This is a genomic window from Streptomyces pluripotens (assembly GCF_000802245.2).
GTDB classification, from domain to species: Bacteria; Actinomycetota; Actinomycetes; order Streptomycetales; family Streptomycetaceae; genus Streptomyces; species Streptomyces pluripotens.
The window spans coordinates 4,990,403-5,105,745 of record NZ_CP021080.1 but is presented as its reverse complement, the minus strand read 5'-3'; the positions used below and the strand labels follow the sequence as shown (position 1 = coordinate 5,105,745).

The following is a 115,343-nucleotide window of genomic DNA, read 5'->3' as shown; positions in this document are numbered from 1 at the left end:
TCTCCGATGTACATGGCCACGTGTCCGGGGCTGGCGTCGGAGCCGTCGGAGCCGGGATTGAACACCAGGTCACCGGGCTTGGGGTGGTCGATGTCGACCTGCTTTCCGATGTTGACCTGGTCGTAGGTGACGCGTGGGATGTCTATCCCGGCCGCCTTGTAGGCCTGTTGCATCAGCGAGGAGCAGTCGCACCAGTGGGCCGGATCCTTGCCGAGCGCGTCGGTGCAGTCACCGCCGAGTTGGTACCAGCCGCCGCGCTGTTTCAGAGCCCAGGCGACCGCGACGCGGACTTGCTGGGGGGTGCCGTCGGGCAGTTCGTACCCGGCTGGGAGTGTGCCGTCCTCGCTCGGCGCGGGCGCGGAGAACCTGACCGACATGGCCATGATGTTCTGCACGTAGTCGTAGGTCTGTCCGCCGGCAAAACTGCGCGGCGGTACCCCGTGGAACTCCTCGACGCGTTGGAAGCCTGCGTTGTAGCCGGCCAGCGCCAGTTCGATCGGCGCCCCGTTGTAATCGGGGTGCTCTTTCGCCTTCTTGAGCAGGTAGCACATGAATTTTCCCTGCGCCGGAATGGCGTCCTCGGGGTCGAGCACGTCCTTCTTGCCGTCGTGGTTGCCGTCAACGCCCCATGTCTCCCAGGTTCCGGGTATGAACTGGGCTATCCCTTGAGCGCCGGCGCCGCTCGGGGGCGGGTTCGGGTTGAAGCCGCTCTCCTGCATCAGTTGGGCCGCCAGCACGCCCGGTGACAGCCCGGGGCAGTCGGCGGCCGCCTGCATGATGAGTGGGGCGTACTGCGGCGGTACTCCGTCCTTGCCGCCGATGCGCAGGCCGTTGATCGGGTTGGCGACGTTACTGCTGTTGTCGTCGGAGAACGTGGCGATCAGCAGCACGAGGCCAAGGCCGAGTGCCACGGGGGTCATGACGAACCCGAGCCCCAGGGCCAGTAGCCACTTTGCCCCCGTCTTGCCCTTCATGCGGTCCCCCTCCTGACCTGCATTCAGATTTGCTCCCTCAAATCTGAATCTCGGACTCCGGCATGGGAACCGGTGTCCGAATGCATGCGTGATGATGTGTGACAGTACGCCATCGCCGCATATCAATGTGACGGGTGAATCTCCCTTGTAGGGCACGCTAGTTGCGCATGTAAGGTTCCAGTCGGGGGATGTTGGTTACGGCGGGAGCGCGCGATTAACCCGCGCAAACGCCGAATGGAACGTACGGGGGTAAGAGTGGGCAAAAAACAGCCTGTTGCCGCTCCGGTACTGCCCGCAGGGGCGCGGCTCGCTGTGCCAGTGATGGCTGCTACCGGCGGTAGCGGACGTAGCACCGTGGCGAGCCTGTTGGCCGCCGGACTCGCCGCCAGCGGGCCCACCGTGCTACTCGACCTCGCACCACGCCTGTCGTCCCCGTGGCCAGTCCGGGTCGCCGAGCAGGGCGCGGACGGACTGGCCGCGCTGCCGCCCGATCAGCCTCTGACCCGCACAGCAGTGCAGCAGGCATGCGCGACCGCTGCCGGGGTCAACGGCGCCCGGTGGCAGGTGCTGGCAGACGGACGGGAGTGGCACGCGCAGCCGCTCACACTGCCTGAGCCGCCGGCCGCGTGGTACCAGCTGGCTGCGATCGGCGGATGGCAGGCGGTCGTCGCCGACACCGTGCACCCGCTCGCCCACGACATCCTCGCTGCCCGCTGTGCCGGTGAGCTGGGTCTGACACGTGGCTGGTATGGCCTCCCCTATGCGGTGCCCGTGGTGTGCGCGGCTGCAACGACCGACGGCGTTCAGGCCCTGCAGCAGGCAGTGATGGCGCTCCACGCCGAAGGGATGCCCCTGAACCGCACGGTCGTCGTGCTGGTGGCCACGGGTGACGGCCGCCCGCCCGCCCCGGTCCGGGCCGGAGCCACCATGCTCACCGCCCGCACCGCCGCTGTGGTGCACCTGCCCTATGACCCGCACATTCGCGCCCACGGGCTGATGGCTGCCCGCCTGCGCACCCGCACGCGTCAGGCAGCAGCCCAGCTCACCAGGGCCGTTCTCGACGCGGCACACGCCGCATGGGGCGAGCCCTTGCCGGACGCGCCACAGCCGGCGCCGCTCCCGCCCGCAGTACCAGCTTCTTGACGAGGAATCGGACATGAGCCAGATCCTGACCACTTTGCACACCGTCGCCACGGACCCCAACTGGCACACTCTCGCCGGCCCGGTCCCCGGAGTCACCCCGTCGATCCCCGACGACGTCAACAAGCCCGTGCAGACGATCCTGAACTGGACTGCCGGACTCGGTCTGGCCGGCGCCGTGCTCGGTGGACTCCTCGGCTGGGCCGCCGTCGCCGTCGGCCACAACAGCGAGCGCGCGGCCCTGGCCGCGCGCGGCAAGCAGGCCATCCTCTGGAGCCTGTTCGGCGCCGGCGGAATCGGCGTCACCGCCGCACTCGTGGGCACCTTCTACAACATGACCAAGTGAGGTTTCCGTGGTGAGCGACAGCAAGACCACCAGGGCCCGGCTCACACTCGCCGCGATTGGCGTTCTGGTGGTCGGCGCCCTGGTCGGCGGGGGCATCACCGCGGCGACCCTGATCGGCGGAGACGACAAACCGTCCGCCAAGTCGTCGCCGTCGGGGGCACCGTCGACCAAGCCCACTCCGTCCGGCACGGATGGCTACAAGGGCTACACGCCCGCGAAGGTCAGGCCGCTCGTGCTCGAAAAGCCCACCGGCCAGAAGGACGGGCTCTCGACCGGCTTCAGCCGCGGTCCCGTGGGCGCGATCAGCACAGCCGTGTACTTCTGGGAGGAGTTCGCCTTCCTGGACGACCAGAAGGCCCGCCAGCAGCTGGAATCGATCGTGTCCAAGGACGACCCGAGCTACGTGGACCAGCAGGTCTCCGAGGTGCGCAAGCTGCGCGAGGATGCCGGCCTTCCGCCGTCCGGCGGGACACCCGCCGGAATCACCTTCACCACCAACGTGAACGCCGTCGTGCCCAACTCACTCGACCAGACCGGAAAGATCGTCCAGGTCTGGCTCAACTACGACCGGTATGCGACGAAGGCGGACGGAAGCCCGGACACCGACCCGTTCAAGGACCAGGAAACGCACCTGATCCTGAAGTACGAGGATGGCGCCTGGAAGATCACGAACGAGCCCCAGTACGCGAAGAAGCTTGCGACCCCGGCCCCGTACCTCCCGAACTCGAACCTGAGCTTCCGGGCCGGCTGGCGGCAGGTGCAGCATGCGGGCTGACCACCGGCATCTACTCGCCCGGCTGGTCCTCGTGCTGGCCGTTCTGCTGGGCGTTGTTGGCTCCGGCCTGAGTCATGCCCCCGCGGCGAGGGCCGCGGACAATCCGAAGTACCACCTCGACTACGGGCCGTCCAGCGGCAAGGAATGCCCGGTCGACTTCACCGGCGGTGGCACCTGCGGCATCGACAAGCAGGGCAACTACTGCGACTACTACAGCATCAACGATGACGACATCTGCCGTACGCCTGAGGCCGGTGAAATCCCGGGCACCAGCCAGCCGTGCGAGGGCGGCCCGGTGCAGTCGGGGTGCTCCAAGAAGGAAAGCCACGAGGCTGAGGAAGAGAAGCTGAAGAAGTGGCGCAAGAGCGCCATCGCCGCCGTTCAGCGGGGCGACCTCAGCAAGTCCGACTACGACACACTCAACGACTTCCTGACCAAGTGCGTCGACAAGGGCGACACCTTCAGCGACTGCCAGACCCTGGCAACCGACAAGTACGGGAACATCGGCTGGAGCCTGTCCAAGTGGATCGGCAAGAAGGTCTCCCAGCTCGCCCGGGATGCGCTAGAGGAGGCCGCCCAGTACATCGGCAACGCCGTGGTCTGGCTCCTGCAGCAGTTCGCCGACCTGTTCGCCAAGACGTCGGTCATCAACCTCGACTCCACCGGCATCAGCCAGCCAATGGGGATCGCGACCGCCCTGTCCATCGTGCTCGCCGTCTTCCTGCTGCTCCTGCAGTTCGGGAAGGTGTCGATCTCCCACCAGGGCGCCCCGGCCGCCACTGCGATCTCCGGCCTGGCCAAGTGGGCAGTCATCTCGTCCGCGTACTGGACGGTCACCACGACCGCGCTGCAGGTCGCGGACTCACTGTCCAACTGGATCATCAGCTACTCGTTCGCGGGCGGCAGCAAGATTCAAGGTCAGCCCGCAGACGCCATGAAGGCCCAGTTCGGGAAGATGTTCGGGGGTCTGATCTTCGGCGGTGGGGGCTCCTCCACGGCCGCCGGCGCACTCATCACCGGCGACGGAATGGCCGCGTCGGCGGTCGGCGTGGTCATCGTCATCGGCATCATCTGCATCCTGGCGATCGGCGCCCTGTGGGTCGAGATGCTGCTGCGCCAGGCCGGAATCATGATCCTCGTCGCCACCATGCCGATCACACTGGTCGGCCAGATGTCGGACGCCACGAAGGACTGGTGGCCCAAGGCCAGGGACGCGTTGCTCGCGCTCATCCTGATGAAGCCCATGATCACGTTCTGTTTCGCCATCGGCTTCTTCGCCATCGAGCAGGGTTCGGGCGTGCAGAACATGCTCGTCGGACTCGTCATCTTCCTGATGGCCTGCTTCTGCTGGCCCGCCATCGCCAAGTTCATGACGTTCTCCTCGCTGGGTGCCGGCGCCGCCATGGCGGGCGGACTGATCAGTTCCCTCGGCTCGTCGGCCGCTTCAACGAGCGGCTACCGGCCCCAGCTCGGCGGGGCGGGCGCAGTCGGCGGTGGTCCCGCGTATACCCGGGCCTTGGAGCGGGACAACGCGCAGACCCAGGCGAGCGGGGCCAACGCCCGGGGCGGCGGGGGCTTCTGGACCAACGAGTCGCTCAAGGCCCGTCTGAAGGGGCCCGGCGGCCGCCTCGGTACTCGTGTGGCTGGGCCGCTCGGCCTGGGCCTGCAGGTCATGGCCCTGGGCAAGGACACGCTGGAGTCCGGTATGGCCAACACCGCCGCGCACGCCGGTCTTGACTCCGCGTCCCCCGGCGGCCGCCACGTGGTCATCCCGCCGCGCGGCCAGGACACCGCGGGCTTGCCGCCCGCCACTCAGGAGCGCGTTCCGCAGCCGCGCCCGGACACCGCACCGGTGATCACGGGCCCGCCCAATACCGACATTCCGCCGTCGAGGGAGGGGTAGCCCATGTCCAGTTCCACCCCCGTCACCTACGGCGGATGGCAGTCCGAACGCAGCGGGTTCATGGGCCGGCTGTCCGGGACCGGTTTCGCCCTGGTCGTGGGCGGCTGTGTGCTGCTGCTCACTCCGCTCAACCTGGGCAGCTGGACTGCCGCGTTCTTCTGTGTGCCGCTGGCTGCCGTGCTGTTCACACTCGCCTTCGGACGGGTGCTGGGCCTGAGCGCCGACGAATGGATCCTTCTCGCAGTAAGGCATCAGATCAACGTGGCCACCAGGCGCAACATCTTCCAGTCAGGGGCCCTCGCCCCCCGCTCCAAGACGACCGGGCAGCAGCCGATGGACCTGCCCGGGGTGCTGGCCCGGCTGCGTTTTCTGGAAGCCCCGGACGGCCTCGGCGGCACCCTGGGCGTCTCCCACGATCCGGTCGCGAACACCTATACCGCGGTCGCCCGGATCACCTTCCCTGGCCTGGCGCTCGTTGACAGTGACCGGCAGACCGCGCGGGTTGCCGCCTGGGCGGGCTTCCTGCGCAGCTTCTGCACCGAGGACTCGCCGATCGTCCGGATTGCCGTGCACCAGCGCTGCCTGCCCGACGACGGCGCGGCGCTGCGCTCGTGGACCGACCGGCACTTGGCGCAGGACGCGCCGAAGGAGGCCGTCGCTGCGCTGACGGAGCTGATGGAGGGCGCGGGTCCGGCCGCCACCACCCGCGAGACCTACCTCTCGGTCACCCTGTCCGCGGCCAAGGCCCGGCTGGCCGTCAAGGGCGCCGGTGGCGGTCAGGTCGGCGCGGCCGCGGTCCTGGTACGCGAGTTGCACGCCATGCACGGCGCCCTGTCCTCGGCGAGCCTGCAGGTCGTCGAGTGGCTCGCTCCCCGGGCCCTGGCCCAGGTGGTGCGCACCGCATACGACCCGGAGGCGCAGCTGATGCTCGCCACTCGCAACGCCGCCGCCCAGGCGCCGGATTGGCAGGGCCTGGAGCCCGGCGTGACATCGGAGCTGGCGGGCCCAGCCCAAGCGGAGACCGACTGGGGCGTCTACCGTCACGACGGGGCGTGGACCGTTTCCTACCAGGTGCGGACCTGGCCGCAGGCGGACGTCTACGCCACCTTCCTGCAGCCGATGCTCAGGCCCCGGCAGAACGCCCGCCGCAGCTTGAGCATTGTCTACGAGCCGATCGGGCCGCGCCGGGCCCGCCAGGACCTCGCCCGTGAGAAGGCCCGGCGGGAGTCCGCCCGCAAGCTGCGCGCCAAGTCCGGTCAGGACGAGTCGGCCGACGAGCTGCTCGAAGCGCAGAAGGCCAGGTCGCAGGACGTCGCCCGCGCCTCCGGGCAAGGCGTGGTGCGGCTGACCGCGCTCCTTGCTGTCACCGTCACCGACCTGGGCGAGCTGGAAACCGCCTGCGCCGAGTTGCAGGCGGATGCGGCCGCCTCCGGGCTGGAACTGCGCCGCATGTGGGGGACCCAGGATGTCGGCTTCGCGGCCGCCGCGCTGCCGCTGGGGCAGGGGCTGCCGGACCGGAGGATCGGATTCTGATGCCGCTGCTGTTCAAGCGCCGCGACGCCGGTGACACGGTATTGAAGGAGTCTGCGTTCGGCCGGGCCCCCGGCCTGGCCGAACGGCCCGTCGATGCGGTGCCGCCCGCACCGAGCGTCCGCGACCAGCGCCGTGCGCGGCTGCTCGAAGACCCCGACACGGTCATGCGGATCGCCCCGAAGAAGGGCTGGGCGCATCCGTACGCGGGCCGCGCAGCCTCACTGCCCCGCGTGGAGGTCGTGCGTGCCGACACCGCCAACTCCGCAGGTGCCTACCCGTTCTTGCACGCCGCCTCCCTCCCGCCCGTGGGCGCGTACATCGGCCAGAACACTTTGACGACCGAAGCTTTCTCCGCGCACCCGGCAGTGTGGGTCAAAGAGGGCCTGTGTACCAACCCCAACGTCATGATCACCGGCATCCCCGGTAGCGGGAAGAGCGCGCACATCAAGGCCCTGTGCTTCCGGCTGATGGCCTTCGGGCACCGCACCCTGATCGCTGGCGACGTCAAGGGCGAATACGCCGCCCTGTGCAGGCATCTGGGGGCCGAACCGGTGCGGCTCGGCCCCGGTCTCCCCGGCCGCGTCAACCCGCTGGACGCCGGACCGCTCGGCCAAGGCTTGGAGCTGATCAAGGACCCGGGCGAACTACAGAACCGGCTCCGGGAGATACACCGCCGCCGTCTCACCCTGCTCAAGGCACTGTTGGAGCTGCAGCTGCGGCGCACTCTGCTGCCGCAGGAGGAGGAGGCCCTGGACGTAGCGGTGCGCGAGGTCACCGGCGAGCTGTACGGGCAGACCCGGCTGGAGACCCCCACTCTGCCCCTGGTCTACGAGAAACTGCGCGACCCCAGCGACGCCATGGCCGAGGAACTGCGCGTACGCGACCGCGAGGTACAGCGGGCCCGCGAGCAGATGGAGTCCATCCGCTCCGCCCTCGGCGCCATGGTCAACGGGCACGTGACCGGTCTCTTCGACGATCAGACCAGCATCGGACTGGACTGGGATGCGCCGATCCAGAGTGTCGACATCAGCGCGCTGGAACAGTACGGCGACGAGACGGTCGCCATGGTGCTGACCTGTGTCTCGTCCTGGGCACAGGCCGCCATCGACCGACCCGGCAGCCGGCCGTGGATCGTCGTACGCGATGAGCTATGGCGGCAGATGCGCTCCGGTGGAGCCTCACAGGTCAAGAAGATCGACGCCGACCTCCGGCTGTCCCGCGCGACCGGCACCATCCAGGTACTGGCCACCCACCGGCTCAGCGACTTCGAGGGGGTCGGCGCGGCCGGCTCCGAGGCCGTCAACATTGCCAAGGACCTCATCTCCAGCTGCGAGACCCGTATCCAGCTCGCCCAGGACACCCGCCCCCTGCGCCTGACTCGCGAGGCGATCGGCCTCACGGACGCCGAGTGCGACCTGATCGGCTCCTGGGGCGCCGGACAGCGCGGCAGGGCCTTGTGGAAGGTCGGCCGCGGCGGCGGTTCGCACGCCGTGCAGCTGATGCTCTCCCACACCGAACAGCAGCTCTTCGAGACCGACGAGAAGATGGTGATCTGACCGTGGCCGACAAGAGCCCCGGCAGTGGACTGGACGACAACACGCTGCTCGCCGCCTACGCCGCAGGCCTCGCCGTGGCGCTGGGCGGAGCGGTGCTGCTGGCCGCCCCGCTCGCCGCCCTGCTGTCCGGCCGGGGCTGGGCCCACGCGAAGGCCGGCGTCCCGGAAACCGTGCTGCGCGCCCTGGTCAGCGGCCCCAGCGCCGTGTTCTCCCCCGCGCCACCCGCCTGGCTGTTCTATCTGCTGACCGTGGCGCTGCTGCTGACGTTCTTCCTGCTGCTGCTCAAGGCCGTCACCAAGCTGAACTTCGGCAGCCATACCGGCGGCGCCCAGTGGGGCGGTGCGAAGGTCGAACGCAAGCTCAAGGCCCCACAAGACCCGAAGCTGCGGGCCAACCGCATCACCGCCGGCCGCGGCATGAACACCAAGAAGATCGTGGCCGCCCAGCCCAACATCAGCGCCACGGTGTTCGGGGTGCCCGGCTCCTCCAAGACCACCGGGCTGGTGCTGCCCAACGCCGCCGAATGGCAGGGCCCGCTGGTGGTGACCACCACCAAGGCCGCCGACCTCGACATCATCTACGCCCGCCGCCGCGCCCTGGGCCCGGTCTGGGTGATCGCCCCGGCCGGGATCCCCGGACGGGAGACCAACAAGTGGTCCCCGGTGGAGTACTGCACCGACGCCAAGGCCGCCGACCGCATGGCCGCCTGGATGGCCGAGGCCTCCGCCTCCAGCGAGGACAAGCGTGCCGCGCCCTGGATCGACCAGGCCAAGAGCGTGCTCAAGGGTGTCCTGCTGGCCGCGAACCTCTCCGGCGGCGGCATCAACGCCATGCGCCGCTGGCTCTCCCTCGGAAAGGATGCTGTCGACCACGTCCGCTCCGTGCTGCTGCAGCACGGCTACACCGAGGTCGCTGACGACTACGCCTCTCCCTGGCTCCGCCTTCACGAGGACGGGATCGGCTCCATCCAGTTCAGCCTCAACGTCCTCGCGCGCGTCTACGCCGACGAAGAGGTCCGCGAGACCTGCGCCAGCACCGACTTCACCGTCGAGGACCTGCTGACCAAGAACGGCACCGTCTGCCTGATCGCCTCCGAGGCCGACGCCGAGAGGTTCGCCCCGCTGCTGACCTCGATCATCGCCTCGATCATCCACGGCGCCGAAGTCGCCTACAACACCACCGGCAAGCCTCTCGACCCCGGCCTGGGCGTACTCGTCGACGAGGCAGGCAACATGCTCCGCTACCCCCGCCTGCCCAACATCCTCACCACCGGCCGCGGCATGGGCATCGTGGTGCTGACCGTGTGGCACGACCTGTCCCAGCTGCGCGACCGGCTCGGCGTGCAGAAGGCCAACACCGTGCTGTCCGCGAGCGGTCTGCGCATGCTGCTGCCCGGCTGCGGCGACCTGGAGACCCTGCGCTACTTCTCCGGTCTCTATGGCCGTACCGAGGTGGGCAGGACGTCGACCGGCCGCTCGCGCGGCGAGGTGTCCACCAACACCACTCCCACCGAGACCGATCTCGCTCCCGTGCACTCCCTGCAGCAACTGGACGACTTCACCGCCATCGCCCAGTACTCCAACAAGGCGCCGATCAAGGTGAAGATGCGGCTCACCTTCCGCGACAAGGACCTCAAACGGCTACTGGCAGCCCCTGAGCCGGCCACCGGCGACGGGCCGGTGAGCCTGAACAAGGCCGCGGCGCCTGCGGTGGAAAGGGCAGGCCGTGGCTGACTCCCTCGACAACCCCGCCTCCCTGCGGCCCGTCGGCCGGCCCGCGCAGACCACCACGCCGCAGCCGCGCCGCTGGGTGTGGTCGGCCATGTCCCCGCCCGAGCGCCGCGCCCGGCTGCGCGAGCTGCGCACCTGGGTGGAATGGCTGCGCCACACCGCCGAGCTGCACAACGAGATCCCGCCCTGCTGGTACCGCCACCGATGGGTGCGGGAGATGCTCACAGCCCTGTACCTGGGCTGGCTGCGGACCTACGAGGGTGAAAAGACCCCCGGGCGCGAGCTCGCCGAGGCCGAGTGGATCAACACGGTGCACGCGTTCAAGCCGCACATGAAGCTTCCAGCCTGCGTCAGCAGCCACCAGGAACCGCCCCTGCCTCCGCCATCGAACCCGGCAGCCGACGAGGAGTGGGAGCTATACCTGGCTACCTCTGCTGACACCACCGAGGCCGCGAAGCACCCGGCCGAGGCTGAGGTACGGCGGATGGCTGCCGAACTGGATCCGCCGCTGTGACGCATCGAACGGCTGAACAGCCGCATGCAGGGAAGGGACGAGACGAATGGGGGGGACACTGAGCCGATCAGCACACGGCCGAGGAGCTGACGAAGCACTCTGCGTTCAAGGCCTCTGGTGCACGATCTCCATCCGGACCACATCGAATGTCGCCGAGTGGACACAGGCTGCGGCCGACCGGGTGCGTCGTGAGCCGCCCCGGCGGCAACCTGCCCACCGCCCGGCCGCCGCTCTATCGGCATTCGCGGCACGGCCGAAGACCAACTGGGCACGGCAGCAAAGCCAGTCACACTAACCGGGTTACCCCTGTCAGGTCTAACAGGGGCGACCCGGCGTGACCAGTAAGGGCGCGCTCTGTGCCGTGCGAGCGGGGCCGGTGGGCTGCCCCACTCTGTTCGCTGCGCTCGGCGCGCTGCAGCGAGAGCGCTGGGCTCTTGCCAGATCGGACGATCACTGTCGGCGGTCGCGCCCCCTGCCCCGCACGAGCAGCCCACTACTGACTCTTGGAAGCTCCCTAGCCTGCAACGGCGGGATGGAAATTAATGGTCGTCAAGCCACTGCTCGATGCGATGCGCAGGATTCCGGGCGGGGCGAAAGAGAGCGCGAGCGGCGTTTGTTCCAAGGCGACATCACCCATCTCGGCACCGTCAGGCAACCGCCAGGCGCGGACTCTCTTGTCTCGGGAGCCCGACAACAATGCGGTGGCGCCATCGAGTACGCAGACGATCAGCGTCACGGCAGCGGCGTCGCCAGCCTCGAGCGTCGCCAGTTCGTTTCCCGATAGCACGTCCCACACTCGGATGGGACCGTGCAGTTCCGCCGCGGCCAGAACGCCGACACCGTCGACCGTGCCGAAGGCGAGAGCGCTTACGGGACGCGCGACGCGGAGATCCAAGAGGCGACGGCCGGAGACCGCGTCCCACACCAGGATCTGCGCGTCCTCGTCAGCCGAGGCAAGAGCTGTAACTGTGCCGGCCTGTCCTGCCACCAACCGTGTCACTTTTGCGTCGTGACCACGCAGGCGCAAAAGCGGTCGGCCGGTGGCCGCCTCCCAGGTGCGTACCGTCCGGTCGGCACCGGCAGAGGCCACGACGCCACCAGCCACAGGGAGGAAGTCGAGGGCGAGGATCCTGTCGGTGTGAGGTGTCGGCACCAGTTGGAGTACCCCGTCCGCAGTGGAGTGGATCCGGACTGTGCCCCGAGCAGTACCGCAGACGACCGTACTGGCCGCAGGACCAAAGGCGACCGAGGTGAGAGGGCCGTCGTCTGGATCGAGCGCGCAGCGTACGGAACCAGACACGACATCCCAGAGCCGCAGAGAGCCATCGAGGTACCCCGCGGCCGCCACCGCCCTCCCATCCACTTCGGACAGCGCGAGCGCCTGGACGGGTACGCCGTCCGCCTTCAGCATCCGCAGTGCTGTGCCCTTCGTATCCCAGACGCGCACTGTCCCTGTCGCGCCCCCGGTAACAATGGCCACTCCGGTCGCTGAGCGAGCGACTGCCAGCGCGGCCGGCCAATCATCCTGGGCGGACCACTCGTCCAGGACGCGTCCGTCTGCCGCGTCCCAGGTCCTGATCGTGCCGTCGTAGGAACAAGAGGCCAGCACCGACCGACCTTCCTGGTCGAGGAAGGCCAGACCCGTCACTGCCGCACTGTGTCCGCGCAGTTCCTGAGTCTGAGCGCGGGTCGTGATGTCCCACACTCTGATGATGTGGTCGGAGCCGGCTGCTGCAATCGAGCCGCGACCCTGCGCACCGGTGAGCGCCACGGCGTTGACCCATTCGGTCCCCGGGATGAACGTGTGCAGTGCCTCGCCGGTCTCAGTGTTCCAAAGACGCACCGTCCCGTCGTCTCCTCCAGAGACGAGCAGATCAAGACCCGCGACGCGGGCGGTGGCAAGGGCGTTGACGGTTCGTTCATGGCCGGTCAGCGCGCCGACTTCTTCTCCGTCTTGGCTGCCCCAGCCCCAGATGTTGCCGTCTTCGCCGCCTGAGTAGACCAGTCCATCCCCATCGAGGTCGACTCGTGAGGTGACGGCCCTGACCGCGCCGCCGTGACCTCCGCGCGCGTGTAGGAGCCCAGCGTTCCCCGTCAGGTCCCAGGCCCAGATAGTGCTGTCGTCGCCACCAGTCACCAGGATGTCGCGCCCGCCGTCCGATCCCAGAGCCAGCGCACGGATCGGCTGCCCTGCCTCGGCCGCCTCCCCGATCATTTTCAGGGGATCGACGGAGAAGACCGCGAAGCCGCCACCGGTTCGTGCAAGAGCAAACGCCGGGAGATCACCGACCGTCCCGAAGACAGCGGCGGCTTCCTGCGACGGCAGCAGGCCCGGGGATGCTTCTGCGACCCGCTGGTGTGTAAGCGGAGGAAGGGAATCAGTAACGAAAGGCGACGGCAAGTCGCTGATCTGCGCGACCACGGCCTCGAGGAGCACGCTGGCCGGGGAGGAAGCCGCTTCTTCGTCCCATGTCACTGTCGTCGGCTGCTGGGCAGCGCCCAAGATCTGGAGTCGGCAGCGGACAGTCTCACCGGCAGCGTGGTCTTCCGACACGCTACCGGCGGGCAAACTCTCCACCGCCTTCAGCAGGCGTGTCCACACGATGCCTTCCGTCCGCGCGGACCAGGATCGCCGTATGGGACCGTGCTCGTGGATGAGTTCGGCGCGTCCGTCAGCCGACAGGTCGAGGGCAAAGCGCTCCGGGTATTCCTCGCCCGGCCGCTGCCTGACTTTCTCGTAACTGATGCTGTGGGCCTGGGCCGATACGTCAGACGAGTCAGGCGGGAAAGGCGACATGCTTGGTCTTCCTTCCGTCAGCGAGGGAATACGGGGATGTCTGGCATCCGCAGTGACCGTGCAGCGTTCGGCTGGGCAGCCTCTGTGGGGACTACGACTGGCGGGTCTTCCGGTCCGCCAGGCCAGAGCCAAAGGGCGCCGAGCGATGACGTGCCGTTCAGGCAGGATATAAGCGGCTCCACGCGCCGCCGGGACGGGTGGGCTGCCAAGCGTGCCACTGCCTCTTCGATCGGGACCCAAGCGGCTTCCAGCACCAGTTTGTCAGGGTCCTGGGGTGCCAGCGTCCCGGTCGGCCTCTCCGCACGGAAGGTGAAGACGGTCCAGGTGCCGTCCCAGCCGGGGTCGCCCGTGACCACGTGCTGGGATACGTAGGCCAGGCTCGTCGGCCCGGTCAGAGTCAGTCCGGTTTCCTCATAGACCTCTCGCACGAGAGCTTGGTGCGCGAGTTCTCCTGGTTCGACTACGCCACCGGGCAGTACCCACTGTTCCGGCTGCCGCGGTAGGCGTTCGCGAACCATCAGCAAGCAGCCATCGTCCTCAACTATGGCTGAAACGATGGTCCCTGACGTTGCCGATACCATAGCTCCTCCTCCCCCGACCTGCGACAACGGTACACCGGTCGCATGTACGATGCGCCAAGTCACCGGAGGTGCAGGGAAGTTACGCGCCAGAGTCAACTGACCGGGCTTGCAAACAAGCGACGTAGCGGGGGTCGTGGTGAGAGCAACTTTGACGGCTGAACGAGGCGGCGGGTCCTCGGCTGCGGGCGCTGCCGGCTGCCCTCTTCGTAGAGGGTGGCCCGCCCTCTGCGTGACCGACGCTATCAAGCAAGGAGTGTAACGCCATGGCGAAGGACGAGCCCTCGGACAGGCTGCCCTCCAGCATTTTCGATGCCGTCGAAGTCCACTACGAAGATCTACCTGTCTCCGAAATCGAAGCTACCGGCCAGGGCATTCCTTCGACGCTCTTCGCCCCTTCGAACAAGATCGCCGAATGGGACAACTTGGAGCAGAACTTCGAAGATCTCTCCCGCCGCATCAAGGAACAGGTCGCCTCGGACGTCCAGGGCACTTTCCGGCAGCTCGAAGAGCAGATCCGTGAGGTCGCTTACGAGCCATCATATGTCGGCGGAGAACTCGACCGCAAGAATCTACGCATGTACGAATGGCAGCGAGGTGAGCTGTACATTCATTCTGCTGCCTTGATTCTCGATCCAGAGACCACTCTGGAAGTGACCTATGAGCCGGAAGGTCGACTCAAGCGCCTCCTGCTGGAGTCGGAGGATCGGAGCATCTCATACTTGGGAGAGCTCCCAGATGGAGTTTCCCCAGAGCAAGGAAATGCTGTCGCGGTGTGGCGCGCCCAGAAAGGAAAGAGCGCCACTGCAGCAAACGATGCAGAATTCCTCGACGATCTATCCGAAATCTATCTCGAGCCTTTTCGGGAAGCTCTGGCAACACGTCGCCGATTCATCAACGAATACAGTATCGAGCCCCACAGGATCCGCCTCTCATATGATGACCAGCCGTACGACGTAAACTACTCGCAGACGAAATTCAGGCGCTCGCACATCCATGCGCTCCCTGTCATCCGTCAATCTCCCCTCGATGCCAGGGAGGCCATGGTCGCCGCCATGCGCGGCACAGGCGAATACGGCTTGAATCGGGAAGCGCGCGCACGCGCTGTGGTGGACCGGGTCACTCAGGGCGCCAGGCTTGAAGCCGCCTCCGCGTCGCCATCAAAGTACGCTCTGCTCTGGGTGCGCGACAACCGCGACCAGGGCGCCTTTATGGACACCAAGCCGGAGATCCTCAAGCAGACAATCGAGACTCTGCGTTCCACAGAGCCGGATCGTAAAATATTCCTCGTCGGAGACGATCTTTTCCAAGGACACCCGGAACTTTATTCCGCCTTCCAAGAAGAAGGAGTCCTTGATGGCGTCGACACCGAGACTCTGATCCGATTCTGGGCAGCCGATAAGAACAACGGGAAGGCGCTTACCCACGGCGAACAGGCGCTTTTTCTGCATTATCTAAACACGGACGTAGATCTCGTCCAGATCGGCATAGAAAGCGGGGCGCTCGAAAGCGCTATCTGCCTTGGAGTTCCGACGGTTTACTTTCAAGCGAGAGAGCACGTTGGAGACAAAGGGACACGCTGGCAGCTTTACTGGGCGCAGTGGTCGTTCGGCGAGAGCCGAGTCGCGGAGGAAGCTGACGGCAGCAAGAAATTCTTCGCTTCGGGCAGGCCAGTCAAACACTTCTCCAGGTCGGGAGAGGTCTACCCTCCACCGCTTATGAGCGTGCGCCGTGTGGAATTCGGCCCGGATCTTCCTGATCCCGAGGACAAGCTGGCAGAACCGATCACAGTCTACTACCCCGCAAAAATTACGGTAGGTATCGACCAGATTAGCAATCTCGTAAAAAGCGGTGAGCTGCTCGACATGGCCGGCGCGTTCGACCAAGGCTGGAGCGGAGAATCTTGGCGTACGAGCGAATACTACGCAGACCAGATCAACCGCTGGGCACATGTAGATACGACCGATTGGGAGGTCGCAGCAAGAAGGTATGAGGCAATCACGCACGCCCTCAACGGCGTCGTCCATCCCACGGACGCGGAAGTCCGCCGCACGTACGAGAGTGCGGGATACCACCTCGACGGGCAGCACGGCCAGGGTCCCGGCAGCACTGCGGCTCGGGACGAAATCTCTGCTGCCTACCGCACAAAGCCACAGGATCGCGGCACCTCCATCACCGCGGCTCTCAACAAGGTCCTAAGCGACGAAGGCTTCAAGGCCCGCTGCGTTCATGATCTCCGGCTTGCCCGTCTGTCAACTGAAGAGCAAGCGAAGCTGGCCTCGAGTGTCAAGGAAGTAACCGCAGCCAACAACGTTCTGCGCGCCCTCGGAAACCGCGCCCCGGATGGCTCGCCCACTACAAGCAAGCACATAGCCGAAGCCCTGAGGCTTCCAACCCAGCAGAACCGTGTGCTTTCCGGCCCCCTAGTAGCTGAAGCTGCGCCTCCGTCACTGTCTCGTAGGGCGGCCGCAGCCCGGTCCCACAGCACTGCCGCCAAGCTTGGCTCCAAGCCGGAGGGGACCGCTCGGCGGCACAATCCAGAGGACCTCGGGCCCGATGTGCCCCTCCGCACCGCCCCTGAAGCGTCCAATCCGCTTGCGCTGCTGGGCGACGACGACTTGACCCAGCTCCAGGCCAACCTCACGAATGCTGCGCAAGCCCTGACCGATCGGGCGGCCACTAGCGCCGGGACGGCTCAAGCACTGGCTGACCGGTACGAGCGGGACGGCGGCGACATCGTCGCCCGGCTCACGGCCGCCGGGGCGGAGCCCCACCTCATCGAACGAGCCAGAGCCTCGGCTGCCGAGGACCTCGCCCACGCCCGCAGCGCGGCGCAGGCTTCGCAGAACCAGCTGAACGACATCAACAGCCGAATTCAACAGGCTGCCCAGGAAGCCGAGCGCCGCGCAGGACTCACACCGCAGCAGCGCCAAGCCGAAGAAGCCATCCGCCAGGAGCACGCGGCACAACGGCCAACTCGTCACCTTCAGGTGCCGCGCCCAGGGCCGAAGATCACTGGCCCGGAAGGGCCGTCGCGCGGCGGAGCCTCGCTTTAGAGTCCCCCAGGGCCAGTGCCCGGCACCGATCCGGTAGCTGTCAAGTCAAATGAAACGTATGTGCGGCTATGAATTGTGTTGCTGTGGTTCACGCCGCCTGGCGGGGTCGTTGATCCATGCCTGCTGGGGAATCGTCGGTGGTGCGGGGCGGCGGTTGAAGCGTTCGGGATGCTGCTCGAAGGCGGCTGTGAGGGTGGCCGCCCGCTGCTCGCGGACGAGTTCGGCGGTGCCGAAGTGGACGCTGGCGGGGGTGTGGTAGCCGATCCCGGAATGCCTGTGCACGTGGTTGTAGTGCGAGATGAACGCGTCCATCCACTCCCGCGCGTGGGCGAGGGAATCGAAGCGTTCTGGGTAGTCCGGCTGGTACTTCGTGGTGCGGAACTGGCTCTCGCTGAACGGGTTGTCGTTGCTGACCCTGGGCCTGGAGTGGCTACGGGTCACGCCGAGGTCGAGGAGCATCTGGGAGACCTGCTTGGACGTCATGGAGGTGCCGCGGTCGGCGTGCACGGTGTGCGGCACGATCCCGTTGCGGTCGATCGCCTCACGGATCAACTCCTCGGCCCGCGCGGCGGATTCGGCCGCCTCGACGGTGTGGCCGACGGCGTAGCGGGAGTAGATGTCCAGGATGACGTAGCCGTGGTACCAGATTCCCTTCGCCGGGCCGGCCAGGCACGTGATGTCCCAACTCCATACCTGCGAGGGGCCGTCGGCCACGAGCTCGGGAACCGTGTGGGGCGGGTGGGTGGCCTGACGGCGGCGTTCACCGTCCTGCCCGGCCTCCTTCAGGATCCGGTACATGGTGCGCTCGGAGCAGTGATAGCGGCCGTCGTCCAGTTCCCGGGCGTAGATCTGCGCGGGTGGCAGGTCCACGTACTCGGGCCGGTTCATCAGCTCCAGCACCGCCTGCCGCTCGGTGTCCGACAAGGCGTTGACCGGCGTGGGCCTCGGCGCCTTGGGTCTGGGCGGGGCCGGGTTCAGCCGCCGGTGATGGGTGGCCCGGGAGCGTCCGGCGATCCGGCACGCCGCCACGATGCCCAGGTACGGGGTCAGCTCCTCCACGGCCTCGTGGAGGAGCGGCTCCAGGGCGTCCTTCAGTCCGCGCTCTTGGAGAGTGCTTCCAAGAGCGCGTGTGTTTTTCCCAGCACCTCCAGCGCGGCATCCCGCTTCGCAACCTCCTTCTCCAGCCGCTCCACCTGACGCCGCAGCTTGTCGTTCTCGGCCTCGGCGGGGTGCTTCTTCGGGCGGGTGGGGCTGGTGCGGTGGTCGGTCAGCTTCTCCAGCGCGCCGGCGTCTCTGGCCTGGCGCCACTCGATGACGTGGGAGTGGTACAGCCTCTCCCGGCGCAGAATCGCGCCCTTGTCTCCGGCGGGGGCGGCGTCGTACTCGGCGACGATGCGCAACTTGTACTCGGCCGAGAAGCGACGACGCTTCGGCCGCGGAGCGGGAACCTGCTCGGAAGAATTGGTACGGGACATGCGGATGGGTGCTCCTGTCGTGCACGCCCACAATATCTGATCATTTCAGGGCGTCTCACCCAACGGTGTCAGAGAGGGCAGATCACGGCCGCAGTCACACCCCAGGGCAAGCCGGTAGGCTCGGGCGACGGAGGGACGGACACCGTCCTCGCCTCGGCCCCGGTACTGGCTACCGCAGACGGAACCGAGACCGTGATCACGCCGTTCGTGGTGCAACAGACCGGCACGGGGACCCAGGCGGACCACACGGTCGTGGAGGTCACCGGCACCAACGCCGCCACGGAAAAGGTCATATGGCACGTGACGCTCCGCCCGCCACACTGGGACGACGTCTATTCCGGTTTCCGCGTGTCCGTCGTGGGCGCGGAGCAGAACGTCGCCGTGGTCCGTGTCTCCAGCCCGAGCGGCGACAATGCAGTCACGTACGGCATCGACCTGCATAGCTTCCGCCAGACGTGGGCCATCGACCAGTTCTCCGCGAGCGCTGTGGCTGGGGGTGCCGTGGTGGGCACGGCCCACGAAGACACCGTTGGCATTGCTCAGCATCCCGCCGGATATGACCTCGTCACCGGCAGACTCCGCTGGCAGGGAGGTCTGAACCGCCCCGGGTTCGGTAGAGATCTCAGATTGTGGTGATGACCTGGGGTCTCGTGGATTCGGTGTAGTAGCTGGCTTCGTATTCGGCGGGCGGAACGTGACCTATCTCTCCGTGGAGCCGGTAAGGTCGGCCCGGGGCGCGGTACTGGCCTTTCGACCAGCCCGTTTCCCCGGACCGCCTTCCGAACCCGCCGTGCGCCTCGTCAACGCAACGGGCTCTCCACAAGCCCCAGTTCGGGCCCGCGTCCGGTCCTCATGCTATCGCCAGCGGCCAGGGGGACGGAATTCGTGATCCTCGGTAGCGGTAACGCGTAGTGCGCACCTTTGCCGGGTCAAATAGATCCCGTTCCTGCCCTCTGGGCCACCATTCGCCACCGCAGTAACGGCGACGCAGTTCCTTCCAGTTCATTCGGCGGTGCTTGCTACGAATCCATTTGATGACCCGACGCCATGCGTAGGCGCTCAGGTATTGGAAGGTAGCGCTAGACACCCCCGGCCGGAAGAACATGGTCCAACCTCGCAACACCGAGTTGAGTCGGCGTAGGAGTTCGTCCAATGGTTGGTTTGTGTTGACCTGTCGGCAGATCGTCTTGACCTTGGCCATGACGGCGTGAAGTGCCTTCTTGGCTGGGTAGGTGTAGACGTACCATCGGTCCGTGCCCTTCTTGCGATGGCGTTGGATGCGCCACCCCAGGAAGTCCACGCCCTCATTGATGTGGGTGATTAGGGTCTTCTCCTCTGACAGGTGCAGCCCCATTCTGCTGAGCACCTGTGCTGCCTCTTCCTTGAGGGTGTAGGCGTCTTCCTTCGTGCCAGTAACCGCAATCACCCAGTCGTCCGCGTACCGGCAGAGCCGGTAATTAGGCAGACCGCGGCGACGGCGCTTCGCTCGCTCGTTAGGTGTAGACGCTGGCCCTCCTGGCGCCTGGGCGAAGTGCTCGTCCAGGACGGCGAGGGCGACGTTGCTGAGCAACGGCGACAGGATCGAACCTTGCGGAGTACCGGATCTACTCTCCTTCAACGAGCCGTGTTCCGTGAGGATGCCCGCTTTCAGAAAGGCTTTCACCAGCACCAGGACGCGTCTGTCCCCGATCCGAAGGCGCACCCGGTCCATAAGGGCCGGATGGGCAATCTCGTCGAAGCAGGCCCGGATGTCACCCTCAACCACCCATTCGTAAGAGTGGGAAGTCAAGTGTCTTACCTCGGACACCGCGTCGTGGACCCGATAGTTGGGGCGGAATCCGTACGAGCACGGAAGAAAATCTGCCTCAAAGATTGGTTCCATCACCAGCTTCAGGGATGCTTGCACCACCCGATCGCGGATCGTACTGATTCCCAGGCGTCGACGCTTTGTCGACCCCGGTTTCGGAATCAGTCGCTCCCGTGCCGGAAGCGGCAGGAAACTGCGATCCTTCAGAGAGGAACGCAGCGCGCCGAGAAAACCCTCGACGCCCTGCTGCAGCGAAATGGACGCAGCCGTACGGCCGTCCACCCCAGCGGTTTTGGCTCCCCTGTTACTCCGAACCCGGTCCCATGCGACAAGCAAGAACGCGGGGTCGGTCACGAGGTTGTACAGGTCGTCAAACCGCCGATGAGGATCATCTACGGCCCAACGGTGCAGCTTGGTCTGGATCTCCAGTACCCGGCGCTCGGCCTTCATCAAGGCCCACTCCAGTTCGTCGGTATTCACCAACGCCCTCCCGGCATTCCAGTTCCCTCCCTGCTGACTTGCTGGCCCCCTTCGCCGTGTACGCGCCTTTCGCGCGCTCGGACTACTACGGGGCCTCCGCCCCACTCCACGGCCAACAGCCGACAACGGGCCTGCCCATCACCGCACCGGATGTCCGGCGAGAGGGCGACCGGGAGTGGTTCCCACGTTCACTAGGAGTCGTTCGGCCAGGTCGGCGTCCAGCTCTATCCCGGCAGCATCGCCACGCCTACACCGCAGGTATTCAGCGTGGCCTCTGAGCCGTTTCACCGCGGGCGGCTTCAGAGTCGGCCCATCTCCTTGGAGGACGGGTCGCGTACTGCAACCCCGGCCCATATCCGCCAGGTTGGAGCCGGGAGGTACTGTTACGGGACTTCGGACGCTGATTCACTTTCGTTACGCCTTCTGGCCTTGCTAGCCGGACCCGAGCCGTCTGGCAGTGCCGACTCGTCCCGACGTTGTCGAGGCTGCTTCCCGCCCTCCTCAGCGTTCCCTGAGTTGGACTGCCTCCAGCTTCAACCGGGCCTCTACGGCGGTCCGGCGGTGGGGATTCGCACCCGCACACGATCTCCTAGCGCCTCGTGGCGCACCCGGTGGTTGTACCAGTCGATCCACTCGGCGGTGGCCAGCTCGACCTGGGAGAGCGTCTTCCAGGGGCGCTGGGGTTTGATCAGCTCGGTTTTGTACAGGCCGATCGTGGACTCCATCAGGGCGTTGTCGTACGCGTCGCCGACCGAGCCGATGGAGGCGGCGATGCCGGCGGCGTCCAGATGCTCGGCGAGTTTGAACGATGTGTACTGCGACCCGGCGTCCGAGTGATGGATCAACTCACCCGGCTGGATGGGTTGTTGGTCGCGGTCGCGTTGCCAGACGGCCATCTCCAGGGCGTCCAGGACGAAGACGGTCTCCTTCACGGTGGCCGCCGACCAGCCGACGATCCGGCGGGAGAAGGTATCCACGACGAACGCGACATAGACGGTCGCGGCCCAGGTCTTCACATGGGTGAAGTCCGCCACCCAGCACCGGTTCGGAGCGGCGGCGACGAAGTCCCGGTCGACGAGATCGGGGGCCCGCTCGGCCTGCCCGCCGGGGATCGTGGTGATGACGCGCTTGCCGCGCACGGCGCCCTGGATGCCGAGATCGCGCATGAGGCGCTCGACGGTGCAGCGGGCCACCGCATGTCCCTGGCGGTTCAGCTCGCGCCAGATCTTCCGGGCCCCGTAGACACGGTAGTTGGACGTGTAGACCTCCCGGATCCGCATCTTGAGTTCCTCGTCGCGCACGGAACGGGCGGAGGGAGTCTGGATGCGTTTCTTGCGGGCGTAGTACGTGGAAGGGGCGATCTTGCAGTCGTGCTCGGTGAGCGTCCTGCAGATCGGCTCGACCCCGCCGAAGCGGTCCCGGTGCTCGTCGATGAACGCTACGAGCGCGTGTGTGGCCGGTCGAGCTCGGCCGCGAAGAAACTCGCCGCGGCCTTCAGGATCTCGTTCGCCCGCTTCAGCTCGGCGTTCTCCTTCTTCAACGCCTTGAGCTGGGCGGACTCCTCCGTCGTCGTTCCCGCCCGCGTACCCGCGTCGATCTCGTACTGCTTCACCCAGTTCCGCAGCGTCTCGCGGGAACCGATGTCGAGCTTGTCCGCGACCGCCTGCAAGGCGGCTGTCTCGTTCGGGTAGTCGTCGCGCACCTCGGCGACCATGCGCACCGCGCGACGGCGCAGCTCAAGCGGGTAACGGGAGGGTCGTGCCATGACTCAATCCTTACATGGAATCGAGTCTCCACTTCACCCGGGGCGGTTCAGTCACAGCACCGAGGTGGGCGCGGCTCCAGCCGGTCCTAGCCTGGTCCGGGTCTACGGCAAGGAGTACGACAGCGGGGACGCCTACGACCGTTTCGTGGACCCAGCGTCCGGGCGCACCGTGCAAACGGTGCCGGCAGACCTGACCGACAGCAATTGCGACTACGACGACCGCAGCACTTTGGTCTGTTCCGGTACGGGTCCGCAGTCGCAGGTCGCATACGGTCTGGACGCCTCCACCGGAAAGGTGCTGTGGCAGCTCCCCGACCAGCAGGCCGACCGGATCGCTCCGACGGTCACGGCGGCCTGGCCAGGGCGGTTTCAAAGTCCCGGTGATCACGTGAGTGCGCAGGTCGCGACGGTATGACGATGCGCGGTCGGCCCGGTCCGTACGCAACGAAGCTCCGGTTGATGCCGGTGACCGATCAAGTCGCCCGCACCGCCCGGAGCTTCGATGTGCCGTCAGTCTGCCACCGTCTGTCTGATCAAGTCGCCCACCCGTCAGCACCGGTTGATCGGACCGCTGGCCCTGCGGCTGCGGACCTTGGCCGACCCCCGGCATCGGCGCGGGAAGCGTCACTCGTTCGTGAGCGTGCTGCTGGTGGCCTGCTCGGCGGTGCTGACCGGAGCCCGTTCCTTCGCCGCGATCGGCCAGTGGGCAGCGAGCGCCCCGCAGGACACGCTCGCCCGGCTCGGCGCCCGCGCCACGACGGTCTTGAACGTGCGCATCGCGCCGAGTGCGGCGACCATCCGCCGCGTCCTGAACGCCGCCTGCCCCGGCGGGCTCGCCGACCTGCTCGGATCCGATCCGGCCGGGGCGGACACCCTCGCGGTGGACGGCAAGAGCGCCCGCGGCTCGCGCCACGGCGAGATCCCGGCCGCCCATCTGCTGGCCGCGATCACCGGCGCCGGCCTGACCGTCACCCAACTGCGGGTCCCCGGCAAGACGAACGAAATCACCTGCTTTGACGCCTTGCTGGCGCCCTACGACCTGACCGGCGTCACGGTCTCCGCGGATGCCCTGCACTGCCAGCGCGATCACGCCCGGTTCCTCGTCGAGGAGAAGAAGGCGCACTACGCCTTCACCGTGAAGCGCAACCAGAAGAACCTGCACCGCCAACTCGCCACCCTGCCCTGGGAGAAGGCGAGTGCGAAGTTCTACGACCGCACCGATGCCCACGGACGCCTGGAGACCCGCGTCGTGCAGGCCCTGACCATCACCGACCTCGGCGTCGACTTCCCCCACGCGGTCCAGGTCGCGAAGATCGTCCGGCACCGCACTCAGCGCAAGACCGGCAAACGCAGCCGCGAGACGGTCTACGTCATCACGGACCTGGCCAGCCGCGAAGCCTCCCCCGAGCGCATCGCGAAGATCGTCCGCTCGCAGTGGATCATCGAGAACCGTCTCCACTTCGTCCGAGACACCGCCTTCGCCGAGGACGCCTCCACGGTCCGAACCGGACACGGCCCGGACAACATGGCCACCCTCCGCAGCTTCGCGATCAACACACTGCGAGCCTCCGGCCACGCGAACATCGCGGCCGGACTCCGCGAGATGTCCTACGACGGCTTCCGCCGACCACTGGACCTCCTCGGCCTTGCCTGACCAGCGCTCCCACGCAAGATCAAAAGACTTTGCAACAGCCCTGGCGGCCTGGCACGGACGGGTTTACGGCAGGACCGATCACGGCCCCGTCGCCCTGGACGCACGCACCGGCAAGGATCTGCCGAACCCGGGCGTCGCGCCGTTCCTCGTCAACGAGTCGACCGGCCTGGTCCTGGACAAGGGCGGTTCGAACCTGATCGCCTATCCCACCAGCAGCTGACGCCGGGCGCGCGGCCCTGAGCGACCGTCAGCGCTCGGGGCTCTGCTGACGACCAGTACGGCGCGAGTCCCGTTGCGCGTCCCGGTTCTGCTCCTGTGCCGGGGCCTTGCTCTGCGGGGTCTGATGGGTGGAGCGCTCCTGTGCCTGAGCGGGCCGCTCGGTCTTGGCACGCAGTGCGTCGAGTCTACTCTGTATGCCAGCACTGCGACTGCCTTGTGTACGGTCGCTCTCCCGCTTGCCACCCTGCTGAGGCACGGTTCGTTCCGTGGCCTTCCTGGCGTTCTGCTCTTTGAGCTCGGCTTCCATTTTGCGGACTTCCGCGACGCGTTCGGCTGGGACCGTAGGGTCGAGGACAGCACGCACCTTCTGCTCACCGACCACCTCGTTCCCGGGCGGGATGACAACGTTCTGATAGCGCTCGTTCTGGAGCAGGTTGGAGGCTTGGTGGTACTCCTCTTCAAGTTCCAAGTCTCCGTTTGAGATTTGGCTGAAGTGGCCCGAGCGTGCGATCTCGTACAGCTCGTGGTTGTCGGTCTTCGCCTGGAAGCTGTCCGGCGTGTGAAACTGGAGCTCGAACTTCTGGCCGCTCTCCTGGTTCTGCCAGGTGGTGTTGATCCCTTTGTAGACCGGGTCCTGCCAGGTGTTCTTCTCCGACCCGGGCATGGGCTCGTATCCCTGGGCCTTGAGACGCGCGTATGTCTCCTGGGTGGCCTGGGTGTAGTTCTCCGGCTCGAAGGTGAGCGTGTAGCGGTTGAGGTCGTTGACCTTGCCGAGCACCCTGTTGATGTCCGCCCCGCGGCTCACGTCCACGGCAACCTTGCGGCGCAGGGAGTCAAGCCCTTTGAGGGAGTAGTCGACCTCCTCAACCCCGTTCGCCTTCTTGTCGCCGACAAGGGCGCTTCCGCGCTCCGCGCTCTGGTCCCGCAAGAGGCGCATGGTGTTGTCCAGGCCTTGGCGCGCCTGTGCGGCACGGTTCCATAGGGCCTGTACGAGTTGGTCCTGCTCGGCGGTGAGGGTCAGATGAGCTTCCGGGCCCTGCCCTCTCCACCCGAGTTCTTCGTCGCTCACAGCTCTGTTGCTCCTGTGACCCCACGCAGCTCACGGATCAGGTGCTCCGCCTGCTCTGCGGTGATTTCCTCCAAGTGACGGTCGGTACGGGAGTGGGTGAACTCGTAGATGACCGGGTCCGGCGCCCACTTGTTCCCGACGACGAACGCCTCGTCCATCACCCGCTCGGGGCTACTTCGGCGACGCACCACCGTGACCGGCGCGACGCCCTCGCGGTAGTCCGCCTCGTCGAGGTACAAGGCCCAGTACTCGACCCAACCCTGCCGGTCGGCCTCCAACTCCGCAGCGCACTGAGTCGAAACCGGCTCAAGGGCGGCCGCCGTTGGCGGATTCTTCACCCGACCGCCTTCCCCGATCGAATGCCATTTCCAGTCGAGGAGCGAAAGGTACTCCCACGCTTCCTCTCCGCGACGGCGCCACAGCCCGACCTTCCGGGCCGGTGTATAGCCCCGGTGCACCTTGAGAAAGTACTCGTACTCGTTTACCTGCTCGGTCATCGGTGGTTCCTCCTGGTGCTGAGTGGGACCGTGGTGCCCAGCGTGGCATGTGTGCTGTTGGTTACCACGTCGCGGGCGCTGCTCCCGGTTGCCCGTTGACCTGCGGCAACCCAGTCCGGTCCGTCGGCGGCAGTTCCCTCGGGCTGGTATGACCGGTGTTGCGGCAGGCGTTCGGGATTACCCGGTTGGCGCGGATGAGCGTGTCCCACAGGTAGCGGTCGTGCCAGTAGAGAGCCTGGTCGCCGTTGTCGTGCGACTGTTCGGCGGCGAGCATCGCCGCCTTCCATGACGCCTGAAGGCCGGCGAGTTCCTCTGCGGCCCCAGCGTGGTCGGGCCAGCAGGGCGGAATCCGGTACTCGCCCTGGGGCTGGTAGTGCGCGTGCAGCCAGTCGACCCAGTCCGCCAGTTCGGACCACTGCTGCGGGGTGGCGCGTGCCGTCCAGGGCCGGGGGTGTGGTTCCTCTCCAGGGCCTGATGCTCTCCGAGAGGTCAACCCGCCGATGCCGTCCCGAAGCTCCGTGAGAGCCTGTTCCAGGCCCTCGATTCTCTGGTCCTGCTTGTCCGTCAGCGCGGTGACGATCTCCGCCAGCTCTTCGAGCTGTGCCTCCAGGCCCTCAACCGTCACCTCACTCATGACGTCCTCCCGGGTGACTCGTACGGCGCCTTGCCGAGTGGCACGGGCCCGTCGGCCACGGTCTCCTGCGGTGCGACCGGCGTGCCGTACAGGCGCTTGGACTCCTCGATGATCGGCGCAAGGTCGGTCTCCCAGTAGGGCTCGGCCTCCACGATCATGGGACGGGCGCCCTGCATCATGACGACCATGCGCCGCGGCGGCAGGGCCGCCAGGTCGGCCACCGTCATGATCTGCTTGTCGCGGATGCTCTCGGACATCGACTGGTTGCCGATCAGTGCGCGGCTGTCGGAGTTACGGGTGGCTGTCGGTGCCTCCCACTCTCCGATGAGGTTGGACACACGCCGCAGCAGGCCCTCGGTGTCCGAGACACCGCCGCCGTACGTCTTGCACGCGGCGGCGTCCCAGAGGGTCTCCATGCCGTGCTCGCCGAAGGCCTCGACGCCCTGGCCCCAGGTCTGCAGCCAGGCCATGACCACGATTCCCTTGCTTCGGTAGTACGTGTACAGGTCTGGGAGTTGCTTCCAGCGGCAGGTGTTGGCGACCTCGTCGAGTGGAGCGACGAGGGGCACTGGCAGACGGCTGCCCGGCATCCGGTCGGCCGCCCGGTCGGCGGCGGTCAGTACGGCGGCCGACAGCGCGGTGGTGAGCGGTGCCGCTGAGCTGGCGCCCTTGCGGGAGAGCAGGTAGAGGGTGTCGGAGGAGAGCACGAACTCCTCCGGCTTGAACTCCGTGCGGTGGGCGCGCTGCTCCGGAGAGCAGGTGACCCAGCGGCTGATGTCGTCGTTCGTCAGCCAGCTGACGTAGATCTCGGCGGTTGCGAAGACCGAGTCCCGGGTCTTGTCCGGCAGCCGGCGCATTCCCGAGAGTCCGGTGGCGGCGACGGTGGCTCCGTGTGCGCGCAGGATGTCCTCGGGCTCGGTGTTCTGGCTGTCGGTCAGCCAGAGGTACACGCTGGTGACCTGCTGTCCGTCCAGCGCGGCCGCGAGCAGGCACCAGCTGAGGACCTGCCTGCCCTTGGGGTCGAAGAACCCGTCGGAGCGGGCCCTGTCCTCGGCGTCGGTTCCCGCGTCCACCAGGACGCTCATCAGCTCCTCGGCGTCGGACAGCTTCTTGATCTGCCGCAGCGGGTTCCACCACCAGGCGGGCGGTTCCTGGGCGATCTCCTGCGGGTCGAACACCCAGGTGTGGCCCTTGTACGAGCGGCCGAGACGCGTGAGTTTGACGATGTCGTCCTTGTTGGACGACGTCATGCATGCTCCCGGTGCGGTGAGCACGGCGGGGATCACCTGGGCCACGGACTTGTGCCGCCCTGGGCCGGCGATGGTGAGATGCAGGAATTCCCACGGTGCATACACGCGCTTGCCGGTGGTCACCGACCGGCCCATGCGGATGCCCGGCTCGCTCGAGTCGATCTGCAGCCGCTGGGCGGTGTTCTCGGCCAGGGCCTGCAGCGCCATCTGGTCACGGCGGCTGGTCATGCGGCGGGCGGCCTCGTCGTTGGACTTCTTGGAGACGCCCGAGCGCCAGTTCTGCCGGACCAGGCGCCACACGGCCAGCCCGATGCCCACCACGACGACCAGCTCCACCAAGGCGAACACTGTGGCCGCCGTGGTCCACCGCCAGCTTCCGGTGGCCAAGCCGATCAGCGGGGTAAACAGGCCCACCGCCTCCCACGAACCCGTGGCCCACCACTGGGCGGCCAGCAGCGCCAGATAGGCCAGCACTGCCACGAGTGCGATGCCCCCTGCGGCGACGGCGACGCTGATCTGGGCAGGGGTCGCCCGATCCGGGTGGCGTGCCATCACGCACCCGCCTTCGCGAGCCGGACGGCGGCGTCGGGTCCGTCGTGGCCGCCGGTGCCCTCAACGGCGATCCGGTTGGCCCACTTCTGGTTGGTGTCGTTGAGCTGGATCTCCGCCTGGGTGAGGGCGGTCTGGATCGGGATCCCAGGGTTGGCGCCCGCCTTGACCAGGAACTTACCCCGGCCCGGTGGAGGCATCTCCTTGCCGGTCTTGTTGTCGATGGAGGGCGGGATGGACCATTCCACGATCAGCTCCCGCTCCCGGGTGGAGAGCGGAACGATCGAGTTGAGCGCGTCCATCTCGGCCCGCGGCAGACCGCCGAGGAACACCATTCCGGATCGCTCGACGAAGCCCTTGGCCTTCTCGCGGTCCTCCTGGTTGGGAAGGGAGAGCAGGTCGGCGGTGGAGTGCGTGGTCATGGACTGGCCGATGCCGATCTGCCGGTTCAGGCGGGTCAGCTCGTCCACCCGGTCTACGAGGCCGACGCCGGCCCGCAGGATTCGCCAGAGTTCGTCCAGGACCAGGAAGAAGTTGCGGCGAGGTGCCAGTCCGGCGTTGGTCAGCCGGTCGTGCGCCTCGATCGCAGCGAAGGCTTCGGCCCAGCAGGTGAGCAGCACCGCGCCTTCGAGGGTCTTCTCCGACGCGGGGATGGAGGACAGGTCGATGGAGACCGGCCGGTCCAGCGAGAGGCGCTCGCTGGTCTGCCGGTTGAAGGTCGCCGCCAGTGTGCCCTCTACCAGCGACATCAGGCTCTTCAGGAGCGGTTTGACGGCCGCGCGGTACTGCTCCTCGTCCTCGGCCAGTGTCATGTTGCGCAGCGCGTCGGGGCCGTCCTTGATGAGCTGGACCAGATCGCCGAGGAGCGCGGGCCGCCCCAGGTCGATGTCGTCCAGCAACTCGATGGCCTTGCCCAGAAGGGATTCCTCGTCACCGGTGATCGCCGCCTTGCGGACGATGGAGATCAGTGCCGCCACCATCGTCGAGCGGCGGCCGGTCGCCTCCTCCAGCAGACTGCGCCGGGCACTGCCGACTAGCCGCTGGGCGGCCGAGCCCATCTCGCCGAGATCGAGCGGGTTGAGGCTGCCCATGCCGCGGCCGAGTTGGATGACCTGGCCGTCAAGGGCCCGGGTCAGGTCGGTGTACTCGCCCTTGGTGTCGCCGGGCACGAGCGAGACGATGCCGCGGAAGTCCAGGCCGACCATCATCCGGCGGTTGACGGTGCTCTTTCCGAGACCGGGCTTGGCCAGCGTGAACATCGATGGGTTCGCGATCAGCGACGCCCGCTCGAACCAGGCGATGGGGTCACAGCACAGCGTCGCGCCGGTAATGATGTTGCGCCCCAACGGGACGCCCATCATCGGCGTGCCGGCGCCGACGACGAACGGCCACAGTCCGCACACCTGCTTGCTGGTGCCGCGGTACTCGGTGGGCATGTCCAGGTACGACACCCGGCCCCCGTTCGGGCCGAACATTCCACGGCCGCCGATCCGGGGCAGCCTGCCCCAGTTCCGCCCCTGCGCAACCGGCCCTTTCACCTCGTCGGCATCCGTCTTCCTGCGCCGCGCCATCGGTACGGTCCCCCTCTCACTTCAGCGTCTTGGGCAGCTTCAGCACGACGTGCTCGGGCAGGATCACGCCGATTGGCAGGGCGGCCAGGAACGCCGCGTCCTGGCTGCCCCAGGCATAGCGCAGCGCGATACGCGCCGGGGCGGACAGGTTGTCCACCGCGGTCTCGGCCGCGAGCATCCGGGAATTGCCCTCCTCATCGTCGCGGTCCATGACCGTGGCAGTGACGACGAGGCCGAAGAGAGTCAGTCCGGCGCCACGCGCCTCCTCCTGCCGGGTCTTGGCCGCCGCGAGGTACTCCGCCTCGGCGTGTGCCTGGCCGTTCCGGGTCGTCTCGGTGCGGCTGCGCGCCGCACGGAAATCCCGGTCGGCGATGGCCGCGGCCTCGGCCGGCGAGTGCGGCCGGTAGATAAGCGCGACCCGCTTGCGGTCGATGTCGTTGTGGGACGACAGCAGGTGCTTGAGCACGTCCGAGAAGACCTCGCCGCGGGGCGCCTCGCCCATCATCCAGGTGACGCTGGTCGCGCCGTCGTGCCAGTAGCTCTTGGCCTTGGCGTGGTGCGTGGTCGGTCCCGCCTGTGACCAGGTCAGGCCGGAGCCCCGGCCGGCCGCACGGGCCTGGTCGATGAGCTGGGAGACGCCCGGCTCGTATGCGGTGCGCACGATCTCCGTCAGTTCCGTCGCCGACAGCGGAGCGGCCGCCCCGGCACCGGTGGTCGCCAGCCGCGAGGTCAGTGACGGAAGACGGCGGCCGATCTCCACGGCCATCTCGGCGGCGGTCCGCTTGCTCCGCCCGACCGTGCTCGCGGCGTCGTACACGAACGACACATAGGTGTTGATCGTCGGGGAGCCGGAGGGGTAGTCCCGGTCGATGTCCGCCATGACGCGCTGCGCCAGCGGTGACGCGGTGGCCGCCCTCTGGTGACGGATCTCGTTGTGCAGCTTCTCGCCGGAGTCCGGAGCCACCTCCACCACGACCTGGAAACCGACCAGGTTCGGCTCGCCCGACATGGTCTGCATGAAGGCGCCCCAGTTGGCGACCCACGTGTCGATGTCACCCTGGTCGACCAGCGACCCGCCCTGTGCGCTGCAGGAGATCGTGACGGCGAAGTGCTCTACCTCGTGGTAGCGGATCATTCCGAACGAACGCCCCAGGCCGTCCGTGGCCTCGTACATGTCCGACCCCATGGCGAGGCCGGGCAGCAGGCTCTTTCCGCCGGGGACCTTGGAGAGGATGCCGGAGCGATACACGTTCTGACCTTTCATGACGCCCCGCCACCAGGCCAGGCGCGAGTAGAGCAGGGTTCCCGTGTGCCGTCCGTAGCGGTCCCGGACCGCCAGCGGTACCAGCACCACCGCACCGACGGCGAGTGTGATCGCCGCGATCCACAGGTTGAGCGGAGCAGCAGTGCCCGCGACGGCCAGGAAGAGGAACAGGACGGCGGTGGGGACCAGGCCCAGCCCGCCCAGGCCGGCCGACTTCGGGCGTCGCCAGTTTCCGTAGGTGCGCAACTGCTGTGCGTCAGGCGCCACTTGGGCCTCCCTCTGCTTCCTGATGGAATCCCTGGGCCGCGTCCTGCAGGCCGCCCTGGACCTGGTCCTTGGCGATCTTGGCGCCGGCCGCGGCCACGCCCACCGCTGCACCGGCCGCCGTGCCGACCGGACCGGCGGCAGAACCGGCGGCCGCACCACCGCCGACGGCGGTGCCCGCTCCAGCACCCGCACCCGCCGCACCCGCACCGGCGCCCGCGCTGCCGCCCGCCGCTGCTCCCGAGGACGCCCCCGTCCCGCCGGACGAAGCGGCACTGCTGCCGAGCGAGCCGCCGCCGGAGATTCCGGAGGAGCCCGAGCTGCTGAGGCCGACATTCGATGCGCCGCTGGGCGAGGAGTCGACCGTGGAGGACGCGCCGGAGCCGGGAGACGCCGTCGTGGATCCCGATGGTCCACTGGAAGAGGAGCTGTTGCTGCCGCTGTCGTAACCACCACCCCCGCCACCGCCGGCGGTGCCACCTGCAAGGGCCACACCGGCCGGCTGCAGCAACTTCATGAGCGCGGGCAGGACCAGGATCGTGCCCGACAGCAGGACGAAACCGGTGATGGTGCTGCCGAGATCCTTGTCCACGCCGTCACCCATCAGCCGGTACGCGGCCGCGTACACGGTCGCCGCAGCGGGCTTGAGCAGAATGAAGGCAAGGGTCCATGACAGGTAGCGGCCGAGCCAGCGGTTACCCATGCCAGTGAACGCGGTCGCGGCCGGAAGCGAGACAGTGCCGGCGAGCAACACAAGCACCGCGGCCCGGAAGTACATGAGGATCATCTGGAGCAGCGAGAAGATCGCCGCGAAGATCAGCAAGATCAAGGGGATGGCGGGGCCGCCAAAGATGCTGGACGATTCACCGATTGCTGCCGCGGCCATGCCAAGCTTCGCGGCCGCGTCACCGCCGAGGGATTCGTTGATGATCCAGTTGGTGTATGAGTCCCCGATCTCGGTGGCGATCGCGACCGTCGGGATGAACATGGTGTTGACCAGCACCAGCTTGACCATGCCGTGCAGGACGTTGCGCATCTGCTCGCCCGTGCCGCGCAGTTCGTACGCCATCTTGGCTCCGGCGATCACCAAGCACATCGCGGTGAGAGCGGACGACAGCCACAACACGTGGTTTTCCAACCACAAGGCCACGTCAGTGGCACCGTTCTGAACCGCCCCGTGTCAGGTAGAGACTCGATTCCGTGAAAGGATTGAGTCATGGCACGACCCTCCCGTTACCCGCTTGAGCTGCGCCGTCGCGCGGTGCGCATGGTTGCCGAAGTGCGCGACGACTACCCGAACGAGACGGCCGCCCTGCAAGCGGTGGCGGACAAGCTCGACATTGGTTCCCGCGAGACGCTGCGGAACTGGGTGAAGCAGTACGAGATCGACGCGGGGCAGCGTCCAGGGACGACGACGGAGGAGTCCGCCCAGCTCAAGGCGTTGAAGAAGGAGAACGCTGAGCTGAAGCGGGCGAACGAGATCCTGAAGGCCGCGGCGAGTTTCTTCGCGGCCGAGCTCGACCGGCCACACACGCGCTCGTAGCGTTCATCGACGAGCACCGGGACCGCTTCGGCGGGGTCGAGCCGATCTGCAGAACGCTCACCGCACACGACTGCCAGATCGCCCCTTCCACGTACTACGCCCATAAGAAACGCCTCGAAACCCCCTCTGCCCGTTCCGTGCGTGACGAGGAGCTCAAGGAGAGGATCCACGAGGTCTACACGTCCAACTACCGTGTCTACGGGGCCCGGAAGATCTGGCGCGAGCTGAACCGGCAGGGGCATGCGGTGGCCCGCTGCACCGTCGAGCGCCTGATGCGCGAGCTCGGCATCCAGGGCGCGGTGCGCGGCAAACGCGTCATCACCACGATCCCCGGCGGGCAGGCCGAGCGGGCCCCCGACCTTGTCGACCGCGAGTTCGTCGCCGGCGCCCCAAACCGCTGCTGGGTAGCCGACTTCACGCACGTGAAGACCTTCGCCGGCGTCGTCTATGTCGCGTTCGTCGTGGACACCTTCTCGCGCCGGATCGTGGGCTGGTCGGCCGCCACGGTGAAGGAGACGGTGTTCGTGCTGGACGCCCTGGAGATGGCGATCTGGCAGCGCGACCGGGACCAACACCCCATACAGCCAGGCGAGTTGGTACACCATTCGGACGCCGGGTCGCAGTACACGAGCTTCCGCCTCGCCGAGCACCTGGACGCCGCCGGCATCGCGGCGAGCATCGGATCCGTCGGTGACGCGTACGACAACGCCCTGATGGAGTCCACGATCGGCCTGTACAAAACCGAGCTGATCAAACCCCAGCGACCCTGGAAGACGCTCTCCCAGGTCGAGCTGGCCACCGCCGAGTGGATCGACTGGTACAACCACCGCGTGCGCCACGAGGCGCTAGGAGATCGTGTGCGGGTGCGAATCCCCACCGCCGGACCGCCGTAGAGGCCCGGTTGAAGCTGGAGGCAGTCCAACTCAGGGAACGCTGAGGAGGGCGGGAAGCAGCCTCGACAACGTCGGGACGAGTCGGCACTGCCAGACGGCTCGGGTCCGGCTAGCAAGGCCAGAAGGCGTAACGAAAGTGAATCAGCGTCCGAAGTCCCGTAACAGTACCTCCCGGCTCCAACCTGGCGGATATGGGCCGGGGTTGCAGTACGCGACCCGTCCTCCAAGGAGATGGGCCGACTCTGAAGCCGCCCGCGGTGAAACGGCTCAGAGGCCACGCTGAATACCTGCGGTGTAGGCGTGGCGATGCTGCCGGGATAGAGCTGGACGCCGACCTGGCCGAACGACTCCTAGTGAACGTGGGAACCACTCCCGGTCGCCCTCTCGCCGGACATCCGGTGCGGTGATGGGCAGGCCCGTTGTCGGCTGTTGGCCGTGGAGTGGGGCGGAGGCCCCGTAGTAGTCCGAGCGCGCGAAAGGCGCGTACACGGCGAAGGGGGCCAGCAAGTCAGCAGGGAGGGAACTGGAATGCCGGGAGGGCGTTGGTGAATACCGACGAACTGGAGTGGGCCTTGATGAAGGCCGAGCGCCGGGTACTGGAGATCCAGACCAAGCTGCACCGTTGGGCCGTAGATGATCCTCATCGGCGGTTTGACGACCTGTACAACCTCGTGACCGACCCCGCGTTCTTGCTTGTCGCATGGGACCGGGTTCGGAGTAACAGGGGAGCCAAAACCGCTGGGGTGGACGGCCGTACGGCTGCGTCCATTTCGCTGCAGCAGGGCGTCGAGGGTTTTCTCGGCGCGCTGCGTTCCTCTCTGAAGGATCGCAGTTTCCTGCCGCTTCCGGCACGGGAGCGACTGATTCCGAAACCGGGGTCGACAAAGCGTCGACGCCTGGGAATCAGTACGATCCGCGATCGGGTGGTGCAAGCATCCCTGAAGCTGGTGATGGAACCAATCTTTGAGGCAGATTTTCTTCCGTGCTCGTACGGATTCCGCCCCAACTATCGGGTCCACGACGCGGTGTCCGAGGTAAGACACTTGACTTCCCACTCTTACGAATGGGTGGTTGAGGGTGACATCCGGGCCTGCTTCGACGAGATTGCCCATCCGGCCCTTATGGACCGGGTGCGCCTTCGGATCGGGGACAGACGCGTCCTGGTGCTGGTGAAAGCCTTTCTGAAAGCGGGCATCCTCACGGAACACGGCTCGTTGAAGGAGAGTAGATCCGGTACTCCGCAAGGTTCGATCCTGTCGCCGTTGCTCAGCAACGTCGCCCTCGCCGTCCTGGACGAGCACTTCGCCCAGGCGCCAGGAGGGCCAGCGTCTACACCTAACGAGCGAGCGAAGCGCCGTCGCCGCGGTCTGCCTAATTACCGGCTCTGCCGGTACGCGGACGACTGGGTGATTGCGGTTACTGGCACGAAGGAAGACGCCTACACCCTCAAGGAAGAGGCAGCACAGGTGCTCAGCAGAATGGGGCTGCACCTGTCAGAGGAGAAGACCCTAATCACCCACATCAATGAGGGCGTGGACTTCCTGGGGTGGCGCATCCAACGCCATCGCAAGAAGGGCACGGACCGATGGTACGTCTACACCTACCCAGCCAAGAAGGCACTTCACGCCGTCATGGCCAAGGTCAAGACGATCTGCCGACAGGTCAACACAAACCAACCATTGGACGAACTCCTACGCCGACTCAACTCGGTGTTGCGAGGTTGGACCATGTTCTTCCGGCCGGGGGTGTCTAGCGCTACCTTCCAATACCTGAGCGCCTACGCATGGCGTCGGGTCATCAAATGGATTCGTAGCAAGCACCGCCGAATGAACTGGAAGGAACTGCGTCGCCGTTACTGCGGTGGCGAATGGTGGCCCAGAGGGCAGGAACGGGATCTATTTGACCCGGCAAAGGTGCGCACTACGCGTTACCGCTACCGAGGATCACGAATTCCGTCCCCCTGGCCGCTGGCGATAGCATGAGGACCGGACGCGGGCCCGAACTGGGGCTTGTGGAGAGCCCGTTGCGTTGACGAGGCGCACGGCGGGTTCGGAAGGCGGTCCGGGGAAACGGGCTGGTCGAAAGGCCAGTACCGCGCCCCGGGCCGACCTTACCGACTCCACGGTGAGATAGGGCACATCCCGCCCGTCGAATACGAAGCCAACTACTACACCGAACTCAAGAAACCCCAGGTCATCACCACGATCTGAGATCTCTACCGAACCCGGGGCGGTTCAGATCAAGCCGTCGTTCCTGTGGATGATGTACCGCTGCGGATGGGGCACCAAGGAAGGCCAGGAAACCGTCCTCTCCATCGAAATCACCCGCGAAGGCTTCGAGTGGGCACTGGAACACGCCTGCCTGTCCCACTACGAACACGGGCTCCACACCGACCGCGCCACATGGAAACGCCAGTTGAAACGGGCCCCGGCCCGGGTGCAATGGGACCCCGAACGCGACCTGCGCCTTCAACCACTGCCCCACCGGTCGCTCCAGCTCGGCCTTGCCGGCGAAGCCGCACGCCTCTACGCCGACGAGTGGATCGTTTCCATCGTCGACATCACCCCGCTCGCCCACACGGTCCACGCCCGTGTACGGGACGGAGACCTGGACACAGCCCGGAAACTCCTGCCCCATGAACGCCTGTACCCCGTGAGCGACGGAATCCTGGCCCATCTACACCGATGAACCAGACCTGCTCATTGAGATGCTCTTTAAGCACCCCGAAGCCCCAGGCCGCTGGAATTCGCCGGCAGCCCGGGGCTTCACTCCGTCGGTCGTGTTCTGGTGTCAGTCCATGGACTCGTCCCCCTCTGCCAGCCCCTGCATGATCCGGTCGTTCACCTCCTGCTCTTGGCCGTCGACGCACTTGGCGTAGATCTTCAACAGGACATCCACCGAGTGGCCCGCGCGAGCGGCGACCTCCGGGGCCGGGACACCCGAGTTGGGCCACTGGGACACGCCAGCGTGCCGGAGGTCGTACGGCCGGAAGGCCAGGACCGAGGAGACCTGATCGGGGACGAGCGCCAGTTCCCGAGCCCGCTTTTACGCCCGGGAGTACGACGAGGCCGCGATCACGTTGCCCCGCTCGCTGGAGAACAGCCGGCCGCCCTCCGCCGTGCCGACAGGTGCTCGCGGAGCAGCCGCACCAGCGGAGGCGGGATCGGCACGATCCGCACCTCTCCGCGGGTCTGCTGCTTCAAACCGCGCTGATCGTGCGCTTCCCCAAAGGCTCATGGCGTCCACCACCTCTCTGACCAGGTGAACGCATCCGGGCCAAGTCACGATGGCGCCCTCGGACGTCCCGTTGCGCACGTCAGACAGCGCGCAAACACACAAGAAACCGAGGCATACGGCGAACTCCTCCGCCGAGCTGTCCGGGAAGACAAGAGGTAGGATAAGTAGCATGTCTGAGACTACCGGCAAGTATTCCATCACGATGCCGCGCGACATCGCGGAAGCGGCCAAGGCCCGCAGCGGACCCTCCGGGCTGTCCGCCTACGTAGCCGCCGCCGTGGCCCGCCAGATCGAACGCGACAACCTCAACGAGATCATCCAGGTTGCCGAGGCCGAGCACGGACCCGTCACCGACGAGGAGATCCAGGCTCTGCGCGATCAGCTCCACCAGGCCCGTCAGCAGCAGACACGAGGCGGGGCAAACGCCGCATGACCCGCTCCCCCGCCGTCCCCGGCGGCACCCTGGTCCTCGACAGCGAGGGCCTGGCCAAGGCCGTGCTGCGTGACCGCACTGTCACCGGCTGGCTCGCCCTCGCCCGCGCCGACGACCTGCGGGTGATCACCTCCGCGGCAACTCTTGTCGAGGTGGTCCACCCTCGGATCAACCGACCGGCCCTGGAGTGGACGCTCTCCCGCCTGGTCGTCGAACCGGTCACCGAACCCATCGCCCGCCACGCCGCCGCCCTCCTCGCCGACGCCGGCCTGCACGGCCACAAGAACGCCATCGACGCCATGCTCGGCGCCACCGCCCTCGCCGCCCATGGCCCCGTCACCGTGCTCACATCCGACCCGGACGATCTCACCGCACTGTGCGGAGGACGTGTCACCGTCATCAAGGTTTGACCTCCAGCATTTCGCGGCGCAGGTCAGGACCGACGGTCGGCGCCCGCACCAGCCAGAGCGGCCCGGTAACGATGCCGCCGCCTCCGCTGCACCAAGCCCGCGTCGGCAGCGTGTCCATCAGGCGGCGTCCGCCAGGCTTCAGCGTCCTGTCGCATCGAAGCGCTGGCCGCAGTGGTCTGAGTACCGAACTGTGATCTCGCTTGTACTGAGTCTGCCGACAGGGGAGACTCAGGTGCGCATGCGGACGATTGACGGGGGACGGGCATGATACGGGCCTGGACGGTGCGGGGCGGGCAGTCCGGGGAACGGGAGCAGGTTGCGCTCTCCGAAAAACTGGCGATCGTCGGCTGGAAGGAGCTCGGCGACCTCGGCGACTGCTCTTCAGCCGACGACATCGGTGATTTGCTGGCCAAGGCGTACCCGGGCGAAGCGGTGGGCACCATCGACAGCTGGAAGCGCCAGCTCTGGCGCTTCATCACGATGGAGATCGGCGACTACATCGTCATGCCGCGCAAGCACCTGTCGGTCGTGGCCCTCGGCGTGCTGACCGGACCGTACGAATTCCGGGCCGAGGCGCCCCCGGGTTTCCGGCACGTGCGGAGGACGAGCTGGGTGCGCCCGTCCGTGGAGCGAGCTGCCATTCGGGGTGATCTACGCGACAGCATGGGGGCCTTCCTCACCGTCAGCGAGTTGAGTCGGCGCGACGCCGCGGCACGCGTCCAGGCTCTCGCCAAGACGGGGACGGACCCGGGTTACATGGGCGACGGCGAGCCCCCGGGCAGCCCGGAGGACTTGGTGACCGATGTCAGGGACAGCGGCACACGGCAGTTGACCGCCCGTGATCTGATCGGCTTGTGGGGGTGGAAGCGGCGCACCTCGGACGTCACCGACTTGGTGGACCAGCACCTCGCGGAGCTCGGGCTCCGGGTCGATCCTCACTTCGGCGACGGGCAATTGGACGGCCTCGTCACCGTGTCCGCGGAGGGGTCCACAGAGCTCGGAGACGGCATCCGTGATCAGGCGCGGGGAGATGACCAGCAGGCACGTCCGAACGCCGATGGCCCGCGTGACCGTGACCTGACCTGGCGTATCGGCAACCTTCCGTTCGTCCAAGAGGTCGTGACGGTCCGGGCGGGCGATGCACTGAGCCGGGCAATCACCCCGATGGTCGAAAGGGACTTCTCCCAGCTTCCGGTGGTGGACCACAACAACGTGCTGCGTGGGGTCGTCACCTGGGAGGGAATCGCACGGGCGCAGCTGGGCGGCAGGACTGCCACGGTGGCCAACGCCCTGGATCCGCATCCCGAGACCGCCCGCGTGGAACATGCCCTTTTCGACCGGATGGATCGCATCCAGCGGAGCGGCTTCACGATCATCGTGGATGGCGAGAACACGGTGATCGGAATTCTGACCTCGACCGATCTCGCGGGGCAGCTGAAGCAGCGCATCGAGCCGTTCATCCTCCTGGAGGAGCTGGAACGGCGGCTGCGCCGTTTGAGCAAGCGCTTCTCCGCCGACGAGCTGCCGAAGCAAATACGCAGGACAGTGGAGCGCGGTCAGCATCCCAGTCTCGGCCAGTACGTCTTCCTGGTGGAGGACGCCCACTGCTGGGACAGACTGCAGTGGCCCTTCGAACAGCAGGACATCAGCCGACGGCTGGCCACCGTGCGGGACTACCGCAATGACCTCGCCCACTGGGCGGTGGATGCGCCTGCCGAGGATGCCGCGGCTCTGGCCGCTACGAGCGGGTTGCTCAGACTCCTGAAGCTCGTGGATCACGACCCGGCCGTCTGACGCTCGTCCCGGCATGACTCGGGCGGCCCCACAGAAACGCGTGGGGCCGTCGGTCCGCTCCGCGTCGGGTGGCAGCGGAGCACTCCACCAGACCGTCAACGGGCGAATCGCCGACCGGAGGCGGCGCTTACGACTTCCATCCCGTCCCGGCGGTCGTACACGGTTGGCAGAGAACCAAACGACCCACTCTCTGCGGTGTCTCACGCCCCGACTGTATGGTCGTCGCCCCGGACCTACCCCGAAAGGCGCCGCATGACCAAGCCGGCCACCGTGGACCTGACGAAGGCCGTCCCTACGGTCTCCCTGGCCAAGCACGGCGTGACGTCGGGGCTGATCAGGGTCAACCTCAACTGGACCTCGCCACAGGCCGCCGCTCGGCGGACGGCTGGCGAGGCGCGTGGTCTGTTCGGCCGGATCCGGGCGTCGCTGCGGTCGGCCGCGACCAGGACGGTGGATCTCGACCTGGGCTGCATGATCCGCTGCACCAATGGCTCCAAGACCGTGGTACAGGCGCTGGGCAACGCGTTCGGCGCGGTGGACCGCTTCCCGTACGTCGGGCCTCGACGCGGACGACCGGACCGGGGCGCGGGAGACCGGAGAGAACCTCGTCCGTGGTGAAGGCGTTCGGGGCGAAGGACGGGCACGGTTGGCTGACGTCCGGAGCCGTTCAGAAGGCGCACACGACGTGGGGCGAGCAGGTCCAGGACCTCATGAACCTGTTGTCGGCGGACAAGGGGGCACTGCGGGCCGCCAACACCACGTTGCACGGCACGGATGTCGATGTCGCCGCAGGAATGCGCAGGCCGTCGGTGCTCGACCAGTACTCACAGCCGCCTCAGAAGTGACCTCTCCTGATTCGACTCGTACGCCATCGCACTCAACGGGGACCCGTGCCGACGTACCAAGAGATCACGACGACCGACCTCTCCACGCTCACCACGGCCGCGGACCGTTGGGAGGGGATGGCGAAGGAGTTCCACAAGCAGGAGACAGCGTACGGGAAGAACGTGCACGGCATCACCCTCGGCTCATCATGGACGGGGTTCAGCGGGGATGTCGCCCAGAAGCGTCTCGGCATCACTCTCAAGGAATTTCAGAAAGCCCAGGTCGAGGCCAAGGCGATCGCCTCGGTCCTTCGCGATGCGCACACCGAGTTCGTGGAACTGCGCAAGAAGCTGGAGTCGGCACGAGACGACGCCATTGCCCAGGGGATGAAGGTGTCGGACCAGGGCACGGTCTCGTTCGACACCGGGAAGCTCAGCCCGGGGGACCGTCAGGCACTGGCACACGACCCCGACTATCAGGAGAGCATCCATAGGTCCGTCGCCTCCTGGCAGGCTCGTATCGACCAGTGTGTGAAGGACGTGGGCGCCGCCGACAAGGACGTCGAGTTCGCTCTCCAGACCATAGTGGTCGATACCGACGTCACCGACGGCACCCTCAACGGCTTCAACGGCAAGGCGCAGGGCGATCTCGGCAAGTACAAGGCCGAGGAACCACCCGAGGACAGGGCCCACACGAAGACCGACGGGTGGCAATGGCACGGCGAGGGCACGGCGGCGGGCCCCAGCGCCGGCGCCTCCGCCAGCGGTCCCAAATACGGAAAGGAAGGCTCGGCCAAGGTGTACGCCGACCTCGATCACCTGGCCGGGAAAGGAACCCTGTCCGACGGCGACCTGGAGCTCTCCACGGTTGGCGACCTTGAGGTAGGGGCCAGGGCGTGGGCGTCCGGCGCTATGACGGACAAGGGAATCGCCGGATCCGTCGAAGCGTCTGCGGGAGCGCGGGCCCTGGCGGAACGGCGAGGCGACTACGGGTATCTCGGCGGCACCTACGTGCGGGGGACCGGATTCGACGGTGCCGAAGCCCAGGCCGGTGCCGGAGCAGACCTCGAAGGCCTCAACGCCAAAGCGAAGGCGTTCGCCGGGGCGAAGGCCGGAGTCGCCGGGGGAGGCGAGATCGCGGGCATCGGCGCCGGCGCCACGGCTGAGGGGTGGGCCGGTGCGGGCGCGGAGGCCAAGGTGTCCTTTGGCAAGGGAGACGACGGTAAGTTCCATATCGGCACGAAGGTGGGCCTCGCGCTCGGGCTCGGAGGTGCCGTGGGCGCGGAGTTCACCGTCGACCCGCATAAGGTGAGCGCCGCTGCCGGCGATGCGGCCGACGCCGTAGGTGGCGCGGTGGATGCCATCGGCGATGCCGCAAGCTCACTCACGGACGACATCGCCAGTTTGCTCTGATGAACCACTCCGTGGAAGGAACGACTCCCATGGCCTCGCCCCTGCCGGTACCGATCGAATTCCGCCTTCCGGACGGCTGGCGCCCGGCCCCTCCGGACGAGGTCGGCGCCTCCGGGGCAGCCTTTGTCGCGCTTCATCCGGAGCCTGACGCCGGTTTCACCGCGAACATCACCATCGACGGCGAGTTCCCTCCCGACAACGTGGGGTTGCCTGAACTCGCGGATGAGTCGGTGCAGCGCTTGCACGAAGTCGCCGAGTCGGTGGTGGTGCTGAACCGACACGAGGTCGGCTCCGAGGCCGCGCCCGCACTGACACAGAGGCTGACGTTCTCGGCCGTCGTCGGCGGTATGCGCCGTGATCTCGTTCAGTCCCAGGTGTACTTGGCCATGCTGGACGTCGACGACCCGCGCAAGCGTGTGGTGATCCGGACGTACCTGACTGCCACCGCGGCACAGCACGACACCGTTCTGCCGGATTTCCAGGAATTCGTTCGGACGGTCCGCCCGGACACCGGGGCGGTGCCCTAGCGTGTCGCACCACACCCGAGATGTCACGTTGAGTGACTAGACGTTCATGGATGGTGGTTTGATGGGCCTTTTCGACATATTCACTGGCACCAAGCGCCCGAAAGGCGGCGTCGCACCGCGATCCGTCGAGGAGGTCTGGGCGGCACTGCTCCAAGTCAGCGGGCCGGACACATCTCATGTTGTGCGCGATGGTGCCGCTGAGGGGGCCGATCTGGTCGCGGAATGGCGTATTCGGGATCCAGCCTGGCACACCTTCTTCGCCCGGACCCAGGTGAGCCGGACCCTTCAGATCAGGATGCGCTTGGTCCCGGAGAGCCGCGAAGTCCGCGCTATCGACCGCGAGTGGGAAGTCACCTGGATCGGAAGTACGCCCAGGTTGGCGCCGCCGGCAGAGCAGTCCCGCGGGCAGGTGAGAACGGTTTCCCGACGCTGGACGGTCGAGCGGGGGGCCGACGGCCGCCTCCAGAAGACGGAGGAGTTCCTCTTCGATTCCGCGGCACTGAAGGCACCTCTGCAGGAGGCTGTCCTCGGAGCGGGGTGGACCTGGCGCGGGGTCCTGTTCACCTTGTGATCGCCCCCGCCCGCAACTCGACCTGTCTCCGCCAGGCCTGACCGGGCCAGAGCCAGGCCACCGCCCTCGGCGGGGCGAAGTCCTGTGCCGCTCCCCAGCAGGCAACCCGCCGGGAGGCGACCACTCCGGGTAGGGCCGCGGGTCTCGGTGAACACCGTCGCGTAGCTTCACCGAGGAACCGCCTGCGTAGAAGGGTCTCCACAGTGCGAGGGGATCGACACCGAACCGATCGCCGTCCGAGGGCTCACCCTTCGCGGTGTCCGTCCCGCCCGTGGAGGCGTTCGGACCCGTGCCGCCCGGCCGGTGCGGAGTCGTAGCGGTCCGGATCGGCGTCGTAGGCGGCTGCACAGCGGGCGGAGCAGAAGTGGCGGGCGCCGGTGGCGGTGTCCCGGTGCTCGGGGGCTGTCGCGGGGTTGACCCGCATTCCGCAGACCGGGTCGATCGCGGTGTCCGCCGGGTCGGCGTGCAGGGGGTGCTGTGCGGCCCGGTCCGCGGCGGATTCGACCATCGGCTGCACGGGCCCGGCCTCGGCTTCGGGCAGTGGGTCGGGGTGCCAGCGGCGCAGCCGGGAAGCGTTGGTGACGACCGAGAGGGAGGACAGGGCCATGGCCGCGGCGGCGATGATCGGGCTGAGCCGGATGCCCCACAAGGGGTAGAGGGCGCCTGCGGCGATGGGAATGCCGACGGCGTTGTAGACGAGGGCGAAGAACAGGTTCTGCCGGATGTTGCGCATGGTCGCGCGGGACAGCCGGATCGCGGTGACGACGCCGGACAGCGAGCCGGAGATGAGGGTGACGTCGGCGGCTTCGATGGCGACATCGGTTCCGGTGCCGATGGCCAGGCCCACATCGGCCTGGGCGAGGGCGGGAGCGTCGTTGATGCCGTCGCCGACCATGCCGACGGTGCGTCCCTCTCCCTGGAGGCGGCGGACCTCGTCGGCCTTGTGCTCGGGCAGGACTTCGGCGAGCACCCGCCGTACGCCGACCTGCCGGGCGATGGCGGCGGCGGTGCGGGCGTTGTCGCCGGTGAGGATCACCGTCTGGATACCGAGGCGGTGCAGGGCGGCGATGGCCTGGGCCGAATCGCCCTTGACGGTGTCGGCCACCGCCAGCACTCCGGCCGGACGTCCGTCGACCGCCGCCAGAACGGGGGTCTTGCCCTGTGCCGCGAGGGCATGGGCGGTCGTGGCGAGGTGATCGGAGTCGATGCCGACGTCCGCGAGCAGCCGAGCCGTGCCCACGAGGAGCGCCTTGCCGTCCACGGTGGCCTGGATGCCCTTGCCGGTGACCGAGTCGAAGGCCGTTGCCGCCGGAACGGTGAGGCCGCGGGTGCGGGCCCCGTCGGTGATCGCGGCAGCGAGAGGGTGCTCGCTGTCGGCCTCGGCGGCGGCCACAAGGCGCAGCAGTTCGTCCTCGGTGAAGCCGTCCGCGGTGCTCACGTCGGTCAGCACCGGTGTGCCCGCCGTGACGGTGCCGGTCTTGTCGAGCACGACAGTGTCCAGCTTGTGGGCGGTTTCCAGGGCTTCGGCGGAACGGATCAGGATGCCCGCCCGAGCACCCTTGCCGGTGCCGACCATCACCGACAGTGGTGTGGCCAGGCCCAGTGCGCAGGGGCAGGCGATGATCAGTACGGAGACTGCGGAGACCAGCGCCAGGGTGAATGCGGGTGCCGGACCGATCGTGTACCAGAGGGTGAAGGTTGCGATCGCCACCGCGATGACCGCGGGCACGAAGTACCCGGAAATCGCGTCGGCGAGCCGCTGGATGGGCGCTTTGGACGCCTGGGCCTGCTGCACCAGCCGGACGATCTGCGCCAGCATGGTGTCGGCCCCGACCCTGGCCGCCCGCACGCGCAGGCTTCCGGTCCCGTTCACGGTGGCGCCGATGACGGTGTCCCCGGCACGCTTGGTGACCGGCATCGGCTCACCGGTGACCATCGACTCGTCCACCGCCGACGTGCCGGACAGGACCTCGGCATCGACTGGGATCTTCTCACCGGGCCGCACCAGGATCTCGTCGCCCGACACGACCTCCTCGACCGGGATCTCCGCCTCGGTCCCCTCCCGGATGACGTGTGCCGTACGCGCCTGGAGTCCCAGCAGCGCGCGGATGGCCTCACCCGTACCGGCCTTGGCGCGGGCCTCCAGGAGTCGTCCGAGCAGGATCAACGTGAGGATGACCCCGACGGCCTCGAAGTAGACCTCGCGGAGGTTTTCCGGCAGCAGGTGCGGTGCCAGGGTGACCAGCACGCTGTAGCCGTACGCGGCCGACGTACCCAGCGTGACCAGGGAGTTCATGTCCGCGCCACGGTGGCCCAGGGTCAGCCAACCGATGCGGTGGATCGGCCAGCCCGTGTAGAACATCACGGGCGTGATCAGGGCCAGCTGCAGCCAGTGGTTGAGCATCCAGCCGGGTACCCAGTCGGCTCCGAACAGCTCATGGGCCATCACCGCGACCAGCACCGGGAACGTGAGCACCGCGCCGACCGCGACACGGCGTCCCAGGTCCGCGATCTCCGCGCGCCGCTCGGCTACGTCCGCTGCCTCGGTGTCGGCGGCCGACACCTGCTCGTGTGGCCCCCCGGCCGTCACGGCGGTCGCCCCTCCGTCCGTTCCTCCGTCCGTTCCTCCGTCCGTCACGGCGGTCGTCCCGTCGACGGCGGGCGGCCCGTCACCCGGTTCCGTCGCCGGCTCGACCACGAGCGTGCCGCGGATCATGTTCATCCCGCAGGCGAACCCGAACGACCCCGCCTGCTGGGGGCGCAGGTGTACGGTCGTGCGCTGGTAGGCGGGGAGCAGTTCGTTGACCCGCAGGTCGGGGAAGACGACCCGGTTGGTGCACTCGCCGGATTCCTGCCGGTCGAAGACGAACTCCACCGGCACGCCCTGCCGCACCCGGATCACATCCGGGCTGTAGCCGCCCCGCACGGTCACCTCAACCCGCTGCACCCCACCTTCCATGCGGGCGGTGCGGGCGCGGCGCGGGCCGAAGAAGAACCAGCCCAGTGCGGCGATGAGCACGGTGGCCAGGGCCGTCACGACGATGTCCGCGGTATCCATGGCAGACCCTTCTCTCTGTCCGGCTACCTCCCACCCTCAGCCCGGTACCCCTACGGGGTAAGGACTGAACGGTCCCTCCGTCCCGCCCGTCCGGCCCATGAAAGCCTCTGGCCAAGAGCGACGCCGGCGGTGAGGTGGTGGGCATGACGGAGGCGCCGCAGCCCGCGCCTACGAAGGGGTGGTGGACCGCGATGGTCTGGTACGACCACCATCCCAGCGGATGGGGAGGGCTCGCCATCTCTGCCGGCGTGGTCCTCTTCTGGGCGGTGGTCATCACCTTCGCCAAGCGGTGGTCATCGCCTTCGGTGTCCTGCTGTACCGTCCCGCTCCCGGGGCACGCGGGGCTCCCGGGGCACGCGGGGGCACACCTACTGACCATTGCCTCCCGCCCACTCGGTGTGCCGGCCGACCCGGACACCGCCCCGGTCCAGGGCTCTCGCCTGGTGCCGATGGCGCAGTCGAGCCCCGGCCCCGCCTCGCAGGCGACTAACCTGCCTCCGCGTTCGATCCCGCCTGACCACGCAGGAGGGAGGTGACGCGACAACGAGCGTGGAGGAACCGATCAGCTGCCGTCCTGGACAACTCGGCTGACGGTCCGGTGTTGCCGGTCGGGCAGTGCACGAATGCCACGCCCTCTAGACTCGACACTCGCATGACTCGACGATCAACTGCCGTAGACGATCAACTGCCGTAAGGGACCATATGTTTCAGGACGCTCCGATCTACCACCAGCTTGTCGCGGAGCGAGGCGACGTACCGGCAAGCGTTCGTGACGCGGCCGCGAGCATACACAGGCAGCTTGAGACCGTGATGGCCACGGGAGTGTCCCCCGGTGCCTTCGAATCCAGCGCCCCCGCTGCCGGCCCGGCGATGCGCCCGATGTCTGCCCTTCCGGCCGCATCGCAACAGCGCTAGGGACCCCTAGCACTCCAGCTGGGGAGACCCGGTCCGCAGGCGGAAGGGAGTACCGCACGGTGTTCGAGGAGCGGTCGGTCAAGACGCTGGGTCCGTGAAGAACCGCTTGTCCAGCGCGGTGCCCGGGAGCTGGGTCGTGCTCAGCGCTGGCCGCGGGCGCGTCACCGGACCGCTTTCGGCAGATGAGTTGACCTCTCCCGCACATCGACTGCCGCGGCGCAGAGGGGATCGCCTGTCCCGAGTGGTGCGTCCCACGACGCGGTCGAGGTGATGGTCTGCCGGGGTGTCGTTCGCTTCCGAGGTCACACGCTGCGGCGGCGCAGGGTGAGCCAGGTGGGCCTCGCCGCTTTGCCGGGCTGATCCGTGGCCCGTAGCTCGACCAGGCTGGGGAACCGAGTACGCAGCTCCGATTCGATGCGGGAGCGGAGGGTGAACCCGGCAGCCGGGCAGTGCGTGCAGGCGCCCGCCAGTCGCACCTCCGCGCGCCGGGCGTGGGCGGACTCGATCGTTGCTTCGCCGCCGTGGGAGCGAATGTAGTCACCGACGGATCCGTCCAGGACGTCTTGCAGCGCGGCGCGCAGCATGTCGTCCTCGGTGACCGGGTCGGCCGGCCGCCACCGCTGAGGGTGCTGCAGCGCGGCGCTGAGCGCATCGCGCACCCGCGCTCCCGCGCCGGACCAGCTCTGGCCGTCGGCGAGCCGGATCACCACGGCCTGGGCCTCCACCTCGATGGAGGTGACGTCTTCGAAGTGGAGCATCTGCCCGAGGTCGTCCGGCGCTTCGGCGATCTCTCCGACGACTGGCAGCGTGCCTGCGGGGACCACCCAGCGGACGACCTGCGGATCGGCCGTGGCCTCAGGGTGCATGGGAACGACGCTCACGCCAGGAGCCCCACGAGGGTGTGCGTCAGGAAGGCCATGGTCCAGGCCAGCACGAACATGTACCCGAAGGCGACCGCGGGCCATCTCCACGAGCCGGTCTCACGGCGCATGACGCCGATGGTCGACATGCACTGCAGCGCGTAGAGGAAGAAGACCAGCAGGGCGGCCGTCGTGGCTGGAGTGAAGAGCTTGTGTCCCTGGTGCGGCCCGTCGGCGTAGGTCATGTGCTTCAGGGTCTCGGCCGGCTGGTCGGGGTTCTGGGCGGCGGCGACCTGGCCGAGGGTGGCGACGAACACCTCGCGGGCGGACAACGATCCCAGCACGCCGACGTTGATCCGCCAGTCGAAGCCGAGAGGTGCGAAGACGGGTTCGACGGCATGGCCGATGTCGGCGGCGTAGCTGTGGTCGACCTCGTAGGCCGAGACCGCGGTACGGTCGGCCGGATCGACCCCGGCGGAACGCAGTTGCGCATCGCTGTGCATGGGCAGGCTGAGCAGGAGCCAGAGCCCGATGCTGGCAAGCAGGATGATCCGGCCGACCTTGTACAAGAAACCCTTGCAGGCGCTCCAGATGGCGTCGGCCACCGACCGCAGCCGCGGCAACCGGTACGACGGCATCTCCATGTAGAACGGAAGTACTGGCCCACCCCGGGTGCTGAAGCGTTTGAAGACCCAGGCCGTCACCATGGCCGAGAGCGCACCGACCAGGTACAGACCGAACATGACGACGCCTTGGGCACCGAAGGGGCCGACCCTGCTGGTGGGACCCACCAGCAGGCCGGTCAGCAGCACATAGACCGTCAGCCGCGCCGAGCAGGTCATCAGCGGCGCGCCCATCATGGTCGCGAAGCGGTCCTTGGCCGACGGCAGGGAGCGGGTGGCCATGATCCCCGGGATGGCACAGGCGAGGGAGGACAGCAGGGCGACGAACGCCCGGCCCTCCAGCCCGGCCTTGGCCATGATCCGGTCCATCAGGAACGCCGCACGGGAGAGGTAGCCACTGCCCTCCAGCAACGAGATCATCAGGAACAGCAGGGCGATCTGTGGCAGGAAGACCAGTACGCCGCCCACGCCGCCGATCAGGGCATTGCCGAGGAAGCCGGAGAGCAGCGGGTTCGAGACGTACTCGGTGACGAGTGTGCCGAGCCAGTCGAAGAGGCTCTGTACCGCGTCCTGCATCGGTGCCGCGACGGTGAAGATGATCTGGAAGAACGCGAACATGGTCGCGAAGAAGATGAGCGTGCCCCACAGCGGGTGCAGCAGCACGGCGTCGATGCGCCGCGTGCGGCGATCGGCCTCGGGTACCTCGTAGCCTGCGCTCTGCAGTAGCGACTCCACCCAGGCCCGTCTCTGCGAGGGGTCGGTGGGGGGCGGGACGACCGGCCTTTCCCATGCGGCCCAATCGAGCAGCGTGGAACGCAACCGCGCCAGGTCGTTGCGTGATCCGCTGGTCACCCCGACGACCGGCACACCCAGTGCACGACGGAGCGCCGAGACGTCAAGGCTGCCGCCGCGGCGGGCCAGTTCATCGCGGAAGGTGAGCACCACGCAGATCGGCAGGCCGGTCTGCATGACCTGGGCGAGCAGCCCGAGGGAGCGACGCGCTGTCGTCGCGTCGATCGTGACGAGAATCCCGTCGGGCGTACCGAGTTCCGGATTGTTCGGATCGAGGACATCGGCGACGATCTGTTCGTCCGGACTGATCGGGTCGAGACTGTAGGTGCCGGGCAGGTCCTCGATGAGCACCTCGTGCTCGCCGACACGGGCCAGGCCCTCATAGCGCGCGACGGTCACACCGGGGTAGTTGCCGGTCTTGGTCCGCAGACCGGTCAGGGCGTTGAACAGCGTGCTCTTGCCCGAGTTCGGGCTGCCCACCAAAGCCAGGCGGGTTTCGCCGGTGACCTTCTGCGCCACCGACCCGCAGTGCGCGCTCATGCGGTGCGCCGCACCTGGATGCTGACGGCCTGCGCTGTGCGCAGTGCCACCTCGTAGTCCACGACCCGGAAGACCACAGGGTCACCGAGCGGCGCCTTCCGCAGCACGGTGACCTCGGCGCCGGGGGCGAACCCCAAGTCGAACAGCCGTCGCGCGGTGCTCGGCTCGACCGACTCGTCGATGCCGGTGACGTGGCCGCTCATCCCGGGTCGCAAGTCGGCCAGTCGCGCACCCCGCGTGGAACTCACCGGCACGTCCGCACCGTTGTTCCGGTGCGCGCCCCGTTGCACTGAGAGCATCGACATCCTCAACCCCGGCATCACCTGAAGGAGCAACAGAATAACTTAGGGAAGGCTAACCTTTTCCCACGATGGGGGCAATGCGGCACGGACTGCGATGTGGACCGACCGGCGACCGGTCTGGGCGCGGAGACGATCTCGCGAGGTCCTACCTCGGCAAAGCCGAGCAGAAGAGTCACCAGGGCTGCGACCAAGGCTGAGGGATCACCGGTCACAGGATCATGACCCACCTGTTTCGGCGCCGGCCCGCTGCCCACCACCAGGTCTTCGTGGTTCGGCGGGAACTCAGGTCCGAGCGCAGGTCCGTGTACGGCGATTCCGCCGTGGCCATGGCCGAGTCCAGGCGCGGCCAGCACGACCGCTGACACCCGTCACCGATCGGCACGACACGGATCACGGCTTCGGGGCCGACGGGAACACGGTGAACCCCTACCCGACGACGTATCCGTCACCCGACGATGTATCCGACTTTCCCGGCTCCCGGGCATTTCACCGACCTTTACGGGAAACAACCGGCAGAATGCTGCGTCGCCGCGACTCCCGACCGGATCACGCGGGAGGGCCGTGGAAGAATCAAGCGATCTCGGACCGGCCGAAGTGGAACGGCATGAAGGAATTAACGGCACTGATACAGGCGCTCACCGGACTGGCATGGCCAGCGATCGTCGGCATTACGCTCTGGCGGCTCTTCCCGACATTGAAGGAAATCATGCGTTCGCGCGGTTTCACGGTGAAGGTCGGGCAGGCGGAGCTGAGCGTTCAGGAGGTGTCGGAACAGGTCCTCAAAGCCACCGCGGACATGCAGGGACACCTGGCCACCGTCATGGCACACCAGACATCCGAAGCAACGCCCCCCACGCAGATCCTCCACAGAATCCTCTGGGTCGACGACCATCCGGAGAACCATGCTTACATGGCAGAACAGCTGAGAACCCTCGGCGTTACCGTGCAGACCGCCACGTCCACCTCTGCCGCGAACCGAGCCATCAGCATGAGTTCCGAACCATTTGATGCCATCATTTCCGACATGAGCAGGGAAGAGGGCGGCACCACCAACAGGGACGCCGGGCTTGATTGGATACGCGAGGTTCGCGGTCAAGGATACGAAACGCCCCTGTTCATCTATGCCTCACCACAACAAGCGAGCAGGATCTCGGAGATCACCGACGCCGGCGGGAACGGCGCCACAAGCTCATTCTCGGAACTGTTCAACCTCCTGAGAAGAGTGGGCGAGTTTCCGCGCCATGCCGTATGACCATTCCGCACACTGCCGCTGCCGTGAAGCGGTGCGACCGCGCCGTGCCGGTGCCGCGGGCGCGGGGCTCCGGACCCGTGGCACCGGGTAACGGATGACGGGCAACGTCCGGTGCCGATCGGGCCCGCGCCGCGGACCCCTGAGAGTCCGCACGATCAGTACGTGACGGCAGACCCGAGTCCAAGTCCAAGCTCCGGCAGGATCAGAGCAGGCCCAGATCTCCGAGTTCCTTGTACAGGTCGGCACGCGGGTTGCCGGCGCGCGAACCGTCAACCTGCGAACCGTCAGCGTGCGGAGCACCGACCTGTGGAGCCTCGGAGCGCACGTGCCCGCCGGTGCGAGCGGTGATCTCGGCGCCATCACCGGAAGGTGAGGTTCCGACCGCCCTCGACCGTCGGTCCCGCAAGAGCCAGGCCCCCAGCAGGCCGCCGGCCAGTCCTCCGAGGTGCCCCAGCCAGCTCACTCCCGGTGTGCCGGGCACGGCCACGGTGAGCAAGTAGGCGAAGGAAGCCGCCATGACGACACCGATCAGCGTGTCGATCAGGTGCCGGTCGAAGAGTCCCCGTACGACGACATAGCCGAAGTACCCGAAGATCAAGCCACTGGCGCCGACCGTTTCCACGTCACCCCGCTCCAGGAACCAGACCGTGAGCCCACTGGCCAGTGCGACGAGCAGGCTCAGCCCGAAGAAGCGGACCACTCCTCGGTAGGCGGCGAGGAATCCGAACACGAACAGTGGTCCGGAGTTGCTCTCGATGTGCGCCCAGCTCCAGTGCAGGAAGGGCGCGGTGAGGACGTTCGGCAGGGTGCCGAGGTCACCGGATACCAGCCCGTAGTTCCGCGACAATGCGTACTGGTCCGCATAGTTGGCGAGTTGCACCAACCACACCGCGACCAGGAACCCGAACATCACGAAGAACGCCTTCCGCGCCTCGTTGATCATCCGTTCAGGGTCATTCGCCCTCTCGCCAGCCCGATTTGCCCCACCCACGGCACACTCCCTCCCCGACGGATCCGCATCCCCGGCAGGGTGCACTGTACGTAACGCCGCAGCGGCAGCTCATGGCGAGCGGACTCGCGCCCAGCGACAGGCGGATACGCTCGCATCGACTCCGGTGGGCCGTACCCTGGCTCCGTACCGCCCGAAGGAGTCCGACCTCCAGCTCCTCCGGCTCCGCGCGGGCCAGTCGGACGAGGGCCGGTGCCGCGGTGGTGTCGACGCGCCCCCTCCGGTCCGCCGTCACTCTCCGCCCATGCCGCACCGCCAGGCAGACCGCCGGGCAGAAGCGTCGCGAGCCCGGCTGCCTCCTGCTGCCCGGGGTCGAAGGACGAGCACGTTGCCCTGCGGGACGCGGCCCGCGGGAAGCGCCCTTCATCTTTCGATCATCTACAGTTCTGTAGAGTGTCTACTCCGTTGTAGTCAGTCGTTTCCGTCTGTTCACCCACGTCATGTCGTCCCCGGGGAAGGCCTAGGCCGTATGACCACATCGCTGCACCTCGCGTCGCAGCTCGCCGTGAACGTGCTCGACGCCCAGTCGCTGCTGGCCGCCTTTGGCGTGCTCGGCGTCGGCGTGGTGCTGTTCGCCGAGACGGGACTGCTGATCGGGTTCTTCCTGCCGGGCGACTCCCTGTTGTTCACCGCGGGCCTGCTGTGCACCGGGGCGGCGGACCGGCCCGTGAAACTGTCCCTGGCGCCGCTTCTGATCGTGGCGGCAGCCGGGGCTCTGGCCGGGGCGCAGTGCGGATATCTGATCGGCCGGAAGGCGGGCGGAGCACTGACGGCCCGCAGCCGGTCACAACGGGTGCACGAGGGGATGAAGCGGGCCGAGGAACTGCTGGAGCGGTACGGGTACGCGAAGGCGGTCGTGCTGGCCCGGTTCATCCCGGTGGTCCGGACCGTGCTCAACCCGATGGCGGGCGCCCTGGAGGTCCCGGCGCGGACGTTCACCCTGTGGCAGGCGGTCGGCGGCGTGGCCTGGACCGTGGGTCTCACCCTCGCGGGGTACGCACTGGGCTCCTCGGTTCCGAACGTCGACCGCTACCTGCTGCCGCTGGTCGCGCTCATCGTCATCGTGTCGCTCATCCCCCTTCTCTCAGAAATCCTGCGCAGCCGCCGGGCCGCCAAAACGAACGGAGGACACCAGTGATCCTCGCCCTCGACGGATCGTCCATCGACGGCACCGCATACACCGACGTGGTGCGCCTGGCCCAGCGCTCGCCGGGCTGGCTGGACGACGCAGTGTCGCTCTGGACCACCTTCGGACTCGCACTGTTCGCCGCCTTCATGCTCGTCAGCTGGTGGCGGGCGCGCCGCATCGGAGCCGACGCCGCGATGACGGCGCTGGCCGTGCCGGTCGTCGTGGTCATCGCCTACGGCGTCAACATGTGTCTGAAACTCGCGGTGCGTGAGGACCGGCCGTGCCAGAGCCTGCACGTGCAGACGCTGGAGGCGTGCCCGGCGCCCGGTGACTGGTCCTTCCCGAGCAACCACGCGGCGATCGCCGCCGCGTCCGCCATGGCGCTGGTGTTCGTCTCGCGCCGCCTCGGGGCGGTCGCCGTCCTGGCCGCGGTCGCCATGGGGGCCTCCCGGGTGTGGGTCGGCGCGCACTATCCGCATGACGTCGTGGCCGGTGTGATCGTCGGCGGGCTCGTCGCTCTGGCGGCGATGCTCGTACTGCGGCAGCGGTCGCAGGCCCTGGCACGCTGGCTCGCCAGCTGGCGCCTGGGCGCGCTGCTGCTGACCGCCTGAACCGCCACAGTATGGAGCCCCTTCCGCACGCGCTCCGCGTCGCGGAAGGGGCTCCGCGCGGAGCGCGACGAACTCCATGACCGTGCGCACTGAGCCCGTGCCTGGAGCGCGACCGCGCCGCGTTCCCCGGATCGGCGACGATCTCCTTGAGGGTCAGGTCGCTCGTTGGAGGAGGAACGCCCCGAAGCGTTGCGCAGGAAGTGGGTCGTGGCGATGCCTTGTCCTCGAAGCGTGCCACGGTCGCCGCGGTCTTCCCACGGGTCCGCTCCGGGACACCCTGCAGGCGGCGCGGCGCGGTGAACGGCAGGATGACCTTGCCGTAGTCGGATTGTTTCCAGTCACCGCCTGTTTGTAGTCACCGCCTGCTTGTAGTCACCACGCAGGAGGTCGGCGACGAACCCCAGGCGCGAACCGCCCGTGCCGTGTGCCTGCTGCCGTTCGAGGGGTCCGGATGAGGTTCAGTCCGGATCGGCGCCGGGCGAAGCCAACGGCCGGCTCCAGGGTGCGGCCCGAAAGGACGCCGACCGGCGGGACGGCTCGCGCCTCGTTCGGCGAACGCCGTTGGACAACGCTTTCACACGCGGCAGGCCGATTCAGCCGGCATGGTCACCTTCGGCCGGGTTCCACTCAGCGACCAGGTCGAGCAGGCCCGGGAAGCGGGAGTTCAGGTCGGCGACCCGGACCTGGCTGCGGCGCTCCAGGCCGTACTGGCGCTGCCGGGTGATCCCCGCCTCGCGCAGCGCCCTGAAGTGGTGGGTCAGCGAGGACTTGGGGCGGTCCAGACCGAACCATCCACAGGTGTGATCGAACTCCTCCGAATCCAGCAGGAGTTTGCGCACGATCCGCAGCCGCAGCGGGTCACTGAGCGCACTCAGCACCGTTTCCAAGCGCAGGTCCTCGACGGCCGGTTCGGGCAGCGGATCGGGGAGGCCGGAGGGCTCCGGCAGCACCTTGACGTCCGGTCCTACTCCCGCGCGGCCGGGCCCCCTGCCCCCGTCAGTGGACCGGTTCGGACTCATCGGGGTCAACCTCGGCTCCCTTCCCGCGAACTCCGCGAACCGCTTGTACGAATTGGATCGTACTGCATGCTAAGTTCGATTCCATGCGTACAAGTACGAATCAACTCGTACAGTGATCGGGGGAGGCTGCGCCGTGGTAAGAACCGCTGGAACCGGTGTGTGCGCCGCTGCAACGGAGCGCGGCCGGCACACCGGCGAGGCCCCGCTGCGCTGGGTCTGGCTGACCGCCTGGCCGGTGACCGCCGTGTTCGTGCTGTCCAACGCCGCCACCCCGCTCTATGTGCTGTGGCAGCGCGAGATGGGCTTCGGGAAGGGCAGGCTGACCGTGGTCTTCGCCAGCTACATCGTCGGACTGTTGGGCTCGCTGCTGGTGTCCGGGGTCGCCTCCGACCGGCTCGGCCGCAAGACCGTCCTGCTGCCCGCGCTGGCGGTCGCCCTGGTGGCGTGCCTGGCCTTCGCCACCGCGGGTGGCGTCGCTGCCCTGATCGCCGCCCGGCTGTGCACCGGGGTGGCAGTAGGGGCCGTGGTCTCGGCGGGCATGGCCGCGGTGACGGACGTGGCCGGGCCCGCGCGCCGCCGTCTCGCGGCGCTGCTCGCCTCCTGCGCACCCTCGTCACCGCCGTGCACACCGGTTCGGCCCCGGAACTGGCCGCCGCGGCACTCCTGGCCGGAGCGGGCCAGGGAATGGGCCAGCTCGGTGGCCTGTCGCTGCTGAACTCGACCGTCCCGGCAGACCGCCTCGCCGAGGCCAACGCGGCCCTCAGCATCGGTGGCTACCTCCCCGCCGGCCTGCTCCCCGTCTCGGCCGGCTACCTGAGCGACACGGTGGGCCTGGCCACTGGCACGACGGCCTTCGGCACGGCCCTGGCGGCCCTGGCCATCGCCGGGGGCGGGCTGGCACGGGCAGCGGGCGGAGGGCGGGCACCAAAGGAAACGGCGCGTTGAATCCGCACGGACGGATTGGCGAACGGAGGAGGGGCGGATGAGCTGATGAGCGAGGGCGCGACAGACGGAAGCGCGCGTCCGTGACGACGTGCGGCTCAGCGGGGCACGCCCCGGCCACTTGCCCGCGGCCGACGGACGGCCCACAACCCGCTCCCCCGCTCCCCCGCTCCCCCGCTCCCCCGCTCCCCCGCTCCCCCGCTCCCGCAGCCGGCTCCGCGACCCCCGGCCCCCGGCTCCTGCGTCACCCGTCACCCGCTCGGCCTTGCGGCCCTGCGATGCCGTGGAATCCACCCCGGCTCAGGCCGAGCGCTTGCGTGCCGACGCCTTCCTGGCGGCCGTCTTCCTCGGCGGTGCGCCTTTCACTTCCTTCGTCCCCTTCGCTGCTCTCTCGGCCGTCGCCTTGGTGGCCTTCTTGGCCGTCGCCTTGGTCGCCGTCTTGGCCGTCGCCTTGGTCGCCTTCGTGACGGTCGCCCTGGCCCTCGCCTTGGCCGTTGACTTCTTCGAGCCCGCCCCGTCCTGCACCGCCTCGGCCCCGGCACGCGGAGCCGGCTTCCGCGCCGCTCCCTCCTCCTGCGCCGCAGCCGTTTTCGCCGACATGCCATCCCCCGCCCCCTTGGGCGCCGCCCTGCGCCGGGCAAGAGGCCTGACCTCTGCCTCGGCCCCCGACTCCGCTCCCGGTTCCGCTCCTCGGGACTCACGGGCCGCGCGCACGCTGCTCTCCAGCGCCGCCATCAGGTCCAGCACCTTGCCCCCGGCCGCCGGCGCGGGTGCCTCCGGCGGGACCTCGCCGGCCGTCTTGGCTGCAATGACCTCCTCCAGCGCCTCCTGGTAGCCGTCGTGCAGATCCTCCAGATCGACCTCGCCGAGGGTGTCCATCAAGGCGTCCGCGAGATCGAGCTCCTTGTCACGGATGGTGATCTCGGCTTCCGGGGCCACGCCCTCGGGAGCGCGTACCTCGTCGGGCCAGAGCAGGGCGTGCATGGCGATGGCGTCGCCGACCACACGCAGCATGCCGAGCCGTTCCCTGCCACGGAGCGCGAACTTGGCGATGGCCACCTTGTTGCTGCGTTTGAGGGCTTCGCGCAGGAGGGTGTACGGCTTGGCCGCGGGGGCCCCGCCGGCCGCAAGGTAGTAGGCCGCACCCATCTGGAGCGGGTCGATGCGGTCGGCCGGCACGAAGGCGACGATCTCGATCGTGCGGGCGGTGGGGATCGGGAGGTGGGAGAGGTCCTCCTCGGTGATCGGGATGATCGTGCCATCCGCATCCTCGTAGCCCTTGCCGATCTCGGCTTGGCCGACCTCGCGCTCCTCCAGTTCACACACCTTGCGGTAGCGGATGCGACCGTTGTCCTGGGTGTGGATCTGGCGGAAGGCGATCGCGTGACTCTCCGTCGCGTTCACCAGCTTGATCGGGATGCTGACGAGACCGAAGGAGATGGCGCCGTTCCATATCGACCGCACGTGCCGCACCCTTCCTTGACCTACTTATCCGAATTTTCTGGGATTGTCATCGTATGACGCCCATCACAGAGGTGGAGGGGCGGCGGATCGCGCTCAGCAACCTGGAGAAGGTGCTGTATCCGGAGACGGGCTTCACCAAGGCAGAGCTGCTGCACTACTACGCGACCACCGCCACCGCCCTGCTGCCGCACCTGCGCGACCGCGCGGTCTCCTTCCTGCGCTATCCGGACGGTCCGGAGGGACAGCGGTTCTTCACCAAGAACGTTCCACCGGGTACGCCCGAGTGGGTCATGACGGCCGAGGTGCCGCGGTCCTCGCTCGAAGGACCCGCCCGGATGGTGGTGATCCAGGACCTACCGAGTCTGGTCTGGGCGGCGAACCTGGTGCCCGAGTTCCACACGCACCAGTGGTTGGTCCAGCGCCCGGACGAGGCCGACCGGCTCGTCCTCGACCTCGATCCGGGCACTCCCGCGAACATCGTCCACTGCTGCGAGGTCGCCCTGTGGCTGCGGGAGCGGCTGGCGGCGGACGGGATCGAGGCGTACCCGAAGTCAGCGGGGTCGAAGGGACTGCACCTGCTGGCGGCAACACACGGCAGTTCCCCCGAACGCGCGTCCGAGTACGCGAAGCTACTGGCGCTGGAGGCCGAGCGGGCGATGCCCGGGCTGGTGGTGCACCGGATGACGAAGAGCCTCAGGCCGGGGAAGGTGTTCGTCGACTGGAGCCAGAACGCGGCCCGCAAGACCACGGCCGCCCCCTACACCCTGCGCGCCCGTGGGACCCCACTGGTGTCCGCGCCGGTGACGTGGGAGGAGGTCGTGGACTGCCGCCGCCCGGAACAGCTGGAGTTCCGCGCGGACGACATCGCCTCACGTCTGCGCGACTACGGCGACCTGATGGCGGGCCTCCTGGACGCGGAGCGATCGGCCGAGCTGCCCCGTCCCTCCGGAGCGGGCCGAGCAGCACCGAAGAAGGCCGAAGGGACGGAAGGAGACCGAAAGGGCGGGAAGGGCCGAGCGGGGCCGAGGGGGGCCGACGAAACCTGAGGAAGGCCGGTGCTCCAGCCGGTCGGGGCTGCCGAGGGCCGCCCGCGCGCCCTCCCCGGTTCTTCGCGCCTTGCGCCGGACGTTCACACCCGCGCCCAGGTGTTCCGGTCCCGCGCCATCGCGTGCAACGCCTCCACGTCCGCCGGCTTGAGCACCCCGCCCAGTCGGGCCAACCCCGCCAGCTCCAGGTCCTGCAGGATCCGTACACCGCGCGGCTCGACGGTCACGGTCAGCTCGGCCGGACCGGCCAGGGCCAGCACGGGACGGACCTCGGCGGTCAGCGCGTGCGAGGCGCGGTCGGCGTCCGTGCGCACACGGCGTAGCAGCGGCTCGGCCTCGTGGCGTCCCAGGGCGACCATCGGGTCGGCGACCTGGACCCGGGCCTTGCGGGCGTACAGGGCGTGTACGGCGAACAGACCGCCGGGTCCGATCAGCAGATGGTGGACGCGGTCACCGCCGGGAAGCGTCACCGAGTGCACGGTGTGCCACCCGATGCCCTCCAGCCGGTCCAGGGCCTCACCGACGGTCTGCTCGGCGGCCAGGGCGCGCCTGCGCGGGTCGGGCCGCAGCCGGTGGGTGTGACCGGGTGCGCGGTCGAGCGCGATCAACAGGGCCTCACCGGGCCGGTTGGGCGCGAGGTCGTCGTCCGGGTGCAGGGTCAGCCGGGCGAGTTCCGCGGGGCTGGGCACCGGTGGCGGACCGACCGCCACCTGGCCGCTCAGGAAGGGTCCCAGGACTTCGAGTACGTCGTCCTTGCTGTCTTCGCCGAGCAGATTGACCCGTCCCGCCTCCCGGTCGTACCAGGCGACGTTGCTGCCGTCCGGGCGGCAGACGTACAGCCTTTCCCGGCCGTGCCGAAAGGCCGGCACCACGCGCAGTCCGCTCATGAGCCATCACCCCTCATCCATGGGAACAGGCAGGGTGCTCCCGGGGCAAGACCGGTTACCTTGGAGAACGGCCCTGTAGGGGGGAGCTGGGGAGGCGCCGTTGCGGATCCGCGGAAAGCAGCCCGACGTACCGGCTCCGGAGCACCCGTGGAGCGAGATCGTGCCCGGTCTGTGGATGGGAGGGCATGAGTTCCGTGGCTGTTCCGGGCGGCTGGAGCTCGCCGTCGCTCGCGACGAATTCGATGTGGTGCAGTCACTGCTGCGACTGCACGGGTACGGCCCGGATCCGGGTGTGGAACACCATGTGTGGCCGATTCCGGACGGTCCACTGGACGGAACGCAGCTCGCCGGGGTGATGCGGCTGGCACGGGCGGCGAACGACGGGCTGGACGCCGGTCGCCGGGTGCTGGTGCGCTGCTACCACGGGTACAACCGTTCGGGTCTGGTGATCGCGCACGCCCTGGTCCAGCGGGGCCGCTCGCCCGACGAGGCGATCCGGCTGATCCGCGCCCGGCGCTCGGGGTGGGCCCTGCACAACGGACTGTTCGTGGAGTACTTGCGGACGGGCCTGCCGACCGTGCGGCTCCTGGAGGAGCTGACCGAGTAGCCGCTCCGACGGGCTCTGCACCGGACGCGCACGACGGTCTCGCCCGCAGGTCTGCGGAGCAGACGATCCGCAGGGCGTCCACACGTACGCCCTGCGGATCCACGAACTAAGGTGTAGCGGATCCCGACCGGCCCCAACGCCCCAGGAGCACCGTGCCAGCCCGTCGTCCCGCGCGCACCGCCCTCGCCGTGGCCGCCGTCGCCCTGTTGTCGGCGACGGCGGCCGGCTGCGGGGACACGGGCGGTCTGCAGGCCGCCGGCTCGACCCCGACCGCCATCAGCCCCGCCAAGCTCTGGCCCGGCCTCAGGCCGGCGTCCAGCCCGGCCTACTCGTACGACGTGGCGACCAGGGCGTCCGTCCAGGGGGTGACGGTCCCGGGCAACGACATCCGCACGGTCGATCCGGTGGATGTCGTGGAGGCGGAGATCAAGACGCATCCGGACGACTACGGCTCGAAAGGGGCGTATCACGCGACGGTGGACCGGATGAAGGAGTGCCGCCCGGGGGGTGACGACGCGCTCTGTCCGCTGTTGAAGCCGTACTACCGGGACCTCACCGGCGACGGTCGGGCCGACCTGACGCTCGGGTTCCGGCTGTACCCGACCAACCAGACGGCGGTACGGGTCTACACCGTCGAGCGGCACAAGCTGGTGCAGGTACTGGCCGACAACGACGCGATCATCGGGGTGGAGTTGGCGGGCCGGGCATTGATCGAACGCTCGCCGGCCGACATCTCCGGGTACGAGTACCGCACCACCTGGGTGTGGGACCCCGAGCAGCGCGCGATGGCGTTCTCCCGCGACGAGTACCTGCACACCGGCGACGGCCGGCACAGCAAGAAATCGCCCGCTCCGGCCGTGCCCTCCCCGTCGGCCACCCCTACCCCACCGGCCTTCCCCTCGGCGAGCGAGCGATGAGGTCCGCGCTGCCCAGGTGGGCCGGGCCGCTCGCCGTGAAGGCTGCCGTGTTCATCACGGTGATGTGCTGTGCGCTCGCCGCGCTGCTCGGGGTCCTGGTGCACGTCTCGGTGACCAACCAGACGGTCGGCCAGGCCCGCGAACTGGCACTGTCCCGGCTTCAGGACGCCACCCGAGCGTACGAGGCCGGGGACAGGCTGCTGCCGGGCGCCGGAGTGGACCCCAAGGGCTTGCCCGCGCCGCTGCGCAGCATGGCCGTGGCCGGTGAGCGCGGCACGATGGTGTCCACGCACCTGGGGCGCCCCACCATGTGGGCTGCGGGCCCTGCGGCCGGGCGGCGGGCGCTCGCTGTGGCGGTCGACTACTCACAGCAGTCCAGGACCATCGCCGCACTCGACACGTCGATCCTGTGGTCCTCGGTCCTCGCGATCGGGGCGACGGTGCTGGTCGGGGCGTTCGCGATGACCCGGGTGACCCAGCGGCTGCACGGCACCGCGCAGGTGGCCCGGCGGATCAGCGCCGGCGACCTGGACGCCCGCGTGAACGACCCCCGGACGAAGGACCTGACCCGCCCGCAGGACGAGGTCGCGGCGGTGGCCGCCGCCCTGGACTCGATGGCCTCGTCACTGCAGGGCAAGCTGCTGAGCGAGCAGCGGTTCACCGCAGATGTGGCCCACGAGCTGCGCACCCCGCTCACCGGACTGCACGCAGCGGCCGAGTTGCTGCCGCCCGGCCGCCCCACGGAACTGGTGCGGGACCGGGTGGCGGCGCTGCGCACCCTCACCGAAGACCTCCTGGAGATCTCCCGACTGGACACCGGCCGGGAGAAGCTGGAGGCCGACACCGAGGAGCTGGGGGCACTGGCCGGACGGGTGGTCCGGGTCTCGGGCACCGACACCGAGGTGCGGATCGTGCGGGACGCACTCGTGGAGACCGACCGGCGACGACTGGAGCGGGTGCTGGGGAACCTGGTGGCCAACGCCCACCGGCACGGCCGCCCTCCGGTGGTGGTGACCGTGAACGGGCGTGTGGTGACCGTGAGGGATCACGGGGACGGGTATCCGTCGTACCTCGTGGCGCACGGTCCGCAGCGGTTCCGTACCGAGGGCGGAGCCACCGGTCACGGACTCGGGCTGACCATTGCGGTGGGACAGGCGGAGGTACTGGGAGCACGGCTGTCCTTCGCGAACGCGGTGGACGGGGGTGCGATCGCCACGTTGATGCTGCCTTCGGTGGAGGTGCGGTAGGCGCCCGGAGGTGCGGGTCGGGTGCGTTCCGGCGGCCGTGCGCGCCGGTCGCGGCCAGGCGGTGGAGCCGCAGCCGCGGCCCCACTGCCTCTTGGGGCCCGCCCCGAGCGGACCAGTCCGGCGGGCACCCGACTGAGGTCACTCCTACTGTGGCCATGAGTCAGATGCGCCGTACCTCCGGAGGCCCCCATGCCCCTGCACTCCTCCCTCATGCGCGGTCTCGCCATAGCGGCGGCGACCGGGGCTCTGCTCACCAGTGCCGCCCTCGCGCCCGCAGTCGCGGACGACGGCGGGGGCGACGCGGGCGCCGGGATCAGTCGGCACGACGGTGGCGTGCGGAGCGATCAAGGGGACCCGGGAGACCGGGGCGACCGGGGCGACCGGGGCGACCGGGGCGACCGGGGCGACCACAGCGGCTCCCGCCGCTACCGGGGAGTCGTCACCGCCAGGGGCGGTGTGTGGCTGCGCGACCGTCCGGACCGGGGCAGCCGACGGATCCGGTTCGTGGAACGGGGCGAGGTCGTCTCGATCTTCTGCAAGGTCTCCGGTCAGAACGTCCGCGGCAATCCGCTCTGGTACCTGCTCACGGACGGCACCTGGGCCTGGGGAGCGGCGCGCTACATCGACACCATCGGGCCCGCGCCACGCTGGTGCTGACGCGAGCGAGGAACAACGCACACAAGACGTCCTCTTTAGGTAGGTTCCGGGCATGACCAAGGCCGGAACCACCGTGACGGCGGCCCGGGCTCCCGCACCCGCTGCACGCCGCCCTCGGCGCCGTGGCATCGAACTCGCCCTGATCGTGCTGGCCGTCCTGCTGTCCGTGTACGGCTACTGCGCTGCGGGGCTGGCGCGGACCGGCACCGTGCCGCCCGACGCCCTCGGCTACGGCGCCGGGATCGGTGCGCTCGCCCTCTTCGCCCACCTGGCGGTGCGGATCCGGGCCCCGTACGCCGACCCCCTCCCCCTGCCCATCGGCGTGCTGCTCAACGGGCTCGGGCTGGTCCTGATCCACCGGCTGGACCTGGAAACTCCGGGTGACCGTGCGGCCCCGACCCAGCTGGTGTGGTCCACGCTCGGGGTGGGCCTGTTCATCGTGGTCGCCCTGCTGCTGCGAGACCACCGGGTGCTCCAGCGCTACTCATACGTCTGTGTGGTTGCCGCCCTGGTCCTGCTGCTGCTTCCGATCCTCTTCCCGGCGGTCAACGGCGCCCGGATCTGGATTCGCATCGCCGGGTTCTCCATCCAGCCGGGCGAGTTCGCGAAGGTGCTGCTCGCGGTCTTCTTCGCCGCCTATCTGGCGGACAACCGCAACGCACTCGCGTACACGGGCCGCCGGCTGTGGCGGATGCAGTTCCCGACCGGGCGCGTACTCGGCCCGATCATGACCATCTGGCTGCTGAGCGTCGGCGTCCTGGTCCTGGAACGCGACCTCGGCACCTCGCTGCTGTTCTTCTGCCTGTTCGTGGTGCTGTTGTACGTCGCCACCGGCCGCACCGGCTGGATCGCGGTCGGACTGCTGCTGGCTGTGCTCGGCGCAGTCGCCGTCGGCCATCTGGAGCCGCATGTGCACGGGCGGATCGAGGACTGGCTGCACCCGTTCGCGACGATCGAGGCCGGGCAGGGCCCCAACCAGCTCTCCCAGTCCCTGTTCGCCTTCGCGGCCGGCGGTGTTCTCGGCACCGGCCTCGGGCTCGGACACTCCCTTCTCATCGGCTTCGCCACCAAGTCGGACTTCATCCTGGCCACGGCCGGCGAGGAGCTGGGCCTGGCCGGACTCACGGCGATCTTCCTGCTGTACGCCTTGCTGGTGGAACGCGGCTACCGGGCCGGACTCGCGCTGCGTGAACCCTTCGGCCGGCTCCTCGCGGTCGGGCTCGCCTCGATCGTCGCGCTCCAGGTGTTCGTCATCGCGGGCGGGGTCACCGGACTGATCCCGCTGACCGGCATGGCGATGCCGTTCCTCGCCCAGGGCGGCTCCTCTGTCGTCACCAACTGGGCGATCGTGGCCCTGCTGATTCGGGTGAGCGACGCGGCCGGGCGCCAGCACGAAGGGCAGGAGGCTCCGTGACCGAGTACGGCGGTGGGCGGCCGATGGCCCGCTACATCCGGCACGCCTGTGCGTTCTGCGCGCTGCTGCTGGTGGCTCTGCTGGTCAACGCCGCACGCGTGCAGGTGGTGCAGTCCCGTGCGTACGACGCCAACCCGGCCAACCGCCGCGCTTCGATCGCCCGTTACGCCCAGCCGCGCGGCGACATCCTGGTGGGCGGCGAGCCGGTTACCGGATCCGTGGACACCAGAGAGCAGCTGCGCTACGAACGCAGCTACCGGGACGGCCCGTTGTACGCTCCGGTGACCGGCTTCGCCTCCCAGCTGTACGGCTCCACTCTCCTGGAGCACGCCGAGGACGGGGTACTCTCCGGGACCGATCCGCTGCTGGCGCCGTTCCCGCTGTGGAACGACGTGACACGCAGTCAGAGCCCCGGCGGGGACGTGGTGACGACCCTGAACCGGGCGGCGCAGGAGGCCGCGTTCCGGGGGCTGGCCGGGCGCAAGGGCGCGGTGGCCGCGATCGAGCCGGCCACCGGTCGGGTGCTGGCTCTGGTGTCGAGTCCGTCGTACGACCCCTCGGTGCTGTCCGGGAACGGGGAGGCGGTGGGCTCGGCATGGGCGCGGCTCAACCACGACCCGGAGAAGCCCATGCTCAACCGTGCGGTCCACGAGACGTATCCACCGGGGTCGGCGTTCAAAGTGGTCACTGCGGCAGCGGCGTTGAACGCGGGGCTGGTCACCGACCTGGACGCACCGACGCGCTCCCCCGACCCCTATCGGCTGCCGGGCACAACCACCCGGCTGACCAACGAGGGCGACGGCTGTGCGGACGCCTCACTGCGGGTGGCCTTCGAGTGGTCCTGCAACACGGTGTTCGCCAAGCTGGGTGTGGACGTGGGGGTGCGGGACATGACGGCCATGGCGCGGGCGTTCGGGTTCAACGACTCCGGTGTGCGCCTTCCCTTCGCCGTCTCGCCCAGCACGTTCGACCCTCGGGTGGACAAGGCGCAGCTGGCGCTGTCCTCGATCGGGCAGTACAACACGCGGGCCACTCCGTTGCAGATGGCGATGGTCGCGGCGGCCGTCGCGGAGGGTGGCCTGCTCAGGTCGCCGTACCTGGTGGAGCGGACCACTCGCCGGGGAGGGGAGACGGTCGCCGGGAGCGGGACGCATCCGGTCCGGCAGGTCATGCTGCCGTCCACGGCGGTACGGCTGAGGGAGCTGATGACCGATGTGGTCCGGGAGGGCACCGGCACCCGGGCGGCCATTCCGGGCGCCACGGTCGGCGGCAAGACCGGCACGGCCCAGCACGGTGTCGGCAACTCCGGCGTGCCGTACGCCTGGTTCATCTCCTGGGCGCAGGCCGACAGCGCCATGAACCCGCAAGTGGCGGTCGCGGTGGTGGTGGAGGACGCCTCAGCGAACCGGGGCGAGATCAGCGGCGGGGGCGACGCGGCGCCCATCGCGAGGGAGGTGATGCGGGCCGTGCTCGGCCGGTGAGCCCCGGCCGCATCGCCCACCTCGGGGCGACGACGAGGGCATGGACACGCCAGAACGCTACTGCACCTGGGCGAGCGGACCGGCACCGCACCCGGCACCGGTCAGTCCTCCGTCGCACCGGTGTCGATCGCCTCCCGCACCTCCGCCACCCGTGCCCGCTCCTCCTCCGCGAACCGTTCGGCGTCCAGCTGCTCGGCCAGCTCCTCGTCCTGGGCCATCAGCAGGTCCAGGTTGGCGTCGCCCAGCTCGAAGACACCCAGGTCGGCGTAGGCCTGCTGCAACCGCTTGCCCCACAGGCCGATGTCCTTGACGCAGGGCACGATCCTGCTGAACAGCAGCCGCCGGAACAGTTGGAGGAACTCCGAGCGCTCGCTCAGCGCCTCCGCCTCGGCCTTGGGGATGCCGAAGTTCTCCAGCACCTCCACCCCGCGCAAACGGTCGCGCATCAGGTAGCAGCCCTCGATGACGAACTCCTCGCGCTCACGCAGTTCGGCATCGGTGAGCTGCTTGTAGTAGTCGCGCAGCGCCATCCGACCGAAGGCCACGTGCCGGGCCTCGTCCTGCATCACATAGGTCAGTATCTGCTTGGGCAGCGGCTTGTTCGTGGTGTCCCGAATCATGCCGAAGGCTGCCAGCGCCAGGCCCTCGATCAGCACTTGCATGCCCAGGTAGGGCATGTCCCACCGACTGTCGCGCAGGGTGTCGCCGAGCAGCGCCTGAAGATTGTCGTTGATCGGGTAGACGAGACCGATCTTCTCGTGCAGGAACCGGCCGTAGACCTCGGCGTGCCGGGCCTCGTCCATGGTCTGGGTCGCGGAGTAGAACTTGGCGTCCAGGTCCGGCACCGACTCCACGATCCGCGCCGCACAGATCATCGCGCCCTGCTCGCCGTGCAAGAACTGACTGAACTGCCAGGAGGCGTAGTGGCGGCGCAGCTCCCCCTTGTCCTTATCGGTGAGTTTGTCCCAGTACGAGGTGCCGTACAAGGACATCGCTTCCTCGGGTGTGCCGAGCGCGTCGTACGGGTCGACCTCCAGCTCCCAATCGATGCGCTTCTGCCCGTCCCACTGCTTGTCCTTGCCCTTCTGGTACAGGGCGAGCAGGCGGTCGCGGCCGTCGGCGTACTCCCAGCTGAAGCGGGCGGCACCGGTCGCGGGCACGCGCCAGGGGGAGTCCTTCGGATCGTTGGCGTAGAGGTCATGGGTCGACATACCTCGCAGGCTCACACGTAGACGCGAAGTCAACAAGTCCCGCGCAAGGGATTGACGACCTTGCTGACAAGCAGTCTCATAAGAGGCAGGATGATGTACCCCCGGGTAACGAGGTGAGGGAGCCATGACGACCCTGACGGAAGCGGACGCGCTGGACGGACTGCGCGACGCGCTCGGCCTGCTCAAGGACCGGGAGCAGGTGGCCGAACGGCTGCTCGTCTCCTCCGCCAAGCACTCCTTCGACCCGGACAGGGAGCTGGACTGGGACGCGCCCTTCGAGGAGGGGAAGTGGTTCTGGCCCCCTGAGCTGGTGTCGCTGTACGACACCCCGATGTGGCAGCGGATGAGCGAGGAACAGCGGATCCTGCTCTCCCAGCACGAGGCGGCGGCGCTGGCCTCGCTCGGCATCTGGTTCGAAATCATCCTGATGCAGCTACTCGTCCGGCACATCTACGACAAGGCGGCGACGAGCGCGCACGTGCGGTACGCCCTCACCGAGATCGAGGACGAGTGCCGGCACTCGAAGATGTTCGCGCGGCTGATCACCCACGGGGGCACGCCCTGGTACCCGGTCAGCAGGGCTCACCGGCACCTCGGCCGCCTCTTCAAGACGATCTCCACCACGCCCGGCTCCTTCACCGCCACACTGCTCGGCGAGGAGGTCCTGGACTGGATGCAGCGGCTGACCTTCCCCGACGAGCGGGTCCAGCCACTCGTCCGGGGCGTCACGCGCATCCACGTGGTCGAGGAGGCCCGGCACGTCCGGTACGCCCGCGAGGAACTGCGGCGCCAGATGGTGACCGCCCCGAAGTGGTCCCAGGAGTTCACCCGGGTCACCTCCGGCGAGTTCGCCCGCGTCTTCTCGGTGGCCTTCGTGAACCCCGACGTGTACACGAACGTCGGACTGGACAAGCGGGAGGCCATGGCCCAGGTGAAGGCCAGTGCGCACCGCAGGGAAGTCATGCAGACGGGCGCGAAGCGGCTGACCGACTTTCTGGACGACATCGGGGTGCTCCGGGGAGCCGGACGGCGCCTGTGGAGGTCGTCCGGGCTGCTGGCGTAGGCACAACCGAGGCGAGGACAGCACGGATGGAGGCGCTCGCCCCGCGACCGGGGCGGCCGTGACCGATTACGCTGCGGGCCATGACCCCGTCGGCCGCCACCCCTGCCTACCGTCGCCTCAGTGTCGAGGAGCGACGCAGTCAGCTCCTCGACACCGCGTTGTCCCTCTTCGCGCACCGCGCGCCGGAGGACGTCTCACTCGATGACGTAGCGGAGACGGCCGGGGTCTCGCGTCCACTGGTGTACCGCTACTTCCCCGGTGGCAAGCAGCAACTGTACGAGGCCGCCCTCCGGTCGGCCGCCGAGGAGCTCCGGCAGTGCTTCGACGAGCCCCGCCAAGGTCCGCCGCTGTTGCGGCTGTCCCGCGCCCTGGACCGCTATCTGACCTTCGTCGACGAGCACGGCACCGGTTTCAGCGCGCTGCTCCAGGGCGGCAGCGTGGTGGAGACGTCCAGGACGACCGCCATCGTGGACGGCGTGCGCCGGGCCGCCGCGGAGCACATCTTCGGCCATCTCGGCGTCGTCGACCCGGGTCCCCGTCTGCGCATGACCGTCCGCATGTGGATCACGGCCGTGGAGGCGGCCTCGCTGATCTGGCTGGACGAGGACAAACAGCCCCCGGCCGGGGAACTGCGCGACTGGCTGGTCGAGCAGTTCGTGGCCGTCCTCACGGTCACCGCGGGCCGTGACGCGCAGACCGCCGCCCTCCTCGGCACGCTCGCCGGGGAAGGATGAGACTGGAGCGGTGAAAAGCCAGGACACCCCCTTCGAAGGCGGCCCGATGGACGGGCGTGTGCTACCCGTCCTGCTCGGCCCGACCGGGCACCCGCCGAAGACCTACCGCATCCCCGTCCCCGACCCCCGGGGCGGGCCGCCGACCGTGCTCGTCTACCGCCGGGTGCCCCGCGGGCACAGCCGGAGACTGGGACTGGTCCAGGGCTGGAAGTACCGGTACGACCCCGATGACACATCCGGCGGAAAGCTCAGGTGGCCCTGGTCGAAGCCAGACGCCACGCCGTCCGGCAACCCGGATGACGCGCGCGGGTGACAGGGTTGCGCCGAACCGCGCACGCTCGGCGCGCGGACCGCGCGGACACGTCTGATGCTCGCGGTGCGGAGGGAGACGGAGGGCCCGTCCTCCCCGCACCGGAGGTGATGTCGTGTCAGGAGTACTTCTACGCCTGGCCGGTACGGCCGCGGTGGCGGCCCAGGTCGTGGTGGCGGCCGTACCCGCGGTGGCGGTGTCGACGGGGCTCACGCCCACGGCGGCCGTGGCCGCACCGGACCCTCAGCGGCCGGTCTCCCAGTTGCTGACGGACCTTCAGCAGTTGTACCGGCAGGCCGAGCAGGCCACCGAGACCTACGACGCCACCGCCGAGGAACTCAAGCGGCAGCGCGCGAAGGTGACCCGCCTCGACGGAGAACTGTCCCGTGCCCGCCTCGCCCTGCAGGGCAGCCGCACCGCTGCCGGGCGGCTGGCCCGGCAGCAGTACCAGAACAGCACCGGCCTCGGCCCCTATGTCCGCCTCCTTTTCGCCCGGGACCCGCAGCACGCCCTGGACGAGGGGCACGTCATCGGCGAGCTGGCACGCCAACGTGCCCGCACGGTGGCCCGGCTGGCCGCCACCGAGAAGCGGGCGGACGCCCTGGCCCGAGCTGCCCGCAAGGCCCTCGACGCCCAGCTCACCCTCGCTGGCCGGCAGCAGAAGCAACGCGACGACGTACGAGCCAGGCTGACGGACGTGGAGCGCTTGCTGGCCTCCCTCACACCCGAGCAGATCGCCGCGGTCGCCCGCTTGGAGCAGCAGGGGGTCACCACGGCCCAGCGGCGGCTCACCACGTCGGGGGCCCTTGCCGGCGACCACCCCGCCTCCGCCGCCGGCGACCGCGCGGTCCGCTACGCCATGGACCAGGTCGGCAAGCCCTACGAGTGGGGCGCGGAGGGACCCGACTCCTACGACTGCTCGGGGCTGACCTCCCAGGCCTGGGGCCACGCCGGCTCTCCGATCCCCCGGACCAGCCAGGAGCAGTGGGAACAGCTCGACAGGATCCCGCTGAACGAATTGCAGCCGGGTGACCTGGTGGTGTACTTCCCCGAGGCGACCCACGTGGCGATGTACGTGGGGGACGGGAAGGTCGTCCAGGCGCCACGCCCCGGCGAGGAGGTCAAGGTCTCTCCCTTGGCGTCCTATCCGGTACTCGGCGCCGTCCGCCCGGACGCACCCCGCGCTGTTCAGCCCAGCGACGCCAGGTAGGCGGCCGTCTTGTCTGGGTCGAAGAAGAAGTTCTCGAAGTCGGCAGGGTCGTTGAATGCGTTGGCGAACCGGTCTGCGACCGCAGGCAGTTGACCGGCCGCGCCGAGAAGGTTGAGGACGTGCTCGGGCGGCGGGGCCAGCATCGCGTTCGTCCACTTGGTGACGTGCTGAGCCGTGGCCCAGTAGCGGTCGAACGTGGCGCGCATCCACTCCTCGTCGAACGGTTCGTCCGCCCGCTCCAGGATCGACGCGAGGTACGCGGCCGCACACTTGGACGCGGAGTTGGAACCCTGCCCGGTGATCGGGTCGTTGGCCACGACCACGTCGGCCACTCCGAGCACCAGGCCACCGCCGGGCAACCGGCCGACGGGAGTGCGGACGGTCGGCGCGTAACGGCCCGCCAATGTGCCCCCGGCATCCGTCAGTTCGACGTTCTTCGTCCGCGCGTACTCCCAGGGCGTGAACGTCTCCATGAGTTCCAGGGTCAGGGAGAGGTGCTCCGCCGGGTCCTTGACGCCCTTGAAGACGTCGAGCGGGCCGCCGGGTATGCCCTCCCAGAACAGGATGTCGGCCCGGCCTGACGTGGTGAGCGTCGGCATGACGAACAACTCGCCCACACCGGGCACCACGTTGCAGCGGACCGCGTCGAACTCGGGGTGCTCCGGGCGCGGGCCGAGCCCGTGGACGTAGGCCACCGCGAGGGCGCGCTGCGGCTCGGTGTACGGAGAACGCTCCGGGTCCCGGGCGAACATCGACACCAGTTCGCCCTTGCCCGCGGCGACCAGGACGAGGTCGTAGGCGCGGGAGAAGTAGTCGAGGTCGCCGACGGCCGCACCGTGGATGACCAATTGGCCGCCGCGCTGGGCGAAGGTCTCCATCCAACCGGCCATCTTCACCCGCTGGTCCACCGACTGGGCGTATCCGTCCAGCCTGCCCACCCAGTCGATCGCCCGCTGGGTGGGCCCCGGGTCGTGCGAGCCGGGGGCCGCGACCGAGACACCGAGCCCCGTGATCTTCGGGGCCTGGGACTCCCAGAAGTTCAGTTGGAGATCGCGTTCGTGCTGCAGCGCCGTGTCGAACATGCACTGCGTCGACATGACCCGGCCGGAGCGGATCTCCTCCGCGGTCCGGTTCGACATCAGAGTGACCTCGTAGCCGTGCGACTGCAGGCCGAGGGCGAGCTGGAGTCCGGACTGGCCGGCTCCGACGACGAGTATCTTCCGCATGCGGGTTACTGGCTCCTCACTCAGGACTACTCGGGGGTTTCGTCCAGCGCGTGGCCCACCAGGGCCAGAAGGGTCTCGATCACCGGGATCCGTCGCCGCGCATCCATGATCATGACAGGGATGTGCGCGGGTATCGTCAGTGCCTCCCGGACGTCCTCCGGCTCGAACCGTTCGCTGTCGTCGAAGTGGTTGACCGCGACGACGTAGGGCAAGCCACAGCTCTCGAAGTAGTCCAGTGCCGGGAAGCAGTCCTTCAGGCGGCGGGTGTCGGCCATGACGACGGCACCGATCGCACCGCGCACCAGGTCGTCCCACATGAACCAGAACCGCTGCTGTCCCGGCGTGCCGAACAGGTAGAGGACCAGGTCGTCGTCGAGCGTGATGCGGCCGAAGTCCATGGCCACCGTGGTGGTGAGCTTGCCCGGGGTGGCGGACAGGTCGTCGGTCCCCTCACTGGCCTCGGTCATCAGCGCCTCGGTCTGCAGAGGCGTGATCTCCGAGACGGCGGTGACCAGCGTGGTTTTGCCGACGCCGAAACCCCCGGCCACTACTATCTTCGTGGCGATGGGGGCCCTGGCAGGGTCCGTCTGCCAGGATTTGAGGTCCTCGTCGGGCTCGGTGACGAGGGGGGCGACGCCGGTGGCGTCAGAGACGGCGGAGTCCACTCAGCACCCTTTCCAGCAGAGCGCGGTCCGGGCGGCCGGTGCCATGACCGGTTCCGGTGCCGTACACACGGATCTTTCCCTGGTCCGCAAGATCGCTCAGGAGCACGCGGACCACGCCGAGCGGCATCTTCAGCAGCGCGGCGATCTCGGCCACCGTGCGGATACGGCGGCACAGTTCGATGATGGCACGCATCTCCGGCATGACCCGGGTGGTGACGGGCCCTTCCCCGCCGCCGAGGGCGCGGCCGGTGGCCCCCGTCAACTCCCGGCGCTCCCCGGCAGCGTCGAGCGCCGCCGGGACGACCGTGCTGCCCACGAACGTCTCCACGAGGAGGACGTGGCCGAAGCGCGTGCGTCCACCGGTGAGCGAATAGGGGCGCACTCGGGCGGGTTTGCGGTCGCCGCCACGGACCGGGAGCTGCCGCTTGCCGGCCGCGCCGTTCATCGGGCGCTCCCGGCGGGCCGGGACTCCAGGGAGTGTCTGAGTTCGGAGCGGAGTTCGGGGGTGAGGACATGGCCGGCGCGGCCGACGAACAAGGCCATGTGGTACGCCACCACACTCATGTCACATTCCGCGGAACCGTGCACGCCGAGCAGCGAGCCGTCGCTGATCGACATGACGAACAGGCTGCCTTCCTCCATCGCGACCATGGTGTGCTTGACCCCACCGAAGTCCAGCAGTTTCGCGGCGCCCACGGTGAGGCTGCCCAGGCCGGAGACGATGGTGGCGAGGTCCGCGGAGGAGCCGCGGGGGCCTTTGCGCTTGGCCTCGCGGGTCTGGCGGGCCTCCTCGGCGTGGCCCGGCTCGGACGAGAGCAGGAGCAGGCCGTCGGAGGAGACCACGGCGACGGACTGGATGCCGGGTACCTCCTCCACCAGATTGGTCAGCAGCCAGTGCAGGTTTCGGGCTTCACTGCTCAGTCCGTAGGTACTGGAGGTACTGGGCGCGGTCAACTGCTTGCCTCCTCGGCTGTGCCCCCCGTGGTTTCTTCGGCGTGTGCGTGGCTGGTCGGCCGCTGGTTGTTGGCCGTCTGTTCCGCGATCTCCGTCTCCACGTCGCGGTAGCCGGCTTCCGCCCCCCGGCGGAAGCCTCCGAGCCTGCGGCGCAGGGCGTCCGCGTCCACGCCGGCGCGGGGCCGGCGGGGCGGCGGGGCCGCTGCGGTGATCTTGGGGGTGCGCTTGGGCAGGCCCTTGCTGGTGACCGCCTCAGCCTCACCCTCGGTGTCCGGCTCCTCTCCCGTGCCACGCGTGCGGCCTTCGACGTCGGACGGGGGTGACGCCTGGTGGGTGTCCTCCCCACCGGTGTCTTCTGGGCTCCCGGTGCCACGCGACGGGGTCCCCGCCGGCTCTGCCGGGGCGAGGTCCGGGGCCTGGCGCGGGGTCAGGTCCTGCCGTGGGCCCGGGTTGTGCTGCGGGACGTCCGCCGGTTCCTTGGCCGGGGCCGGGAGCAGGAGCTCCATCGTCGTCTCGGCACTGGTCTCCGCCGGGGCCTTCGGGCGGGTCTCGGCATCCTCGGCATCCGGCTCGGCCTGCGCGTGCACGGCGTGCTCCGTCGGGCCGTCGCCCGCGTCCCGCGCTCCGTGCCCAGCCGGTCCGGCGGGGACTTCCCCTGCCGGCCCACCGTCCGCGTCCTCCACCGCGCGCCCGGCCGACCCGTCGGAGACGGCCTCGGCCTCCTCCACTGGAACAGCGGAGGCGCTGCGTACCGCACGTTCTGCAAGGGCCACCAACAGGTCGTCCGGTTGGGGCCGGGTGTGCAGGACGTTGGAGTTGGCCTCGGCGTCAGCGCCGGGGAGGGAGAAGGTTCCCGTGGTACCCGGTCCCGCGGCCTGGTGCGGGACGGTCGGCGCCGGCCCCTCGGCGAGCAGCGTGGCCGGGAGGACCACGACCGCCGCGACACCGCCCTGCTTCTGCTCGCGCAGTTGCACACGGACACCGTGACGGTGGGCCAGCCGGGCGACCACGTACAGGCCGAGACCGAGGCCCGACTCGGCCTCGTGGTCGTAGGGGGACTCGGGGTCGAAGTCGGTGAGACGTGCGTTGAGGCCGTCCAGGCGGTCCCCCGCCACGCCGATGCCCTCGTCCTGGACCGACAGCATGACCTCGCCGGACTCCAGGAGCCACCCGGATACCTCAACGGGGAGCTCCGGCGGGGAGAACGAGGTGGCGTTCTCCATCAGCTCGGCCAGCAGGTGGGAGAGGTCGTCGGCGGCGAAGCCGGCAAGGTGCGTGTGCGGGGGGAGCGCGGCGATCCGAACGCGCTCGTAACGCTCGATCTCGCTGACCGCCGCACGGACGACGTCGACCAGCGGGACCGGCCCGTGGTGCTGCTGGACGTGCTCGGTACCGGCGAGGACCAGGAGGTTCTCGCTGTGCCGACGCATGACCGTGGCGAAATGGTCCAGCTTGAAGAGGGTGGCGAGGCGGTCGGGGTCCTGTTCCCGTTCCTCCAGGCCCTCGATGACCGCCAGCTGGCGCTCGACCAGGCCGAGGGTACGCAGGGCGAGGTTGACGAAGGTGGATCCGATACCGGCGCGCAGGCGCTCAAGCTGGGCCGCGGACTCGGCGAGGTCGGCACGGAGTGCCTCGCGGGCGTCGGCCATCTTCTGGCGCTGACCGACCAGGTGCTTGCGGTCGGTCTCCAGGGTGGTCACGCGTTCGTGCAGGGTCGCGGCGTGCGCGTGCAGGGCGTTGACCGACCGGACCACCTGCGCGAACTCGTCGTTGCGGCCTGTGAAGGTGATGGGTTCCTGGCTGGCCGGGTCCTCGGACTCGGCGAGGCGGGCCGAACCGCGGCGCAGAACCGACAGGGGGCGGGTCAGGGTGCGGGCCATGGCGGTGGCGATGCCTATCGCGACCAGCAGCAGCGCACCGAGGACGGCGATGCGGACCTCCAGCGCGGTGACGTCGTCGTCCCGGAGCTTCGCGAGGTCCTTGGTGCGGTGGTCGTACAGCGCGGACTCGGCACCGCGCATCAGGTCGACACGGGCGGAGAGAGCCGCGTCCAGTTTCTTGGTGCTCGTGGTCAACTCGCTGTCGGCCAGCGTCGGCTGGTCGGTGAGCGTGGCCAGATACTTCTCCGCGGAGTTGACCTCAGGGCCGGTGACTGTGGAGTCGTAGGAGCCCGCAACATCCTCGGGGGCGCTCTCGTGGAAGCCAACGAGGGCCGCGTCGGCGCGCACGCGGGCTTGTTGGGCGGCGGCCGTGAGGGCGTCCCGCTGCTTTGTGTCGGCCTCGGTGCTGGTGGTGACCGTGGTGGGCAGGCCCGTGATGGGGCTGATGACCGTCTGGGAGTTCGACGGGACGTTCAGTGCCGCCAGCAGCAGGCCCCGGGCGGCGGCCGACTGCTCCACGGCGGAGTCCAGTTCGGCGAGCGCCTGGGCGCCGGAGCCGGCTCTGGGGGGCATCTGCTCGGCCAGGCGCTCGGCGAGCCGGTGCAGTTCGGTGATGGTCGCGGAGTAGGCCTGATGGGTCTGCAGGGCGGTGGTCTTACCGGTGAGTGCGCCCCGGCGCACGACGGCGACACCGTCGAGGTCGCTGCGCAACCGGGCCGGAGTACCGGTGTCCGCCCGCAGTTCCCCGACCTGCCGGTCGACGCGGGCGCTGCGGTCCTCGGACGGCGCCTTCGTCTTGGGACGACCGGCCGCGATGTAGGAGGTGACCTCGTCGCGTTCGTCGGCGAGGGAGTGGGCCAGGGCGAGGGCGTCCTGGGTGCGGGCGGCCAGTGCCACCAGGTCCTGGGAGTCGCTGACGTCCTGGGAGGCGGTGAGCAGGGAGGGTGTGCCGGCCCCCGCGACGGCGGCGGCCACCACGGCGACGGCGGTGATCAGCCGGGTGCGCACATGGGTGGGGCGGCCGGTGCCCACGGGAGTCTGCTCAGCGGCCCCCGCGGGGGCCGTCCGCCTGCCTGTGCGCCGAGGCCGCTTTTTCTGCACCGGTGCTCGCATTCCTGAACTCGTCTGCTCAAGGGACCGGGTGGTGCCCCGTCATTTTGGTGCCAAGTGGTGCGAACACCCGGTTCGTACGGTCCCTGACCCTCCCAGCGCCGGTGGGCAGTGGTCGCGCATCACCTGACCCGCCACCCGAAGGAGTGAACATCGGAGGGGAGTTGGCGGGCAAGTTCCGTTGGCGCGTGCGGCGCTCTTGTGCGGTGGGCCGGTTGGACGCGCGCGGCAGGCTTTGGCAGGATTCGCCGCCACGCGTTCCCCGAGTGGACCATTCCTCCCAAACCAGGCGCACGAACTCGCCGGGTCACGGCAATTCACCGGCGCTTGCCAGCCTTTGGCGGAATGCGCGAGGTGTTCGTGCAGACTGGCCGAATGCGAACTGATCTCGTCTCGGACCCCGGTGACGCCGCCCGCCCCAACGAGGACTTCGCCGCCGTCGGACTACCCGCTTCGGGGCAGGGAGGTTGCGTGGTGGTCCTGGACGGCGTGACTCCGCCGAACGGCGAGACCGGTTGTCTGCATTCCGTCCCCTGGTTCACCGCGCGGCTCGGCGGCGCACTGACCGAACTGACCGTTTCCAGCCGAGATCTGACGCTCCCAGAGGTTCTCGCGCGGGCGGTCAGCCGCACCGCCGAGACCCATGCGGACACCTGTGACCTTTCTCACCCACGGACCCCGCAGGCGACGGTCGCCGTGACCCGCTGGTCCGCCGACACGGTCGAGTACCTGGTGCTGTCCGATTCCGTGGTGCTGCTGCAGGGCCCCGACGGCACGGTGACCCCGGTCCTGGACGGACGTCTCGCCCGGCTCTCCCGGTCCGCTCTCGCCACCGACGCGCTGGTGGACGCCACCCTGCGCAATCGGGAGGGCGGCTTCTTCACGGCCGCCGCCGACCCCTCAGTTGCGGCCCGCGCGGTCGCCGGCGTCCTGCCCCGCCGCGAGGTGCGGGCGATGGCGGCACTGACGGACGGCGCGACCCGCTGGACGGAGCGGTTCCGCGCAGGGGACTGGGCGGCCCTGCTGAGGGTGCTCGCCGAGGAGGGCGCCCGGTCCCTGGTCGACCGGGTCCGGGAGCTGGAGAGGGCGGACCGGGAGCCGCGGGCGTTCCTGGGACGCGCCAAGACGCACGACGACGCCACGGCGGTGTACGCGGAACTGTAGGGCTACTTCTCCATGACCGCGTTCAGTTGGTGCAGTAGCCGACCCAGTTCCGCGACCTCTCGGCGGTCCCAGTGGGCGAGCTGGCTGACGTACCGGGCGCGGCGGGCCTCACGAACCGTGCCGACCCGGCCGCGTCCCTCGTCCGTGAGGGTGACGAGCCAAGCACGGCCGTCGGCAGGGTCGGGTTCGCGGGCGATCAGGCCGAGTTCTTCCAGGGCTCGCAGTTGGCGGGACATCGTGGCCTTGCCGACACCGATGTAGGCGGCCAGTTCCGTGGCCCGCTGGCCGCCCAACTCGTCCAGGCGGATGAGCAGTCCGTAAGCGGAGGATTCCAGGTCGGGATGGACCTCCCGGGCCATTTCGCCCTGGTTGGCCCGGGCTCGCCGGAGCAGCACGGTCAACTCGCGTTCCAGCGCCAGGAATTCCTGGTCCGCACCACTGGGCGTCACCTGGTCGGTGTCGCGATGTGCGTCGCCGTTTGCGTCCTCGTGCACGTCAACACCCCTGATCGGTTTCGCGGTCATGAAAGTTTCTGTCGGTCCCGGTCATTGCCGCAGCTCCGTCAGTATTTCGCAGGCGTAGACCAACGGCAGCGGCCGGACCCCCTTCCCACGTCGTCATCTACGTGCGTAGCTTCTCTATCAGGCCATCAATGGCATGCTCACGTCTACCGCCGCCGGCGGCCCCGTCGGCGGTCCGGCGTCACCGGCCAAGGTCCCCCCACCCCGCTCCCCCGGAGGCACGTCATGCCCGTGCACAGCCCCGGCCCCTTCTCCCCACGAGTTCTCACCGTCCTGGTCACGGCCCTGCTCACGGCACTCGCCATCACCCTCCCCCGCTCCTCCGCCCAGGCCGCAACCGCACCCCGCCGCGGCTCCGCACACATGGGGATGGGCGTCCTCGCCCACGACGGGCAAGGCGGCACGCCCAGCATGGGGTACGTCACCCAGACCGAAGGTGTGGACGTCTCGGCCCATCAGGGCAACGTCGCCTGGTCAACCCTGTGGAACAGCGGGGTGCGCTGGGCATACACGAAGGCCACCGAAGGTACGTACTACACGAACCCGTACTTCGCCCAGCAGTACAACGGCTCCTACCAGGTGGGCATGATCCGCGGCGCCTACCACTTCGCGACCCCGGACACCACCAGCGGTACCACCCAGGCCAACTACTTCGTCGACCACGGTGGCGGCTGGTCCCGGGACGGCAAGACCCTGCCCGGTGTCCTCGACATCGAGTGGAACCCCTACGGCGCTACGTGCTACGGCAAGACCGCGAGCCAGATGGTCGACTGGATCGCCGACTTCCTGGACACCTACAAGGCCCGCACCGGAAGGGACGCCGTGATCTACACGGCCACCAGCTGGTGGACCCGGTGCACCAGCGACTACGACCGTTTCGCCTCCGCCGACCCGCTGTGGATCGCCCGGTACGCATCGGCCCCGGGGACCCTGCCGGCCGGCTGGTCGTACTTCACGATGTGGCAGTACACCTCCGCCGGCCCGGCCGTCGGCGACCATGACAAGTTCAACGGAGCCCTGGACCGGGTGCAGGCCCTGGCACGCGGCTAACCAAGACCCCGCGCCGTGTCCCCGCGGGGGCCCTCGTCCCCTGGCGTGACAGGCGGGGCACGGCCAAACCCGGATCGGCCGTGCCCCGGGCCCGCCGGGCCGCGCCGACGCGCTCCGGCCCCTGCCCACGGCCGGTCCACCAGGGCCCCGCTGCGGCCCTCCCCGCCCGTTGGTGCTCCGCGCCGCCCAGGATCATGCTGGTCAGGAGAGCCTGCCGAGCAAGGGCGAGATGAGCGGCGATGGAGCGACAGTCGACGTACACGGCCACGGCCACCATCGATGAACAGGGCATCCTCACGGGCTGGAGCGAGGGAGCCCAGCGGCTGCTCGGCTACGACTCCACCACGGTGATCGGACGACCCGCCACCACGCTCCTCGCCGCCGACGACGCGATGGCCCGGCGGGCTCTGATCGGACGGGAGCGCTGGAACGGCACCGTCCCGGTGCGGCACCTGGACGGCCGGTCACTGGAACTCGGCGTGCTCGCGCACCGCCGGACCTCGGACCGCGGAGACACCGACTGGCTCGTGGTGAGCGCCGTGACGGTCCGGGCACAGCAGCCTCGGGGCGAGCCGCTGGAGGAGTGGACGTTCCTCCAGTCCCCCTTCCCGCTGGCCATCTTCGACGCGGAATTGCGCCTGGTGCGCGCCAACCGTCGCATGGAACACGCCCTCGCCCTGCCCGAGGCGGCGATGCGCGGGCTACGTCTCCCGCACATCGTGCCGGGGACCGCGAGCGAGCAGACCAACCGGTCGATGCTGTTCGCGCTGGAGTCCGGACTCCCGCAGCAGTCGCGGCTCCGCCTCGGCCCGGAATTCGGCCAGACCAGCGTCCTGACCCCGCTGAAGGACTCCGGCGGACGGGTTCGGGCCGTCTGCCTGTCCACACAACAGCCCGCCGTGGGCGCCAGCGACCGGCAGCGCACACCGGGTCCGGCCGCCTCACGCGCCGACACGGTGGCCGACCGGACCCGGGCCGCACAGGAACTGGGTGAAGTCACCGTCCCCCGGCTCGCCGACGCAATGGCGGTCGATCTGTTCGACTCACCCCGGACCGAGGACGAGGAGGGCGAGACGGACCCGGCACCAACGGGCCCGGTGGTGCTGCGCCGCGCCACCCTGCGCGCGGTCCCTGACACCGAGGGGCTCGGCAACGGCACCGGGGTGGGCGACGCGGTCATCTGCCCGGCGGACTCGCCTCCGGCACACTGCTTGGCAGCGGGCCGTCCGCTTCTGTACGACACGACGGACCCGGCCGTCGCCGAGTGGGCCGCGCTCAACCCGGGTGCCGCGTGGCTACGCGCGTCCGGGGCTCGTTCGCTGCTGGTGGTGCCACTGCTCGCCCAGGACAGCACGCTCGGCGTCGCCCTCTTCGGGCGGCTCCCGGAGCGGGAGCGGTTCGGACCGGAGGATCTGCGGCTCGCCGAGGAGTTCACGACCAGGGCAGCCGCCGGCATCCGGCGGGCCCGCGCCCAGTCCCGGGCCCGCACCACCACCATGGCCCTGCAACGCAGCCTGCTCCCGCACCCACTGCCCGACCAAGGGGCCTTGGAGATCGCCACCCGCTATCTACCCGCGGCCACCCGGGTGGGTGTGGGCGGCGACTGGTTCGACGTGATCCCGCTGTCGGGGGCACGGGTGGCGCTCGTCGTGGGTGACGTGGTCGGACACGGCATCCGTGCCTCCGCCACCATGGGCCGACTGCGTACGGCGGTGCGCACTCTGGCGGACGTGGACCTGCCGCCCGACGAACTCCTCACCCACCTCGACGACCTGGTGCTGCGGCTGGCCGCCGACGAGGGCAGCTCGGACCCGGCTGCCGAGACCGCCGGCGGCATCGGCACCACCTGCCTGTACGCCGTCTACGACCCCGTCGCACGCAAGTGCATCCTGGCCCGGGCCGGTCATCCGCCGCCGGCCGTGGTCACCCCCGACGGCGCCGTCCGCTTCCTCGACGTGCCCGCCGGGCCACCGCTCGGTCTGGGCGGGCTGCCCTTCGAGGCCACCGAGACCGACCTACCCGAGGGCAGTCTGCTCGCCCTCTACACCAACGGCCTGTTCGAGGCCCGCGACCACGACATCGACGAGGCGCTGGACAAGATGTTCGCCGCACTCGGCCGCCCGGCCAAGTCGCTGGACTCCGTCTGCGACCGGGTGCTCACCGAGCTGCTGAGCCACCGGCCCGACGACGACATCGCCCTGCTGGTGGCCCGTACCCGGGCCCTACACGAGGACCGGGTCGCCTCCTGGGAGCTGGGCAGCGAACCCACCGTCGTCTCCCCCGCCCGCCGGTACGCCGGCGAGCAGTTGTCCGTGTGGGGCCTGGCCGAGGCCGCGTTCACCACCGAGCTGATGGTCAGCGAGTTGGTCACCAACGCCATCCGCTACGGCCGCCCGCCCATCCGGCTCCGGTTGATCCACCAGGACAGCACGCTGATCTGCGAGGTGTACGACTCCAGCGACACCACCCCGCACATGCGCCGGGCCCGGATCTTCGACGAGGGCGGCCGGGGCCTGCTGCTGGTCGCCCAGCTCGCCGAGCGCTGGGGCACCCGGCACGATCGGGTCGGCAAGACGGTGTGGGCGGAGCAGACGGTCGTGGGGTCCTGAGGTCGGGACGGTGCGGCCCCGCCCCGCCCCGCCCCTTTGCCGGCCTGGTCAGCGCATGGCGAAGGCCCGGGCCTCCCTCACGGAACCCGGGCCCCGCCTTTCCCGCGGCGTCCGTCACGCCGCCACGGGAACCTCCGGCGTCGCGCCGTTCGCCGCGGGCGCGAGCGCCAGCTCCAGGACCTGGCGGACGTCGGTCACGGCGTGGACGTCCAGCTTCTCCAGCACCTCGGCCGGGACATCATCCAGATCGGGCTCGTTGCGCCTGGGGATGATCACGGTGGTCACCCCGGCACGGTGGGCGGCGAGCAGCTTCTGCTTCACGCCGCCGATGGGCAGCACCCGGCCGGTCAGCGAGACCTCGCCGGTCATGGCCACGTCCGTGCGGACCAGACGGCCGGAGAGCAGGGACGCAAGGGCCGTGGTCATCGTGATGCCGGCACTCGGGCCGTCCTTCGGGACCGCGCCCGCCGGGAAGTGGATGTGTACCCCCCGGTCCTTCACATCGGCCACCGGCAACTCCAGTTCGGCACCGTGGCTGCGTAGGAAGCTCAGCGCGATCTGTGCCGACTCCTTCATCACGTCACCCAGCTGGCCGGTGAGGGTCAGGCCCGCTGCGCCGGTCTCCGGGTCGGCGAGGGACGCCTCCACGTAGAGCACGTCGCCACCGGCCCCGGTGACCGCGAGTCCGGTCGCCACGCCGGGCACGGCCGTCCGCCGCTCCGCCGGATCCTGGGCGGACTCGGGCACGTGGTGCGGGCGCCCGAGCAGGGCCCGCAGGTCACCGTCCGTCACGGTGAACGGCAGTTGCCGCTCGCCCAGTTCATGCTGAGCGGCTACCTTGCGCAGCAGCCGTGCGATGGACCGCTCCAAGGTGCGCACGCCGGCCTCGCGCGTGTACTCGCCCGCCAGCTTGCGCAGCGCGCTCTCGTCGATGGCGACCTCGTCCCCGGCCAGGCCGGCCCGCTCCAGCTGACGCGGGAGCAGGTGGTCCCGGGCGATGACCACCTTCTCGTCCTCGGTGTAGCCGTCCAGGCGGACGATCTCCATCCGGTCGGCGAGGGCCTCCGGGATGGCCTCCAGCACATTGGCCGTGGCCAGGAAGACCACGTCGGACAGGTCGAGTTCAACCTCCAAGTAGTGGTCCCGGAACGTGTGGTTCTGCGCCGGGTCCAGGACCTCCAGCAGGGCCGCGGCCGGGTCGCCCCGGAAGTCGGAGCCGACCTTGTCGATCTCGTCGAGGAGCACGACCGGATTCATGGACCCGGCCTCCTTGATGGCGCGCACGATCCGGCCGGGCAGCGCCCCGACGTAGGTGCGTCGGTGACCGCGGATCTCGGCCTCGTCCCGGACGCCGCCCAGGGCGACCCGGACGAACCTGCGCCCCATGGCGTGGGCGACGGACTCACCGAGCGAGGTCTTGCCGACACCGGGCGGCCCCACCAGGGCCAGCACGGCACCGCCCGCCCGCCGTCCACCGCCCTCGGCCGAGGTGCTTCGCGCCGCCCCCTGGTCGAACCGTCCGTCGATCACGCCCAGACCGCGCCCGCTGCGGCGCTTGCGCACCGCGAGGTACTCGGTGATGCGTTCCTTGACGTCCTCCAAGCCCGCGTGCTCGGCGTCGAGCACGGCCCTGGCCCCCCGGATGTCGTACGCGGAGACACTGTCATCGGTCCGCTCGTTCCACGGCATCTCCAGGACGGTGTCCAGCCAGGTGCGGATCCACGAGCCCTCGGGCGACTGCTCGGAAGCGCGCTCCAGCTTGTCGACCTCCTTCAGCGCGGCCTCACGGACCTTCTCCGGCAGGTCGGCGGCCTCCACGCGGGCGCGGTAGTCGTCGGGTTCCTCGGCGGAATCCTTGCCGTTCTCGCCGTTCAGCTCGCGCAGTTCCTTGCGGACCGCCTCCAGCTGACGACGCAGCAGGAATTCCCGCTGCTGCTTGTCGACGCCTTCCTGAACGTCCTTGGCGATGGTCTCGGCCACGTCCTGCTCAGCGAGGTGGTCACGGAGCTGCTGCGTGGCGAGCTTGAGGCGCTCCACCGGATCGGCGGTCTCCAGCAGTGCGACCTTCTGCTCAGTGGTGAGGAAGGGCGAGTAGCCGGAGTTGTCGGCGAGCGCGGAGACGCCGTCGATGGCCTGGACGCGGTCCACGACCTGCCAAGCCCCGCGCTTCTTGAGCCAGGTGGTGGCGAGCGCCTTGTACTCCTTCACGAGTTCCGCTACCTGCCCCGGCAGCGGATCGGGGATGCTCTCGTCGACGCGTGCGCCCTCGACCCACAGTGCCGCACCGGGGCCGGTGGTGCCCGCGCCGATGCGCACCCGGCTCCGGCCGCGGATCAGCGTCCCCGGGTCGCCGTCAGCCAGCCTGCCCACCTGCTCGACCGTGCCCAGCACACCGGTCTTGGCGTACCTCCCGTCGACGCGTGGCACCAGCAGCACCTTGGGCTTCCCCGGCTCGGACTGGGCGGCGGCCTGCGCGGCCTCCACCGCGGCCCGCACCTCGGCGTCGCTCAGGTACAGCGGAACCACCATCCCCGGCAGCACGACCTCGTCGTCGAGCGGCAGTACGGGCAGAACGAGCGTGAACGCCGTGGACTCAGCAGCCATGATCTCCCCTTTGGCAGTCAACTTGAGCTGTACAGACTCAATGCGTGGGAAACCGCGAATGTTCCCGGGTCCTTGTTCGCTGTGGGCGATCACCGCACAGCACGGGATCTGGGCAGGTGAGGCGGCATGGCCAGGCCCGATCCGCACCGCCCGCGGCACCGTGCGGCGGTCGGCGGCGCCGCGGCACCCCACCCCGGCACACCGCTGCCCCGCGCATGAGCGCCCGGGCGGGGAACCGGTTCCCGATCAGCTCCGGGGCACGCACCCCGCCGCACTCGGCGACCGCGGACCCGGGCAGCTGAACGACACGGAGGCAGGCTCCGGCGGCGCACCCGTCGGCGAGCCCCGCCCCGCCAGCACCCCGACGCCCACGGCAGCGCCGGAAGGCCGTCAGGCAGCCGGGGGGCCGTGGATCATCGGGACGCCGCGGACAGCGCCGCGTCGGGCCGCTGCGAGCGCCGGACCAACGGCCAGCTGACGACACCGATCGCGAAGGCGATGAGGTGGCCCCAGTTGGTCATCGGGTCCTGGAAGGCGAGCAGGTCGTCGAGGAGCACACCGCCGGTCAGGACGAGCAGCGGCCAGCGCATCCAGGGGGCGAGCAGCCCGGCCAACGCACCGGTGCTGGCGGCGACACCGAAGCTGATGCCGTAGTCCAGGCGGTGCAGCGAGGTCTCCGGCAGGTGCCCGGACAGTACCGCGAGGCCCACCGGAACCTCGGTGGCGAGGGTGGCCAGGACGTGCCCAGCCAGGAACACGCAGGCGGTCCGCACGCCGCCCGTCCTCCGTTCCAGGGCAGTGAGCACCACGACGAACGCGACCGTGTAGGGCGAGACGACCCCGCCCGCGGTCCACAACGCGCTCGCCAGCAGCACCAGTACGGGCGTGCGCACCAGGTGGGCCACATCCGTGCTGGAACCCTGTTGGAGGGCGTGGACGAGACCGGGATCGGCCAGGGCCGCGACCAGGGAGGTGACCCCCAGGACAGCCACGTAGCAGAAGGTGAACGGGGTGCCCGCCGGGGTGGGCAGCAGGCGCCACGGCCGCCAGCACCACGGCCGCAGTGCCCGCACGGCCGGCTCCGGCCCGGACGACGCTGCCCGGCCGGCAGCCGCGGCACCGCGCTGGCGCGGCACGCCGTCGAGCAGATCGGTCACCGCGGCGACCGGGACGGTGACGGCGCCGTCGTCGGGAAGGGGCTTGCCCGGCGAGGGCGGAGACAGGGCCTTCGCAGAGCCCGTCACGGTCCGTTCCACAGCAAGGCGCTCCTTCCGTCCCCCCTACCCTTGGCGTCCACCGGTCCGCTGTCTGTGACTGGCGCCACGCGGACGTGGATTCACGGAAACCTCTCAGACTCTGGATGCGTCCACGTCCCCGTGTCCCACGAACGGGTGTTTCCCGCTCACCCCGGGTACCGTCACGTCCAGGGACGTCATCCACAATTCCGGTGAACATCCAACGGTGTTCAAGCAGGATGGGCACATGACTGCCGTAGACGACTGCCCCGTGGTCCTGGACCGCCGTGACGGCCCGTACGGCGAGGTCGTACTGCGCAGACACGGCGCGCTGCTGCAGATCATCGCCAACGGCTGCTTCCTGATGGACACCTCCGACGGACGTTCGGAGCGGCTGCTGGTCGACGCCGCCCGTGAGGCGCTGGACGAACGGCCGGAGCCCACCGTACTGATCGGGGGGCTGGGGGTCGGGTTCTCGCTCGCACACGCCGCAGCGAATCCCCGGTGGGGGCGGATCACCGTCGTGGAGCGGGAACCCGCCGTCATCGACTGGCACCGGGACGGACCGCTGGCGCAGGTGTCGGCGGGCGCGCTCGCCGATGCGCGCACCCGGGTCGTGGAGACCGACCTCGTGTCGTTCGTTCATGACACACCGGACACGTTCGACGCACTGTGTCTCGACATTGACAACGGCCCCGGCTGGACCGTGACCGAGGGCAATGGAAGTCTCTACTCTCCGGCCGGACTCGCCGCCTGCGCAAGGGTGTTGAGACCTGGCGGAGTACTCGCGGTGTGGTCGGCGAAGCCTTCTGCAGATTTTGAAGAAACCTTGCGGAATGCCAGATTCCGGCAGGTGTGCACCCGAGAGGTGCCGGTTAGTCGGGGCGTTCCGGACGCTGTGCACCTCGCCGTCCGGCCTGGATAGCGGCAGTGCGGCGAGTCCCCGTAATGTGCTGCCCTGGCGCGGATCAATCAACGGATCACCGGGCGCCACGCAGACATGGGATCACCCCACGGATTCCGTAAAGCAACAAGCAGGGGCGGGCGATGGAGCAGACACACACCTCCCAGAGCAGCGCGGCGGCGACCACCGCAGGCGCACAGCGCCGGGTGCTGGTCGTCGAGGACGACCCCACGATCGCCGACGCCGTCGCGGCCCGGCTCCACGCCGAGGGATTCCTCGTGCAGACCGCGGCCGACGGTCCGGCCGCCGTCGACGCGGCCGAGGCCTGGCAGCCCGACCTGCTGATCCTCGACGTCATGCTGCCCGGCTTCGACGGGCTCGAAGTCTGCCGGCGGGTGCAGGCGCACCGGCCGGTACCGGTGCTGATGCTCACCGCCCGGGACGACGAGACCGACATGCTGGTCGGGCTCGGGGTCGGCGCCGACGACTACATGACCAAGCCGTTCTCGATGCGGGAGCTGGCGGCACGCGTGCATGTGCTGCTGCGGCGGGTGGAGCGAGCCACGCTCGCCGCCACGACCCCGCGCAGTGGGATCCTGCGGCTCGGAGAGCTGGAGATCGACCACGCCCAGCGCCGGGTGCGGGTGAAGTCGGAGGACATCCATCTGACACCCACCGAGTTCGATCTCCTGGTGTGCCTGGCGAACACCCCGAGGGCAGTGCTCTCCCGGGAGCAGCTGCTGGCCGAGGTGTGGGACTGGGCGGATGCCTCCGGCACCCGCACGGTCGACAGCCACATCAAGGCACTACGACGGAAGATCGGCGCCGAACGGATCCGTACCGTGCACGGTGTGGGGTACTCGCTGGAGACACCGGCACCATGAGCGGCGACGGGCGCCAGGCCGCGCCGAGGAGCTCCGGGAAGTCCGGGCAGGAACCCTGGGGCGGCGTGCGCCCGTTCTCGATCAAGACCAAACTGGGCGCGCTGGTCGTCATCTCGGTGCTGATCACCACCGGTCTGTCGATGATCGCGGTGCACACCAAGACGGAGCTGCGTTTCATCACGGTCTTCTCGATGATCGCCACCCTGCTGATCACCCAGTTCGTGGCGCACTCGCTCACCATGCCGCTGGACGAGATGAACACGGTCGCCCGGTCGATCTCCCAGGGCGACTACACCCGCCGGGTGAAGGAGAACCGCCGGGACGAACTCGGCGACCTGGCCGGGACGATCAACGTCATGGCCGACGAGCTGGAGACTCAGGACCGACAGCGCAAGGAATTGGTGGCGAACGTCTCCCATGAACTGCGCACCCCCATCGCCGGGCTGCGCGCAGTACTGGAGAACATCGTCGACGGCGTCACGGAGGCCGACCCGGAGACCATGCGCACGGCCCTCAGGCAGACGGAACGGCTCGGCCGGCTGGTGGAGACGCTGCTGGACCTGTCCCGCCTCGACAACGGCGTCGTACCGCTGAGGCGGCGGCGCTTCGAGGTGTGGCCGTATCTGTCGGGCGTGCTGAAGGAGGCCAACATGGTCGCCTCGGCCCGAACGGACATCGCCTCCGGTTCCGGACGTCACACGCGCACCGATGTCCATCTGCATCTGGACGTCTCCCCGCCGGAGCTCACCGCGCACGCCGACCCCGAGCGGGTCCATCAGGTGGTGTCCAACCTGATCGACAACGCGGTCAAGCACAGCCCTCCGCACGGCCGTGTGACGGTGAAGGCGCGGCGCGGGCCGCAGCCGGAGTCGCTGGAACTGGAGGTCCTGGACGAGGGTCCCGGGATCCCCCGGTCGGAGTGGCGCCGGGTGTTCGAGCGGTTCAATCGGGGCATGGTGCCCCGGCCGCACGGTCCGGGCAGCGACGGCGGTACGGGACTCGGACTCGCGATCGCCCGGTGGGCGGTGGATCTGCATGGCGGCCGGATCGGTGTGGCCGAATCCGAGCGTGGCTGCCGGATCATCGTCACCCTTCCGGGAGTGTCCTCCGCCCCAAGTTGACGTAAAGTTCCCATCGGAAGCACAAGATCCACCGCCGTCCCAGCCGTTTTCGCGCAGCTGGACACGTGTGACTGAAGACAGACCCGCCCCGCGTGTCGAACGCGGGGCCGACGGGTCGGCGTCTGTGCACCCTCTCATCTGCGGAACCACGGTTGTTTCCCGCCATATCAAGCCCTGAAACAAGATTTCTCGTGTGACTTACGCGACGATGAACGGGCCCGACCTGACCTTCACGGTCTTGGAGGCGTAGCCTTTATTCCCGCTGTCCATCACCTTGTGAAGCGGAAGAGGGCGGTTGCCGCCGTGTCGCCACAGTCCCCCAGTAACCCGAGCATCTCCACCGACGACCACGCCGGGAAGAACCCCGCGGCCGCGTTCGGTCCGAACGAGTGGCTCGTCGACGAGATCTATCAGCAGTACCTCCAGGACCCGAATTCGGTCGACCGCGCCTGGTGGGACTTCTTCGCCGACTACAAGCCGGGGGCTCCTGCCACCCCGACTCCGGCGGGTACTGCGGCCGCGGGGGCCGCAGGAACCCCCGTCACGGCGTCTCAGGCGCAGCCCGCACCGGCCCCCGCGGCCCCGGCCGCACCCAAGCCTGCCGTGGCGGCTCCCTCCCCCGCCCCGGCGGCGAAGGCCACCCCCGCCCCGGTCAAGCCGGCGCAGCCCGCACCGGCGCCCGCTCAGCCGAAGCCCAAGGCCGCCCCCGCCGTCCAGGGCCCGGAAGGCCCCGAGCTGGTCACGCTGCGCGGCCCGGCCGCCGCCGTGGTGAAGAACATGGACGCCTCACTGGAGATGCCGACCGCCACCTCGGTGCGCGCGGTCCCGGTGAAGCTGCTGTTCGACAACCGGATCGTCATCAACAACCACCTCAAGCGCGCCCGCGGCGGGAAGATCTCCTTCACGCACATCATCGGGTATGCGATGGTGCAGGCCATCAAGGCCATGCCGTCGATGAACTGGTCCTACGGCGTCAAGGACGGCAAGCCGACCCTGATCAAGCCGCCGCACGTCAACCTCGGCCTGGCCATCGACCTGGTCAAGCCGAACGGTGACCGCCAGCTCGTCGTGGCCGCCATCAAGAAGGCCGAGACCCTGAACTTCTTCGAGTTCTGGCAGGCCTACGAGGACATCGTCCGGCGCGCCCGCGACGGCAAGCTGACGATGGACGACTTCACCGGTGTCACGGTCTCCCTGACCAACCCCGGTGGCCTGGGCACCGTCCACTCGGTCCCGCGTCTGATGCCCAGCCAGTCCGTGATCATGGGCGTCGGCTCCATGGACTACCCGGCCGAGTTCCAGGGCACCAGCCAGGACACCCTCAACAAGCTCGGTGTCTCCAAGGTCATGACGCTGACGTCGACCTACGACCACCGGGTCATCCAGGGTGCCGCCTCCGGCGAGTTCCTGCGCCAGGTCGCGAACCTGCTGCTGGGCGAGAACGGCTTCTACGACGACGTCTTCAAGGCGCTGCGCATCCCCTACGAGCCGGTCCGTTGGCTCAAGGACATCGACGCCTCGCACGACGACGACGTCACCAAGGCCGCCCGCGTCTTCGAGTTGATCCACTCCTACCGGGTCCGCGGCCACGTCATGGCCGACACTGACCCGTTGGAGTACAGCCAGCGCAAGCACCCCGACCTGGACATCGTCGAGCACGGCCTCACCCTGTGGGACCTGGAGCGCGAGTTCGCGGTCGGCGGCTTCTCCGGCAAGTCGATGATGAAGCTGCGCGACATCCTCGGCGTGCTGCGCGACTCGTACTGCCGCACCACCGGCATCGAGTTCATGCACATCCAGGACCCCAGGCAGCGCAAGTGGATCCAGGACCGCGTGGAGCGCACCCACTCCAAGCCGGAGCGCGAGGAGCAGCTGCGCATCCTGCGCCGGCTGAACGCGGCGGAAGCCTTCGAGACCTTCCTGCAGACCAAGTACGTCGGACAGAAGCGCTTCTCGCTGGAGGGCGGCGAGTCCGTCATCCCGCTGCTCGACGCGGTGATCGACTCGGCCGCCGAGTCCCGTCTGGACGAGGTCGTCATCGGCATGGCCCACCGCGGCCGGCTGAACGTTCTCGCGAACATCGTCGGCAAGTCCTACGCGCAGATCTTCCGCGAGTTCGAGGGCAACCTCGACCCGAAGTCGATGCACGGCTCCGGCGACGTGAAGTACCACCTGGGCGCCGAGGGCACCTTCACCGGCCTGGACGGCGAGCAGATCAAGGTCTCGCTGGTCGCCAACCCCTCCCACCTGGAGGCCGTCGACCCGGTCCTGGAGGGTGTCGCCCGCGCCAAGCAGGACATCATCAACAAGGGCGGCACGGACTTCACCGTCCTACCGGTGGCGATCCACGGCGACGCGGCCTTCGCGGGCCAGGGCGTGGTGGCCGAGACCCTGAACATGTCGCAGCTGCGCGGCTACCGCACCGGCGGCACGGTCCACATCGTCATCAACAACCAGGTCGGCTTCACCGCGGCCCCCGAGTCCTCGCGTTCCTCCATGTACGCCACGGACGTGGCCCGCATGATCGAGGCGCCGATCTTCCACGTCAACGGCGACGACCCCGAGGCCGTCGTACGCGTGGCGCGGCTCGCCTTCGAGTTCCGCCAGGCGTTCAACAAGGACGTGGTGATCGACCTCATCTGCTACCGCCGCCGCGGTCACAACGAGTCGGACAACCCGGCCTTCACCCAGCCGCTGATGTACGACCTGATCGACAAGAAGCGCTCGGTGCGCAAGCTCTACACCGAGTCCCTGATCGGTCGTGGCGACATCACTCTGGACGAGGCCGAGCAGGCACTTCAGGACTACCAGGGCCAGCTGGAGAAGGTCTTCACGGAGGTCCGCGAGGCAACCTCGCAGCCGCTCTCCGGCAGCGTGCCGGTACCCCAGGACGGCTTCCCGGTGACGGTCCCGACCGCGGTCTCCTCGGAGGTCGTCAAGCGGATCGCCGAGTCCCAGGTCAACGTGCCCGACCACATCACCGTCCACCCGCGCCTGCAGCCGCAGTTGCAGCGCCGTGCATCGATGGTCGAGGACGGCACGATCGACTGGGGCATGGGCGAGACCCTCGCCGTCGGCTCCCTGCTGCTGGAGGGCACTCCGGTCCGACTGGCCGGCCAGGACTCCCAGCGTGGCACCTTCGGCCAGCGCCACGCGGTGCTGATCGACCGGGAGACCGGCGAGGAGTACACCCCGCTGCAGTACCTCTCCGACGACCAGGCCCGCCTGAACGTCTACAACTCCCTGCTCTCCGAGTACGCGGCGATGGGCTTCGAGTACGGCTACTCGCTGGCCCGCCCCGACGCGCTGGTGATGTGGGAGGCGCAGTTCGGCGACTTCGTCAACGGCGCCCAGACGGTCGTGGACGAATTCGTCACCTCGGCCGAGCAGAAGTGGGGCCAGACCTCCGGCGTGGTCCTGCTGCTCCCGCACGGATACGAGGGCCAGGGACCGGACCACTCGTCCGCGCGCCCCGAACGCTTCCTCCAGCTGTGCGCGCAGAACAACATGACGGTGGCGATGCCCACGCTCCCGTCGAACTACTTCCACCTCCTGCGGTGGCAGGTGCACAACCCGCACCACAAGCCGCTGGTCGTCTTCACCCCGAAGTCGATGCTGCGTCTGAAGGCCGCTGCCTCGAAGGCGGAGGAGTTCACGAACGGCCAGTTCCGCCCGGTCATCGGCGACGATTCGGTCGACCCGGCCACGGTCCGCAAGGTCGTCTTCTGCGCCGGCAAGGTCTACTACGACCTGGAGGCGGAGCGGAAGAAGCGCGGCGCCACCGATACGGCGATCATCCGCATCGAGCGCCTGTACCCGCTGCCGGGTGCCGAGCTCCAGGAGGAGATCAAGAAGTACCCGAACGCGGAGAAGTACCTCTGGGCCCAGGAGGAGCCGGCCAACCAGGGTGCCTGGCCGTTCATCGCGCTCAACCTGATCGACCACCTGGACCTGGCGGTCGGGGCGGACGTCCCGCACGGCGAACGCCTGCGCCGGATCTCCCGCCCGCACTCCTCGTCCCCGGCCGTGGGCTCCGCCAAGCGCCACCAGGCCGAGCAGGAGCAGCTGGCGCGTGAGGTGTTCGAGGCGTAGCCTCCGGAACGTCGCACGGCAAGGGCCCGGCCCCGAGTTCCAGTGGAACTCGGGGCCGGGCCCTTGCCGTGCGGGTGTCAGCCCAGGTAGGCCTCGAAGTCCCAATGGGGTCGCGTGCGCTGGCGGGCGGAGATGGTGTGCGGGTGCTGAGCGCCCAGGGTACGGGTGAGTCCGAGCAGGCCGTCCTCCTCCAGTTTCCCGGCCTCCTCCTGCTCTCGGAAGGCCCGCAGGTCGGCAGCGAGCGCCACCTGGCAGGACAGGGTGAGCGGGTGTTGGTCGCCCAAGGTGTGCCGGGCCCGGCGCAGTGTGTCCCGGCTGAGGTCCAGGGCATCGGCGATGCGGCCGTTGAAGTTCCGAGCGCTCGCCGCGTTCAGTGCACAGCCCAGCACCCAGGGATGGTCGGGACCGAGGGTGGCGGTCAGCCCCGCCAGCGCGGACTCGAACATCGACATCGCTCCGGCGCGTTCGCCCGCCGCCTGCATGACGAGGCCGGTGTTGGTGAGCATGCCGGTGGTGACGGGGTGGGCCGGACCGAGGAGGGAGCGGTAGCCGGCCTCGGCCTCGTCGATGAGGTCCCGGGACTGGCTGAGATCGCCGTGCTCCCTGAGGAAGTTTCCGTAGTTGTTGATGAACGCCAGGGTGCGGTGGTGTCCGCGGCCGTGCAGCTGTGCCAGCTGTTCCAAGAGGGCGGCCATCGAGGGCCCCACATCCGGGTTGAGCGCGCTCTCCCGGCGCCGGCACATCGCCAGCTGGACCCGTGCCTCAAGGGTCTGCGGATGCTGCGGTCCGAGTACCTGGACGTGGAGCCGGACCACTGGTTCCTGCCGGGCGAGGGCATCACGGTAGCGGCCCAGGAGACGCAGGTCGTGCGCGACCGCACTACCGGACTTGAGCGTGTTGATGTGCCGGGTGCGCAAGACGTTCTCGCGCCGGGCCAGGGTCTCCAGGTCGAGTTCGAACGCCTCCGCGTACCGGCCGCGCAGCCGCAGGCTCACACCCAGGTTGTGCCGGGCCACGAGCGTGTCCACCTCGTCCGGACCGAGCAGTCGCTCGTTGCCTTCCAGCACCTTCTTCTGCAGGTCGTAGGCCTCCTGATACCGGCCCAGATAGCGCAGGCTGCCCGCCAGGGAACCCTGGGTGACCAGCTCCGCCACCTCGTCGCGTGGGGAGGTGTGCTGGAGTTTCTCCAGGACCGCCCGGTCTAGTTCGTAGGCCTCGCGGAACCGGCCGCTGGCCCGCATGATGTAGCTCTCCTGGTTGGTCAGGTCGAGCAGCGGCTGGGCCAGTGGGTCCATCGTCCGCGACCAGTTGTCGCGGACCTTCCGGGCCAGCTCCAGACCGCTGTTGTACTCGCCGCTGCGCAAGCAGTACCGAAGGCAGTTCAGCACGGTGGTCTGCACCCGACGCTGGCTGCTGGTCAGCGCGCCGGAGGGTTCCAGGTGCGGCAGCAGTTCCGCGTACCGGGGCCAGTTCCTGCTGTCCACGGCGTTGCCCGGGTCGGCTTCCGCGAGCAGGGTGCGGACCGCCCTGCGGTGCAGGGCGTGGCTGTCCTCGCTGGTCAGCTTGGAGACGATGTCGTGGACGAGCCGGTGCATGTGCACCGACTCCTGGTGCGGACCCATCTCCGCGCCGAGCGGGCCGCGAGTCTCGCGGGTGAGCACGGAGTAGTTGACCAGGGTGTCCAGGGACCGGGTCCAGGCGGGCAGGTCGGTGGCCATCCAGCGGAGTTCCTCAGGGAGGTCCGTCTGCGGGTAGGCGCGGATCAGGCCGAGCGGAATGCGGCCCGGGGCGAAGGACGTGCACAGCCCGAGCACTTCGATAGCCTGGGGTTGGGAACGGCGCAGCCGGTTGAGCAGTATCGACCAGGACGTCATGGACGACTGCGGGAAGCCCTCACCGGTGGCCGGTTCGTCCACGGTGGAGAGCCTGCGTTCACGGACCATCCGGAGGTACTCGGCCACGTCCATGCCGGACTCACCGAGCCAGGAGGCGGCCTGCACCAGCGGCAGCGGTACGTCACCGAACTCGGCGGCGACCTCGTCCGCCTCGGCCGCGGTGATGTGGGTGGCCCGACGCATCAGATAGCTGGTCGACTCGGCGCGCAGGAAGGCCGGTACCTCCAGGACCTCGGTGTACTCGCTCCAAGCCCGGTTCCGGGAGGTGACCAGGACATGGCCTGAGCCCTGCGGCAGTAGGGCGTTGACTCCCTCGGGGTCGTCCCAGCCGTCGAAGATGATCAGCCAGTTGGAGTACGGCTCGCCGCGCCTCAGGGCGTCCCGGACCGCGCGGATGCGCTCGCCGGGCTCGCTTCCGATGGACAGGCCTAGTTCCACGGCGAGTTCACCGAAACGGTCGCGCTGGATGTTGCGGTCGTCGGAGTTGACCCACCACACCAGGTCGTAGTCGGTGCTGAAGCGATGTGCGTACTCGGCGGCGAGCTGGGTCTTGCCGATGCCGGACATGCCGAGCAACGTGCAGGAGGAGGCGCCGCGCTCGGCGTCGGAGAGGCGCTGGTGGAGGTCGGTGAGCAGGTCATCGCGGCCGGTGAAGCGCGGGTTGCGGCGCGGCACCTCACCCCAGATCTCGCAGCGGGTCTCCGGGTACCGCACCCGTGTGGGCATGGTCTTCGGGGTGCGCCGGCGTTCCAGGCCGAGCCGGCTCAGCAGGCGTTCCTCCGCCGCTTCCTCGCTCAATCCCCACAGGCTGGCCGGTTCGAGGACGGCGGTGGCGGGGAGCAGCGGCCGGTTGGTGAGGTTGACGGCGGCGAACCGGTCCGCGTGCGCGGCGACGAAGCCGCGCAGCGCGTCGTTCCACTCGCCCGGGGGACGCGGGCCGAGTTCGAAGAACCAGTCGTCGAGCACGAGCAGCACCCGCCCGCTGGAGAGCAGCAGGTCACCCAGCGAGTCCTCCAGTGCCACCTCGCGCGGCGGGTCCCACCGCTGGAGGGTCGCCCGGTGGCCGTGGCGTTCCAGGGCATGGACGATCCAGGCCGCCCATGAGCGGTGGTAGCCCGGGAAGACCACCAGGAAGTGTTCGGGTGCCCCGGTACCGTCCCCGCTCGACCGCCGCTGTTCCACCATCGTCGCTCCCTGTTCCCGCGCCCGTCGCACTCCCGGACGGCGCCTGCATAACGTAGCGCAACCGACTACCCACGAACTGTCACCTGGAACGACGGACCGCCCGGCCCAGCCGCACCTGGTGGCTGCCCATTTCTCGGACGAACTCCTGTCCTGCAAAGGTCAGTTCATCGGACTCGCGCAGGATGGACAAGGCTTCGCCGACCTGACCCCGAAAGAATCCGAACCGGTGTTCGGCCCGGGCGCGCCACCTCTGGTCGTCCACCCGGGCGCTGCGGGCCCGCGCCCACAGGTCCGTCAGCGCCAGATGGGCGTACGCGCCCTGCAGCACACCGGGGACCGGGCGCGGGTCCGGCCGCCATCCGACCCGGTGACGGGCGGTGCCGGCCGCGCGGTAGAGCGGCACCAGCTCGTGCAGAACCGCCAGCTTCGTGTGGTGGGCCTCGTGCACCAGGGACTCCGCCAGGCCCCGGGTGTCGGCCGGGAGCTGACAGACCATCGCCCCCGGAGCGGCCCGCAGGGTCGCGGTCATCGCGACCCCGCCCGGCCGTGGCTGGTCCGCCAGCGGCACCACGGCACGCAGGATCGCGGCGGTCTCCTCGGCCCGGCCGGGATCGGTGGCCGCCAGCAGGGCCCGGGCCGCGGGCCAGCGCTCGGCCCATCGCCGGTGGGCGGCGCGCACACGGACGGCGGCGGGCAGCCGCTCGGGGCCTATCCCGTCGGCCGGCACACGGTAGGGGTCCAGGTCGTCGAGAACCGCGGGGCTTCCGGGCAGCTCGCACAAACCGGACCAGCCGGGACCGCGGCCGGCCGGGCGGTGCGCACCGGGCTGCGGCCGGGTGAAGGCCACGTCGACGCAGCCCGAGGCGTCCGCGATGCGGGTACGGCCGTCCTCGCCGTGCAGGCGCAGGCGCCCGGAAGGACAGTCCACACTGCCGAGGCCGGGCAACATGAAACGGCCGGGGGGCACGTCGAGCGTGCGGTCGGCAGGACAGCCCGCGCGGACGGCTGCCGCGACGGCCACCCCGCTCAGGTGAGCCAGGCGCCCCTCGAACCCGGGGCCCTCGGGAACGCCGAGCACGTCCGCGAGCCAGGCGCCGGTGATCGGATAGTCGACGACCTCCCGGACAGCGGCCGGGTCGGTCCGTTCCGCGTGCTCCAGCAGCGCCCAGTCCTCCTCGAACCGCCGCCGGGCCGCCGCGCTCAGCGAAGCGCGCCGTTCCTCGACACGGACCAGGAGCGCCTTGAGAAGCACCATGCGACGCGCGTGGAGTGCGGCGCGCAGGAGCACGGAGCCCTCTGCCGTGGGTCGCGTCCCGGCCAAGTCCCTGAAGACGTGCGAGGACACGATCACCGAGGTCATCCCCGGGTGTCCTCACTCCGGTCCGCGCCGGCGAGTCCGGCCGGAAACATTCGGTCGGCAGCCCCCGTCATTCGCGTGGGCGGGTCCTCACTGACATACCAGACCTCTGTGGCCGCACCGGCCTCGTACAGCACACGGACCACGGCCGTCATCAGGTCCGGATCCTCCATGGCGCGCAAAGTCCGCAGGTCGACATCGGTGAGGTCGGCCGGGAGCACGGTCCGCACGATTCCCTCCCCGGGACCCGTCGCTCCTTTCCTCTGCTGCGCCACCTCGGCTCCTCCCTGCCTACGCCCGCCCCGCACGGCCATAACAGCTGCCCAGTTCTTCCCGAGGTGCACGAACCAGAAACCCCAAGTCGATCAACTCCGGTCAAATACGGGCCGGTTCGTTTGCCCGCCGGTCCCGCTGCTCGGCCCACGGAAACCACGGCGGGGCGAGCCGCGCCCACTCCGACTCCGGCATTCCCGGTGCCGCGCCCGACCGCGTCACCTCCCCCGTGAACTCCTCGACCGCCTGCCGGGTGGACTGCACGTCCGCCCAGTCCACCTCTCGCAGCGCCGCGGTCAGCCGGTACCACAGCTCCAGGGCTCCCTGGAACGCGACCCGGGCCGCCTCCGGCCGCCCCATCAGCGCGAGCACCGCCCCACTCCCGTGACGCGCACGGGCCGCCGTGACCGAGCCGGGATCGTCACCGTGGGCGGCCTGAGCTTCCCGTTCGGCGTTCTCGTACGCTTGCAGGGCCTCCCTCAGCACCGGTGCCCCGGCGCGCTGCCAGCCCTCCAGTCGCACCCGGCCCAACTGCAGCCAGGCCTCAGCCCGCACGACCGCGTCAGCAGCGGCACGCAGGGATTGGCCCAGTAGGTGTCGGCTCTCGAACAGGTCGGGCAGGAAGCCGAGGTGGCGGAACCGCTGGGCGAGGGCGCTACCCACGAGAGCCTGCAGCCGCCCCCGCTCCGCGGACCGTGCGGGCAGCGAGTTCAGTGCCTCGCGCAGCACGTACTCGGCCCGGTCCACGATGCCCGCACCGTCCTGCACGGATGCCCGGCCGAGCAGTGACTCCCCCCAGGCAGTGAGCAGTCGGGCACGTAGCGCACCGTCGCCGGGCGCGAGCCGGGCGGCCCGCTGGTACGCCGCGTCGGTCGCCGGATGTTCGCCCCGACTGTCGTGGAAGTCCGCCAGCGCGGCGAGGCAGGGCAGCAACAGCGAGGGCTCCTCCCCCGCAGCCCGCTGGGCGCCCAGCAGCGCTTCCCGCGTCTCGGCGTCTTCGGCGCCGGCACCGCGCAGCGCCCGCGCAAGATCCAACAGGGCCGGCGCCAGCACGCCATCATCGGCTTCCTCGGCCGCCAGCAGAGCACATCCTTCCCGGAGTTCCGCGATGGCCGCCCCGGGGTGCCGCAGGTCGAGCAGGATCCGGCCCCGCAGGAGGAGGCGGGCGCGATGGACGGTCGTCTCCCAGGGAACATCGGCGGCAGAATCCCGGGAGCCGGGCTCGGCAGGGGTCCCGTGCCCTCCGGGGTCCCCACGATCCCCGTGATCCGGGCGGTCCCCGGAGCCCGCCTGGCCAGAGTGGTCCGCGGAGCGGACCGAATCGGACGGGGCGGAGCCGGAACGGCCCACCGGGCCCGGTGCGAGGCTCCCGTCGGGGCTGCTGGGACGTCCACGGACCCAATCCCGCGCCCGCTCGGCCACCCTCGGCCACGGCGAGCTGTCCGGGTCCAGGGGCTCCAGGGCGGCGGCGAGTTGGTCCGCCTCCGCCGTGTGCTGCCACAGCTCCCGCCTGCAGGAGGCCAGTTCGAGCGCGGCATCGGCTCGTTCGCGACTGCCGACCGGGGCCGCGGCATGGGCCCTGGCGAGTTCGCCCACCGCCTCGCGCAACAGCTCGGCACGTCGACCCCGGGTGCGCACGGCGGCCGTACCGGCCTGCGCGCGCAGCACCCGGCCGAGCACGAGGTGGGCCCGGACTCCAGCGGCGATGTCCGGTCCGGCCCCGGGAGCCGCAGGAGCGATGCGGGCGGCGGCCACAGCGTCCATCGCGGCGCGGGCCTGCTCCCGGGCTCGGCGCAGCGCCTCCGGATCGGCGAGTTGGTGCCACTGGTCGAGCAGGTGCTCGGCCTCGGTGAGCGGGTCGGCGGGGTTCAGTCCCGGCAGGTAGAAGCGCAGGACGCGGGCGGGAACACGGGCGAACAGCTCGGCCTCCATACTGCCGGTGTGCTGCGGCCCGGAGTCGTCGGGCAGGTCGCCGGTGCCGGCGGCCGGGTCCTGGTCGGCGAGCCGGGCCGCGGCGAGCGCGGCGAAGTTGCGGGTGCCCCTACCGAAGTGCCGTTCCACGTAGGCCGAACAGTGTTTGAGGACGAGTGCGGCGGTGTCCTGGTCGAGGGAGGCCAACAGCAGGTCCTGCACCCGGCCCGGGTAGACGAAGCAGGGCTGGTCCGCGGTGCCGGGGAGCTGCCGGAGCAGGCCGCCCAGCAACACTTCGGCCAGTTCCATGGGACCGGTGTCGGGCAGCATGGCCCGCTGGACCAGCTGCATCACCGGAAGGGTGAGCGGGGCCGCGGCGAAGTAGACGGCCAGCCGAAGGGCACCGGGCGAGGCCCCGGCGCGGAAGGCGCGCAGCGACTCGGCGCCGCTGCGCTGCGTCGGGGCGGGAGGAACGGCGACGGCCTCCGTGCCCGGGCCGGGGCACGCGGCCCAGGCGTGTTCGCTGGTGGGACCGGTACCGCCGATTAGCCGGGCGTAGGCCTCGAAGGCCTCCGGGACGGGCTGCAGGACCGGCACCGGCCGGGCGTCATGAGCCGGTTCGTCCCAGGGCTCGTCGTCGGGCACGAAGTCCAGGCGGGCGCCAGCCTCGGCGGCACGGACCAGCCGACCAGGCTCGGCGGGCAGTGCGGTACGGCCCCACAGACGTGGCGGCAACGGCTGGACGACGGCCAGTGGAGCGGTGCGCGGCCAGGTCTGCAGCAGCCGCTGTGCGCTGCCGTTCTCCCACAGCGGGCCGACGCAGTCGCTGATGACGAAGGTGATCCGGCGGCCGGTGGGGTCGTGCAGCTCGTCGGCCGGGCGTAGCCGGGTGTGCCGGCCGGGACCGGCGGTCGTCCCGACCACCGGGGCGCCGGAGTCGTCCGCGTACAGACGGTGGACGCGCACCGAGGCGAACGCGCCGGACTGCTGGCAGGCCTGGCGCAGTTCCTCGACCAGCCGTCCCCAGACGGCCATGGCGGGACCGGTGTCCATGAGCAGTTGAACGTCGCACCGCCGGGGTCGGCCGGGCCGGGTGACGGGGAGCAGGATGCCGCTGGCGGCGGCGCGGTCGGCGGTGGCCTCCTCATCGAGCTGCTCGTCCCGGTCGCGTGCGGAAGCGGTCCGGTAGCGGCCGAGCGCGCGCAGCGCCTTTTCCAGCCCGAGCAGTCCGGGCAGGGCACCCGCGGCGGGCGCGCGGACGGGGAACGAGGCGGGGGCGGCAGTGGAGGCGGCTGCCGGACGTGGGGTGGGGCCCTGGGTGTGCAGGGGAACGAAGGCCTCGCCGGCGGGGGTCGTGTGCCGGGGCGCTGTGCCGGGCGGCGTCAGGGAGTCGGGAGGCTCGCTGGAGGGAGGTTCGCCGGAGGACAGCTCGCCGGGGCGGCCCGAGGGAGCGCGCGTGGAGGGCCCGGCAGCGTCGCAGGGCAGGCCCGCGTCGTCGAGCCGCTGGGCCAGCCAGAGCGCGTCTGCCACGTCCTCGGCCGTCGGCTGCAGCCCTCCCTGGCGCAGCTTGCCGATCAGCTCGTCCAGGTGCATCCCCGGCACCCGCCTCTCACCTCGTGCGGTCGAGCGGTTGCATGAGCATCTCCGCGATACGTTCCCGGGAGAGTCCTTGCGCGTGCGGGTCGTGCTGGGTGAGGAACAGGGCGTTGAGGAGCTGGTCGGCGGCGACCACCTCGCCGGGTTCGCGCTCCAGGAACCGGCGGATCAGGTCGGCACCCGCGGCGGCACCGTCCCTGCCGAGGTGCGCCTCGACCATGGCTGTGAGCTGCTCCTCGCCGGGCGGGTCCAGCTCAAGCTGGACGCAGCGGCGCAGCAGCGGGGCCGCGAAGTCGCGCTCGCCGTTGGACGTCAGCACGATCACCGGGAACGCGCCGCACGCGATCCGCCCGCCGTGCACGGCCACCCGGTCGCCGTCGTGGGTGAGTACTTCGACCACGGGTTCGCGGTCGGCGAGCCGTTCCAACTCGGGGATCGAGAACTCACCTTCCTCCAGGGTGTTCAGCAGGTCGTTGGGAAGGTCGAGGTCGCTCTTGTCGAGTTCGTCGATCAGCAGGACGCGGGGCTGCTCGGCGGGCAGCAGCGCGGTGCCGAGCGGTCCGAGCCGGATGTACGAGCCGATCGCGGGTGCGGCGGCGGTGCCGTCAGCGCCCCGGGCACGCTCGATCTGGACGTCCTGGAGCCGACCTATGGCGTCGTACCGGTACAGGCCGTCCTGGAGCGTGGTGCGGCTGACGATGGGCCAGCGCAGCACCTTGCCCAGTCCCAGTTCATGGGCGATCGCGTACGCCAGGGTCGACTTGCCGGTGCCCGGGTTGCCGGTCACCAGCAGGGGCCGGCGCAGGTAGAGGGCCGCGTTGACCGCGTCCACCTCGGCCGGCCGGGGCGCGTAGTTCTCCACCAGACGGCGGCGCACGCCGAGTCGGCGGGCGCTGCTGGGGTCCTCCGGACCGCCCTCCGTGTCCTGCCGAGAGGCCGCGAAGTCGCGCCAGGGAGGCGGCGCCGGCAACCGTCGCATGCCGTCGTGCGGCTGGCCCACTCCGCGGTAGATCCGCCAGTCGTTCACCTTGGGCTCCTCCCGGCTCTGGTGATCATGCAGCGGGCCCGGCCGTCCGACGTACGAGGCTACCGCCCGCCGACCGTGTCCGCCGAGGTTCGGGGCGTCTGATGCCCACCTGACTGCCCGACGAACGACCGTACGAACCATGCGAGTTGACGATCGGTTCGGCGGCAGCGGCGGGCAACTGACGGAGTCAGTCGTCAGGTGCGGCGGGTGGCGGGCGCATCGTCTCGGCCCCGTACGGTGGCCGGTCGGGCGGGTCGATCAGCACGGCGATCTTGCCGCGCAGTCCATGGGCGCGGGCGGTAGCGGGATCAGCGAGACGGATGCGCAGTTCACGGACCCGGCCGTGCAGCCCGTCGGCGTGCCGGGCGAGCTCCAGCAGGTCGGCTGCCTGTCGGTGGAAGTCCCGGCACTCCTCGTGATCATGCCGGTCGCGGCGCCACAGCACCACCGGATGCCCCGACCTCAGCGCGTCCCTCATCGCCGCATACCCCTCACCGCGGCCGACCGGACCGCAGTAGACCGGCACACGCGCGTCACCCATCGCCGACAGCACGCCGTAGAACGGATACCTGCCCCCGGCGCGGGTCCCCGCCAGGTGCCCCTCGGCGGGGGACCGCCCGTGCAGGGTGCCGTGCGCCAGCGGCCCTTGCAGCGCGCCCTTCCACCGCCGCCGCCACTCCGGGGAGGGTTCACGGCCGTTGCGCCGGATCTCCCGGATGACGACCGTCCGCCGCATCCCGAGCGGCAGGGCCCGCTCGTCGTCCAGGTCGTCCTCGAAGTCGCCCTCAAAGTCGTCGTCCAGGTCATCGGCGACGGCGACGGCGGTGCCGGCGGCACCGCGCCCGTCCCGATCGGCGTCGCGCACGGATTCCCGGGCTTCGGGGTGTCGGCCGGGAACGGAACCGGAACCCGGGCTGCCGCCGGGCGGACCGGGGTGCAGCTGCCACTCGTCCACGGGCAGGTCGAACAGTCTGCGGGGCAGGAACACTTCTACGGCGGCGAGATGCTCACCGTGATCGCCCTGGCTGAGCGCCCTGGCGAGCGGCTCCCGCAGTACCCGGGCCAACTCCTCGGCGGGCACACCGCGCTCATCCGCGTCCACCGGGGTGACGTCCTTGCCGTCGTAGATCAGCTGCACGCTCCAGGGATGCCGGCCGTACGTCTCCGCGCCGACCTTGACGAGGACATCGGTCCGGGCGGCGAACGCCCCGCCCACCAGCCTCGTCGGTTCCACGCAGACGCTCCCGGCGGGCGCCTCAGCGGCCCCACCGGCCGCTTCGCGCCAGCCGGTGGGGCCGCTGACCCCGTCCAGCAGCGCGCGAATGGCCTCGCCGACCGCCCAGCTCCGGTGCCCCGCGGCCTGCGCGTTGATCCAGGTAGTAAACGCCCGCAGCCGTTCACGGTCCACCCGTCCGGCGCGTCCCCCGGCAGCCCTGCGGGCCACCATCGCCGCGTACACCAGCACGGCGTCGAGGTCGACCAGCGTCCCGCCGCCGCCGGGCTCCAGCGCGCGCAGTCCGTACAGCAGCGCGGCGCCCTCACGCCAGGTCCGTACGTTCCGGACCAGCAGCGAGTGCAGGCGTTCGCCGCACACCCTCTCCTTCACGTCCTCCACGAGGTGGACGACCTCACCGGCTCCGGACGGCGGTGGCAACTGCGCGAGATGGCCGTACAGCCGCGTCCGCAGCTCCACGCCGACCGCGGAGGCCGACGGCACGTGTCCGGGCAGGGCGGCCCGGAAGGTGGCCCAGTCCGGGTGCGCGGAGCGGGAGCCCAGACGGCTCGCGTGGTACAGGTCGTGAGCACGCAGCACCTCGCGCACCGCCCGGCGCGACTCGCGCTGGTCCAGCAGCTCGCACAGTGCGGTGACCGGAACGGCGACGCCCTCCTCCCGGCGCCGGCCCTTGATCACTCCGATCACGGAGCCCTGCCGCAGGTCGAGCACGGGCCCGCCGGACAGCCCGCCGACCGGTTGGCTCCCGGCGAGTAGCAGGGCTCGCGCGTCGGAGCCGGCGAGTTCACCGGTGCCGTTCCGGAGACCCAGCTCACCTGTCTGCACGGACCAGCCGTACAACCCGAGCGGGGTCCGTGGTCCCGCCTCCCGGTCGCCGAGCCAGAGGCACGGCACGTCGTCGGCACCGCTCACTCTCACGAGCGCCAGATCGGGGAACGGCCAGGGATCGCGCAGGGACCGCGAGTCCTGCGGACCGGGTGCGACAAGTACGGCGGTTCCGGTGCCGGTGCGCTCCCGCCAGGGGTCGACGGCGGGCTCCTGCCGGGCGTCGGCGGCGGTGCGCTCCTGCCAGGTCACGCTCATCGCGCTCTCCCCTCGGCACGCCCCGGCTCCCCCCTTCCCCACGACATGAGCGGAGGTCAACAGCCAGCCCGGGGCTATGAAGAACCCGGACCCCCAGTACGGGTCACGGTCCGTTGCATACCCGTCACCCGTTGCGCCGATGCGCGCGAGGGAGGGGCGCACCATCTCGGCGAAGGCGCTCATACGGCACCGGAGGCCGGCGGTCCGGGGGGTGCCGCACTACCGCCGGGCGCTGCGGGGTCCGCACCGCCCGCCGCCGAAGCCGGTTCCGTCCAGGTCAGGGACACCGTCAGGGAGGACTTGCCGCCGCCCTCCGCGATGACGCTCACGATCTTGCCGGACTGCGCCGTCAGTTCGATCCCGAAGCTGACGGAGACCTCCACCGGGGCCGGGGTGTTCAGACCGGCGCGCAGGGAGCGCACGACACCACCGACCGTGTCGGCCAGGCCGCCCGCCATGTCGACGATGCGGTCGCCGAGCGAAGTGTCCCGGTACTCCCCCTCGTAGCCCCAGTCGTAGCCCGCGTCGCGCGGCCCGCCCGACACGCCCTCGTGCGCCGCCCCCACCCTGGCCCAGACGACGGTCCCGTCGTCCAGGCGTATGCGCTCGACTCCGCCGGTCATGACGCCCCCGTTCACCGCTGGGAGGAGAAGGTTAACTCCCGGGAAGGGGGAGGGGGAGGGGGAGGGGGAGGGGGAGAGGACGATACGGCTGGTGGCCGTCCCCCGCCTCCAAAGCGTCCCGGATGATGGTGCGCGCCCACGGCCCGGGCGCCCGCCTCACCGCTGGGCGCCGCAGGCGGGGCAGAAGGCGGCGCCCTCCGGAAGGGCGGCGTCGCACGCCGAGCAACTCGTGGTCTGGGCGAGACGGTGTCCGCAGCCCGGGCAGAAGGCGCTGCCACGGGTCTCGGTACGGCAGTTGGGGCAGACCAGCTGACGCGGGGTGGTGACGTCGTATGTGCCGCCACGCTGCTGGCCCGCGTCATAGGCACGCTGGGCGACCATGTCGTTCAGCCCCCGCTGCTGCGCCGCCTGCGCCTCGGCGGCGGTGTCCGGCGAGCAGTTCAGGCAGAGGCCGTGCTCCGCGTTCCAGCAACGGGCACAGACGTAGTCGGTGCAGCGCGGGCAGCGGTTGAAGTGGCCCTGTGCGTTCTCTATGGCGCGGGTGAACGCCGCGTCCCGCTGCGTACCGAAACTCGCTCCCGCCAAACCGTCCGCGGCGGCGGACACACCACGTCCGGCGCCGCCGATGAACGACCATGCGGCGTTGACCCCACGCGACAGCCAACCGGCCATCTGCCCGGCCCGGAAGGACTCGAACGGCGAGCGCCAGGTGTCGTAGCAGCGGGAGCAGGAGAACTCGAACTGGAAACCCGCACCGGTGCCGTGCTCGACACACAGGTCGCGGTAGTTGTTGCTGAAGTAGATCTCGGTGCTCATGACAACCGCCCCCCACAGGGAATTTCGTGCCGTTGGTTCAACCCCGGGGACGCCGCGCGGATCTCACGGGGTTCCCGTTGTGGGCAAGTGACCGTGCTGTGACGCGCCAGGCAGCGCCAGGCAGCGCCAGGCAGTGTATCGCCGGGGTGGATAGGGGCCGTGAGCCACCGTCGATCGACCGCACTCGGGTGCCTTCCGGCCCGCACGGATGGGTGCCGTGACCGCCGCTGGCACAGACACCGGCACGGGGAACGTCAGTTTCCCGTGCCGCGGACGCTCCACCCGCCCACCCGTCCATCTGTCGCTGCCGAGCGCGGAGCCGATGACCGGGCTGGGCCGCAGCGCCGGGCAACGGGTACGCGACCCTGTTGCGGCGATCGGCGGCCAGACCCCGGCCCAGCGCCCCAGGAGCGTGGGAGCCGTCCTCGGTCGAGCCGGGTGCCGCGGTGTGCGGCCGGACGCGGATCCGGCAACGGGACGTGCTCCCGCCCAGGCTCCGGAAGACGTCGAGGACCGGCACGGACCGGACACCGGAGCTGCCCTCCGGGCGCCCCGGCCTACTCGTCGTCCTCGCCCGCCTCGTCGTCCTCGTCGTCGAGGCGGGCGAGCCACGTGGCCAGCCTCTCGACGGGCACCTCGAAGTCCGGATTGAGGTCCACGAAGATGCGCAGCTGCTCGGCAAGCCACTCGAAGGTGACCTCTTCCTCGCCGCGCCGCTTCTCCAACTCCTCGATACCGCGGTCGGTGAAGTACATGGGGTGCGTCTCCTGCATTGCGTCCGGGTCGATGACGGCGTCAGGGACAGCGTCTCAGATCGTCCGGGCGCTCCGGCGCGGGGCCTGCCGTCCGGCGCCTCCCAGCCCCCGGAGGGGCACCCGCCACCGGGCCGATCGGCCGGGCCGTTCGAGCCACGCTCCCGGCGCACGGGGTCACCCGCGCCGGCGCAGCTCCCCGTACGCGGTGCTCAGCGCCCCGTGCGCCAGGAGCAGCGCCCCCGCCACAACCCACCCCGCGCTACATCGGCGCAGCGCCCACTCGATCATCGTCGCTCCCGCCCCCAGCTGAACCACCGGCAGTCAGCGGCCCCACGGATCTCCGAGCCACAGGACCCAGGGCCCGAGCGCCCCGCCCCGCCGGGGTTCACCTCGGCCGCTCCCCGGCATCCCGCCCATCCCGGCGGCGCCCTCGGCGCACACGGGCTTCCACCACCCCGCGTCCTCGATCCATCGCACCCCGCCTGGCGTGCGGCCCACCCGAGAACACGTCCGTCGGCCTGGCCGCACGCCAGGCGGTTCACCCGCACATCGTCCGAGATAGGCCGTATGTACTCACGCGAAAGAGCGCCTTGACTTCCGATGGCCACGATATATCGTGTTTGACAGGGGACGCGATATGACGTGTCGCGGCCGAAGAGAGCCCAGGAGGCCCCATGTCCGAGTGGTCCGTCACCGAGCCCCAGAAGCTGACGTTCGACATCCCGGTAGGCGACCTCAAGGTCCGCATCGTGAACGGCACGGTGAACGTGGTGGGCACGGACGAGGCTTCCGCGCGCCTGGAGGTCTCGGAGCTCGAAGGCCCCCCTCTGGTGGTCACCCAGAAGCACGGCACCCTCACGGTGGCCTACGACGATCTGCCCTGGAAGGGCTTCCTGAAATGGCTCGACCGCAAGGGCTGGCGGCGCAGCGCCGTCGTCTCCCTCGCGGTCCCCGCCGACACCTGCGTGGAGGTGGGCGTGGTCGGCGCCGGCGCCGTCGTCTCCGGTATCCGCGGTCCTGCGGTGGTCAAGGGAGTGACCGGCGACACCACCCTGGTCGGCCTCTCGGGTCCGGTCCGTGCAGATACCGTCTCGGGAAATCTGGAGGCCCAGGCGGTCACCGGTGATCTCCGGTTCAACTCGGTCTCGGGAGACCTGACCGTGGTCGAGGGGTCCGGCCCCTCTGTCCGTGCGGACTCCGTCAGTGGTTCGATGATGATCGACCTGGATCCGGACGGACCCACACAGGTCAGCCTCACCAGCGTCTCCGGCGAGATCGCCATCCGCCTGCCACATCCGGCGGACGCCGAGGTGGAGGCGAACACGGCGAGCGGCACGATCTCCAACGCCTTCGACGGACTTCGGGTGCACGGCCAGTGGGGCACGCACAAGATCACCGGTCGGCTCGGCGCGGGCACCGGCAGACTCCGGGCGACCACGGTCTCCGGCTCGATCGCCCTACTGCGCCGCCCGTCCCGGGAAGGCGAAGAGGACACCCTCCGGGAGGCCGAACCGTCGCGGAAGCCCAGCACCGGCCCGGCGTCCGACCCGACCGAGAGTGCACAGGCCGGGGCGGGGGACAATTCCGTCTCCGGTCGGGGCGCCGACGCCACCGGCGCCCCGACCGACGGCACGACCGACAAGAAGGTGCTCTGACATGCCCCCCGTCTTCGCCCACGGCCGCCTGCGCCTTTACCTGCTCAAGCTGCTCGACGAGGCACCCCGCCATGGCTACGAGGTGATCAGGCTTCTGGAAGAACGCTTCCAGGGGCTGTACGCCCCCTCGGCCGGCACGGTCTATCCCCGGCTGGCCAAGCTGGAGGCCGAAGGCCTGGTCCGGCACACCACCGAAGGCGGTCGCAAGGTGTACGCCATCACGGATGCGGGCCGTGCCGAACTGGCCGACCGGAGCGGTGAACTGGCCGACCTGGAGCTGGAGATTCGCGAGTCGGTCGCGGAACTCGCCGCCGAGATCAAGGCCGACGTACGCGGCGCGGCCGGCGACCTGCGCCGCGAGATGCGAGCGGCGGCCTCCGCGGCCCGCCGGGGCACCGGGACACCGGCCGGCACGGCGGGCCCCTCCGGCGAGCAGGGCGACATCGACGACAAAGAGGCCTTGCGCGCGGCCAAGGAGGAGATGCGCCGGGTCAGGCAGGAGTGGAAGGAGCAGGCCCGCCGCGCCAAGGACGAGAGCCGCCGGGCCCGCGAGGAAGCCCAGCAGGCCCGCCGTCAGGCCCAGGAGGCCCAGGCGCGGGCACGGGCCCAGGCACAGGAGGAGATGCAGCGCATCGCTCGACGGGTCCAGGGCCGAGTCCAGGACCACCTCACGCGCGGCGACTGGCCGTCGGCCGTCAGCGAGGGCCTGGCCGAACTGGCGAAGGAATTCGGCGAGCTGGGCAAGGACTTCGGCACGAGAACCGGCAAGGGCGACGACGGCAACCGCACTTCAAAGAGTGCGACGCAGACCGCCCCCGCCACGGAACCACACTATTCGTCCACCCCAAAGGACTTCCCGGTGGAGTACGAGCCCTCCTGGGCCCACGAGGACTTCACCGGCGACCCGGCGCGCGACCTGGACCGCCTGCTGGACCGCTTCCGCGACGACATCCGCGATACGGCCCGCGACCACGGTGTCACCGGCGCCCAGTTCCGTAGCGCCCGCCACCATCTGTCGGCGGCGGCGGCCCGCATCACAGCGGCGCTTCACCACCCGGACGCCTGACCCCGCCCCCAGAGCGACCGGGAGCAGGCGGACAAGACGCCGCGCCGCCCGCCCCCGGCCGCCCTGTCGATTCAGGCGGGCTACCGACGGGCCGGGCAAAGGGCCAAGCGGGCGAGAGCACCCTCACCCCGCCTTCGCCCCACCCCCGTACAACACCCTCACCACCGCCTCATATGTCACCCCGTGCTCGGCCAGCGCCTCCGCCGCCACCCCGGGCAGGACGGTGAGCGCCAAGAGCAGATGGTCATCACCGATGTGCCGGTCGTGCCGGGCGAGAGCTTCCCGCAGGGATCTCTCCAGCACGCTCTTCGCTCCCCGACTGAAGGACAGCCGGCGCCCCGGCCGCCAGCCTCCGGCCCCTCGGCCGCCGGACATCGCCCCGACGCCGTGCACCTCCTCCACCCGGGCCACGACCTCCGACACGTCGATCCCCAGCCCGGCCAGTGCAGTCGCCTCGACCTGGGTCAGTCCGGCCCGCCGCCGCGCTTCCGCCAAAGTCCACCGCACCTCTTCCCGGCGCTCCGGGAGCCCCAGGGCGGACAGTGCGAAAGCCGCCCGGCCGCCCGCAGGGTCGAAAAGCGCGAGGAGCAGGTGCTCGGGGCGGACCTGCCCTGCCCTACTCTCCTCGGCGTGCCCGACCGCCCCGTCGACCACGGACCGGGCGTCCTTCGTGAACCGCTCGAACATCAACGCCTCCCGTACTTCTTGTGCACGGCCTGCCTGCTGACACCGAGCTCCGCGGCGATCTCCTGCCACGACCAGCCCTGATTGCGCGCACTGCGCACCTGCACCGCCTCCAACTGCTCCAGCAGCCGGCGCAGCGCGGCCACGGCGCGCAGTCCCACCCGCGGATCGCGGTCGCCAGCACGCGCGGCGAGATCGGTTGCCTCCGTCATATCGTCAACTTACATTGACACTCGACGTCCGTCAACCTTGATTGACAGAAAGGGTGTGGAAAAGGCGGGCCCGGTCCCGGACCCGCCTTGCGGTTCGCCCCCACCGCGCAGCCTCAGGAGCCGGTGAGCACGATCTTCCCGAACTGCTCCCCGGACGCGAGCCGCTCGAAGCCCTCGCGCGCCCGGTCCAGCGGCAGCTCCTCATCAATGACGGGCCGTACGCCGGTCGCGGCGCAGAAGGCCAGCAGGTCCTCCAGCTCCTCCTTGGTACCCATGGTGGAACCGACCACCTTCAGTTCCAGGAAGAAGATCCTGGTCAGCTCGGCATGCGAGGGCCGGTCCCCGCTGGTCGCTCCGGAGATGACGATCGTGCCGCCGGGCCGCAGGGACTTCACCGAGTGGGACCAGGTGGCGGCGCCCACGGTCTCGATCACGGCGTCCACCCGCTGCGGCAGCCGTGCTCCCGGCTCCACGGCCTCCACCGCCCCGAGGTCCAGGGCCCGCTTCCGCTTCGCCTCGTCCCGGCTGGTGGCGAAGACGCGAAGCCCCGCCGCCTTGCCGAGCACGATCGCGGCCGTGGCGACGCCACCACCCGCACCCTGCACGAGAACCGCGTCACCGGGGCGCACACCGGCACGGGTGAACAGCATCCGGTAGGCGGTCAGCCACGCGGTCGGCAGACAAGCCGCCTCGGCGAACGACAGTTCCCTGGGCTTGGGCAACACGTTCCAGGTCGGCACGGCGACCTGCTCGGCAAAGGTGCCCTGGTAACGCTCGGTCAGGATGGAGCGCGGCTCCTCCGGGCCGACGCCGTAACCGGTCTGTCCGATGACGGAGTGCAGGACGACCTCGTTGCCATCCTCGTCGACGCCGGCGGCGTCACAGCCGAGGATCATCGGCAACCGCTCCTCCGGGAGGCCGACGCCCCGAAGGGACCAGAGGTCGTGATGATTGAGGGAAGCGGCCCGCACATTGATGGTGCTCCAGCCGGGACGGGCCTCGGGAGCCGGACGCTCCCCCAACTCAAGGCCGGTGAGCGGCTGGTCGCGGTCGATTCGGGCGGCGTAGACAGCGAACATGGGCTCGACGATAGGCGGACCGCGCGGCCGGCGGAACCAGCGACCCCTGTGACACATGCCCTCTTGCGCACGAACTCCCGCACAAGAACGACCATCCGCACGGGACCGTCCCCGTACAGCGCAGTCCCCCCGCGCCCACGCCGTGGGCGGGCCAGAAGACCAACGCGGCGCCCTCAGCTGCACCCGAACCGGCACCGACGGGGCCAAGACCATGGCCCCGCCCGGGATGGACGGGGCCATGAGGTACGGCGTCAGCGGCGAGCGACGCCCTCAGCACGAGCGGCAGCCGCAACCGCCGCCGTGACCGCCGGAGCGACTCGCTCGTCGAACGGCGACGGAATCACATAGTCGGCGGCGAGGTCGTCGCCGACCACAGCGGCCAGCGCCTCCGCGGCGGCGATCTTCATCCCCTCGGTGATCCGCGTGGCCCGCACCTGCAGCGCGCCCGCGAAGATCCCGGGGAAGGCCAGCACGTTGTTGATCTGGTTCGGGAAGTCCGAGCGCCCGGTGGCAACGACCGCGGCGTACTTGTGCGCCACCTCGGGATGCACCTCGGGGTTCGGGTTGGCCATCGCGAAGACGAAAGCCCCCTCAGCCATGGAGGCAACGGCCGTCTCCGGGACGGTACCGCCGGAAACGCCGATGAAGACGTCCGCACCGGCAAGGGCGTCTTCCAGCGATCCGGTGAGGCCGGCCTTGTTCGTGAAACCTGCCAGTTCCCGCTTGACCGGGGTCAGGTCCGCCCGATCGGCCGAGACGACGCCCTTGCGGTCCGCCACGGCCACGTCCCCGATGCCGGCCTCGATCAGCATCCTGGCGATGGCGACACCGGCGGCGCCGGCACCCGAGATAACCGCGCGCAACTGCCCGATCTCGCGCCCGCTCAGACGCGCCGCGTTGCGCAGCGCCGCAAGTGAGACGACGGCCGTGCCGTGCTGGTCGTCATGGAAGACCGGGATGTCCAGGCGCTCCTGCAGCCGGCGCTCGATCTCGAAGCACCGGGGGGCCGAGATGTCCTCCAGGTTCACTCCGCCGAACGACGGGGCGAGCCGGACGACGGTCTCGACGATGGCGTCCACGTCGGTGCAGTCGAGGGCGATCGGGACCGCGTCCACGCCGCCGAACTGCTTGAACAGGATCGCCTTGCCCTCCATCACCGGGAGGGAGGCCTCGGGGCCGATGTCCCCGAGTCCGAGCACCGCGGTGCCGTCGGTGACGACGGCGACCACCGAGGACTTCCACGTGTAGTCGTTGACGAGCTCCGGCTGTTCCGCGATCGCGGTGCACACGCGCGCGACGCCGGGCGTGTACGCGAGGGAAAGGTCGTCCGTGTCCCGGACCGGCACGGTGGCCTGCACGGCCATCTTGCCGCCGCGGTGCAACGCGAACGCCGGGTCGAAGGAATCGAGGGGCTCGGCCCCGCCATCCTGATCCGTACTGTTGTCGCTGCGAGGATTGACGATCTCCGCTGCCACTTCGTTTTACCCCTTAGGTATGCATGGTTTGAGGGTCGACCACTCCTGGTGAGGAGTGGGCGGGCACCGCGCACGGCTCGATTGCGGATACGCACGAGCTCATACGCGACGGGCGCGCCGCACACGCGCCCTGAGCCCCGGATGAGGGGTGTAAAGAACCTTCTTACCGGACGGACGGCACCCGGGACGAGTCCATTAGGTACAAGGTCACATCCTGGAACCGGAAAGCCACACGGAGGTGACGCCCCGCTGACGTCCGCGCGACCGGCGGCACGACCTCGGGAGGGCGACAAGACGGGCGAAAATGCGTGAAAGACCACAGGCCTGGCTGACCACATCCTGAGACAGGCCGAAGATTTTCCGGCCACCGTGCTGGATTTCCGCAGATGGTTCGCGGTACTGGACCGAAGATGTACCGACCTGATGCGGTTCGGGGGTCACCCGTTATCCGATTTTGACATAGCGACCCCCCTGAATATCGGAATCCGAATGGCAAGATGCCGTAAACCCACGAGGTCGCGACACCCGAAGGTGTGTGTTTCCGTCGACCCACTGGCAACTCGTCCCCATCCGCCGGAGGAACCACGATGACCGCAAGCTCCACCCGTCGTACCACCGCCGCCCGCTCCCGTCTGGCCGCGGTGGGCGCGATCGCGGTCGCAGGCGCCCTGCTGCTCACCGGCTGCGGCGACCACACGGACAAGAACAACGGCTCCGGCTCGGCGTCCGCCTCCGCCCCGCTGGCCAGCAAGCTGCCCGCGGACATTCGCAAGTCGGGCAAGATCGTCGTCGGCTCCGACATCGCCTACCCGCCGGTCGAGTACATGAAGGACGGCAAGGCCGTCGGTATCGACCCGGACATCGCGGACGCCCTCGGCAAGCAGCTCGGCGTCACGTTCGAGTTCCAGAACGGCAAGTTCGACAACCTGATCGTGGGTCTGCAGTCCAAGCGGTTCCAGGTCCTCATGTCGGCCATGAGCGACACCAAGGACCGTGAGAACGGGGTCAACTCCGACAACGGCCAGAAGGTCGGCAAGGGTGTCGACTTCGTCGACTACTTCACCGCCGGTACCTCGATCCTGGTCCAGAAGGGCAACCCGAAGGGCGTCCAGTCCCTGGACGACCTGTGTGGCAAGGTCGTGGCCCTGCAGCGGGGCACCACGTCCGAGGACATCGCCAAGCAGCAGAGCAAGAAGTGCACCAAGGACGGCAAGAAGGCCATCAAGCTGCAGAGCTTCGACACCGACCCCGAGGCGCTGCTCCGCCTGAAGCAGGGCGCGTCCGTCGCCGACCTGAACGACTTCCCGGTGGCGGCCTACAACGCGAAGACCTCCGGCGGTGGCAAGGACTTCGAGGTCGTCGGCGAGCAGATCGAGGCGGGTCCGTACGGCATCGCCGTCAGCAAGGACAACACCCAGCTGCGCGACGCCCTCCAGGCCGCTCTGAACGCGATCATCAAGAACGGCGAGTACGCCAAGATCATGCAGAAGTGGAACGTCACGGACGGCGCGGTGACCGAGGCGAAGATCAACGGCGGCTCCTGAGCATCGCGCAACACTGAAAGGCAGTCCCCGTGACTGACACTGTCGACACGACTCCCGCACCGCCGGTGCCGCCGGAGCAGATCAAGGCCATCCCGGTGCGCCACTACGGGCGCTGGGTGGCCGGCGTCGGAGTCATCGCCATCCTGGTACTGATCGGGATAGCGTTCTCCAACGCCAACATCAACTACAGCATCATCCCGCAGTACCTCTTCGATCCGGGCATCGTCTCCGGTGCCTGGACGACGTTGTACATCTCCGTGCTCGCCATGGTGCTCGGTGTCGCCCTCGGCATCATCCTGGCCGTGATGCGGCTGTCGTCGAACCCGGTCACCAGCACCGTTTCGTGGTTGTACATCTGGTTCTTCCGCGGCACCCCGGTGCTGGTCCAGCTGCTGCTCTGGTACAACATCTCGATCGTCTTCCCCGTCCTGAACCTCGGCTTCTACAAGAACGAGATGAAGGATGTGATGACGCCCGTCCTGACGGCTCTGCTGGGACTCGGCCTGAACGAGGCCGCGTACATGTCCGAGATCGTCCGGGCCGGCATCCAGTCGGTCGACCTCGGCCAGACGGAGGCGTCGCACGCCCTGGGCATGACCCAGGGGCAGACGCTGCGCCGGGTGGTCCTCCCGCAGGCCATGCGGGTCATCGTCCCGCCGACCGGCAACGAGTTCATCAACATGCTGAAGACCTCGTCGCTGGCCTACGCGGTCCAGCTACCCGAACTGATCCGGCAGGCGACCGACATCTCCAGCACCTCGCTGGCGGTCGTCGAGATGTACTTCGTGGCCTGCATCTGGTACCTGTTCCTGACCACGATCTTCAGCATCGTCCAGTACTACGTCGAACGCCGTTACGCACGCGGTTCCACGCGCAACCTGCCGCCGACCCCGCTGCAGCGGATGAAGAAGTACCTCCGCATGTTCGGTTCGTTCCGCCGCCCGGAGGTGGCCCGATGAGCAGGCTCGCCAAGGACATCGTCCAAAGCACCAGCGGCCAGCCGATGGTGAAGGCCGAGGGCGTCCACAAGTCCTTCGGACACGCCCACATCCTCAAGGGCATCGACCTGGTGGTGAACCCGCGTGAGGTGTTCTGCCTGATCGGCCCGTCCGGTTCCGGCAAGTCCACCTTCCTGAGGTGCATCAACCACCTGGAGAAGATCAGCGCCGGCCGGCTGTACGTCGACGGAGACCTGGTTGGCTACCGGCAGCACGGCGACAAGCTGTACGAGCTGAAGGAGAGGGAAGTCGCGGCGCAGCGGCGGGACATCGGCATGGTGTTCCAGCGCTTCAACCTCTTCCCGCACATGACGGCTCTGGAGAACGTCATGGAGGCGCCGGTCCAGGTCAAGCGGGAGTCCAAGGCCGTCGCCCGCGAGCGGGCCGAGCAGCTGCTGGACCGAGTGGGCCTCGGCGACCGCACCGGTCACTACCCCGCCCAGCTCTCCGGCGGCCAGCAGCAGCGCGTCGCCATCGCCCGTGCGCTGGCGATGCAGCCCAAACTGATGCT

At 69.3% G+C, this 115,343-nt stretch carries 95 protein-coding genes and 2 pseudogenes (2 of these 97 running past the window's edge); 52 read left to right on the top strand and 45 right to left on the bottom strand.

All coding sequences use genetic code 11. The features are described 5' to 3' along the window. Positions 1-974, bottom strand: the 5' portion of a protein-coding gene (locus tag LK06_RS23060; RefSeq protein ID WP_052319092.1) for a C40 family peptidase. 124 nt of this gene lie to the left of the window's left edge; only the first 974 of its 1,098 coding nucleotides appear in the window; its start codon is at positions 972-974; its stop codon lies beyond the left edge, outside the window. Positions 975-1,328: 354 nt separating this feature from the next. On the opposite strand from LK06_RS23060, the gene LK06_RS23055 reads away from it, so the two are divergent. Genes LK06_RS23055 through LK06_RS23020 form a run of 8 tightly spaced genes read left to right on the top strand, consistent with a single transcriptional unit; the run spans position 1,329 to position 10,471 of the window. After that, positions 1,329-2,117, top strand: coding sequence for a hypothetical protein (locus LK06_RS23055; RefSeq protein ID WP_234367484.1), 789 nt, complete (start codon positions 1,329-1,331; stop codon positions 2,115-2,117). 13 nt (positions 2,118-2,130) lie between these two features. Then, the gene (locus LK06_RS23050) at positions 2,131-2,460 is read left to right on the top strand and encodes a hypothetical protein (protein ID WP_043435643.1); all 330 of its coding nucleotides are present in this window, start codon (positions 2,131-2,133) and stop codon (positions 2,458-2,460) included. Between the two features lie 10 nt (positions 2,461-2,470). Further along, positions 2,471-3,235, top strand: a complete 765-nt coding sequence (locus LK06_RS34525) for a hypothetical protein (RefSeq protein ID WP_234367483.1) — start codon at positions 2,471-2,473, stop codon at positions 3,233-3,235. Next, complete coding sequence (locus LK06_RS23040) at positions 3,225-5,138, top strand: hypothetical protein (RefSeq protein ID WP_086083468.1); 1,914 nt, start codon at positions 3,225-3,227, stop codon at positions 5,136-5,138. Before LK06_RS34525 ends, LK06_RS23040 begins: the two co-directional genes overlap by 11 nt. 3 nt (positions 5,139-5,141) lie before the next feature. Continuing rightward, positions 5,142-6,671: an SCO6880 family protein gene (locus tag LK06_RS23035; protein ID WP_043435645.1), complete on the top strand. Its 1,530-nt coding sequence runs from the start codon at positions 5,142-5,144 to the stop codon at positions 6,669-6,671. Continuing rightward, positions 6,671-8,227: a type VI secretion protein gene (locus tag LK06_RS23030; protein WP_043435647.1), complete on the top strand. Its 1,557-nt coding sequence runs from the start codon at positions 6,671-6,673 to the stop codon at positions 8,225-8,227. The genes LK06_RS23035 and LK06_RS23030 overlap by 1 nt, the downstream gene beginning before the upstream one ends. 2 nt (positions 8,228-8,229) lie before the next feature. Next, complete coding sequence (locus tag LK06_RS23025) at positions 8,230-9,960, top strand: type IV secretory system conjugative DNA transfer family protein (protein WP_234367482.1); 1,731 nt, start codon at positions 8,230-8,232, stop codon at positions 9,958-9,960. After that, positions 9,953-10,471 (top strand): hypothetical protein, encoded by a 519-nt coding sequence (locus tag LK06_RS23020; protein ID WP_174673920.1) that lies wholly within the window; start codon positions 9,953-9,955, stop codon positions 10,469-10,471. Before LK06_RS23025 ends, LK06_RS23020 begins: the two co-directional genes overlap by 8 nt. A gap of 514 nt (positions 10,472-10,985) precedes the next feature. On the opposite strand, the gene LK06_RS23015 is transcribed toward LK06_RS23020, so the two are convergent. Continuing rightward, entirely contained in the window at positions 10,986-13,268 is a 2,283-nt protein-coding gene (locus LK06_RS23015; RefSeq protein ID WP_043435649.1) for a WD40 repeat domain-containing protein, read from the bottom strand. A gap of 17 nt (positions 13,269-13,285) precedes the next feature. Next, positions 13,286-13,786, bottom strand: a complete 501-nt coding sequence (locus LK06_RS35330) for an NUDIX hydrolase (RefSeq protein ID WP_411572786.1) — start codon at positions 13,784-13,786, stop codon at positions 13,286-13,288. A gap of 326 nt (positions 13,787-14,112) precedes the next feature. On the opposite strand from LK06_RS35330, the gene LK06_RS33385 reads away from it, so the two are divergent. Further along, complete coding sequence (locus LK06_RS33385; RefSeq protein ID WP_159025327.1) at positions 14,113-16,902, top strand: hypothetical protein; 2,790 nt, start codon at positions 14,113-14,115, stop codon at positions 16,900-16,902. Between the two features lie 66 nt (positions 16,903-16,968). Here LK06_RS33385 and LK06_RS22995 read toward each other — a convergent pair whose 3' ends face one another. Then, positions 16,969-17,961, bottom strand: a complete 993-nt coding sequence (locus LK06_RS22995) for an IS3 family transposase (protein ID WP_411572777.1) — start codon at positions 17,959-17,961, stop codon at positions 16,969-16,971. A 32-nt stretch (positions 17,962-17,993) separates the two neighbouring features. Beyond that, positions 17,994-18,377 (bottom strand): transposase, encoded by a 384-nt coding sequence (locus LK06_RS35325; protein WP_043404360.1) that lies wholly within the window; start codon positions 18,375-18,377, stop codon positions 17,994-17,996. A 192-nt stretch (positions 18,378-18,569) separates the two neighbouring features. On the opposite strand from LK06_RS35325, the gene LK06_RS22990 reads away from it, so the two are divergent. After that, positions 18,570-19,013 carry a hypothetical protein gene (locus LK06_RS22990; RefSeq protein ID WP_043432069.1) on the top strand — a complete coding sequence of 148 codons (444 nt, stop codon included), beginning with the start codon at positions 18,570-18,572 and terminating at the stop codon, positions 19,011-19,013. 214 nt (positions 19,014-19,227) lie between these two features. Here LK06_RS22990 and ltrA (LK06_RS22985) read toward each other — a convergent pair whose 3' ends face one another. Both ltrA (LK06_RS22985) and LK06_RS22975 read right to left on the bottom strand, forming a co-directional pair. Beyond that, positions 19,228-20,664, bottom strand: coding sequence for a group II intron reverse transcriptase/maturase (gene ltrA / locus LK06_RS22985; RefSeq protein WP_086082975.1), 1,437 nt, complete (start codon positions 20,662-20,664; stop codon positions 19,228-19,230). A 545-nt stretch (positions 20,665-21,209) separates the two neighbouring features. Further along, positions 21,210-22,429 (bottom strand): IS3 family transposase gene (locus LK06_RS22975; protein ID WP_411572779.1). Its coding sequence is split into 2 segments (ribosomal slippage): positions 21,210-22,147 and positions 22,147-22,429, totalling 1,221 coding nucleotides; the frame shifts between segments, so codons are not numbered across the junction. Positions 22,430-22,493: 64 nt separating this feature from the next. On the opposite strand from LK06_RS22975, the gene LK06_RS22970 reads away from it, so the two are divergent. The 3 genes from LK06_RS22970 to LK06_RS22960 all read left to right on the top strand — a co-directional run bounded on the left by LK06_RS22970 (position 22,494) and on the right by LK06_RS22960 (position 24,303). Continuing rightward, positions 22,494-22,844 (top strand): PQQ-binding-like beta-propeller repeat protein, encoded by a 351-nt coding sequence (locus tag LK06_RS22970; protein ID WP_043431985.1) that lies wholly within the window; start codon positions 22,494-22,496, stop codon positions 22,842-22,844. 87 nt (positions 22,845-22,931) lie between these two features. Next, positions 22,932-24,083 (top strand): ISAs1 family transposase, encoded by a 1,152-nt coding sequence (locus tag LK06_RS22965; RefSeq protein ID WP_234367286.1) that lies wholly within the window; start codon positions 22,932-22,934, stop codon positions 24,081-24,083. Next, on the top strand, positions 24,076-24,303 hold the full coding sequence (locus LK06_RS22960; protein ID WP_043435304.1) for a hypothetical protein: 228 nt from the start codon (positions 24,076-24,078) through the stop codon (positions 24,301-24,303). Before LK06_RS22965 ends, LK06_RS22960 begins: the two co-directional genes overlap by 8 nt. A 27-nt stretch (positions 24,304-24,330) precedes the next feature. On the opposite strand, the gene LK06_RS22955 is transcribed toward LK06_RS22960, so the two are convergent. The 7 genes from LK06_RS22955 to LK06_RS33380 form a co-directional block, all read right to left on the bottom strand. Continuing rightward, complete coding sequence (locus LK06_RS22955; RefSeq protein WP_052319054.1) at positions 24,331-25,371, bottom strand: hypothetical protein; 1,041 nt, start codon at positions 25,369-25,371, stop codon at positions 24,331-24,333. After that, positions 25,368-25,868 carry a hypothetical protein gene (locus LK06_RS22950; protein WP_043435306.1) on the bottom strand — a complete coding sequence of 167 codons (501 nt, stop codon included), beginning with the start codon at positions 25,866-25,868 and terminating at the stop codon, positions 25,368-25,370. The genes LK06_RS22955 and LK06_RS22950 overlap by 4 nt, the downstream gene beginning before the upstream one ends. Positions 25,869-25,929: 61 nt before the next feature. After that, positions 25,930-26,502: a hypothetical protein gene (locus LK06_RS22945; protein WP_043435308.1), complete on the bottom strand. Its 573-nt coding sequence runs from the start codon at positions 26,500-26,502 to the stop codon at positions 25,930-25,932. Continuing rightward, positions 26,499-28,304, bottom strand: coding sequence for a type IV secretory system conjugative DNA transfer family protein (locus tag LK06_RS22940; protein ID WP_052319055.1), 1,806 nt, complete (start codon positions 28,302-28,304; stop codon positions 26,499-26,501). Before LK06_RS22940 ends, LK06_RS22945 begins: the two co-directional genes overlap by 4 nt. Continuing rightward, the gene (locus LK06_RS22935) at positions 28,304-29,872 is read right to left on the bottom strand and encodes an ATP/GTP-binding protein (RefSeq protein ID WP_159025326.1); all 1,569 of its coding nucleotides are present in this window, start codon (positions 29,870-29,872) and stop codon (positions 28,304-28,306) included. Before LK06_RS22935 ends, LK06_RS22940 begins: the two co-directional genes overlap by 1 nt. Positions 29,873-29,888: 16 nt before the next feature. Further along, positions 29,889-31,403, bottom strand: coding sequence for an SCO6880 family protein (locus LK06_RS22930; RefSeq protein WP_043435309.1), 1,515 nt, complete (start codon positions 31,401-31,403; stop codon positions 29,889-29,891). After that, positions 31,393-32,550: a hypothetical protein gene (locus tag LK06_RS33380; protein ID WP_052319056.1), complete on the bottom strand. Its 1,158-nt coding sequence runs from the start codon at positions 32,548-32,550 to the stop codon at positions 31,393-31,395. Before LK06_RS33380 ends, LK06_RS22930 begins: the two co-directional genes overlap by 11 nt. Before the next feature lie 66 nt (positions 32,551-32,616). Between LK06_RS33380 and LK06_RS22915 the strand changes: the two genes are divergently transcribed. The 3 genes from LK06_RS22915 to LK06_RS22900 all read left to right on the top strand — a co-directional run bounded on the left by LK06_RS22915 (position 32,617) and on the right by LK06_RS22900 (position 36,524). Next, positions 32,617-33,836, top strand: a protein-coding gene (locus tag LK06_RS22915; RefSeq protein WP_411572765.1) for an IS3 family transposase whose coding sequence is annotated in 2 segments (ribosomal slippage) — positions 32,617-32,899 and positions 32,899-33,836 — 1,221 coding nt in all. Because the reading frame shifts where the segments join, the coding sequence is not laid out codon by codon here. A 545-nt stretch (positions 33,837-34,381) separates the two neighbouring features. After that, entirely contained in the window at positions 34,382-35,818 is a 1,437-nt protein-coding gene (ltrA, locus tag LK06_RS22905; RefSeq protein ID WP_086082975.1) for a group II intron reverse transcriptase/maturase, read from the top strand. A 229-nt stretch (positions 35,819-36,047) separates the two neighbouring features. After that, positions 36,048-36,524, top strand: a complete 477-nt coding sequence (locus LK06_RS22900) for a DUF4291 domain-containing protein (protein WP_078859117.1) — start codon at positions 36,048-36,050, stop codon at positions 36,522-36,524. A gap of 102 nt (positions 36,525-36,626) precedes the next feature. Here the strand turns inward: LK06_RS22900 and LK06_RS34925 are convergent. Continuing rightward, positions 36,627-37,063: pseudogene (locus LK06_RS34925) on the bottom strand (tyrosine-type recombinase/integrase); the annotation flags it as partial. Positions 37,064-37,242: 179 nt separating this feature from the next. On the opposite strand from LK06_RS34925, the gene LK06_RS22890 reads away from it, so the two are divergent. The 8 genes from LK06_RS22890 (at position 37,243) to LK06_RS35100 (ending at position 43,045) form a co-directional block, all read left to right on the top strand. Continuing rightward, a complete protein-coding gene (locus tag LK06_RS22890; RefSeq protein WP_039651499.1) occupies positions 37,243-37,506 on the top strand; it encodes a CopG family transcriptional regulator in 264 nt (87 codons plus the stop codon). After that, positions 37,503-37,916: a PIN domain-containing protein gene (locus LK06_RS22885; protein ID WP_039651498.1), complete on the top strand. Its 414-nt coding sequence runs from the start codon at positions 37,503-37,505 to the stop codon at positions 37,914-37,916. The genes LK06_RS22890 and LK06_RS22885 overlap by 4 nt, the downstream gene beginning before the upstream one ends. Before the next feature lie 264 nt (positions 37,917-38,180). Next, positions 38,181-39,710: a CBS domain-containing protein gene (locus LK06_RS22880; RefSeq protein WP_043408569.1), complete on the top strand. Its 1,530-nt coding sequence runs from the start codon at positions 38,181-38,183 to the stop codon at positions 39,708-39,710. Between the two features lie 252 nt (positions 39,711-39,962). Continuing rightward, positions 39,963-40,328: a hypothetical protein gene (locus LK06_RS22875; RefSeq protein WP_234367478.1), complete on the top strand. Its 366-nt coding sequence runs from the start codon at positions 39,963-39,965 to the stop codon at positions 40,326-40,328. Continuing rightward, entirely contained in the window at positions 40,322-40,555 is a 234-nt protein-coding gene (locus LK06_RS22870) for a hypothetical protein (protein WP_052269861.1), read from the top strand. Before LK06_RS22875 ends, LK06_RS22870 begins: the two co-directional genes overlap by 7 nt. A gap of 45 nt (positions 40,556-40,600) precedes the next feature. Continuing rightward, positions 40,601-41,947 carry a hypothetical protein gene (locus LK06_RS22865; protein ID WP_043408572.1) on the top strand — a complete coding sequence of 449 codons (1,347 nt, stop codon included), beginning with the start codon at positions 40,601-40,603 and terminating at the stop codon, positions 41,945-41,947. A gap of 29 nt (positions 41,948-41,976) precedes the next feature. Further along, entirely contained in the window at positions 41,977-42,474 is a 498-nt protein-coding gene (locus LK06_RS22860; RefSeq protein WP_039651495.1) for a hypothetical protein, read from the top strand. Between the two features lie 409 nt (positions 42,475-42,883). Then, entirely contained in the window at positions 42,884-43,045 is a 162-nt protein-coding gene (locus LK06_RS35100; RefSeq protein WP_324609093.1) for a hypothetical protein, read from the top strand. A gap of 244 nt (positions 43,046-43,289) precedes the next feature. On the opposite strand, the gene LK06_RS22850 is transcribed toward LK06_RS35100, so the two are convergent. From LK06_RS22850 to LK06_RS22830, 4 genes are all read right to left on the bottom strand, one after another. Further along, the gene (locus LK06_RS22850; protein WP_052319098.1) at positions 43,290-46,103 is read right to left on the bottom strand and encodes a heavy metal translocating P-type ATPase; all 2,814 of its coding nucleotides are present in this window, start codon (positions 46,101-46,103) and stop codon (positions 43,290-43,292) included. A 1,217-nt stretch (positions 46,104-47,320) separates the two neighbouring features. Further along, complete coding sequence (locus LK06_RS22840) at positions 47,321-47,884, bottom strand: NifU family protein (RefSeq protein WP_052319099.1); 564 nt, start codon at positions 47,882-47,884, stop codon at positions 47,321-47,323. A gap of 11 nt (positions 47,885-47,895) precedes the next feature. Beyond that, positions 47,896-49,833: a ferrous iron transporter B gene (gene feoB, locus LK06_RS22835; protein ID WP_043435727.1), complete on the bottom strand. Its 1,938-nt coding sequence runs from the start codon at positions 49,831-49,833 to the stop codon at positions 47,896-47,898. Continuing rightward, on the bottom strand, positions 49,830-50,132 hold the full coding sequence (locus LK06_RS22830; RefSeq protein ID WP_052269857.1) for a FeoA family protein: 303 nt from the start codon (positions 50,130-50,132) through the stop codon (positions 49,830-49,832). Before LK06_RS22830 ends, feoB begins: the two co-directional genes overlap by 4 nt. 221 nt (positions 50,133-50,353) lie before the next feature. Here LK06_RS22830 and LK06_RS33375 point away from each other — a divergent pair, with 221 nt between their 5' ends. Both LK06_RS33375 and LK06_RS33370 read left to right on the top strand, forming a co-directional pair. Further along, positions 50,354-50,497, top strand: a complete 144-nt coding sequence (locus tag LK06_RS33375) for a hypothetical protein (protein ID WP_159025103.1) — start codon at positions 50,354-50,356, stop codon at positions 50,495-50,497. Between the two features lie 155 nt (positions 50,498-50,652). After that, positions 50,653-51,387: a DNA-binding transcriptional response regulator gene (locus LK06_RS33370; RefSeq protein ID WP_159025324.1), complete on the top strand. Its 735-nt coding sequence runs from the start codon at positions 50,653-50,655 to the stop codon at positions 51,385-51,387. 202 nt (positions 51,388-51,589) lie between these two features. Here the strand turns inward: LK06_RS33370 and LK06_RS22820 are convergent, their stop codons facing one another. Continuing rightward, positions 51,590-52,330: a rhomboid family intramembrane serine protease gene (locus LK06_RS22820; RefSeq protein ID WP_052319101.1), complete on the bottom strand. Its 741-nt coding sequence runs from the start codon at positions 52,328-52,330 to the stop codon at positions 51,590-51,592. A gap of 535 nt (positions 52,331-52,865) precedes the next feature. Between LK06_RS22820 and LK06_RS22815 the strand changes: the two genes are divergently transcribed. After that, entirely contained in the window at positions 52,866-53,534 is a 669-nt protein-coding gene (locus LK06_RS22815) for a DedA family protein (RefSeq protein ID WP_039651490.1), read from the top strand. Beyond that, positions 53,531-54,136, top strand: coding sequence for a phosphatase PAP2 family protein (locus LK06_RS22810; RefSeq protein WP_043435728.1), 606 nt, complete (start codon positions 53,531-53,533; stop codon positions 54,134-54,136). The genes LK06_RS22815 and LK06_RS22810 overlap by 4 nt, the downstream gene beginning before the upstream one ends. 593 nt (positions 54,137-54,729) lie before the next feature. Here LK06_RS22810 and LK06_RS22805 read toward each other — a convergent pair. Then, the gene (locus tag LK06_RS22805) at positions 54,730-55,155 is read right to left on the bottom strand and encodes an ArsR/SmtB family transcription factor (protein ID WP_174673919.1); all 426 of its coding nucleotides are present in this window, start codon (positions 55,153-55,155) and stop codon (positions 54,730-54,732) included. Positions 55,156-55,312: 157 nt separating this feature from the next. Between LK06_RS22805 and LK06_RS35095 the strand changes: the two are divergent. Continuing rightward, positions 55,313-56,100: pseudogene (locus LK06_RS35095) on the top strand (MFS transporter). A gap of 297 nt (positions 56,101-56,397) precedes the next feature. On the opposite strand, the gene ku reads toward LK06_RS35095, so the two are convergent. Beyond that, positions 56,398-57,561 carry a non-homologous end joining protein Ku gene (gene ku / locus LK06_RS22795; RefSeq protein WP_043435740.1) on the bottom strand — a complete coding sequence of 388 codons (1,164 nt, stop codon included), beginning with the start codon at positions 57,559-57,561 and terminating at the stop codon, positions 56,398-56,400. 53 nt (positions 57,562-57,614) lie between these two features. On the opposite strand from ku, the gene ligD reads away from it, so the two are divergent. Further along, positions 57,615-58,607: a non-homologous end-joining DNA ligase gene (gene ligD / locus LK06_RS22790; protein ID WP_078859121.1), complete on the top strand. Its 993-nt coding sequence runs from the start codon at positions 57,615-57,617 to the stop codon at positions 58,605-58,607. Between the two features lie 83 nt (positions 58,608-58,690). On the opposite strand, the gene LK06_RS22785 is transcribed toward ligD, so the two are convergent. Next, on the bottom strand, positions 58,691-59,494 hold the full coding sequence (locus LK06_RS22785; protein ID WP_039651486.1) for a nuclease-related domain-containing protein: 804 nt from the start codon (positions 59,492-59,494) through the stop codon (positions 58,691-58,693). Between the two features lie 100 nt (positions 59,495-59,594). Between LK06_RS22785 and LK06_RS22780 the strand changes: the two genes are divergently transcribed. The 6 genes from LK06_RS22780 (at position 59,595) to LK06_RS22755 (ending at position 65,817) form a co-directional block, all read left to right on the top strand. Then, positions 59,595-60,101 carry a protein-tyrosine phosphatase family protein gene (locus tag LK06_RS22780; RefSeq protein ID WP_039651485.1) on the top strand — a complete coding sequence of 169 codons (507 nt, stop codon included), beginning with the start codon at positions 59,595-59,597 and terminating at the stop codon, positions 60,099-60,101. 152 nt (positions 60,102-60,253) lie between these two features. Continuing rightward, positions 60,254-61,018, top strand: a complete 765-nt coding sequence (locus LK06_RS22775) for a lipoprotein (protein WP_039651483.1) — start codon at positions 60,254-60,256, stop codon at positions 61,016-61,018. After that, positions 61,015-62,265: a sensor histidine kinase gene (locus tag LK06_RS22770; RefSeq protein WP_039651481.1), complete on the top strand. Its 1,251-nt coding sequence runs from the start codon at positions 61,015-61,017 to the stop codon at positions 62,263-62,265. The genes LK06_RS22775 and LK06_RS22770 overlap by 4 nt, the downstream gene beginning before the upstream one ends. 189 nt (positions 62,266-62,454) lie before the next feature. After that, entirely contained in the window at positions 62,455-62,922 is a 468-nt protein-coding gene (locus LK06_RS22765; RefSeq protein ID WP_039651479.1) for an SH3 domain-containing protein, read from the top strand. Between the two features lie 52 nt (positions 62,923-62,974). Beyond that, positions 62,975-64,336 carry an FtsW/RodA/SpoVE family cell cycle protein gene (locus LK06_RS22760; protein ID WP_039651477.1) on the top strand — a complete coding sequence of 454 codons (1,362 nt, stop codon included), beginning with the start codon at positions 62,975-62,977 and terminating at the stop codon, positions 64,334-64,336. A gap of 23 nt (positions 64,337-64,359) precedes the next feature. Further along, entirely contained in the window at positions 64,360-65,817 is a 1,458-nt protein-coding gene (locus LK06_RS22755; protein ID WP_174674000.1) for a penicillin-binding transpeptidase domain-containing protein, read from the top strand. A gap of 101 nt (positions 65,818-65,918) precedes the next feature. Here LK06_RS22755 and LK06_RS22750 read toward each other — a convergent pair whose 3' ends face one another. Continuing rightward, positions 65,919-67,028: a ferritin-like domain-containing protein gene (locus LK06_RS22750; RefSeq protein ID WP_043434372.1), complete on the bottom strand. Its 1,110-nt coding sequence runs from the start codon at positions 67,026-67,028 to the stop codon at positions 65,919-65,921. 124 nt (positions 67,029-67,152) lie between these two features. Between LK06_RS22750 and LK06_RS22745 the strand changes: the two genes are divergently transcribed. The 4 genes from LK06_RS22745 to LK06_RS22730 all read left to right on the top strand — a co-directional run bounded on the left by LK06_RS22745 (position 67,153) and on the right by LK06_RS22730 (position 70,345). After that, complete coding sequence (locus LK06_RS22745; RefSeq protein WP_039651472.1) at positions 67,153-68,091, top strand: AurF N-oxygenase family protein; 939 nt, start codon at positions 67,153-67,155, stop codon at positions 68,089-68,091. Positions 68,092-68,171: 80 nt separating this feature from the next. Next, entirely contained in the window at positions 68,172-68,825 is a 654-nt protein-coding gene (locus LK06_RS22740) for a TetR/AcrR family transcriptional regulator (protein ID WP_039651470.1), read from the top strand. A gap of 10 nt (positions 68,826-68,835) precedes the next feature. Then, a complete protein-coding gene (locus LK06_RS22735; RefSeq protein WP_039651469.1) occupies positions 68,836-69,138 on the top strand; it encodes a hypothetical protein in 303 nt (100 codons plus the stop codon). Positions 69,139-69,250: 112 nt separating this feature from the next. Further along, positions 69,251-70,345, top strand: coding sequence for a C40 family peptidase (locus LK06_RS22730; RefSeq protein WP_043434369.1), 1,095 nt, complete (start codon positions 69,251-69,253; stop codon positions 70,343-70,345). Here LK06_RS22730 and LK06_RS22725 read toward each other — a convergent pair. From LK06_RS22725 to LK06_RS22705, 5 genes are read right to left on the bottom strand one after another with little or no spacing between them, the layout of a single operon-like run. Continuing rightward, positions 70,324-71,571 (bottom strand): styrene monooxygenase/indole monooxygenase family protein, encoded by a 1,248-nt coding sequence (locus tag LK06_RS22725; protein WP_039651465.1) that lies wholly within the window; start codon positions 71,569-71,571, stop codon positions 70,324-70,326. The genes LK06_RS22730 and LK06_RS22725 overlap by 22 nt on opposite strands. Before the next feature lie 26 nt (positions 71,572-71,597). Next, the gene (locus tag LK06_RS22720) at positions 71,598-72,236 is read right to left on the bottom strand and encodes a GTP-binding protein (RefSeq protein WP_039651463.1); all 639 of its coding nucleotides are present in this window, start codon (positions 72,234-72,236) and stop codon (positions 71,598-71,600) included. After that, positions 72,217-72,681, bottom strand: coding sequence for a DUF742 domain-containing protein (locus LK06_RS22715; protein ID WP_039651461.1), 465 nt, complete (start codon positions 72,679-72,681; stop codon positions 72,217-72,219). The genes LK06_RS22720 and LK06_RS22715 overlap by 20 nt, the downstream gene beginning before the upstream one ends. Then, positions 72,678-73,190: a roadblock/LC7 domain-containing protein gene (locus LK06_RS22710; RefSeq protein WP_043434367.1), complete on the bottom strand. Its 513-nt coding sequence runs from the start codon at positions 73,188-73,190 to the stop codon at positions 72,678-72,680. The genes LK06_RS22715 and LK06_RS22710 overlap by 4 nt, the downstream gene beginning before the upstream one ends. Beyond that, positions 73,187-76,183 (bottom strand): sensor histidine kinase, encoded by a 2,997-nt coding sequence (locus LK06_RS22705; RefSeq protein WP_174673918.1) that lies wholly within the window; start codon positions 76,181-76,183, stop codon positions 73,187-73,189. The genes LK06_RS22710 and LK06_RS22705 overlap by 4 nt, the downstream gene beginning before the upstream one ends. A gap of 372 nt (positions 76,184-76,555) precedes the next feature. Here LK06_RS22705 and LK06_RS22700 point away from each other — a divergent pair, with 372 nt between their 5' ends. Beyond that, positions 76,556-77,344, top strand: coding sequence for a protein phosphatase 2C domain-containing protein (locus tag LK06_RS22700; RefSeq protein ID WP_043433548.1), 789 nt, complete (start codon positions 76,556-76,558; stop codon positions 77,342-77,344). Between the two features lie 2 nt (positions 77,345-77,346). Here the strand turns inward: LK06_RS22700 and LK06_RS22695 are convergent, their stop codons facing one another. Further along, positions 77,347-77,838 carry a MarR family winged helix-turn-helix transcriptional regulator gene (locus LK06_RS22695; protein WP_043433568.1) on the bottom strand — a complete coding sequence of 164 codons (492 nt, stop codon included), beginning with the start codon at positions 77,836-77,838 and terminating at the stop codon, positions 77,347-77,349. A gap of 252 nt (positions 77,839-78,090) precedes the next feature. Here LK06_RS22695 and LK06_RS22690 point away from each other — a divergent pair, with 252 nt between their 5' ends. After that, positions 78,091-78,915, top strand: coding sequence for a lysozyme (locus tag LK06_RS22690; protein ID WP_039651453.1), 825 nt, complete (start codon positions 78,091-78,093; stop codon positions 78,913-78,915). 239 nt (positions 78,916-79,154) lie between these two features. Continuing rightward, entirely contained in the window at positions 79,155-81,524 is a 2,370-nt protein-coding gene (locus tag LK06_RS22685) for a SpoIIE family protein phosphatase (protein WP_043433549.1), read from the top strand. A 114-nt stretch (positions 81,525-81,638) separates the two neighbouring features. Here the strand turns inward: LK06_RS22685 and lon are convergent, their stop codons facing one another. Together lon and LK06_RS22675 are read right to left on the bottom strand one after the other, a co-directional pair. Further along, a complete protein-coding gene (lon, locus tag LK06_RS22680) occupies positions 81,639-84,128 on the bottom strand; it encodes an endopeptidase La (RefSeq protein ID WP_043433551.1) in 2,490 nt (829 codons plus the stop codon). 413 nt (positions 84,129-84,541) lie between these two features. Next, positions 84,542-85,384 (bottom strand): rhomboid-like protein, encoded by an 843-nt coding sequence (locus LK06_RS22675; protein ID WP_078858847.1) that lies wholly within the window; start codon positions 85,382-85,384, stop codon positions 84,542-84,544. A gap of 226 nt (positions 85,385-85,610) precedes the next feature. On the opposite strand from LK06_RS22675, the gene LK06_RS22670 reads away from it, so the two are divergent. The 4 genes from LK06_RS22670 to LK06_RS22655 all read left to right on the top strand — a co-directional run bounded on the left by LK06_RS22670 (position 85,611) and on the right by LK06_RS22655 (position 92,364). Further along, positions 85,611-86,288, top strand: a complete 678-nt coding sequence (locus LK06_RS22670) for a spermine/spermidine synthase domain-containing protein (RefSeq protein WP_043433554.1) — start codon at positions 85,611-85,613, stop codon at positions 86,286-86,288. A gap of 122 nt (positions 86,289-86,410) precedes the next feature. Then, complete coding sequence (locus tag LK06_RS22665; RefSeq protein WP_039651447.1) at positions 86,411-87,151, top strand: response regulator transcription factor; 741 nt, start codon at positions 86,411-86,413, stop codon at positions 87,149-87,151. Then, positions 87,148-88,272, top strand: a complete 1,125-nt coding sequence (locus tag LK06_RS22660; protein WP_086083463.1) for a HAMP domain-containing sensor histidine kinase — start codon at positions 87,148-87,150, stop codon at positions 88,270-88,272. Before LK06_RS22665 ends, LK06_RS22660 begins: the two co-directional genes overlap by 4 nt. Before the next feature lie 303 nt (positions 88,273-88,575). Further along, on the top strand, positions 88,576-92,364 hold the full coding sequence (locus LK06_RS22655) for a multifunctional oxoglutarate decarboxylase/oxoglutarate dehydrogenase thiamine pyrophosphate-binding subunit/dihydrolipoyllysine-residue succinyltransferase subunit (RefSeq protein ID WP_043408637.1): 3,789 nt from the start codon (positions 88,576-88,578) through the stop codon (positions 92,362-92,364). Between the two features lie 77 nt (positions 92,365-92,441). On the opposite strand, the gene fxsT is transcribed toward LK06_RS22655, so the two are convergent. From fxsT to LK06_RS22610, 9 genes are all read right to left on the bottom strand, one after another. Further along, on the bottom strand, positions 92,442-95,444 hold the full coding sequence (gene fxsT, locus LK06_RS22650; RefSeq protein ID WP_039651445.1) for an FxSxx-COOH system tetratricopeptide repeat protein: 3,003 nt from the start codon (positions 95,442-95,444) through the stop codon (positions 92,442-92,444). 79 nt (positions 95,445-95,523) lie between these two features. Then, on the bottom strand, positions 95,524-96,804 hold the full coding sequence (locus tag LK06_RS22645) for an aKG-HExxH-type peptide beta-hydroxylase (RefSeq protein WP_052269852.1): 1,281 nt from the start codon (positions 96,802-96,804) through the stop codon (positions 95,524-95,526). Continuing rightward, a complete protein-coding gene (locus LK06_RS22640; protein WP_039651443.1) occupies positions 96,801-97,031 on the bottom strand; it encodes a hypothetical protein in 231 nt (76 codons plus the stop codon). The genes LK06_RS22645 and LK06_RS22640 overlap by 4 nt, the downstream gene beginning before the upstream one ends. Positions 97,032-97,176: 145 nt before the next feature. Further along, positions 97,177-100,578 (bottom strand): SAV_2336 N-terminal domain-related protein, encoded by a 3,402-nt coding sequence (locus LK06_RS22635; protein WP_234367627.1) that lies wholly within the window; start codon positions 100,576-100,578, stop codon positions 97,177-97,179. Between the two features lie 16 nt (positions 100,579-100,594). Beyond that, positions 100,595-101,608: an AAA family ATPase gene (locus tag LK06_RS22630; protein ID WP_039651440.1), complete on the bottom strand. Its 1,014-nt coding sequence runs from the start codon at positions 101,606-101,608 to the stop codon at positions 100,595-100,597. A gap of 187 nt (positions 101,609-101,795) precedes the next feature. After that, positions 101,796-104,090 carry a VMAP-C domain-containing protein gene (locus LK06_RS22625; RefSeq protein WP_078858854.1) on the bottom strand — a complete coding sequence of 765 codons (2,295 nt, stop codon included), beginning with the start codon at positions 104,088-104,090 and terminating at the stop codon, positions 101,796-101,798. A gap of 14 nt (positions 104,091-104,104) precedes the next feature. Further along, on the bottom strand, positions 104,105-104,548 hold the full coding sequence (locus LK06_RS22620) for a CU044_2847 family protein (RefSeq protein WP_234367476.1): 444 nt from the start codon (positions 104,546-104,548) through the stop codon (positions 104,105-104,107). A 156-nt stretch (positions 104,549-104,704) separates the two neighbouring features. Next, complete coding sequence (locus LK06_RS22615; RefSeq protein ID WP_039651438.1) at positions 104,705-105,364, bottom strand: zinc ribbon domain-containing protein; 660 nt, start codon at positions 105,362-105,364, stop codon at positions 104,705-104,707. Positions 105,365-105,921: 557 nt separating this feature from the next. Beyond that, positions 105,922-106,119 (bottom strand): DUF6104 family protein, encoded by a 198-nt coding sequence (locus tag LK06_RS22610; protein ID WP_039651436.1) that lies wholly within the window; start codon positions 106,117-106,119, stop codon positions 105,922-105,924. A gap of 674 nt (positions 106,120-106,793) precedes the next feature. On the opposite strand from LK06_RS22610, the gene LK06_RS22605 reads away from it, so the two are divergent. Next, complete coding sequence (locus tag LK06_RS22605) at positions 106,794-107,774, top strand: DUF4097 family beta strand repeat-containing protein (protein ID WP_039651435.1); 981 nt, start codon at positions 106,794-106,796, stop codon at positions 107,772-107,774. Between the two features lies 1 nt (position 107,775). Continuing rightward, a complete protein-coding gene (locus LK06_RS22600; protein WP_043433555.1) occupies positions 107,776-108,840 on the top strand; it encodes a PadR family transcriptional regulator in 1,065 nt (354 codons plus the stop codon). A gap of 123 nt (positions 108,841-108,963) precedes the next feature. On the opposite strand, the gene LK06_RS22595 is transcribed toward LK06_RS22600, so the two are convergent. The 4 genes from LK06_RS22595 to LK06_RS22580 all read right to left on the bottom strand — a co-directional run bounded on the left by LK06_RS22595 (position 108,964) and on the right by LK06_RS22580 (position 112,290). Beyond that, positions 108,964-109,527, bottom strand: a complete 564-nt coding sequence (locus LK06_RS22595) for a Clp protease N-terminal domain-containing protein (protein WP_043433557.1) — start codon at positions 109,525-109,527, stop codon at positions 108,964-108,966. Further along, positions 109,527-109,736 carry a helix-turn-helix domain-containing protein gene (locus LK06_RS22590; RefSeq protein WP_039651429.1) on the bottom strand — a complete coding sequence of 70 codons (210 nt, stop codon included), beginning with the start codon at positions 109,734-109,736 and terminating at the stop codon, positions 109,527-109,529. Before LK06_RS22590 ends, LK06_RS22595 begins: the two co-directional genes overlap by 1 nt. Before the next feature lie 113 nt (positions 109,737-109,849). Next, complete coding sequence (locus LK06_RS22585; protein ID WP_039651428.1) at positions 109,850-110,815, bottom strand: zinc-binding dehydrogenase; 966 nt, start codon at positions 110,813-110,815, stop codon at positions 109,850-109,852. A 251-nt stretch (positions 110,816-111,066) separates the two neighbouring features. Continuing rightward, positions 111,067-112,290, bottom strand: coding sequence for an NAD(P)-dependent malic enzyme (locus LK06_RS22580; protein WP_039651426.1), 1,224 nt, complete (start codon positions 112,288-112,290; stop codon positions 111,067-111,069). Positions 112,291-112,877: 587 nt separating this feature from the next. Between LK06_RS22580 and LK06_RS22570 the strand changes: the two genes are divergently transcribed. The 3 genes in view from LK06_RS22570 to LK06_RS22560 are tightly spaced (at most 44 nt apart) and all read left to right on the top strand, a layout consistent with a single transcriptional unit that may run on beyond the window. After that, on the top strand, positions 112,878-113,834 hold the full coding sequence (locus LK06_RS22570; protein ID WP_039651424.1) for an ABC transporter substrate-binding protein: 957 nt from the start codon (positions 112,878-112,880) through the stop codon (positions 113,832-113,834). A gap of 29 nt (positions 113,835-113,863) precedes the next feature. Then, positions 113,864-114,793: an amino acid ABC transporter permease gene (locus tag LK06_RS22565; RefSeq protein ID WP_039651422.1), complete on the top strand. Its 930-nt coding sequence runs from the start codon at positions 113,864-113,866 to the stop codon at positions 114,791-114,793. Positions 114,794-114,837: 44 nt separating this feature from the next. Next, a protein-coding gene (locus tag LK06_RS22560) for an amino acid ABC transporter ATP-binding protein (RefSeq protein ID WP_039651585.1) crosses the window boundary here: on the top strand, positions 114,838-115,343 show its 5' portion. The gene runs 247 nt beyond the window's last position; 506 of the gene's 753 nt are visible here — the first part of the coding sequence; its start codon is at positions 114,838-114,840; the stop codon falls past the right edge of the window.

Excerpts from the sequence above, each read along its gene's own strand:
- LK06_RS23050 (WP_043435643.1), top strand. The coding sequence starts at position 2,131 with ATGAGCCAGATCCTGACCACTTTGCACACCGTCGCCACGGACCCCAAC.
- LK06_RS23040 (WP_086083468.1), top strand. The coding sequence starts at position 3,225 with ATGCGGGCTGACCACCGGCATCTACTCGCCCGGCTGGTCCTCGTGCTG.
- LK06_RS23035 (WP_043435645.1), top strand. The coding sequence starts at position 5,142 with ATGTCCAGTTCCACCCCCGTCACCTACGGCGGATGGCAGTCCGAACGC.
- LK06_RS23030 (WP_043435647.1), top strand. The coding sequence starts at position 6,671 with ATGCCGCTGCTGTTCAAGCGCCGCGACGCCGGTGACACGGTATTGAAG.
- LK06_RS23015 (WP_043435649.1), bottom strand. The coding sequence starts at position 13,268 with ATGTCGCCTTTCCCGCCTGACTCGTCTGACGTATCGGCCCAGGCCCAC.
- LK06_RS35330 (WP_411572786.1), bottom strand. The coding sequence starts at position 13,786 with ATGGTTCGCGAACGCCTACCGCGGCAGCCGGAACAGTGGGTACTGCCC.
- LK06_RS33385 (WP_159025327.1), top strand. The coding sequence starts at position 14,113 with ATGGCGAAGGACGAGCCCTCGGACAGGCTGCCCTCCAGCATTTTCGAT.
- LK06_RS35325 (WP_043404360.1), bottom strand. The coding sequence starts at position 18,377 with ATGTCCCGTACCAATTCTTCCGAGCAGGTTCCCGCTCCGCGGCCGAAG.
- LK06_RS22965 (WP_234367286.1), top strand. The coding sequence starts at position 22,932 with ATGTGCCGTCAGTCTGCCACCGTCTGTCTGATCAAGTCGCCCACCCGT.
- LK06_RS22950 (WP_043435306.1), bottom strand. The coding sequence starts at position 25,868 with ATGACCGAGCAGGTAAACGAGTACGAGTACTTTCTCAAGGTGCACCGG.
- LK06_RS22945 (WP_043435308.1), bottom strand. The coding sequence starts at position 26,502 with ATGAGTGAGGTGACGGTTGAGGGCCTGGAGGCACAGCTCGAAGAGCTG.
- LK06_RS22940 (WP_052319055.1), bottom strand. The coding sequence starts at position 28,304 with ATGGCACGCCACCCGGATCGGGCGACCCCTGCCCAGATCAGCGTCGCC.
- LK06_RS22935 (WP_159025326.1), bottom strand. The coding sequence starts at position 29,872 with ATGGCGCGGCGCAGGAAGACGGATGCCGACGAGGTGAAAGGGCCGGTT.
- LK06_RS22890 (WP_039651499.1), top strand. The coding sequence starts at position 37,243 with ATGTCTGAGACTACCGGCAAGTATTCCATCACGATGCCGCGCGACATC.
- LK06_RS22885 (WP_039651498.1), top strand. The coding sequence starts at position 37,503 with ATGACCCGCTCCCCCGCCGTCCCCGGCGGCACCCTGGTCCTCGACAGC.
- LK06_RS22880 (WP_043408569.1), top strand. The coding sequence starts at position 38,181 with ATGATACGGGCCTGGACGGTGCGGGGCGGGCAGTCCGGGGAACGGGAG.
- LK06_RS22875 (WP_234367478.1), top strand. The coding sequence starts at position 39,963 with ATGACCAAGCCGGCCACCGTGGACCTGACGAAGGCCGTCCCTACGGTC.
- LK06_RS22860 (WP_039651495.1), top strand. The coding sequence starts at position 41,977 with ATGGCCTCGCCCCTGCCGGTACCGATCGAATTCCGCCTTCCGGACGGC.
- LK06_RS22850 (WP_052319098.1), bottom strand. The coding sequence starts at position 46,103 with ATGGATACCGCGGACATCGTCGTGACGGCCCTGGCCACCGTGCTCATC.
- LK06_RS22840 (WP_052319099.1), bottom strand. The coding sequence starts at position 47,884 with ATGCACCCTGAGGCCACGGCCGATCCGCAGGTCGTCCGCTGGGTGGTC.
- feoB (WP_043435727.1), bottom strand. The coding sequence starts at position 49,833 with ATGAGCGCGCACTGCGGGTCGGTGGCGCAGAAGGTCACCGGCGAAACC.
- LK06_RS22830 (WP_052269857.1), bottom strand. The coding sequence starts at position 50,132 with ATGCTCTCAGTGCAACGGGGCGCGCACCGGAACAACGGTGCGGACGTG.
- LK06_RS33375 (WP_159025103.1), top strand. The coding sequence starts at position 50,354 with ATGACCCACCTGTTTCGGCGCCGGCCCGCTGCCCACCACCAGGTCTTC.
- LK06_RS33370 (WP_159025324.1), top strand. The coding sequence starts at position 50,653 with ATGCTGCGTCGCCGCGACTCCCGACCGGATCACGCGGGAGGGCCGTGG.
- LK06_RS22820 (WP_052319101.1), bottom strand. The coding sequence starts at position 52,330 with ATGATCAACGAGGCGCGGAAGGCGTTCTTCGTGATGTTCGGGTTCCTG.
- LK06_RS22815 (WP_039651490.1), top strand. The coding sequence starts at position 52,866 with ATGACCACATCGCTGCACCTCGCGTCGCAGCTCGCCGTGAACGTGCTC.
- LK06_RS22805 (WP_174673919.1), bottom strand. The coding sequence starts at position 55,155 with ATGAGTCCGAACCGGTCCACTGACGGGGGCAGGGGGCCCGGCCGCGCG.
- ligD (WP_078859121.1), top strand. The coding sequence starts at position 57,615 with ATGACGCCCATCACAGAGGTGGAGGGGCGGCGGATCGCGCTCAGCAAC.
- LK06_RS22785 (WP_039651486.1), bottom strand. The coding sequence starts at position 59,494 with ATGAGCGGACTGCGCGTGGTGCCGGCCTTTCGGCACGGCCGGGAAAGG.
- LK06_RS22770 (WP_039651481.1), top strand. The coding sequence starts at position 61,015 with ATGAGGTCCGCGCTGCCCAGGTGGGCCGGGCCGCTCGCCGTGAAGGCT.
- LK06_RS22765 (WP_039651479.1), top strand. The coding sequence starts at position 62,455 with ATGCCCCTGCACTCCTCCCTCATGCGCGGTCTCGCCATAGCGGCGGCG.
- LK06_RS22760 (WP_039651477.1), top strand. The coding sequence starts at position 62,975 with ATGACCAAGGCCGGAACCACCGTGACGGCGGCCCGGGCTCCCGCACCC.
- LK06_RS22755 (WP_174674000.1), top strand. The coding sequence starts at position 64,360 with ATGGCCCGCTACATCCGGCACGCCTGTGCGTTCTGCGCGCTGCTGCTG.
- LK06_RS22750 (WP_043434372.1), bottom strand. The coding sequence starts at position 67,028 with ATGTCGACCCATGACCTCTACGCCAACGATCCGAAGGACTCCCCCTGG.
- LK06_RS22745 (WP_039651472.1), top strand. The coding sequence starts at position 67,153 with ATGACGACCCTGACGGAAGCGGACGCGCTGGACGGACTGCGCGACGCG.
- LK06_RS22740 (WP_039651470.1), top strand. The coding sequence starts at position 68,172 with ATGACCCCGTCGGCCGCCACCCCTGCCTACCGTCGCCTCAGTGTCGAG.
- LK06_RS22725 (WP_039651465.1), bottom strand. The coding sequence starts at position 71,571 with ATGCGGAAGATACTCGTCGTCGGAGCCGGCCAGTCCGGACTCCAGCTC.
- LK06_RS22715 (WP_039651461.1), bottom strand. The coding sequence starts at position 72,681 with ATGAACGGCGCGGCCGGCAAGCGGCAGCTCCCGGTCCGTGGCGGCGAC.
- LK06_RS22705 (WP_174673918.1), bottom strand. The coding sequence starts at position 76,183 with ATGCGAGCACCGGTGCAGAAAAAGCGGCCTCGGCGCACAGGCAGGCGG.
- LK06_RS22700 (WP_043433548.1), top strand. The coding sequence starts at position 76,556 with ATGCGAACTGATCTCGTCTCGGACCCCGGTGACGCCGCCCGCCCCAAC.
- LK06_RS22690 (WP_039651453.1), top strand. The coding sequence starts at position 78,091 with ATGCCCGTGCACAGCCCCGGCCCCTTCTCCCCACGAGTTCTCACCGTC.
- LK06_RS22685 (WP_043433549.1), top strand. The coding sequence starts at position 79,155 with ATGGAGCGACAGTCGACGTACACGGCCACGGCCACCATCGATGAACAG.
- lon (WP_043433551.1), bottom strand. The coding sequence starts at position 84,128 with ATGGCTGCTGAGTCCACGGCGTTCACGCTCGTTCTGCCCGTACTGCCG.
- LK06_RS22670 (WP_043433554.1), top strand. The coding sequence starts at position 85,611 with ATGACTGCCGTAGACGACTGCCCCGTGGTCCTGGACCGCCGTGACGGC.
- LK06_RS22665 (WP_039651447.1), top strand. The coding sequence starts at position 86,411 with ATGGAGCAGACACACACCTCCCAGAGCAGCGCGGCGGCGACCACCGCA.
- LK06_RS22660 (WP_086083463.1), top strand. The coding sequence starts at position 87,148 with ATGAGCGGCGACGGGCGCCAGGCCGCGCCGAGGAGCTCCGGGAAGTCC.
- fxsT (WP_039651445.1), bottom strand. The coding sequence starts at position 95,444 with ATGGTGGAACAGCGGCGGTCGAGCGGGGACGGTACCGGGGCACCCGAA.
- LK06_RS22645 (WP_052269852.1), bottom strand. The coding sequence starts at position 96,804 with ATGACCTCGGTGATCGTGTCCTCGCACGTCTTCAGGGACTTGGCCGGG.
- LK06_RS22635 (WP_234367627.1), bottom strand. The coding sequence starts at position 100,578 with ATGCACCTGGACGAGCTGATCGGCAAGCTGCGCCAGGGAGGGCTGCAG.
- LK06_RS22625 (WP_078858854.1), bottom strand. The coding sequence starts at position 104,090 with ATGGTGCGCCCCTCCCTCGCGCGCATCGGCGCAACGGGTGACGGGTAT.
- LK06_RS22620 (WP_234367476.1), bottom strand. The coding sequence starts at position 104,548 with ATGACCGGCGGAGTCGAGCGCATACGCCTGGACGACGGGACCGTCGTC.
- LK06_RS22615 (WP_039651438.1), bottom strand. The coding sequence starts at position 105,364 with ATGAGCACCGAGATCTACTTCAGCAACAACTACCGCGACCTGTGTGTC.
- LK06_RS22610 (WP_039651436.1), bottom strand. The coding sequence starts at position 106,119 with ATGTACTTCACCGACCGCGGTATCGAGGAGTTGGAGAAGCGGCGCGGC.
- LK06_RS22605 (WP_039651435.1), top strand. The coding sequence starts at position 106,794 with ATGTCCGAGTGGTCCGTCACCGAGCCCCAGAAGCTGACGTTCGACATC.
- LK06_RS22600 (WP_043433555.1), top strand. The coding sequence starts at position 107,776 with ATGCCCCCCGTCTTCGCCCACGGCCGCCTGCGCCTTTACCTGCTCAAG.
- LK06_RS22595 (WP_043433557.1), bottom strand. The coding sequence starts at position 109,527 with ATGTTCGAGCGGTTCACGAAGGACGCCCGGTCCGTGGTCGACGGGGCG.
- LK06_RS22590 (WP_039651429.1), bottom strand. The coding sequence starts at position 109,736 with ATGACGGAGGCAACCGATCTCGCCGCGCGTGCTGGCGACCGCGATCCG.
- LK06_RS22585 (WP_039651428.1), bottom strand. The coding sequence starts at position 110,815 with ATGTTCGCTGTCTACGCCGCCCGAATCGACCGCGACCAGCCGCTCACC.
- LK06_RS22570 (WP_039651424.1), top strand. The coding sequence starts at position 112,878 with ATGACCGCAAGCTCCACCCGTCGTACCACCGCCGCCCGCTCCCGTCTG.